Source organism: Streptomyces megasporus, from assembly GCF_000718985.1.
Classification (GTDB): Bacteria; Actinomycetota; Actinomycetes; order Streptomycetales; family Streptomycetaceae; genus Streptomyces; species Streptomyces megasporus.
Window position 1 is genome coordinate 1 of record NZ_JODL01000014.1, and the last position, 115343, is coordinate 115343.

At 72.2% G+C, this 115343-nt stretch carries 100 protein-coding genes and 1 tRNA gene (1 of these 101 running past the window's edge); 58 read left to right on the forward strand and 43 right to left on the reverse strand.

Features of this window, described 5'->3' with window-relative positions; genetic code table 11:
• The coding region (locus IF47_RS0113685; RefSeq protein WP_031509024.1) for an Hsp70 family protein at positions 1–1000 on the reverse strand (1000 nt) is incomplete at its 3' end.
• Between the two features lie 494 nt (positions 1001–1494).
• Here IF47_RS0113685 and IF47_RS0113690 point away from each other — a divergent pair.
• The 4 genes from IF47_RS0113690 to IF47_RS0113705 all read left to right on the forward strand — a co-directional run bounded on the left by IF47_RS0113690 (position 1495) and on the right by IF47_RS0113705 (position 8047).
• Positions 1495–3777 carry a (Fe-S)-binding protein gene (locus IF47_RS0113690; RefSeq protein ID WP_031509025.1) on the forward strand — a complete coding sequence of 761 codons (2283 nt, stop codon included), beginning with the start codon at positions 1495–1497 and terminating at the stop codon, positions 3775–3777.
• A 330-nt stretch (positions 3778–4107) separates the two neighbouring features.
• A complete protein-coding gene (locus IF47_RS0113695) occupies positions 4108–5514 on the forward strand; it encodes a VCBS repeat-containing protein (protein ID WP_031509026.1) in 1407 nt (468 codons plus the stop codon).
• A 55-nt stretch (positions 5515–5569) separates the two neighbouring features.
• Positions 5570–6997, forward strand: a complete 1428-nt coding sequence (locus IF47_RS0113700; RefSeq protein WP_031509027.1) for an FG-GAP-like repeat-containing protein — start codon at positions 5570–5572, stop codon at positions 6995–6997.
• 144 nt (positions 6998–7141) lie between these two features.
• Positions 7142–8047: a Yip1 family protein gene (locus IF47_RS0113705; RefSeq protein WP_031509028.1), complete on the forward strand. Its 906-nt coding sequence runs from the start codon at positions 7142–7144 to the stop codon at positions 8045–8047.
• Between the two features lie 144 nt (positions 8048–8191).
• Here the strand turns inward: IF47_RS0113705 and IF47_RS0113710 are convergent, their stop codons facing one another.
• Entirely contained in the window at positions 8192–9454 is a 1263-nt protein-coding gene (locus IF47_RS0113710) for a PucR family transcriptional regulator (RefSeq protein WP_078591809.1), read from the reverse strand.
• A 126-nt stretch (positions 9455–9580) separates the two neighbouring features.
• Between IF47_RS0113710 and ureA the strand changes: the two genes are divergently transcribed.
• The 4 genes from ureA to IF47_RS0113730 are packed head-to-tail and all read left to right on the forward strand — an operon-like array spanning position 9581 to position 14934.
• Positions 9581–10171, forward strand: coding sequence for an urease subunit gamma (ureA, locus tag IF47_RS0113715; protein WP_031509030.1), 591 nt, complete (start codon positions 9581–9583; stop codon positions 10169–10171).
• Positions 10168–11856, forward strand: a complete 1689-nt coding sequence (locus IF47_RS0113720; protein ID WP_031509031.1) for an urease subunit alpha — start codon at positions 10168–10170, stop codon at positions 11854–11856. The genes ureA and IF47_RS0113720 overlap by 4 nt, the downstream gene beginning before the upstream one ends.
• A gap of 29 nt (positions 11857–11885) precedes the next feature.
• Positions 11886–13559 carry an amidohydrolase gene (locus tag IF47_RS0113725; protein WP_031509032.1) on the forward strand — a complete coding sequence of 558 codons (1674 nt, stop codon included), beginning with the start codon at positions 11886–11888 and terminating at the stop codon, positions 13557–13559.
• Positions 13560–13587: 28 nt separating this feature from the next.
• Positions 13588–14934, forward strand: coding sequence for an MFS transporter (locus IF47_RS0113730; protein ID WP_031509033.1), 1347 nt, complete (start codon positions 13588–13590; stop codon positions 14932–14934).
• 100 nt (positions 14935–15034) lie between these two features.
• On the opposite strand, the gene IF47_RS0113735 is transcribed toward IF47_RS0113730, so the two are convergent.
• The 3 genes from IF47_RS0113735 to IF47_RS31060 all read right to left on the reverse strand — a co-directional run bounded on the left by IF47_RS0113735 (position 15035) and on the right by IF47_RS31060 (position 16425).
• Positions 15035–15532: a phosphoribosyltransferase gene (locus IF47_RS0113735; RefSeq protein WP_031509034.1), complete on the reverse strand. Its 498-nt coding sequence runs from the start codon at positions 15530–15532 to the stop codon at positions 15035–15037.
• A 16-nt stretch (positions 15533–15548) separates the two neighbouring features.
• Positions 15549–16124 carry a dCTP deaminase gene (gene dcd / locus IF47_RS0113740; protein ID WP_031509035.1) on the reverse strand — a complete coding sequence of 192 codons (576 nt, stop codon included), beginning with the start codon at positions 16122–16124 and terminating at the stop codon, positions 15549–15551.
• Between the two features lie 133 nt (positions 16125–16257).
• Positions 16258–16425 carry a hypothetical protein gene (locus IF47_RS31060; RefSeq protein ID WP_169745215.1) on the reverse strand — a complete coding sequence of 56 codons (168 nt, stop codon included), beginning with the start codon at positions 16423–16425 and terminating at the stop codon, positions 16258–16260.
• 231 nt (positions 16426–16656) lie between these two features.
• Here IF47_RS31060 and IF47_RS0113750 point away from each other — a divergent pair.
• Positions 16657–16730 (forward strand) — tRNA-Gly (locus tag IF47_RS0113750).
• Between the two features lie 79 nt (positions 16731–16809).
• Here IF47_RS0113750 and IF47_RS31525 read toward each other — a convergent pair.
• A complete protein-coding gene (locus IF47_RS31525) occupies positions 16810–17118 on the reverse strand; it encodes a response regulator transcription factor (RefSeq protein ID WP_245641108.1) in 309 nt (102 codons plus the stop codon).
• 213 nt (positions 17119–17331) lie between these two features.
• On the opposite strand from IF47_RS31525, the gene IF47_RS31530 reads away from it, so the two are divergent.
• From IF47_RS31530 to IF47_RS0113770, 3 genes are all read left to right on the forward strand, one after another.
• Positions 17332–17634: a hypothetical protein gene (locus IF47_RS31530; protein WP_051717611.1), complete on the forward strand. Its 303-nt coding sequence runs from the start codon at positions 17332–17334 to the stop codon at positions 17632–17634.
• Between the two features lie 120 nt (positions 17635–17754).
• A complete protein-coding gene (locus IF47_RS0113765) occupies positions 17755–18474 on the forward strand; it encodes an ABC transporter ATP-binding protein (protein WP_051717613.1) in 720 nt (239 codons plus the stop codon).
• Entirely contained in the window at positions 18471–20642 is a 2172-nt protein-coding gene (locus IF47_RS0113770; RefSeq protein ID WP_051717615.1) for a hypothetical protein, read from the forward strand. The genes IF47_RS0113765 and IF47_RS0113770 overlap by 4 nt, the downstream gene beginning before the upstream one ends.
• A 505-nt stretch (positions 20643–21147) precedes the next feature.
• Here the strand turns inward: IF47_RS0113770 and IF47_RS0113775 are convergent.
• Positions 21148–21564, reverse strand: coding sequence for a Fur family transcriptional regulator (locus tag IF47_RS0113775; RefSeq protein ID WP_031509040.1), 417 nt, complete (start codon positions 21562–21564; stop codon positions 21148–21150).
• Positions 21565–21819: 255 nt separating this feature from the next.
• Here IF47_RS0113775 and IF47_RS0113780 point away from each other — a divergent pair, with 255 nt between their 5' ends.
• Positions 21820–23280 carry a catalase gene (locus IF47_RS0113780; protein WP_037732575.1) on the forward strand — a complete coding sequence of 487 codons (1461 nt, stop codon included), beginning with the start codon at positions 21820–21822 and terminating at the stop codon, positions 23278–23280.
• Between the two features lie 131 nt (positions 23281–23411).
• Here the strand turns inward: IF47_RS0113780 and IF47_RS0113785 are convergent, their stop codons facing one another.
• Both IF47_RS0113785 and IF47_RS0113790 read right to left on the reverse strand, forming a co-directional pair.
• Complete coding sequence (locus IF47_RS0113785; RefSeq protein WP_031509042.1) at positions 23412–24191, reverse strand: aminotransferase class IV; 780 nt, start codon at positions 24189–24191, stop codon at positions 23412–23414.
• Between the two features lie 174 nt (positions 24192–24365).
• Complete coding sequence (locus IF47_RS0113790; RefSeq protein ID WP_031509043.1) at positions 24366–25709, reverse strand: helix-turn-helix domain-containing protein; 1344 nt, start codon at positions 25707–25709, stop codon at positions 24366–24368.
• 376 nt (positions 25710–26085) lie between these two features.
• Between IF47_RS0113790 and IF47_RS0113795 the strand changes: the two genes are divergently transcribed.
• Positions 26086–26727 carry a DUF4232 domain-containing protein gene (locus IF47_RS0113795; RefSeq protein ID WP_051717617.1) on the forward strand — a complete coding sequence of 214 codons (642 nt, stop codon included), beginning with the start codon at positions 26086–26088 and terminating at the stop codon, positions 26725–26727.
• Positions 26728–26739: 12 nt separating this feature from the next.
• On the opposite strand, the gene IF47_RS0113800 is transcribed toward IF47_RS0113795, so the two are convergent.
• Positions 26740–27330, reverse strand: a complete 591-nt coding sequence (locus IF47_RS0113800) for a potassium channel family protein (protein WP_245641109.1) — start codon at positions 27328–27330, stop codon at positions 26740–26742.
• A 234-nt stretch (positions 27331–27564) separates the two neighbouring features.
• On the opposite strand from IF47_RS0113800, the gene IF47_RS0113805 reads away from it, so the two are divergent.
• On the forward strand, positions 27565–28233 hold the full coding sequence (locus IF47_RS0113805) for a histone deacetylase (RefSeq protein WP_031509046.1): 669 nt from the start codon (positions 27565–27567) through the stop codon (positions 28231–28233).
• A gap of 10 nt (positions 28234–28243) precedes the next feature.
• Here the strand turns inward: IF47_RS0113805 and IF47_RS27770 are convergent, their stop codons facing one another.
• The 4 genes from IF47_RS27770 to gdhA all read right to left on the reverse strand — a co-directional run bounded on the left by IF47_RS27770 (position 28244) and on the right by gdhA (position 35121).
• Entirely contained in the window at positions 28244–29692 is a 1449-nt protein-coding gene (locus tag IF47_RS27770; RefSeq protein ID WP_078591812.1) for a hypothetical protein, read from the reverse strand.
• 182 nt (positions 29693–29874) lie between these two features.
• A complete protein-coding gene (locus IF47_RS0113815; RefSeq protein WP_031509048.1) occupies positions 29875–31155 on the reverse strand; it encodes a hypothetical protein in 1281 nt (426 codons plus the stop codon).
• A 292-nt stretch (positions 31156–31447) separates the two neighbouring features.
• Entirely contained in the window at positions 31448–33508 is a 2061-nt protein-coding gene (locus IF47_RS0113820) for a TerD family protein (protein ID WP_031509049.1), read from the reverse strand.
• Positions 33509–33768: 260 nt separating this feature from the next.
• The gene (gene gdhA / locus IF47_RS0113825; protein WP_031509050.1) at positions 33769–35121 is read right to left on the reverse strand and encodes an NADP-specific glutamate dehydrogenase; all 1353 of its coding nucleotides are present in this window, start codon (positions 35119–35121) and stop codon (positions 33769–33771) included.
• Between the two features lie 509 nt (positions 35122–35630).
• On the opposite strand from gdhA, the gene IF47_RS0113830 reads away from it, so the two are divergent.
• From IF47_RS0113830 to IF47_RS0113880, 12 genes are all read left to right on the forward strand, one after another.
• Positions 35631–36059: an HU family DNA-binding protein gene (locus IF47_RS0113830; protein WP_031509051.1), complete on the forward strand. Its 429-nt coding sequence runs from the start codon at positions 35631–35633 to the stop codon at positions 36057–36059.
• A gap of 11 nt (positions 36060–36070) precedes the next feature.
• Entirely contained in the window at positions 36071–38413 is a 2343-nt protein-coding gene (locus IF47_RS0113835; protein ID WP_031509052.1) for a hypothetical protein, read from the forward strand.
• Positions 38414–38423: 10 nt separating this feature from the next.
• A complete protein-coding gene (locus tag IF47_RS28725; protein WP_157839963.1) occupies positions 38424–39089 on the forward strand; it encodes a hypothetical protein in 666 nt (221 codons plus the stop codon).
• 442 nt (positions 39090–39531) lie between these two features.
• Positions 39532–40809, forward strand: a complete 1278-nt coding sequence (locus IF47_RS0113845; RefSeq protein ID WP_211257213.1) for a type III PLP-dependent enzyme domain-containing protein — start codon at positions 39532–39534, stop codon at positions 40807–40809.
• 57 nt (positions 40810–40866) lie between these two features.
• Positions 40867–42297, forward strand: coding sequence for a diaminobutyrate--2-oxoglutarate transaminase (locus IF47_RS0113850; RefSeq protein WP_051717619.1), 1431 nt, complete (start codon positions 40867–40869; stop codon positions 42295–42297).
• Positions 42294–43868: a pyridoxal phosphate-dependent decarboxylase family protein gene (locus IF47_RS27780; protein WP_078591813.1), complete on the forward strand. Its 1575-nt coding sequence runs from the start codon at positions 42294–42296 to the stop codon at positions 43866–43868. Before IF47_RS0113850 ends, IF47_RS27780 begins: the two co-directional genes overlap by 4 nt.
• A complete protein-coding gene (locus tag IF47_RS0113855) occupies positions 43865–45709 on the forward strand; it encodes an IucA/IucC family protein (protein ID WP_245641110.1) in 1845 nt (614 codons plus the stop codon). The genes IF47_RS27780 and IF47_RS0113855 overlap by 4 nt, the downstream gene beginning before the upstream one ends.
• Positions 45706–47112 (forward strand): lysine N(6)-hydroxylase/L-ornithine N(5)-oxygenase family protein, encoded by a 1407-nt coding sequence (locus IF47_RS0113860; protein WP_342667261.1) that lies wholly within the window; start codon positions 45706–45708, stop codon positions 47110–47112. The genes IF47_RS0113855 and IF47_RS0113860 overlap by 4 nt, the downstream gene beginning before the upstream one ends.
• Positions 47109–48944 carry an IucA/IucC family protein gene (locus IF47_RS0113865; protein WP_051717622.1) on the forward strand — a complete coding sequence of 612 codons (1836 nt, stop codon included), beginning with the start codon at positions 47109–47111 and terminating at the stop codon, positions 48942–48944. Before IF47_RS0113860 ends, IF47_RS0113865 begins: the two co-directional genes overlap by 4 nt.
• Complete coding sequence (locus IF47_RS0113870) at positions 48941–50299, forward strand: glutamine synthetase family protein (protein ID WP_051717624.1); 1359 nt, start codon at positions 48941–48943, stop codon at positions 50297–50299. The genes IF47_RS0113865 and IF47_RS0113870 overlap by 4 nt, the downstream gene beginning before the upstream one ends.
• Before the next feature lie 467 nt (positions 50300–50766).
• Positions 50767–51117: a YciI family protein gene (locus IF47_RS0113875; RefSeq protein ID WP_031509059.1), complete on the forward strand. Its 351-nt coding sequence runs from the start codon at positions 50767–50769 to the stop codon at positions 51115–51117.
• A 53-nt stretch (positions 51118–51170) separates the two neighbouring features.
• Positions 51171–52424, forward strand: coding sequence for an RNA polymerase sigma factor (locus IF47_RS0113880; protein ID WP_342667262.1), 1254 nt, complete (start codon positions 51171–51173; stop codon positions 52422–52424).
• 516 nt (positions 52425–52940) lie between these two features.
• On the opposite strand, the gene IF47_RS0113885 is transcribed toward IF47_RS0113880, so the two are convergent.
• Positions 52941–53204, reverse strand: coding sequence for a GlsB/YeaQ/YmgE family stress response membrane protein (locus tag IF47_RS0113885; RefSeq protein WP_031509061.1), 264 nt, complete (start codon positions 53202–53204; stop codon positions 52941–52943).
• Between the two features lie 232 nt (positions 53205–53436).
• Positions 53437–55518, reverse strand: coding sequence for a PhoX family protein (locus IF47_RS0113890; RefSeq protein ID WP_031509062.1), 2082 nt, complete (start codon positions 55516–55518; stop codon positions 53437–53439).
• A gap of 242 nt (positions 55519–55760) precedes the next feature.
• Between IF47_RS0113890 and metG the strand changes: the two genes are divergently transcribed.
• The 4 genes from metG to IF47_RS0113910 all read left to right on the forward strand — a co-directional run bounded on the left by metG (position 55761) and on the right by IF47_RS0113910 (position 59666).
• A complete protein-coding gene (metG, locus tag IF47_RS0113895) occupies positions 55761–57377 on the forward strand; it encodes a methionine--tRNA ligase (protein WP_031509063.1) in 1617 nt (538 codons plus the stop codon).
• Positions 57378–57541: 164 nt separating this feature from the next.
• Positions 57542–58648 carry a helix-turn-helix domain-containing protein gene (locus IF47_RS0113900; protein WP_031509064.1) on the forward strand — a complete coding sequence of 369 codons (1107 nt, stop codon included), beginning with the start codon at positions 57542–57544 and terminating at the stop codon, positions 58646–58648.
• On the forward strand, positions 58645–59202 hold the full coding sequence (locus tag IF47_RS28730) for a PIN domain-containing protein (RefSeq protein ID WP_051717626.1): 558 nt from the start codon (positions 58645–58647) through the stop codon (positions 59200–59202). The genes IF47_RS0113900 and IF47_RS28730 overlap by 4 nt, the downstream gene beginning before the upstream one ends.
• 62 nt (positions 59203–59264) lie before the next feature.
• On the forward strand, positions 59265–59666 hold the full coding sequence (locus IF47_RS0113910) for a RidA family protein (protein ID WP_031509066.1): 402 nt from the start codon (positions 59265–59267) through the stop codon (positions 59664–59666).
• A gap of 29 nt (positions 59667–59695) precedes the next feature.
• Here the strand turns inward: IF47_RS0113910 and IF47_RS28735 are convergent, their stop codons facing one another.
• Positions 59696–60022: a hypothetical protein gene (locus tag IF47_RS28735; RefSeq protein WP_051717628.1), complete on the reverse strand. Its 327-nt coding sequence runs from the start codon at positions 60020–60022 to the stop codon at positions 59696–59698.
• Positions 60023–60148: 126 nt separating this feature from the next.
• The gene (locus IF47_RS0113920; protein WP_037732578.1) at positions 60149–60577 is read right to left on the reverse strand and encodes an ATP-binding protein; all 429 of its coding nucleotides are present in this window, start codon (positions 60575–60577) and stop codon (positions 60149–60151) included.
• Positions 60578–60812: 235 nt separating this feature from the next.
• Between IF47_RS0113920 and IF47_RS0113925 the strand changes: the two genes are divergently transcribed.
• The 17 genes from IF47_RS0113925 (at position 60813) to IF47_RS0114000 (ending at position 73737) form a co-directional block, all read left to right on the forward strand.
• On the forward strand, positions 60813–61667 hold the full coding sequence (locus IF47_RS0113925) for a helix-turn-helix domain-containing protein (RefSeq protein WP_031509069.1): 855 nt from the start codon (positions 60813–60815) through the stop codon (positions 61665–61667).
• A complete protein-coding gene (locus IF47_RS0113930) occupies positions 61658–61879 on the forward strand; it encodes a DUF397 domain-containing protein (protein ID WP_342667263.1) in 222 nt (73 codons plus the stop codon). The genes IF47_RS0113925 and IF47_RS0113930 overlap by 10 nt, the downstream gene beginning before the upstream one ends.
• Positions 61880–61902: 23 nt before the next feature.
• Positions 61903–62097 (forward strand): DUF397 domain-containing protein, encoded by a 195-nt coding sequence (locus tag IF47_RS0113935; protein ID WP_031509071.1) that lies wholly within the window; start codon positions 61903–61905, stop codon positions 62095–62097.
• Between the two features lie 72 nt (positions 62098–62169).
• Positions 62170–62304, forward strand: a complete 135-nt coding sequence (locus tag IF47_RS31910; RefSeq protein WP_281179470.1) for a hypothetical protein — start codon at positions 62170–62172, stop codon at positions 62302–62304.
• Between the two features lie 43 nt (positions 62305–62347).
• Positions 62348–63427, forward strand: a complete 1080-nt coding sequence (locus tag IF47_RS0113940) for an alpha/beta hydrolase (RefSeq protein WP_031509072.1) — start codon at positions 62348–62350, stop codon at positions 63425–63427.
• Positions 63428–63492: 65 nt separating this feature from the next.
• Positions 63493–64041 (forward strand): GNAT family N-acetyltransferase, encoded by a 549-nt coding sequence (locus IF47_RS27785; RefSeq protein ID WP_051717630.1) that lies wholly within the window; start codon positions 63493–63495, stop codon positions 64039–64041.
• Between the two features lie 132 nt (positions 64042–64173).
• Positions 64174–64686: a hypothetical protein gene (locus IF47_RS28740; RefSeq protein WP_031509073.1), complete on the forward strand. Its 513-nt coding sequence runs from the start codon at positions 64174–64176 to the stop codon at positions 64684–64686.
• On the forward strand, positions 64683–65075 hold the full coding sequence (locus IF47_RS0113955) for a helix-turn-helix domain-containing protein (RefSeq protein WP_211257214.1): 393 nt from the start codon (positions 64683–64685) through the stop codon (positions 65073–65075). Before IF47_RS28740 ends, IF47_RS0113955 begins: the two co-directional genes overlap by 4 nt.
• Positions 65076–65168: 93 nt before the next feature.
• Positions 65169–65579, forward strand: coding sequence for a VOC family protein (locus tag IF47_RS0113960; RefSeq protein WP_031509075.1), 411 nt, complete (start codon positions 65169–65171; stop codon positions 65577–65579).
• A 217-nt stretch (positions 65580–65796) separates the two neighbouring features.
• A complete protein-coding gene (locus IF47_RS0113965) occupies positions 65797–66639 on the forward strand; it encodes an alpha/beta fold hydrolase (RefSeq protein ID WP_031509076.1) in 843 nt (280 codons plus the stop codon).
• A 242-nt stretch (positions 66640–66881) separates the two neighbouring features.
• Entirely contained in the window at positions 66882–67751 is an 870-nt protein-coding gene (locus IF47_RS0113970) for an alpha/beta hydrolase (protein ID WP_031509077.1), read from the forward strand.
• A 125-nt stretch (positions 67752–67876) separates the two neighbouring features.
• The gene (locus IF47_RS0113975; protein WP_031509078.1) at positions 67877–68287 is read left to right on the forward strand and encodes a VOC family protein; all 411 of its coding nucleotides are present in this window, start codon (positions 67877–67879) and stop codon (positions 68285–68287) included.
• Positions 68288–68395: 108 nt separating this feature from the next.
• Positions 68396–69322, forward strand: a complete 927-nt coding sequence (locus IF47_RS0113980; protein ID WP_051717631.1) for a TIGR02452 family protein — start codon at positions 68396–68398, stop codon at positions 69320–69322.
• A 117-nt stretch (positions 69323–69439) separates the two neighbouring features.
• Positions 69440–69637, forward strand: a complete 198-nt coding sequence (locus IF47_RS0113985) for a hypothetical protein (RefSeq protein ID WP_031509080.1) — start codon at positions 69440–69442, stop codon at positions 69635–69637.
• A gap of 166 nt (positions 69638–69803) precedes the next feature.
• Entirely contained in the window at positions 69804–70709 is a 906-nt protein-coding gene (locus IF47_RS0113990) for an aminoglycoside phosphotransferase family protein (RefSeq protein WP_425423591.1), read from the forward strand.
• 113 nt (positions 70710–70822) lie between these two features.
• On the forward strand, positions 70823–71422 hold the full coding sequence (locus tag IF47_RS0113995) for a TetR/AcrR family transcriptional regulator (RefSeq protein WP_031509082.1): 600 nt from the start codon (positions 70823–70825) through the stop codon (positions 71420–71422).
• Between the two features lie 113 nt (positions 71423–71535).
• The gene (locus tag IF47_RS0114000) at positions 71536–73737 is read left to right on the forward strand and encodes an MMPL family transporter (protein ID WP_031509083.1); all 2202 of its coding nucleotides are present in this window, start codon (positions 71536–71538) and stop codon (positions 73735–73737) included.
• A gap of 196 nt (positions 73738–73933) precedes the next feature.
• On the opposite strand, the gene IF47_RS0114005 is transcribed toward IF47_RS0114000, so the two are convergent.
• A complete protein-coding gene (locus IF47_RS0114005) occupies positions 73934–74497 on the reverse strand; it encodes an AAA family ATPase (RefSeq protein WP_031509084.1) in 564 nt (187 codons plus the stop codon).
• 209 nt (positions 74498–74706) lie between these two features.
• Here IF47_RS0114005 and IF47_RS0114010 point away from each other — a divergent pair, with 209 nt between their 5' ends.
• A complete protein-coding gene (locus IF47_RS0114010) occupies positions 74707–75921 on the forward strand; it encodes a phospholipase D-like domain-containing protein (protein WP_031509085.1) in 1215 nt (404 codons plus the stop codon).
• A gap of 93 nt (positions 75922–76014) precedes the next feature.
• Here the strand turns inward: IF47_RS0114010 and aspS are convergent, their stop codons facing one another.
• Entirely contained in the window at positions 76015–77781 is a 1767-nt protein-coding gene (gene aspS / locus IF47_RS0114015; protein ID WP_031509086.1) for an aspartate--tRNA ligase, read from the reverse strand.
• Between the two features lie 237 nt (positions 77782–78018).
• On the opposite strand from aspS, the gene IF47_RS0114025 reads away from it, so the two are divergent.
• Positions 78019–80292, forward strand: a complete 2274-nt coding sequence (locus IF47_RS0114025) for a SpoIIE family protein phosphatase (RefSeq protein ID WP_078591819.1) — start codon at positions 78019–78021, stop codon at positions 80290–80292.
• 171 nt (positions 80293–80463) lie between these two features.
• On the opposite strand, the gene IF47_RS0114030 is transcribed toward IF47_RS0114025, so the two are convergent.
• Positions 80464–81417 (reverse strand): pirin family protein, encoded by a 954-nt coding sequence (locus IF47_RS0114030; RefSeq protein WP_031509088.1) that lies wholly within the window; start codon positions 81415–81417, stop codon positions 80464–80466.
• 119 nt (positions 81418–81536) lie between these two features.
• Positions 81537–82073, reverse strand: coding sequence for an SseB family protein (locus tag IF47_RS0114035; protein ID WP_031509089.1), 537 nt, complete (start codon positions 82071–82073; stop codon positions 81537–81539).
• 226 nt (positions 82074–82299) lie between these two features.
• Here IF47_RS0114035 and IF47_RS0114040 point away from each other — a divergent pair, with 226 nt between their 5' ends.
• The 3 genes from IF47_RS0114040 to IF47_RS0114050 all read left to right on the forward strand — a co-directional run bounded on the left by IF47_RS0114040 (position 82300) and on the right by IF47_RS0114050 (position 85987).
• Complete coding sequence (locus tag IF47_RS0114040; protein ID WP_031509090.1) at positions 82300–84126, forward strand: acyl-CoA dehydrogenase; 1827 nt, start codon at positions 82300–82302, stop codon at positions 84124–84126.
• A gap of 145 nt (positions 84127–84271) precedes the next feature.
• Positions 84272–85576 (forward strand): M18 family aminopeptidase, encoded by a 1305-nt coding sequence (locus tag IF47_RS0114045; RefSeq protein ID WP_031509091.1) that lies wholly within the window; start codon positions 84272–84274, stop codon positions 85574–85576.
• A 180-nt stretch (positions 85577–85756) separates the two neighbouring features.
• Positions 85757–85987 carry a DUF6458 family protein gene (locus tag IF47_RS0114050; RefSeq protein WP_031509092.1) on the forward strand — a complete coding sequence of 77 codons (231 nt, stop codon included), beginning with the start codon at positions 85757–85759 and terminating at the stop codon, positions 85985–85987.
• A 119-nt stretch (positions 85988–86106) separates the two neighbouring features.
• Here the strand turns inward: IF47_RS0114050 and IF47_RS0114055 are convergent, their stop codons facing one another.
• The 4 genes from IF47_RS0114055 to IF47_RS0114070 all read right to left on the reverse strand — a co-directional run bounded on the left by IF47_RS0114055 (position 86107) and on the right by IF47_RS0114070 (position 90420).
• Positions 86107–87951, reverse strand: coding sequence for an NHL domain-containing thioredoxin family protein (locus IF47_RS0114055; protein ID WP_031509093.1), 1845 nt, complete (start codon positions 87949–87951; stop codon positions 86107–86109).
• Between the two features lie 47 nt (positions 87952–87998).
• On the reverse strand, positions 87999–88979 hold the full coding sequence (locus tag IF47_RS0114060) for an endonuclease/exonuclease/phosphatase family protein (RefSeq protein WP_037732583.1): 981 nt from the start codon (positions 88977–88979) through the stop codon (positions 87999–88001).
• 243 nt (positions 88980–89222) lie between these two features.
• The gene (locus tag IF47_RS0114065; RefSeq protein WP_031509095.1) at positions 89223–89516 is read right to left on the reverse strand and encodes a YiaA/YiaB family inner membrane protein; all 294 of its coding nucleotides are present in this window, start codon (positions 89514–89516) and stop codon (positions 89223–89225) included.
• Between the two features lie 103 nt (positions 89517–89619).
• Positions 89620–90420, reverse strand: coding sequence for a carbon-nitrogen family hydrolase (locus IF47_RS0114070; RefSeq protein ID WP_031509096.1), 801 nt, complete (start codon positions 90418–90420; stop codon positions 89620–89622).
• Positions 90421–90597: 177 nt separating this feature from the next.
• Between IF47_RS0114070 and IF47_RS0114075 the strand changes: the two genes are divergently transcribed.
• Entirely contained in the window at positions 90598–91422 is an 825-nt protein-coding gene (locus tag IF47_RS0114075; RefSeq protein WP_031509097.1) for a maleylpyruvate isomerase family mycothiol-dependent enzyme, read from the forward strand.
• Between the two features lie 65 nt (positions 91423–91487).
• On the opposite strand, the gene IF47_RS0114080 is transcribed toward IF47_RS0114075, so the two are convergent.
• Together IF47_RS0114080 and IF47_RS0114085 are read right to left on the reverse strand one after the other, a co-directional pair.
• Positions 91488–92756 (reverse strand): MFS transporter, encoded by a 1269-nt coding sequence (locus IF47_RS0114080; RefSeq protein WP_031509098.1) that lies wholly within the window; start codon positions 92754–92756, stop codon positions 91488–91490.
• Between the two features lie 74 nt (positions 92757–92830).
• Positions 92831–93496, reverse strand: coding sequence for a GntR family transcriptional regulator (locus IF47_RS0114085; RefSeq protein ID WP_031509099.1), 666 nt, complete (start codon positions 93494–93496; stop codon positions 92831–92833).
• 160 nt (positions 93497–93656) lie between these two features.
• Here IF47_RS0114085 and IF47_RS0114090 point away from each other — a divergent pair, with 160 nt between their 5' ends.
• Positions 93657–94403 carry a GNAT family N-acetyltransferase gene (locus IF47_RS0114090; protein ID WP_031509100.1) on the forward strand — a complete coding sequence of 249 codons (747 nt, stop codon included), beginning with the start codon at positions 93657–93659 and terminating at the stop codon, positions 94401–94403.
• Between the two features lie 72 nt (positions 94404–94475).
• Here IF47_RS0114090 and IF47_RS0114095 read toward each other — a convergent pair whose 3' ends face one another.
• The 5 genes from IF47_RS0114095 to IF47_RS0114115 all read right to left on the reverse strand — a co-directional run bounded on the left by IF47_RS0114095 (position 94476) and on the right by IF47_RS0114115 (position 101392).
• The gene (locus IF47_RS0114095; protein WP_031509101.1) at positions 94476–95954 is read right to left on the reverse strand and encodes a dihydrolipoamide acetyltransferase family protein; all 1479 of its coding nucleotides are present in this window, start codon (positions 95952–95954) and stop codon (positions 94476–94478) included.
• 26 nt (positions 95955–95980) lie between these two features.
• Entirely contained in the window at positions 95981–96973 is a 993-nt protein-coding gene (locus IF47_RS0114100) for an alpha-ketoacid dehydrogenase subunit beta (RefSeq protein ID WP_031509102.1), read from the reverse strand.
• Between the two features lies 1 nt (position 96974).
• Positions 96975–98144, reverse strand: coding sequence for a pyruvate dehydrogenase (acetyl-transferring) E1 component subunit alpha (gene pdhA, locus IF47_RS0114105; protein ID WP_031509103.1), 1170 nt, complete (start codon positions 98142–98144; stop codon positions 96975–96977).
• A 438-nt stretch (positions 98145–98582) separates the two neighbouring features.
• On the reverse strand, positions 98583–99611 hold the full coding sequence (locus IF47_RS0114110) for a phosphotransferase (RefSeq protein ID WP_245641111.1): 1029 nt from the start codon (positions 99609–99611) through the stop codon (positions 98583–98585).
• A gap of 86 nt (positions 99612–99697) precedes the next feature.
• Positions 99698–101392: a protein kinase domain-containing protein gene (locus IF47_RS0114115; RefSeq protein ID WP_031509105.1), complete on the reverse strand. Its 1695-nt coding sequence runs from the start codon at positions 101390–101392 to the stop codon at positions 99698–99700.
• A gap of 425 nt (positions 101393–101817) precedes the next feature.
• Between IF47_RS0114115 and IF47_RS0114120 the strand changes: the two genes are divergently transcribed.
• Positions 101818–103539, forward strand: coding sequence for a protein kinase domain-containing protein (locus tag IF47_RS0114120; RefSeq protein WP_031509106.1), 1722 nt, complete (start codon positions 101818–101820; stop codon positions 103537–103539).
• 185 nt (positions 103540–103724) lie between these two features.
• On the opposite strand, the gene IF47_RS0114125 is transcribed toward IF47_RS0114120, so the two are convergent.
• The 9 genes from IF47_RS0114125 to pdhA (IF47_RS0114165) form a co-directional block, all read right to left on the reverse strand.
• On the reverse strand, positions 103725–104288 hold the full coding sequence (locus tag IF47_RS0114125) for a bacterial proteasome activator family protein (protein WP_031509107.1): 564 nt from the start codon (positions 104286–104288) through the stop codon (positions 103725–103727).
• Between the two features lie 78 nt (positions 104289–104366).
• Entirely contained in the window at positions 104367–104999 is a 633-nt protein-coding gene (locus IF47_RS30705) for a hypothetical protein (protein WP_157839965.1), read from the reverse strand.
• Between the two features lie 120 nt (positions 105000–105119).
• Positions 105120–106112: an NAD(P)H-quinone oxidoreductase gene (locus IF47_RS0114135; RefSeq protein ID WP_031509109.1), complete on the reverse strand. Its 993-nt coding sequence runs from the start codon at positions 106110–106112 to the stop codon at positions 105120–105122.
• Positions 106113–106121: 9 nt separating this feature from the next.
• Complete coding sequence (locus tag IF47_RS0114140) at positions 106122–107201, reverse strand: potassium channel family protein (RefSeq protein ID WP_031509110.1); 1080 nt, start codon at positions 107199–107201, stop codon at positions 106122–106124.
• 4 nt (positions 107202–107205) lie between these two features.
• A complete protein-coding gene (locus tag IF47_RS0114145; RefSeq protein WP_031509111.1) occupies positions 107206–108585 on the reverse strand; it encodes a molybdopterin molybdotransferase MoeA in 1380 nt (459 codons plus the stop codon).
• A gap of 6 nt (positions 108586–108591) precedes the next feature.
• Complete coding sequence (locus tag IF47_RS0114150) at positions 108592–109503, reverse strand: DUF6457 domain-containing protein (RefSeq protein ID WP_031509112.1); 912 nt, start codon at positions 109501–109503, stop codon at positions 108592–108594.
• A gap of 16 nt (positions 109504–109519) precedes the next feature.
• Complete coding sequence (locus tag IF47_RS0114155) at positions 109520–110872, reverse strand: dihydrolipoamide acetyltransferase family protein (protein ID WP_031509113.1); 1353 nt, start codon at positions 110870–110872, stop codon at positions 109520–109522.
• Positions 110872–111951 (reverse strand): alpha-ketoacid dehydrogenase subunit beta, encoded by a 1080-nt coding sequence (locus IF47_RS0114160; protein WP_051717634.1) that lies wholly within the window; start codon positions 111949–111951, stop codon positions 110872–110874. The genes IF47_RS0114155 and IF47_RS0114160 overlap by 1 nt, the downstream gene beginning before the upstream one ends.
• Entirely contained in the window at positions 111948–113093 is a 1146-nt protein-coding gene (gene pdhA, locus IF47_RS0114165; RefSeq protein ID WP_031509115.1) for a pyruvate dehydrogenase (acetyl-transferring) E1 component subunit alpha, read from the reverse strand. Before pdhA (IF47_RS0114165) ends, IF47_RS0114160 begins: the two co-directional genes overlap by 4 nt.
• A gap of 176 nt (positions 113094–113269) precedes the next feature.
• Here pdhA (IF47_RS0114165) and IF47_RS0114170 point away from each other — a divergent pair, with 176 nt between their 5' ends.
• Positions 113270–113770 carry an Lrp/AsnC family transcriptional regulator gene (locus tag IF47_RS0114170; protein WP_031509116.1) on the forward strand — a complete coding sequence of 167 codons (501 nt, stop codon included), beginning with the start codon at positions 113270–113272 and terminating at the stop codon, positions 113768–113770.
• Between the two features lie 45 nt (positions 113771–113815).
• Here the strand turns inward: IF47_RS0114170 and IF47_RS0114175 are convergent, their stop codons facing one another.
• Positions 113816–114412 (reverse strand): TetR/AcrR family transcriptional regulator, encoded by a 597-nt coding sequence (locus IF47_RS0114175; protein WP_031509117.1) that lies wholly within the window; start codon positions 114410–114412, stop codon positions 113816–113818.
• Positions 114413–114547: 135 nt separating this feature from the next.
• On the opposite strand from IF47_RS0114175, the gene paaN reads away from it, so the two are divergent.
• Positions 114548–115343 carry the beginning of a phenylacetic acid degradation protein PaaN gene (gene paaN / locus IF47_RS0114180; RefSeq protein WP_051717636.1) on the forward strand. The gene runs 920 nt beyond the window's last position, so 796 of the gene's 1716 nt are visible here — the first part of the coding sequence; it begins with the start codon at positions 114548–114550; the stop codon falls past the right edge of the window.

Below are 115343 nucleotides of genomic sequence, written 5' to 3' on the forward strand. Positions count from 1 at the left end.
TGTTGGCCTCCTTGCCGCCGGTCAGTTCCTTGACCAGTTCGGAGACGGCCGGCATCCGGGTGGAGCCGCCGACCAGCACCACGTGATCGATCTCCGAGACCGAGACGCCCGCGTCCTTGATCACGTTGTTGAACGGGATCTTGCAGCGCTCCAGCAGGTCCTGGGTGAGCTGCTGGAACTGGGCGCGGGTGAGCTTCTCGTCCAGGTGCAGCGGGCCCTCGGCCGAGGCGGTGATGTAGGGCAGGTTGATGGTCGTCTCGGTCGAGCTGGACAGCTCGATCTTCGCCTTCTCCGCGGCCTCGCGCAGCCGCTGGAGGGCCATCTTGTCCTTGGCCAGGTCCACGCCGTGGGCGTTCTGGAACTGCTTGACCAGGTAGTCGACGACCCGCTGGTCCCAGTCGTCACCGCCGAGGTTGTTGTCACCGTTGGTGGCCTTCACCTCGACGACGCCGTCGCCGATCTCCAGCAGGGACACGTCGAAGGTGCCACCGCCGAGGTCGAAGACCAGGATCATCTGGTCTTCCTTCTCCAGCCCGTAGGCGAGGGCGGCGGCGGTCGGCTCGTTGACGATGCGCAGCACGTTCAGACCGGCGATCTCACCGGCCTCCTTCGTCGCCTGGCGCTCGTGGTCGTTGAAGTACGCCGGGACGGTGATCACCGCGTCGGTGACCTTCTCGCCCAGGTAGGCCTCGGCGTCCCGCTTCAGCTTCTGCAGGACGAAGGCGCTGATCTGCTGGGGGTTGAAGTCCTTGCCGTCCAGGTTGATCTTCCAGTCGGTGCCCATGTGACGCTTGACCGACCGGATCGTCCTGTCGACGTTGGTGACGGCCTGGCGCTTGGCCACCTCACCGACCAGGACCTCACCGTTCTTCGCGAAGGCCACGACGGACGGCGTGGTCCTGGCGCCCTCGGCGTTGGCGATGACAGTGGGCTCACCGCCCTCCAGAACACTGACGACGGAGTTCGTCGTACCCAGGTCGATGCCGACCGCACGTGCCATGTCGAGTTCCTCCAGCTCATGCCTTGAGTAGATCTGACTCAAGAGTGCAGCACCGGGAGGGCATCGTCAAGAGAGCTGAGTCATGCCGACTCAACTCTTTTCCGGTTGTTCGGCTCACATTACTGCCCCGAGGCCTCACCACCTCGACCCGGGAGTGATACGCGCACCGGAGGGCCCGAGTTCCCCACCGGGTTCACCGCTCCGACCGCGGCCGGCCGCGAGTCTTCGACTCATCCCTTTCTACTGCATTTCCCCGTAATTCAGCGGAGGGGGCTCTATAGGATGGCCCCACCCGGACACACGACCGCCTCCGACGGCACCGCCGGTCGGCGTCCCCGGGCGTCGCACCCCAAGGTGCGCCTCAGCGACGCAGATCACCGTCCGGGCGTCTACAGACGCCTTGTGTTAGTGGGTACTCTCGAACAGATCGGATAAGTTACCGCTTAGTAAGCTTGCAGCAGCAGGCACCGCCCCCGCAGGTTCGAGGAGCCGTCATGCAACTCGCCGCGATCGTCGTCTCGCTGGTCATCACCGCGGTCGGCGTTGCGCTCTTTGCCCGCGCCATCGCGCAGATCTACCGGTTCGTCAAACTCGGCCAGTCGGTACCCGCGGGTTCGCGCACCGACCAGCCGAAGCAGCGAACGATCACCCTGGTCAAGGAGTTCCTCGGCCACACCCGGATGAACCGGTGGGGGGTCGTCGGCGTCGCCCACTGGTTCGTCGCGATCGGCTTCCTGACCCTCCCCCCGACCCTGGCCCAGGCGTACGGGCAGCTCTTCCAGGCCGACTTCACCCTCCCCGTCCTCGGCGGCTTCCTGCCGTTCGAGATGTACATCGAGTTCATCGGCCTGATGACGGTGGTCGGCATCCTGGTGCTGATCGCGATCCGGCTGCTCAACCTGCCCACCCGGCCCGGCCGCAAGTCCCGCTTCGCCGGTTCGACGGCCTGGCAGGCGTACTTCGTCGAGGCCGTCATCCTCACCATCGGCCTGGCGATCCTGGTGCTGCGCGGCCTGGAGGGCGCGATCCACCACGTCGACGGCTACCAGGCGGCGTACTTCGTCTCCTACCCGCTGGTGACGGCCTTCGACGGGCTGGAGATCGGCACGCTGCAGAACCTGATCTACTTCACCGCGATGATCAAGATCAGCGTCTCGCTGATCTGGATGACCGTGGTCGGCCTCAACACCGACATGGGCGTGGCCTGGCACCGCTTCCTGGCCTTCCCCAACATCTGGTTCAAGCGCGACGCCGACGGCTCCACGGCGCTGGGCGCGCTGCAGCCCATGACGAGCGGCGGAAAGCCGATCGACTTCGAGAACGTCTTCGACGAGGAGGAGGGCGAGGAGACCACCTTCGGCGTCTCCCAGGTCGAGCACTTCTCCTGGAAGGGCCTGCTGGACTTCTCCACCTGCACCGAGTGCGGTCGCTGCCAGTCGCAGTGCCCCGCCTGGAACACCGGCAAGCCGCTCTCCCCGAAGCTGCTGATCATGTCGCTGCGCGACCACGCGCACGCCAAGGCCCCCTACCTGCTCGCGGGCGGCGGCAAGAACGCCGAGGGCGAGGAGAAGGCGAGCGAGGAGCAGTTGAAGGACGTGCCCGCCGCGGCGCTGGCCGAGGCCGAGCGTCCGCTGATCGGGACGCTGGAGGAGAACGGCGTCATCGACCCGGACGTGCTGTGGTCCTGCACCACCTGCGGCGCCTGCGTCGAGCAGTGCCCGGTGGACATCGAGCACGTCGACCACATCGTCGACATGCGCCGCTACCAGGTGATGATCGAGAGCGCCTTCCCGTCCGAGGCCGGGACGATGCTCAAGAACCTGGAGAAGAAGGGCAACCCCTGGGGTCTGGCCAAGAAGCAGCGGCTGGAGTGGACCAAGGAGGTCGACTTCCCCGTCCCGGTCGTCGGCAAGGACATCGAGGACCTGTCCGAGGTCGAGTACCTGTACTGGGTCGGCTGCGCGGGCGCCCTGGAGGACCGCGCCAAGAAGACCACCAAGGCCTTCGCCGAGCTGCTGCACATCGCGGGCGTCAAGTTCGCGATCATGGGCGGCGACGAGAAGTGCACCGGTGACTCCGCCCGCCGGCTGGGCAACGAGTTCCTCTTCCAGCAGCTCGGAGCCGAGAACGTCGCGGCCCTGAACATGGCGTTCGGCGAGGACGACGAGGACGAGTCGACGAAGCTGCCGACGTCCAAGAAGAAGATCGTCGCGACCTGCCCGCACTGCTTCAACACGATCGCCAACGAGTACCCGCAGCTCGGCGGGCACTACGAGGTCATCCACCACACCCAACTGCTCCAGCACCTGATCGACACCGGCAAGCTGATCCCCGTCACCCCGGTCGAGGGTCTGATCACCTACCACGACCCCTGCTACCTGGGCCGCCACAACCAGGTCTACACGCCGCCGCGCGAGATCATCGCCAAGGTGCCGGGCCTGCGGAACGAGGAGATGCACCGCCACAAGGAGCGCGGCTTCTGCTGTGGCGCCGGCGGCGCGCGGATGTGGATGGAGGAGCGGATCGGCAAGCGCATCAACGTCGAGCGCGTGGACGAGGCGCTGTCGCTCAACCCCGACATCGTCTCCACCGCCTGCCCGTTCTGCCTGGTGATGCTGAGCGACTCGGTCAACGGCAAGAAGAACGAGGGCACGGCCAAGGAGGACCTGCAGGTCGTGGACGTGGCCCAGCTCCTGCTGGACTCGGTCAAGACCCCCGCCGACCCGGGCGGCACGGAGGACACCGCGTCGGCCCCCGAGCCCGAGCCCGCCACGTAGGCACGTAGGTCCCACCGGACGACCACCCCGTCCCCGCCGACGGCCGGTTCCGCACCACGCGGAACCGGCCGTCGCCGTCTTCGCCGTCCTGTGCGGCGGGCGGGCTCGGGGGGCGGCGCGGGGGTGGCGCGGGGGCGGGACGTTCGCGCGCGGAGCGCTCGCACGGAGAAGTGCTCCGGTCCGTACAACCCCCGCGCCCTGTCGGAGGTCTGTACGAGCGCCGCCCCTGTGTGAACCGGGAGCCAACCCCCGGTGACATCCGTGCGTTCGGCGTCCGCCGGCCACGGCCGTCGGGCGGCCCCTCTTCCCCCCTCGGCAGGAGAGTCCCGAGTGCACAGACGTTTCCGCACGTCCCTGGCGACCGTCGTCGTGGCCGCCCTCACCGGCGGTCTCATGGTCGCCACCGCCGGTTCGGCCGCCGCCGCCGGCGTCCGGGGCGACGTCAACGGCGACGGTTACGCCGACGTCGTCATCGCCGCCCCCGACGCCACCGTCGACGGACACCGGGCCGCCGGCGCCGTGGTGGTGCACTACGGATCGGCGTCGGGCATCAAGGCCGGCAGCCGGACCGTGATCCACCAGAACTCGCCCGGCATCCCCGGCGCGGCCGAGGCCGGCGACCGGTTCGGCGCCGCGGTCGCCGTCGCCGACTACGACCGCGACGGCCTCGCGGACATCTTCGTCGGCGCCCCCGGCGAGGAGGTGTACGGGGACGTCGGAGGCGGGTCGCTCACCGTCGTCTGGGGATCGAGGAACGGCCTGACCGGCTCGCGGACCGTCCCCGACCCCGCGCCCCGCGACCACGACGCCTTCGGACGCTCCTTCGCCGTCGCCGACTTCACCGGCGACGGCGACCCGGACCTCGCCCTCGGCTCCGACGGCTGCATGATCCACATCATCCACGGCGACGGCGACCGCACCATCCCGTCCTACGCCGGAGGCACCGGGGTGGACTGCAGCGAGCACCACGGCGTCACCTCGATGACCGTGGTGCCGGACGCCGTGCGCGCCGACCTGATCGTCACCGGACGGGGCCGGGGCGGCACCGACGGGCGCGGCGACGCACCCGGCACCTGGCTGCTGCGCGGCACCCCCCACAACACCGGGCTGGACGTCGAGGGCGAACTCCCCGCCGGCACGTCGATCGCCGTCGGCGACCTGGACCGGGACGGACAGCAGGACGTGGTCATCGGGGACCCGGACACCGGAGGCGGCCGGGTGATGGTGGTTCCCGGGGGCAGCCGGGCACCGCTCCTCACCCTCACCCAGGACAGCCCGAACGTGCCGGGCGGCTCCGAGGCCGGCGACCGGTTCGGCGGCGCCGTGACCCTCGGCGACGTCAACGGGGACCGTCACCTCGACCTCGTCGTCGGCGCTCCCGGCGAGGACCTGGGGGACGCCGTCGACACCGGGGCGGTGACCGTCCTGCCCGGCTCGGCGAGCGGCGTCACCACCACCGGATCGCGGATGCTCGACCAGGGCACCACCGGTGTGCCCGGCGCCGCGGAGAGCGGCGACCTCTTCGGCGGCTCCCTCCTGGCGACCGACACCACCAGGGACGGCCGCGCGGACCTGACCATCGGCTCCCCCGGCGAGAACGACGGCGTCGGCGCGGTGACCGTCCTGCCCGGCTCGGCGAGCGGCGTCACCACCACCGGGTCCGTGGGCTTCGCCGCGGGCTCCGCCGGACTGTCGTCCACGGCGAAGGGACGGTTCGGTGCCGTACTCGCGGGCTGACCGGCCCTCCCCCGCCCCCGCCCCCGCCCCGACCATGGTCCGAGGAAGGAATCCCATGCGTCCCCGCGCCCGCGTCCGGCTCACCGCCGCGCTGCTCGCCTCCACCGCCCTGCTCGTCGCTCCGCTGCCCGCCGCCTCCACCGCGTCCGCCACCCCCGCCGGTCTCCACGACGACCTGAACGGCGACGGCCACCGGGACCTGGTGGTCGGCGCCCCCGACGCCACGGTGGGCGGCGTCCAGCAGGCGGGAGCCGTCGTCGTGCTGTACGGCTCCGCGAGCGGCCTCTCCGCCGCCCGCCGGACCGTCATCCACCAGAACTCGCCCGGCATCCCCGGCGTGGCCGAGGCCGGCGACCGGTTCGGCACTGCCATGGCCACCGGCGACCTGGACGGGGACGGCCACACCGACCTCGTCGTCGGATCGGACTCGGAGGCCATCGGCACCCGCGAGGGCGTCGGCTCGGTCACCGTCGTCTGGGGATCGGCGAACGGCCTCGGCGCGGGGACCGCCCTGCCGCAGCCCGCGTGGCGGGAGGGATCCGCCTTCGGGCAGAACCTGGCCGTCGGCGACTTCACCGAGGACGGCGCCCTGGACCTGACCGTCGCCGGCAACGACGGCCCCTACCACTACACGGGTCCCTTCGCGCGGAGCGGCGAGCCCGCCCGCCGGTACCTGGACAACCGTCTGGGCACCACCCGCAACGTGATCTCCGGCGACCTCGACGGGGACGGCCGCGCCGACCGCGTCATGCTGCCCGGCCCCCTGGACGGCGACCCCAACGGCACCGTGTACGTGGACCGGTTCGTGGACGGCAGGCTCGTCCGCACCGAACTGCCCGGCGCCGACGGCGAGGTGGGCTCCATCGGCGACGTGGACGGCGACGGCTACGGCGACCTCGTCCTCGGCGCCTCCAACGACCCCCGCGACGGCGGGACCGGGCGGCTCGGCGGCCAGATCAGCGTCTGGTACGGCGGCCCCGACGGACCCGACCCGACGCAGCGGCCCCTGATCGTCGATCAGGACACCCCGGGCGTGCCCGGCGTCTCCGAACCGGCCGACTCGTTCGGCTCCTCCGTCGCCGTGGGCGACGTCGACGGCGACGGCCGCGCCGACGTGGCGGTCGGCGCGATCCTGGAGGACCTCTCCGGGAAGTCCGGGGCGGGCATGGTGACGGTGCTGTACGGCTCCGCGGACGGGCTGTCGACCGACCGCGCCGTCTCGCTCCACCAGGACACCGCCGGGGTGCCGGGCGGTGCCGAGGCGTACGACTACTTCGGCCGGTCCGTCCGGCTCGCCGACCTCACCGGCGACGGCCGTGCGGAGTTGAGCGTCGGCATCCCCGGCGAGGACTCCAGCCAGGGCTACCTCCAGGTGTTCCGGGGCACCTCCTCCGGGGTGTCCACCAGCGGCGTCTTCGCGCTGACCGCGGCGAACGCCGGGCTGTCCGGGCAGGCCTGGTTCGGTTCCGCCCTCCTCCCCTGACGGTCGATCCCCGGCGGCTTCCGGAGGCTTTCGGAGGCTTTCGGAGGCTTCCGGACCCGGCGGGATGTCACAGCTCGGCGGCAATGCCGGACATCCCGCCGGGGCCCGGCGCCCCGGCCGTCGGGACACGGTACGTTCGATGGCGTGGCTGGATTCAGGATGGGACGGGGCCGGGACCCCCGGAACGCGCAGCAGCACGGTCAGCACCCCCCGCGGCAGGCCCCGGGGCCGTACGGGCAGCCGACTCACGGGCAGCCACCGTACGGCCGGGTTCAGCAGCCGCCGTACGGGCAGCCCGCCCACGGGCAGCCCCAGTGGCCCCAGGGCGGCGGAGGGTACGGCGAGCCGGAGTACTTCGGCCCCGGGCACGACCCGTACTCCGACAACCCCGGACACACCCAGGTGTTCAGCGTCGGCGAGGCGCCCGACCACGGCCACGCCCCCCACCCGGGCGACGGCTACACCGACGGCGCGGGCCATGGGGCGGGCCACCCGGCGCCGCCGCCCGCTCCCCGGCTGCACTGGAAGCAGTTGCTGAGCGGGATCGTGCTGCGTCCCGGCGCCACCTTCTGGCAGATGCGCGACCACACGGTGTGGGGCCCGGCGCTGGTCGTCACCTTCCTCTACGGCCTGTTCGCCGTCTTCGGCTTCGAGCAGGCCCGCGAGGACGCGATCAACTCCACCCTCTCCACGGCGGTCCCGTTCGTGCTGATCACCGGCCTGGCCCTGGTGATCTCCAGTCTGCTGATGGGCGTGGTGACCCACACCCTGGCCCGTCAGCTCGGCGGCAACGGCCTGTGGGCGCCGACGGTCGGCCTGTCGATGCTGATCATGTCGATCACGGACACCCCGCGGCTGATCCTGGCGATGTTCCTCGGCGGCGCCGCCACGCTGGTCCAGGTCGTCGGCTGGATCACCTGGCTGGCGGCGGGCGCGCTGTTCACGCTGATGGTCGGCCGTTCGCACGAACTGCCCTGGCCCAAGGCGCTGGGCGCCTCCTCGATCCAACTGATCGCGCTGCTGGCGCTGATCAAGCTCGGCACCCTGTAATCGGGGTAACCGGGGCGACGACCGGGCGGCAGGCCCGGCACCCCGACGAGGCCCGTGCGGGGCCGCCCGGCGTCCGGGCGGCCCCGCACCGCTTTTCCGGCGCGGCCCATCGGCCTCCTCCGTCCTCCGTCCTCCGTCCGCGCGTCAGCCGGAGGCCCGGCAGCACAGGGCGAACAGGACGGTGGCCGCCTCCTCGGGCCGCGTCGGATCGAAGCCGGTGAGCTCGGTGAACCGGCGCAGCCGGTTGAGGACCGTGTTGCGGTGGCAGTAGAGGGCGCTCGCGGTCTCGGCGACCGACCCGGAGTCGCAGTACGCGGTCACCGTCTCCAGCAGCCGCTCCCGCTCGTGCGGCGGCAGACGGTCCAGCTCGGAGAGCACCGAGTCGGCCAGCATCCCCGCGATCGGGCCCAGCCCGGTCGCGGCCACCGGCATCCACGCGTCGGTCAGCGCCACCGGCCCGTCGGCCTCCGGGCCCAGGCCGACGGCGATCGCCTCCGCGGCGCGGACGACGCCGGGCACGTGGGCCAGACCGTGCGCCACCGGACCCACCGCACACGGCACGCCGGCCAACCAGGCCGCCGGCAGGGCGCGGTCGCCGCGCGGGAGCCGGACGACGAGCACCAGCATTCCCTGGTGCTGCTGGAGGTGGAAGACCTGGCCGCCCAGCCGGGTCGCGGCGGCCCGCCGCATCGCGTCCTGGGAGGCGGGGGGCGCGATGGCCACCGCGAAGTCGTCCTGCGCGCTCACCCGCAGCAGCGTCGCCACCCGGGCGACGAGCTGCTGGTCACGGCCGTCGGACGACAGCAGCCGCCCCATCAGCGCGGCCCGTTCCCTCTCCCGCTCCCGGGCCAGCACGGCCGCCTCGTCCAGATACCCGGCCTGGACCCGCACGGTGTGGGACTCCACGGCCTCCCACACCCGCACCGCCTCGCGCGTCAGCTCCGACCACTCCTCGGGCGGGAGCCTCTCCAGGAAGACCGTCCACAGCATCCGGAAGTCCATTCGCACGGCCTGCATCAGCCGCTCCAACGGCACGCCCTGGTGGACGCGGCGACGCCCCAACCGGTCGGAGACCTCGCGGAGACCCTCGCGCAGCGGCAGCCCGCCGATCAGCCTGAGCAGGAGTTCGAAGCAGTCGCGGGCGGTGTCGCGCAGGTCCGCGGCGTCGACGGTGGAGCGGTAGCCGTCGAGGCCGGAGACCTCCGCCACATAGCGCTCGACCAGTTCCTCCACGTGGTCCAGGCAGTCGTGGGCGAGCCGGTGCAGCCGCTCGGGGACGGCGCTCGCGTCGGGCGCCGGAGAAGTCGCCGAGGCCGGGACGGCGGCCGAGACAGCGGTCGGGACCGGCACCGGAACGGCGGTGGCGAGAGGGTCCGCCGGGACAGCGGAGAACGGCGGATTGTGCATATGCCCATTATCCGGTACGCATCACGGAGCGTTCCGCCATTGTTCAACCCCTTCTCACCAGGCAGCCTGTTGGACATACCCCCAGGCGCGGCGGTCGGCCGCGCATGTCCGAAGGGGAGATCGCCCATGCACCTCACTCCACGCGAGCAGGAGAGACTCCTGCTGTTCTCGGCCGCCGAACTGGCCCGCAAACGACTTGCCCGCGGCGCGCGGCTCGGCGCGACCGAGGCCATCGCCCTGGTGTGTGACGAGATCCTGGAGCTGGCCTGGGACGGCACTCCCCTGGAGGAGGTCGTCGAGCGGGCCAAGCACGTCGTCCCCCGCGACCGGCTGCTCCCCGGCGTGCCCGAGACCGTCCCGAGCATCCAGGTCGAGGCCCTCTTCCCGCACGGCTCCACCCTGGTCCACGTCTCCGAGCCGTTCGGCCCGGCCGACCCCACCGGACCCGGCGGCTTCCTGGTCGCCGGCGGCGCCGAGGAGGAGACCGAGCTGGCCCCCGGCCGGCCGCGCCGCACCCTGACCGTCACCAACCGCGGCCCGCGGACGGTCTGGGTCTCCTCCCACTTCCCCCTGGAGGAGGTCAACACCGCCCTGGAGTTCGACCGCGAGGCCGCCCGCGGTCACCGGCTGGACGTCCCGGCCGGCACCTCGGTCGAGTTCCCGCCCGGCCGCACCCGCTCCGTCACCCTGGTGGCACGAGGAGGCAGGCAGTCATGAGCCGAATGTCCCGGAGCGCCTATGCCTCCGTCTACGGCCCCACCACCGGCGACCTGATCCGGCTCGCCGACACCGACCTGTGGGTGCGCGTCGAGGGCGACGACACCGAACCCGGCGAGGAACTGCTCGGCGGCTGCGGCAAGACCACCCGCGACGGACTGCTGGTCACCGGCCGCGCCCCGCGCGACAGCGCCCTGGACATGGTGATCCTCGGCGTCGTCGTCATGGACCCGCTGCTGGGCGTCCGCAAGACCAACATCGGCGTCAAGGACGGCCGGATCGTCGGCGTCGGCCGGGCCGGCAACCCCGAGAACACCGACGGCGTCGAACTGGTCGTCGACTCCCACACCGCGATGATCACCGGGGAGGGACTCATCGCCACCCCCGGCATCGTCGACTCCCACGTCCACCTCTCCAGCGCCGAGGTGGTGCCCGCCGCGCTGGCCGCCGGCGTCACCTCCCTGGTCGGCATGGGCATCGGCGGCGTGTGGGACGTGGGCGCCAACCCCGCGTACAACCTCCACAGCCTCATCGAGGGCTGGCGCGACGCCCCGATCAACGTGGCGTTCCTGGCCCGCGGCTCCTCCTCCTCTCGGGAGCTGCTGGAGCGCGCCGTCCTCGCCGGGGCCGGCGGCTTCAAGATCCACGAGGACTGGGGCGCCACCCCGAGGATCGTCGACACCTGCCTGGGCGTCGCCGAGCAGACCGACCTGCCGGTCGCGCTCCACACCGACACCCTCAACGAGTCCGGCTACCTCTCCGACACCCTCGACGCCACCCGCGGCCGGACGGTGCACGCCTACCACGTCGAGGGCGGCGGCGGGCACCCGGACCTGCTGGAGATCGTCTCCCAGCCGCACGTCCTGACCTCCTCCACCACCCCGACCCTGCCGCTCACCCCGGCCACCGTCGCCGAGCTGCTGCCGATGACGATGACCGTCCACCGCGGCCACCACGGCGTGCCCAGCGACGTGTCCATCGCCGCGAGCCGGGTGCGCGAGCACGCCATCGCCGCCGAGAACGCCCTCCACGACCTGGGCGCGATCAGCATCGTCAACTCCGACTCCATGGGCATGGGACGGATCGCCGAGACCGCCCGCCGCACCTGGCAGCTCGCCCACGTCCAGGCCCACCTGGCGGGCGAGACGGGACCGGACTTCGTCAACAACGAGCGGGTGCTGCGCTACCTCGCCAAGGTCACGCTCAACCCCGCCATCGCCCACGGCATGGCCCACGAGGTGGGCTCCCTGCGCCCCGGCTCCATCGCCGATGTCGTCCTGTGGCGGCCGGCGACCTTCGGCGCCCAGCCCGAACTGGTGCTGAAGTCCGGATTCGTCGCCTGGGGCCTGACCGGCTCCGGCTCCGGCTCCACCCGGCTCACCCAACCGCGCGTGATGAAGCCCTACTTCGGCGGCCTGGGCGGGGCACCGCGCCGGCTGTCCACCGTCTTCGTCTCCTCCGCGTGCCTGGAGGACCGCGCCGCGGTCGACGCGCTGCCCCGCGGGGTGCGCTACACCGCCCTGCGCGACAGCCGCGGCCTGACCAGGGCCGACATGGTCGCCAACACCGCCGTGCCGGACGTGCGGGTACCCACCACACCCGACGCGGTCCACATCGACGGCCGCCCCGTCGACATCCACCACGCCGCCGAACTGCCGCTGACCCGGCTCCAGAACCTCGCCTGACGCCCGCGGCCCGCCCGAAAAGACCCGACATGCTCGATCTGAAACTCGTCAACGCCCGCATCCGCACGGTCGACGACGACCACCCCCGCGCCCACGCCCTCGGCGTCCTCCACGGCCGGATCGTCGGCCTCGACGCCACGGTCGCGGACCTGCCCGCCCGCACCACCGTGGACTGCCGCGGCGCGGTCGTCGTCCCCGGCTTCGGCGACGCCCACAACCACATGGCCTGGTTCGGCCAGTCCCTGGACGAACTCGACCTGTCCGACGCCGGCACCCTGGAGCAGGTGTACGACGCCGTCGCCCGCCGCGCCGCCGCCCTCCCCGCCGACGCCTGGGTCGTGGGCTCCGGCTACGACGACACCGTCATGGGCGGCCACCCGCACCGCGAGGCGCTCGACCGCGCCGGCGGCGGCAGGCCCGTGTGGCTCAAGCACCGCTCGGGCCACATGTGCGCCGTCAGCGGCGAAGTGCTGCGGCTCGCGGGCGTCCTGGACGGCGCCACCGCCGACCCCGAGGGCGGAGTCGTCGTCCGCGACGCCTCCGGCGTCCCCACCGGACTCCTCCAGGAGCGCGCCCAGTCCCTGGTGACCGGGCTCGTCATGCCCTACCCGGTGGCCGAGCTCGCCGACGCCATCGGCCGGGCGAGCGCCGTCTACGCCTCCGAGGGCCTCACCCAGGTCACCGAGGCCGGCATCGGACGCGGCCTGATCGGCCGCAGTCCCGTGGAGGCCGCCGCGTACCAGCTCGCCCGCGAACGGGGCACCCTGCGCACCCGCGTCGAGCTGATGGTCGCCGCCGACAACCTCCACCCGCTCGACGCGCACCACGACGACGGCATCACCACCGGCATCGACCTCGGCCTGCGCTCCGGCTTCGGCGACGACCGGCTGCGGATCGGCCCGATGAAGATCTGGCTGGACGGCTCGCTCATCGGCCGCACCGCCACCGTCACCGAACCCTTCTGCGGGCACGACCACTCCACCGGCGTCTACCAGAACGACCCCGACGAGATGCGCCGGCTCGTGGTCGCCGCCCACCGCGCCGGCTGGCGGATCGCCGCCCACGCCATCGGCGACGCCGCCGTCGACCTCGCCCTCGACGCCTTCGACGAGGCCCGGCGCACCGCACCGCGCCCCGGAGTGCGCCACCGCATCGAGCACTCCGGCGTCGTCCGCCCCGACCAGTTGAAGCGCTACGCCGAACTGGAGGTGACGCCCGTGCCGCAGGCCCATTTCCTGTACGCGGTGGGCGACACCATGGCCGAGGCCCTCGGCCCCGAGCGGACCCCCTGGATGTACCGCCACAAGTCCTTCCTCGACCACGGCCTGCGCGTCCCCGGCAGCTCGGACCGCCCGGTCGCCCCGGGCGCCCCGCTGCTGGGCATGCAGTCCATGGTCGAACGGCTCAGCCGGGACGGCGCGGTACTCGGCCCGGACGAACGGGTCACCGCCGAACAGGCCCTGCGCGCCTACACCATCGACGCCGCATGGGCCGGCCACGACGAGGACCGGCGGGGCAGCCTCACCCCCGGCAAGCTGGCCGACCTCGTCCTGCTGTCCGACGACCCCGTGGAGATCGACAGCGGCCGAATCGGCGCCATCGACGTACTCGCCACCTTCGTGGCGGGCGAGTGCGTGCACGGCGCCGACTCACTCGGGACCGTCGCGTCCGTGACCGGCCCCCTCCCCCAGGCCGGCGTCTGACGGCCGCACGCAAGGAGCACTACAGGACATGAGCAAGCTGGAACACGCCGCGGGCACCGCCTCGGGCGGCCCGAACGGCACCGAGAAGGTGGTGGTCACCGAGAAGGAAGCGGGCCGCGTCGCCTTCGCGTCCTTCGTCGGTACGGCCCTGGAGTGGTACGACTACTACCTCTTCGGCACCGCCGCCGCCATCGTCTTCAACCGGCTGTACTTCACCTCCCTGAATCCCACGGCCGCCACCCTCGCCGCCTTCGCCACCTTCGGCGTCGGCTTCGTGGCCCGTCCCGTCGGCGCCGTGATCTTCGGCTGGCTGGGAGACCGCATCGGCCGCCGGCCCGCCCTGCTCATCACCGTGGTGTTGATCGGCGTCGCCACCGGCCTCATCGGTCTGCTGCCCGGCTACGCCGCCATCGGCATCGCCGCGCCGCTGCTGCTGGTCCTGTTGCGCCTGCTGCAGGGCATCGCGGTCGGCGGCGAGTGGGGCGGCGCCGTCACCCTGGCCGTGGAGCACGCGCCACCGGCGAAGCGCGGACGGTACGCCGCCCTGCCCCAGGTCGGCTCCCCGGTCGGCACCCTGCTCTCCTCCGGCGCCTTCTCCCTGGTGCTGCTGCTGCCCAAGGACTCCTTCGACTCCTGGGGCTGGCGCCTGCCGTTCCTGGCCGCCTTCCCGCTGCTGCTCGTCGCCGTCTACATCCGCCGCAAGGTGGAGGAGTCGCCGCTCTTCGAGGAGCTGCTCAAGCAGGACGAGCGCGCCAAGATCCCGGCGGTGGACGTCTTCCGGACCGCCTGGCGCCGGCTGTTGGTCGCCATCACCTCGGCCCTGCTGGGCGTCGGCGGCTTCTACATCATGACCACCTTCGTGATCAGCTACGGCGCCGACACCCTGGGGCTGTCGCGGAGCCTGATGGTCAACGCCACCCTTGTCGCGGCCGTCTTCCAGATCGCGGTGATCCTGTACATGGGCCGGGTGGCGGAGCGGATCGGCCCCGGCCGGGTCACCCTCTGGGGCGGTGCCGCCACCGCGCTGCTCGCCTTCCCGCTCTTCTGGCTGATCGACACCAAGAGTCCGCTGCTGGTCGTGTTCGCGGTGGCGCTCGGCATCGCCGTGCTCTCCGTGGCGTACGCCGTCTCCGGCGCCCTGCTCACCGAGCTGTTCCCGGCGCACCTCCGCTACAGCGGCGTGGCCCTGGCGTACAACCTGGCGGGCGCCCTCACCGGCTTCCTGCCCTTCGTCGCCACCGCGCTGCTGGACACCAGCGGCGGCGCGTCCTGGCCGGTCTCCCTGCTGTTGGCCGCCCTGGCCCTGCTCACCGCGCTCGGCGGCTTCCTCGGCGAGCGGATGCGGGTGAAGGACAACGTGGCCACCGCGGCCTGACCCGCCCCTCCACCCTGTCGACGTCCCTGTCGACGCCCCTGTCGACGACGAGGGCCCCGGCCGTTTCCGGGCCGGGGCCCTCGTCACGTTTCCTCTCCGCTCAGGAGTCCAGGACCTGTCCGTCCCGCCGCACCACGGGCGGCTGGACGGACCACGGGAAGTTGATCCAACGGTCGGTGCGCTTCCACACGTACTCGCACTTCACCAGCGACTGCGGCTTCTCGTAGACCACCGCGGACCGCACCTCGGCCACGTGCTCGGAGCAGAAGTCGTGCACCAGCTTGAGCGTCTTGCCGGTGTCGGCGACGTCGTCGGCGACGAGGATCCTCTTCTCGCGCAGGTCGACGAGGTTGGGAACCGGCGGGAGCATGACGGGCATCTCCAGCGTCTCGCCCACACCGGTGTAGAACTCCACGTTCATGACGTGCAGGTTCTTCACGTCGAGGGCGTATCCGAGCCCTCCGGCGACGAACAGCCCACCGCGCGCGATGGACAGGATCATGTCCGGCTCGTACCCGTCGTCCGCGATCTCCTGCGCCAGCTCCCGGATCGCCCGTCCGAAGAGCTCGTACGTCAGGTTCTCCCGCTCCTGGCTCATGCGCCTCGATCTCTCCTCAGATCTGCGTGCGGTGGAAGTTCAGGTAGGACCGCGAGGGCGTCGGCCCGCGCTGTCCCTGGTAACGGGAGCCGTACCGGGCGGAACCGTACGGGTGCTCGGCGGGCGAGGTGAGCCGGAACATGCACAACTGCCCGATCTTCATTCCGGGCCAGAGCTTCATGGGCAGCGTCGCCACGTTCGACAGCTCCAGCGTCACGTGCCCGGAGAAGCCGGGGTCGATGAACCCGGCGGTGGAGTGCGTCAGCAGGCCCAGCCGTCCCAGCGAGCTCTTGCCCTCGAGCCGGGAGGCGATGTCGTCGGGGAGCGTGACGACCTCGTACGTGGAGGCGAGCACGAACTCGCCCGGATGCAGGATGAACGGCTCGTCCCCCTCCGGCTCCACCACCCGCGTCAGGTCGGGCTGCTCGACGGCCGGGTCGATGTGGGGGTAGCGGTGGTTCTCGAACACCCGGAAGAAGCGGTCCAGCCGTACGTCGATGCTGGAGGGCTGCACCATCGCCGGGTCGTACGGATCGATCCTCACCCGTCCGGCGTCGATCTCTGCCCGGATGTCCTTGTCTGAGAGAAGCACGTCCCGAGCGTACAGACCACGGACCCGACGCCTCCGCACCGGGCCCGTGGTCCCACCTCGGCTCATCCCGCCTCGGCTCATCCCGCCGCGCTACCGTCGCGTGCCGGCGCCTCGGCGTTCCCCGGCGGCCGGCTCAGCGCTTGACGGCGCGGGCCACCGGAACGGCCTGCCGCAGCCGCGCGCACCGCGGACACCGCAGCAACCGGCCGGGACCGATCCGGCTGGAGCCGAGATTCTGCATCGGGAACGTCGAGGTGCTGAACACGTGCCCTTCGGCACACCGAACGACGGTGGATTCCATCGCTTGCCTCTTCCCATGTACGTGGACGACGAAAGCCACATTAGGGGATCAAGCGGACTGCTCCATCACCCGGCACTCCACCCACCGTACGCCTCAACTCCCTTCCCCCGCTTCCCCCGACCACACCGCCAACCCCCGGCGCACACAGCAAAAAGACCCCACGGCTGTGCGCCGGGGGTCCGAGATGCGGTACAGTGTGGCTCGATGAGCAACGATGATCGTTCGCTCCTCGCGGGTGTAGTTTAATGGTAGAACATGAGCTTCCCAAGCTCAGAGCGCGGGTTCGATTCCCGTCACCCGCTCCACGACGAAGGCCCGGGTCGGCGACCTGGGCCTTGCTTTGTTGCCCGCAGGAGACGTGGCGCTCCGGGGAGAGGTGGCGTGCTACGCGCTCGCCGTCTCCGGGCCTCCCGCCACGGAGTCGCCCCCGAAGCCGGCCTGCCACGCGAGCCGGGCGATACTCAGGCGGCTGTCTCCGCCCAGCTTGCCGCGAATATTCCGCAGGTGGTCCTTGACCGTGTACCGACTGAGCGAAAGCTCAGTCGCGATCTGCGCGTCGGACCGCCCCTCGGCCACATGGAGAAGCACCTCCCGTTCACGCGGGGACAGTTCGGCGAGGAGCCTCCGGGCCGAGGTCCTCTGCTCCCGTCGGCGCGCGGGCTTGAGGTAGGCGTCCACCACGGGAACGGTCAAGTCCGGACAGAGGGCGAGCGCACCCCCGGCGGCGGCACGCACGGCCCAGGCCAAATGGGCGGACGCGGAGGCGTGACACAGGACGCCGTCAGCGCCGTGCAACGGCAACCGCCGCACGGCGGTCCGCGCCCTGACAGATCGGGAAGAGACAGCTGAGCAGCACAAGGAAGCGCCGTATCGTCCCGAGTGTCCTCGGCGTGGCCATGCGTGGCCATGCTGGCCGGCAGTTCTCCGGCGTTCGCCCTCTCCGCGGAGACCGACGGAGCCAGGGCCAGCACCAAGAAGGCGGAGGGCTACAAGTACATCCGGGTCTACGACACCAAGGGCGACAGCGACTCGGTGTACGGCCTTTACCATCGTCAGGCCAGCCCCTCGACCGAGCGTGCGCTCCACAACAAGAGCGGTTCCGGAACACACGCCACGAGCGGCACCGGCAGCAAGATCCTCGACCAGAAGGCCTGCGTTTCGCTGGACTTCCAGCCCGACAGGTGTTCGGGGAAGGTCTCCAACCCGTAAGCACGGGGAGCCCTTCACGGGGGTTCCGCAGCGGGGCGGGCCGACGGCCCGCCCCGCCGACCGAGCCCGTACGAACGTCGCCCGGCCTGGTGACGTTCGTACGGGGAGATGGGAAAGGCGATGGAAACCGACCGGATCGTGCTGTCGGTATCGGACGTACGCTACGAGATCGCGGGACGCTTACTGCTCGACGGGCTGGACCTCTCCGTCGGGGCCGGTGAGTCCGTCGCGATCACCGGTCCGAGCGGCAGTGGGAAGAGCACTCTGCTGATGTGCCTGCTGGGCCTGGTGAGACCGCAGGGCGGGCGAATCGTGGTCGCCGGCGTCGACATCACGCGGTTACGCGAGCGCGCGCTGAACCGGCACCGACGGGACCACATGGGCATGGTTTTCCAGTTCGGCGAACTCCTGCCTGAACTGACCCCGTTGGAGAACACCGCCCTCGCGGCGCTGCTGTCCGGGGTCCCTCGCCGCACGGCGTACGCGGACGCCGAGGAGTTGCTGACCACGCTGGGCGTCCCGCTGGGCGGCACCCCGACGGCGGAACTGTCCGGCGGCGAGCGGCAACGCACCGCGGTGGCACGTGCACTGATCAATCGGCCTTCCCTGGTCCTGGCCGACGAACCGACCGGGGCGCTGGACGGCAGCACACGGGACGAGGTGGCGCGGATGCTCTTCTCGGTGCCGCGGCAGTGGGGCTGCGGCCTCGTGGTCGTCACCCACGATCCCGCCATCGCAGGGCGTTCCGACCGGCACCTGCACCTGAGTCGGGGACGCTTGAACGACGCGGGCACCGCGCTCCCCGGCACCGGAAGCACGGCTGGGGGAGCGATCCGATGAACATGCTCGCCACCTATGTGCGCCTGTTCGCGATAGGCCGTGCGGCGGGAAGGGGTTCGGAGGGGCACGGCCTGCGCTTCACGTCCCTGCTGTGCGCGACGTTCGCCCTGGCTCTCGCCGCCGCCGTGCTGGTCGCCGGTTTCGCCGTCTACGACGGTCGCGAACTGCGCGGCTCCGCCCGCGCGCCGCAGTACGTCGGCGTGGCGGACCCGGACCGGGCGCCACTGCTCGTACAGGTCGCCTACGACGACGTGGGCGGCGCCCAGCGGTCGATCGTCTTCGTCGACCCACGGGGTGGCGGTGTCGCCCCGCCACCGGGGGTGGAGCGGTGGCCCGCGCCCGGCGAGGCGGTGTTGTCCAAGGCGCTGCGCGCGGACCTCGTCCGGGAAGACTCCCTCGACAGGTACGGGAAGCCGGTCGGATCCATCTCCGAAGCAGGGCTCGAGGTACCGGGGGAACGGTTGGCGTACGTACGTCCCGCGTCCGGTCTCCTCGACCCCGGCAACATGACCACGGCGGCGGGGTTCGGCGCGGACGAGCGGTCCGTCTTCGGCGACCGGGAGTCTCTCCCGCCGCTGTCCGCCTTCACCTTCCTGGTGGTGGGGATGCTGCTGTTCCCCGCGGCCGTCCTCGTGGTCGTCGCCGCCCGTTCGGGTGCGGCGGGACGGGACCGCCGGGTCGCGCTGCTGCGCGCCCTGGGCGCGGGAACACGCGCTCGGGTCGTGGTCAACGTCGGCGAGGCGGCCCTTCCGGTGGCACTCGGCGCGAGTGCGGCGGCTGTCGTCGTGAGCCTGGCTCTGCCGTCCAACCTCACCGTGCCCGTCGTGGACTTCGTCCTGCCCGCCACCGACCTGCGCCGTTGGGCTCCCGCCCTCTTCGCGGCGGTCCTCGCCGCGGCGCTCGCCGTGCCGGCCGCGGTGACGTTGCTGCACCGTACCGGTCGAGCGGGGCATGGCACCCGCCCCCGGGCCCGGAATCGCTTCACCTCCCGCCGAATGGCCTGGTCGTGCCCAGTGTTCCTGCTCGTCGCCACACGCGGTCCGGACCTGCTGACGGGCGGCGGCTCGCTGTGGTTCCTCGTCTACGTGTGCGGTGTGGTGGGTACCCTGGCCACCCTGCCCGCACTGATCGCCGCCGGTGTCTCGGCGCTTGGGCGCCTGCTGGTCCGGCTGGGCAACCGGCACGGCCGGCCGGGGGCACTGATCGCCGGCCGCCGGGCAGTCGCCCAGCCGGGGGTCACCGCCCGGCTGGTGGCCAGTGTGGTCGTCGCCATCGGTCTGGTCACTCAGATCCAGCTGAACACGAGTCTGCTCAACGACGCGATGATCGCCGCCAAGGCCACGCACGAGCGGATCGGCGATTCCATGCTGACCGTGAGCTCGGCTGCCGACCAGCGGCAGAACAGGGCGTTTCTGCGGGATCTGCCCGAGGGCGCCCAGGGGCTCGCCTTGGAGGTCGAATCCTCCGACAACCGTTCGATCGCCCTCTACGGCGACTGCGCCGCCTTGCGGGCACTGAACGCCCCGTGCGGCACGAGTACCGCTGATCCGGCCGACCCGCGCCTCCAGGAACTGACCGCCTGGTTCGGTGGCGGTGCGGCGGACGTGACTCTGCACCGTGCCGACCCGCCGGAGCGCCTGGCCCGGGAGGCCGAACGGCTTCTGATCGTCCGTGACGGCGGCGGCGACCTGCCGGTCGGCGAGGTGAAGGAGGCCGCCTTCCGGAACCTGCCGGCTCCCCAGGTCATGGTGGTCGCCGGGGAGTGGCTGTTCGGGGCGGCCGAGCTCCGCGATCCCGCCGCGTGGACACTGTTCCTCGGTGTCATCGGAGTGGGGCTGCTCGCTTTCGCCGCGGCAGCGAACAATCTGGGCGACTTCCTCCGCTTCGGCCGCGCCCTCGCGCCCCTCAGCGTGCTGGTCGGCCACCGCGGCGTCTTCTACGCCGGCGCGGTGTGGGCGATCCTGGTGCCGCTGGCCGCGGCCGGCGCCGTCGGCGTCCTGGTCTCCCTGTGGCTCGCCGCCCCGATGACCGCGAAGGGCGCCGTCCTCACCTGGTCCTTCCTGGCCTCGCTTCTGGTCCTCGCCCAGATCCTCGCCGTCCTCTTCTGGTGGTGGGGTTCCCGTTCCACCGCCGCCCAGGCCGCCGGCTGGCGCCCCACCGCCGACTGACCGGTGACGCCGGCGCGCCGTGGCCGGAGCGTCCGCCGGTGCCGCGCGGGTCTGCCGGGCGCCGCCCGAAGCCGTTCCCAGCGTGAGCGCCGGTGCCGTGACGGTCGGAACACCCACCGGTGTCCGGCGCTTGCCCCGCACGCCCCTCCCCCCTCGACTCGTCCGCACGATGACGGCCGACCCTTCAGCAGGGCGCCGGGGCGTGCACGGGCTCTCACGCCGCCGGATCTCGGCGGAGGCGACCGTGGTCCGTCTCCTGCCGGCGGGCGCCGGCGTCGGATTCGGCCTGGCGGTCGGTGCTCCGCGCTTCACGCGCCGGGTGACCGCCTTGTCGGGAGCCGTGGCGCTCACCGCTTTCGGACTCTTCCTCTCCCAACCACTGCCTGGGACTCGGCATGGGAGGCATGGAACGGGTCGCGGCGTTCCCGCTCCCGCTGTGGACGCTCTCCGTCGGCGTCCTCGGCCCGCTCCGCCCGCTCGGACCGGCCCGTCCGGAGCCCGCGGGTCAGTGGGGCGAGCAGCCGGGACAGGCGCCCCGGTAGGTGATCTCCGCGTCGCGGAGGGTGAAGCCGTAGCGCTCGGAGGCGGGGAGGTCGGAGATCGGGTCGCCCGTCGGGTGCACGTCCCGGATCGCGCCGCAGTGGTCGCAGACCAGGTGGTGGTGGGGCCGGTGCGCGTTCGGGTCGTACGTCTTGGCGCGCTTGACCGATGTGACCTCGGTCACTTCTCCGAGTGCGACCAGCTCGCCGAGCGTGTTGTAGACCGTGGCCCGAGAGATCTCCGGGAGCCTCGCGACGGCGCGCGCGTGGACTTCGTCGGCGGTCAGATGAACGTGCTCACCTGCGAGGACCTCGGCCACGACACGTCGTTGCGCGGTCATTCGCCAGCCACGTTCACGCAGACGTTCCAGAAGGTCACTCATGGCAAGCCGACCCAACTCTCGATGAAACCCGCTCCGATGGAGTATGACTTTGGAGCGGCAACTGACTTAGACAAAGTCTATTGTAGGATGAAGTTCACGGATCACGGCACCGCACACCCATCGGACCTGGTCCGCCGTGACCGCGGGGACGCCGTCGACCCGCACTGCGCCACAGACGCCTCACCGCGTTCGTCTGTGTCCGCAGCCGTGAGACCCCAGGGCCTCGGCCCCGCTCGCTTTGAAGGAGAGACCGCCTTGACCGACTCGATCGACACCCCGGCGACGCTGGAGAACGGCGCGCCGGCCGTCAGCAACCGCAACTCGCTCAGCCTCGGCAGCAACGGCCCGCTGCTGCTGCACGACGTGCACCTGGTCGAGACCCTCGCGCACTTCAACCGCGAGCGCGTGCCGGAGCGCAACCCGCACGCCAAGGGCGGCGGCGCCTTCGGTGTCTTCGAGACCACCGAGGACGTCTCCCGCTACACCAAGGCGGCCGTCTTCCAGCAGGGCGCCACGACCGAGATGCTCGCCCGGTTCTCCACCGTGGCCGGCGAGCAGGGTTCGCCCGACACCTGGCGCGACGTCCGCGGTTTCGCCCTGAAGTTCTACACCTCCGAGGGCAACTACGACATCGTCGGCAACAACACGCCGGTCTTCTTCGTGCGCGACCCCATGAAGTTCCCGAACTTCATCCGGTCCCAGAAGCGCATGCCGCACACCGGTCTGCGCGACAACACCATGCAGTGGGACTTCTGGACGTCGAACCCCGAGTCCGCCCACCAGGTGACCTACCTCATGGGTGAGCGCGGTCTTCCCGCGACCTGGCGCCACATGAACGGCTACGGCTCCCACACCTACATGTGGATCAACGCCGAGGGCGAGAAGTTCTGGGTCAAGTACCACTTCATCTCCGACCAGGGCCTCGAGTTCCTGTCGAACGAGGAGGCCGAGCGCCTCGCGGGCACGGACGCGGAGTACCACCGCCGCGACCTGTTCGACGCGATCGAGCGCGACGAGTTCCCGAGCTGGACCCTCCACGTCCAGGTCATGCCGTACGCGGACGCCAAGGACTACCGCTTCAACCCGTTCGACCTGACCAAGGTGTGGCCGCACGCGGACTACCCGCTGATCAAGGTCGGCAAGATGACGCTGAACCGGAACCCGGAGAACTTCTTCGCCGAGATCGAGCAGGCGGCCTTCGCGCCGTCGAACCTCGTCCCGGGCATCGGCGTCTCCCCCGACAAGATGCTGCTCGGCCGCGTCTTCGCCTACGCGGACGCCCAGCGCGCCCGGATCGGCACCAACTACTTCCAGTTGCCGGTCAACCGCCCGAAGGTGAAGGTCAACTCCTACACCTTCGACGGCAACATGACGTTCGAGCACACCGGCAAGACCCCGGTGTACGCCCCGAACTCCTTCGGTCGCCCGTACGCCGACGAGACCGGCCCGGTCGAGGACGGCTGGGAGGCCGACGGCGAGATGGTGCGCAGCGCCTACGCGCTGCACGCCGAGGACGACGACTTCACGCAGCCCGGCACGCTGGTCCGCGAGGTCTTCGACGACGCCCAGCGCGACCGCTTCGTCGAGACCGTCGCCGGTGCCCTCGCCCCGGTGCAGGAGCCGGTTCTCTCCCGTGCCTTTGAGTACTGGAAGAACGTCGACGCCACCATCGGCGAGCGCATCGAGCAGGCCACCAAGGAGGCCCAGGCGAAGTGACCTTCGCCCGCCACCGGTCGTGACGGCCGATCGTGACAGGAGCCCGGCCCCCTCGCGGGGCCGGGCTCCTGTCGTCGGGCCCGCCGTCGCTCCTGCCGTCGGGTCGCGTCCTCCCGGCCCGCCGCCGGTCGTCAGATCGGGTCGCCGGGCAGGGCCGTGTACCGGTCGCGGAGTTCGTCGATCAGCGGATGGGAGTCCGGAAGGACGAGGTCGTCCAGGGCCGCGACGGGGCGGACGCCCACGACGGCGTTGGTGGCGAAGGCCGCGTCGAACCGGGCCGCGTCGGCGAGGGTCACCGGGGCCGTGGTCGAGTCGTCGTGGAGCCGCTGGAGCAGCCGCATGGTGACTCCCTCCAGGCAGTCCGCCTCGGGCCAGACCACCCGATCGCCCTCGATGAAGCCGATGTTCCAGGTGCCGCCCTCGCGGACACGTCCCCGCCCGTCGACGAAGAGCACGTCGTCGAAGCCGGCGCGGCGGGCCTCGCGGCGGTGGCGCAGGGAGCCGAACAGGCCGGTGTTCTTCACCTCGGGCATGTCCCGGGTGTGGGTGACGGTGCGGACCCGCAGCGGCGTCGACGGCCCGTCCACGGCGGGGGACGTCGTCACCAGGACGTGGGGGCGGGCGTCCGGTTCGATGCGGGCCGGGCTGAGCGCCGGGTCGAAGACGGTCACCCGCGCCACGCAGGAGCCCTCGCGGGGCACGGTGCGGCGGATGTGCTCCCGGACGCGTTCGGGGTCGAGGCGGGTGTCGAACACCGCCCGGCAGTCGCGCACCAGCCGGTCCAGGTGCAGGGACAGCCCCCGCACCCGGCCCCGTTCGACACGCATCGACGTGAAGTGCCCGTAGTTGGTCAGGGCCAGCGCCTGGAGGGCGTCGCCCAGGCCGACCGGTTCACCGCCGTGTTCCGTCATGCGCCCAAGCCTGGCACGTCCGCACCGGGCGGGTCCGGCGAACGCCGGTGGGCGGGCCGCCACCGTCTCTCACGGCGTCTCCCACGGCGGTTCTCCGGCCCTCCGACTCACTCCCCAAATCCCGGCGGAGGACGCGGACGCCGTGCCCGGCTCGGTGGCGGAGGGTCGCCCGGCTCAGCCCTCGTCCGGCTCCTCCGTCCAGCCGTCCGCCCCCAGCGGGTACATGTACGTGGGGCGCCCCTCGGCGCCGCTGGTGCGGAACGGCCTGCCCCGGTCGTCGACGCGGAGCGTCCCGCGGCGGTCGCCGCTGGACCACTCCAACTCCAGGTACCAGTCGACGTCGTGGGCGTCGGTGCTCGCGGTGACGTAGAGGACCTCCGGGTCGCTCTCGCTCACCTTGTAGGGGAAGTCCCGTTGGTCGGCGCCGGGTTCGGCGTCCGGGCGGCCCTCGTCCAAGTCCACGGTGAAGTGCCGGGTGGAGACACCGCCGCCGCAGCCGACGCCCGTCGCGTAGTTGTTCCACGCGAGGGGGGCCCTCCGGTCGGCCACGCGGACGTGGAGGTCCTTGAGGACGACCGTGTCGTCACCCGTGCCCTGGACGGTCAACTCCACGTACTGGCTGCCGGAGGAGACCGCTTGGGTGGCCGCCACCCAGCCGGGGGCGTCCGGGGCGAAGGGCGGCGGGGGGACCCTGGAGGGCGGTGCGTCGACGAGGTAGTACTGGCTGCACGGGCCCTCCCAGGCGTACGGGCGGACGGAGACGGTCAGCGGGACGCCGCCGCGCGCGGTGCCGTCGGACGGTTCCGTCTCCCGCCCGCTCCGCGCCGGACCGTCCTCGCCGCCGTCTCCGCCCGGGGAAGGGGCCGGGCTCGCGCCGCCGGTGCGGGAGGCCGACGGGGACGCCGGGCCGTCCGTCCGCTCCGGCGTGCCCCCGCCGTTCCGGCCGTCTCCGGTCGCGGTGGCGGCGGGTCGCTCCGCCGCCACCTCGTCCCCACCGGTCAGCGGCTGTACGGCGAGGGCGGCGGCGCCGGCGACGAGCGCGATGGAGACACCGGCGAGCAGCGCGGTACGGCGCCGGCCACGGGGGAACCGGCGGCGGGAACGGTCGTCGGCGCTCGGGGCGGGAACGGCCGGCGGCTCGGGAGCGGGGGTGGGCTCCGGAGTGGGTTCCGGGATCGGTTCCGGAGTGGGTCCGGGCTCGGACGCCGGCTTTGCTGTCCGTCCCGGGGACTCCGGTGCCGTGCGGGCCGAGGGTTTGGCCCTCCGCCCCCGCCGCTCGTCCGCCAGCCGCCACCGTCGGTGGAGTTCCGCCAGCTCCTCCGGCGTCGCCTTGCAGGCCCGTGCGAACCGCTCCACGGGCGCGTACTCCATGGGCACCGCCTCGCCCTTGCAGTACCGGTGCAGCGTCGACGTGCCGATGTGCAGGCGTCTGGAGAGCGTCCCGTAACTCAGCCCCGAACGGTCCTTCACCTCCCGCAGCAACGCCGCGAACTCGGCCGTCTCGTCAGCCTCCTCCACCGCTTCCCCTCCGTCCGACCCCGACGCGTGCCGTGTTCATCCAAGCACGCCCGTTCCGGCCGACGGTCATCGTCGGCCACCGCCCGTCCCGCTGTGTCCGCCCTCGGCGCGGCCGTGGGGCGTTCCGGGTGGGATGGCGTTTCCGCAGGTCGGAGAGGGGTGGGACATCCCGGCGTCCCGGATGCCCCGGTCGGCGTTGTCCCAGCCGGGGCGGGACGGCCACGGTGGTGGGCATGCCGCGGCGCTCGCCGTGGAACCGATGTCCGGCGCTCTCCCGCTCGTTCGAAGCGCCCACCCGGAACAACCGCTCGCACCACCCACTCGAAACCCGAAGCATTCACTCGAAACGAGGACGCCCATGTTCCGCTCTCGACGCATGCCCCGATTCGCCGTCTCCGCCGCGCTCGTCGCCGCCTCCCTCTCCCTGGCCGCGTGCCAGTCCGGAACCGGCGTGGAGACGGAGGGCAGGGCTCCCGCCGTGAGCCCGTCCGCCTCCCCGGACCGGGCGGGCTCGGGCGGAGGCGGCGCCCACGACGAGCGGCCCGCCCGCCCGGTCGATCACAAGCCCTCGGACGACCGGAAGGGCGAGGACGGTCCCGTGACCGAGAGGTGCGACGCGTCCAACACCGAACTCACCGTCAAGCGCGTCTCCCGGCCGATCAACCGCCTGCTCCTGACCGCCACCAACACCGGGGACACCGTCTGCAACGCTTACGGTCACCCGTACCTGCGTTTCGACGAGGCCCACGCCCCGGTACCGGCCCTGGAGGACAGCCGCCCGCAGGCGGTCGTCTCGATGGCGCCCGGCGAGTCCGTCCACGCGGGGATCATGACCATGGCCGCCGTGGACACGGATGTCGTCGGCGTCACCGAACTCGGCGTCCTCTTCTCCGACCGGGACGGCGGGTCGGTGGACACCCGGCCGGTGCGGCTCGCCCTGCCGGAGGACACCGTGATCAGCTCCAACGCGTGGGTCACGTACTGGCAGGACGACCTGGACGCCGCCCTGATGTGGTGACGACCCCTCCCGTCAGGCGTCCCCGCCACGTCCGTCGCGGTCCGGGGGCGTCTGTCGGCGCAGCGCGGACCTGACCGTGTCGACCACGAGCCGGGCCGCGACGCCCACGACGAGCAGTCCGCCCGCCATCTGGACCATCGTCATCACACGGGCCGGTTGGGAACGGGCCGTGATGTCGCCGTACCCGACGGTGGTGAACGTGGTGAGCGTGAAGTACAGCGCGTCGGTACGGGTGAGGGGCTCGGTGAAGCTGCCCGGCTCGGCCCTCTCCAGCATCCGGTAGGCCGACGCGAAGACCAGCAGGAACAGCAGCAGGACGCTCACCAGCGTCTCGACGGCCCGCAGCAGGGGTCGGGGGGACCGTCCGATCGCCCGGATCTGCCAGACGAACAGCGCCAGGACGGCGACCAACCCCACGGTGAGGACGGCGACCGTGACATCGGTGAACTCCCTGTCCAGGGGCAGGAGGTAGTACCCCAGGAGGAGCCCCGCCGTGATGGCAGTCGGACGCAGCAGCGCCAGCAGCGACGAGCGGCTCAGGACGTACCGGGACCACTCCCCGCCGTCTCCCGAGGTCTCCTGGGACGGGTCCGGTGGTCGCACGTGCTTCTCCCCGTCCTCGTCTGTCCTCGCCTGTCACCGTCTGTCGGCGGCTGCTCGGCGGTTGCTCGGCGGTTGCTCGGCGTCCGCCGTCGGTCGGCTTTCCCCGTCCGGTGGCGCACCGGCGGGCAGGCGGCAGCATAGATTCCGAAAAGGGATATTTCTCCGCGGGACCCGGCCGGTCACCCGTTCGGAGGCCCCTCGCCGCCCGGTGCGGCGACCGCGCAGAGTGGAGGCATGACCGTTCCCCGTCGACCGGAACCCCTCGGCGCGCGTCCGGCGGACGTCCACCGCGTCTGGTACGCGGCGTACGGCTCGAACATGCACCGCGAGCGGCTCACCTTCTACCTCGCCGGCGGCAGGCCGCCCGGCGGCGCGCGAACGTATCCGGGCTGCCGGGACCGCCGGCCGCCCGAGCGGTCGCTGCCCCTCGTGCTGCCCGGGCTGCTGTACTTCGCGACCGAGTCGCCGGTGTGGCGGGGCGGCCGGGCCTTCTACGACCCCGACGCCGGCGGCGAGACACCCGCGCACGCCCATCTGCTCACCGCCTCGCAGTTCTCCGACATCGCGGCCCAGGAGATGTACCGGGAGCCCGGCGTCGACCTGGATCTCGCCGAGGCGTTGACGCGCGGACGCGCGCGGCTGGGGCCGGGCCGGTACGAGACGCTGGTCTGCCCCGGTCTGCTCGACGGCCGGCCGGTGCTGACCTTCACGGCCCCGTGGCGGAGCGACGAGGTGGCCAAGCGCCCGCCGTCGGCCCCCTACCTGCGGCACCTGGCGTCCGGGCTGGTGGCGTCCCACGGCTGGAACGCCGAACGGGCGGCCCGGTTCCTGGCCGGTCGGCCGGGCGCCGAGGGGCGCTGGACGCCCGAGGCCGTGGCGGAGTTGGTGGAGCGCTCCGGGTGACGCGGGGCCGTCAGGGGCGGACGGCGACGGACCAGGGGGGACGGTAGGTGTCCGGCACGGGGTACCGCGGCCAGTCGCGGGCCCAGCGCGGTGCCTCGCCGCCGCGCAGCACCAGGGCGTCGGCCCGCGTCCGGGCGTCGGCCTCCGCCGTGGTGCAGCCCGCCAGGTGGGCGACGGGGATCGCCGATCCGCTCCCGCCGAGCGCGCACGGCGGGCGCACGCCGTGCTCGCGCAGCACCGTGGTGACGCGCCGCCAGTCCTCGCGCGCCCGCTGTTGGATGTCGCCGTGCGTGTGCGCCAGACCGAGCTGGACGGCCAGGTGGAAGGCCAGGACCAAGGCGAGGGCGGCGGCCGTCGCGTGCGAGCGGCGGGCCCGGTCCGCGGCGGCGAGCAGACCGAGGGCGGCGGGCACGGCGAGCAGGGCGTAGCCGGGCAGCAGGAAGCGCGGGGCCGCGTAGGCGACGAGGAAGAAGTACTGCGCCGTGGCCGAGGCGGCCACGGCCACGGCGAGCCACAGGGGCGCCACAGGGCTCCCCGCGCGGCGCGTGGCCCACATTCCCAGCGCGGTGAACAGGACGAGCAGCGGCCACCACTCCACCGCGGCCCACCACACCCCGTCACCGGCGCAGGGGCGGCACAGCAGCGGACCGTCCAACGAGGTGAGGTTGGCGGCCAGGGAGAGGACGGGGCGCGTGCCGCCCTGGGCGTCGCTCGCCTCGGCGAGCCTCCGTCCCACCCCGCCGAACCGCAGGTGTGCCTCGACGACCCACGGCAGCGCGCCCACCGCGACGCCCCCCGCCACGGACAGCAGCCGGCCCGGGCCGCGCCAGGCCGGCACCAGGAGGGCGGCGAGGAAGAGCGGGGCGGCGACGAACGCGCCGTCGTTGGGCCGCATCAGCGTGACCACGGCCAGGCCCGCGACGATTCCCGCGTGGCACGGGCGCCGCCGGACGAAGCAGCCCACCGCCGCGACCGCGCCCATCGCCGTGTAGTGGTTGGGCATCGCGGAGTTGGCGTAGAACAGGGCGATCCATCCGCTGCCGTACAGCGCCGCCGCCACCCACCCGGCCGAGGGCCGGGGCAGGGCCCGCAGCCAGGGTCGGAAGCCCAGGTACAGGGCGACGCCCGCCAGGAGCAGCAGCCAGATCCTCAGCAGGAGCTCCGAGCCGTTCCAGGAGGCGATCGGGAGTTCCAGCAGGGGCACGCCCCGGGTGCGCGGGGCGCTGAAGGGGGTGGCGGGGCCGTGCGGGCCGAAGCGGCTGGTGTAGACGCGCTCGTCCCAGCCGAGGGGCAGGGTGAGCGGCACCAGGAGGGCGGCCGTCAGGACGAAGGCCGCGCACACGGCCCACAGCCGGCGGTCCGCCCCCCTCGGTGGGGCGGACCCCACGGCCGTCCGTCCGGCGTCGAAACCGGACGTCGTGCGGCCGGGGGTCGCCGACCAGCCCGTCACGGCCTTCACCTGGCCTCCAGCCACCCGTGGTTCGCTACGTTATGTGCCGTTCTATCAGCGAATGTCACGGTTTCCTGGTGACACACCCGGCAGGCCGGACCGATCGTATGACCGCATGTGCGGCAGATGGGGCACACGCGGTCCGCCGGGACGAGACGCGATGGGATGGCCGGGCCGGGCCCGGTCCGGTGTCAGGGGCGGGTGCGGACGCCCGTGCCGTTGAGGCAGAGGGCGATGTTGCGGACCGCGGCGGTGAGTTCCTCGATCACCCGGGCGGCCTGCTCCGCGTCGTGGAAGGCGGGACGGTCGGCGGCCAGGGAGGTGTTGAGGTCCTCGGTGAGGCGACGTACGGCGTCGATGTCCTCGGCGGGCGGAGCCGTGGGGGCGGGCCGGGGCGGCTTGGGGGGCACCGGGGCGGAGAGCACGGGTCCCGTGGCGGGCGCGGGGGGTGTGGCGGGCGCCGGGGGCGCGGGGGATGCGGGTTCCGTCGGGACGGCCGGGGCCACGGGCGCGGCCTGCGACTCGCCCCCGTTCCCGCTCGCGCCTCCGTTCCCGCTCACGTTCGCGTTTCCGGGCGCGTTCGCGTTTCCGGGCGCGGGTGTCGAGGGGACGGGGACGGTGTCGGGCGCCCTTGTGCCTCCCGCGTCCGCGCTCCCCCAGCCCTTGACGGGCTTCGCCACGTCCGGCGAGAGCCTTGTCTGCGGCAGCAGCACGTTGTCCGTGGCGCCGGCGAGCCCGGCGGGTCCGGCGGTGCCCGGTGACCAGAGCGGGGCGGTGGACTGTGGCGAGGCGACGTGCTCGGCCTTCCACTGGAGGCGGTAGCACTCGACCTGGTCGGCGCAGGCGGCCCGGGCATGGAAGATCGCGCTGCCCTCACCGAGATCGGGGTACCAGAGGTTGGGCCCGGGGAAGCGCACCGTCCGCATGCGCGGCTTGATGGGCTCCGCGCAGCCGATGCAGCAGCCGGCCGGGACGCACAGGGCGCTGCCCTCGCTCTGCGCCGCGCGGGGGCCGATCTCCCCGCGGTACTCCCCGTTGCTGCACGGCGGCAGTTCGCCACAGGTGCGGCAGACCGCGTAGTGCTCGGGGAGGACCCGCCAGCCGTGGCCGATGGGCGCACACCAGTACTTGGGCGCGGACCGGGGGAAGTTCTCGTTGCGGAGCACCAGGACCACGGGCCGCTTGTAGAACTCGGCCCGGTCGGGGGGCTGCACGTTCACCTGGCCGTTCGCCCGACGCAGGTGCTCCGAGTGCCGCCACAGCTCGACGTGTTCGCGCCAGGCCTGTTCGTAGGAGAGGGGCCAGGGGTGGTCGCGGTACTCGTTGATCTCCAGGATTCGCCAGGGCTGCCGGTCGAAGACGACGACGTGTCCGCTCATCAGGCGGAGGTGCGTACCGTTGTCGCCTTCCTTCGGCCAGTCGATGCGACCGACGCGGGTGGGCTGGTCGGGGAGCCCTTCGCGGACATGCATGACACGCTCCTCGGCAACGGGACAACCATGGTCATCATGGAGCACTTTCCGCACATTCTGTGTCATTTCCGACCTTCAATCGTTCAGACACGCGCGCCTGACCGTCACTCGCCCCCTCAGCCGGTATGACGTTCCGTCAATTCGCCTGCTCTTCCTTCCGCTTCGCGGAGGGCCGGCCCTCCGGGTCCGCTCGGGCGGTCGTGACGGCGTGCCGGCCCGCGGACGGACCGGCGTCCCCGACGCCCCCGACGACCCCGGCGACGACGTCCGGGACCGCCCGCGCGGCCCCGGGTCACCCGGTGGGCAGTTCACTCCCCGACGGCCGCCGGGACGGGCGCCGCTCCAGGTGCGTGACGACACCGGCGTGGAACCGGTGCACGGCGTCGTCGACGCTGCGGATGAACCCCGTCTCGGCGTTGCCGCGGGTGCTGCCCATGCCCTTGAAGAGGGAGAGTCGGAAACCGGTGATCCGGGCGCCGTCCTTCGGGAGGAGGTCGCCCGGTTCGGGACGCAGCCGCTCCAGGGTGCCGCGCGGTCCGCCGCCCTCGCCCTCGACGAGGGTCTCGACGTGCAGGTCGGCCGGGGCCTCGGCCAACTGCCGGACCAGACGCTTGACCCAGGTGAGGGGGTAGCCCTGCTCGGGCGCGGTGATCTCCACGGACGTGCGCAGCTTGCCGGTGCGCAGGTCCGCGGTGACGGCGAGGATGCCGGGCGTCCCCTCGATGCGCAGTTCCGCGCCGAGACGACCGTCCCGGCAGAGCCCGTCGGCGAGGGCCACGCGGCGGGACTGCGGGTCGGCGCCGCGCCGGACGCGCTGGACGGGCAGGACTTTCCGGCCGAGTTCGCCGCCGAGCCGCAAGCAGACCTGGCGGATGAGCCGTTCCCAGTTCTCGACGACCTCCAGGGCCCGCTGGTCGCCCTGGCAGAGGGTCTCCTCGTCGATGGCGTTGCGCACGGGCACCCAGGCCGGTCCCATGTTCTGGAAGCCGTGGCAGCCGGAGTTCTCGTGCTGGAGGTAGTGCAGGAGTTCCTGGAGGAGCCACGCCTGGGCGGCGTTGCCGACGCCCTCGTGGCGGATCAGCATCTGGGCCTGGTGCGCCACCTCGGCCCAGGACAGGTGCCGCAGGGCCACCTTGTGCTTGCGACGCCGGTCGATCCTGACGTCGACGAGGGGGCTGCCCTCCAGGGCCACGTCGTTGGAGAGGGTGATCACGGCCTCGTAGCCGCGCCGGGCGGCGATGTCCATGTACGCCTGGACCTGTTCGGCCTTGAGCGGGTTGCCGTTGGTCTTCGTCTCCACCAGGGCCGTCCAGAGCCTGCCCGCGCGCTCGACGCGGATCACGCCGTCCGGACGCCTCGGGGAGTCCCCGTGCGGCAGGGAGACCTCCGTGAACGTCTCCATCCGCCCCGCCGGAGCGCCGAAGGCGGCGGTGAGACGGCGGCCGAACTCCGGCACCTGGGCCATCACCGACAACAGGATGGAGGTCGCCCGCGTCTCCCGCTCCCGGTCGCTTCTCAGGGAGGAGACGGGGAAGAGACGGGCCTGCCGCCAGGAGTCGTTCTCGGCCAGGGACTTCTTGGCGACCTTGGGCAGCGTGACCTTCTTGCGGGCGGTGCGGGGACGCCGGGCCGGGGCCTTCTCCGCCGCCGCGAGGGCCGGCTCCGCCGTGGGGGCCGGCTCCGCCGCCGATGCCCTGCGGTCCGGCTGGCGGGGGACGGCGGGCAGCGGCTCGACGGTCCTCTCGGGTTCCGGCGTCGCGTCGGGACGCGGTTCCGGCGTCTGGTCCAGGACCGGCGTCGCGGACTCCTCCTCGGCGTCGTCCTCGACGTCGATGCCGAAGTCGGTCGCCAGGCCCGCCAGTCCGGTCTCGTAGCCCTGTCCGACGGCCCGGAACCGCCAGCTCCCGCCCCGCCGGTAGATCTCGCCGAAGATGAACGCGCTCTCCACGCCGGCGTCGTCGATGGAGAAGCCGAGCAGGACCTCGCCGGCGCGGTCGGCGAGCGTCACCCGGAGGCCGTCCAGTTCGCCGAATCGAGCGCCGCCGTAGCGGCTGGCCCCGACGACGACGCACTCGACGTCGGGCGGCATCGCGGCCAGGTCGAGGCTGATCCGGTCCTCGCTGCCGTCGGCGGTCGGCGTCTTGCCCAGGAGCTGCACGCTGCCGTCCGCGGCGACCGGGTTGTTGTAGAAGAAGAAGTCCGCGTCGCCGCGCACCTTGCCGTCGACGTCCAGCAGCAGGACGGAGACGTCCGCGTCCCCGTCCCCCGTGGCGCTGGTCCAGCTCAGCCCCAGGACCACGGAGTCGATGTCCTCGCTCAGGCTCGCCAGGTCGACGTTGGCGCCCTTGACCATCTCGTGCATGTGCCCCCCTGGTACGCGATCACGTCGGGCACCGACGAACAACCGCTTTTCGCTGTTTGACTCAGTGCACACTCGATGTGTGCGGAACCAAGCTTAACCCCGTTGGGCGCTTGCCGGGGGCGAATCGGGCGAGAGCGACACGGACGACGGCCCGCCCCGGGGCGCGGAATCCCGGGGCGGGCCGTCGGCTGGGCGGGACGTTCCCCGCCGGGGGGCGGGCCGGAGATCGGGCCGAAGGTCGAGCCGGGCCGTCAGATCAGGCCCTGCGCCACCATGGCCTCCTCCACGAGCTCGAAACCCGCGATGTTGGCACCCGCCACATAGTCGCCGGGGCGGCCGTAGCGCTCGGCCGTGGTGTGGCAGAGCCCGTGGATGTGCTGCATGATCTCGGTCAGCCGGGCCTCGGTGTGCTCGAAGCTCCAGGAGTCGCGCGAGGCGTTCTGCTGCATCTCCAGCGCGCTGGTGGCCACACCACCCGCGTTGGCGGCCTTGCCCGGGCCGAACAGCACGTCCGCGTCGCGCAGCACCTTGATGCCGCTCGGCGTGGTGGGCATGTTCGCGCCCTCGCCGACCGCCTGCACTCCGTTGCGGACCAGGCGCACCGCGTCGTCCTCGTCCAGCTCGTTCTGGGTGGCGCACGGCAGGGCCACCTCGCACGGCACCTCCCAGACCCGGCCGCCGGAGACGAAACGCGCCCCGCTCCGCTCGGCGTACTCCGACAGCCGTGCCCGCTCGGTCAGCTTGACCTGCTTGAGCAGGTCCAGGTCGATGCCCTTCTCCTCCACCACGTAACCACTGGAGTCGGAGCAGGCGATCGGAGTGGCGCCGAGCTGCCGTGCCTTCTCCATGGCGTAGATGGCAACGTTGCCGGAGCCCGAGACCACCACGCGCTTGCCGTCCAGGTCCTCACCGCGCGTCTTGAGCATCTCCGCGGTGAAGACGACCAGGCCGTAACCGGTGGCCTCGGCGCGCGCCTGCGAACCGCCCCACAGGACGCCTTTGCCGGTCAGGACGCCGGCCTCCCAGCGGTTGGTGATCCGGCGGTACTGACCGAAGAGGTAACCGATCTCACGCGAGCCCACCCCGATGTCACCGGCCGGGATGTCGGTGTACTCGCCCAGATGGCGATACAGCTCGGTCATGAAGGACTGGCAGAAGCGCATGATCTCGGCGTCCGACCTCCCCTTGGGGTCGAAGTCGCTGCCTCCCTTGCCGCCGCCGATCGGCATGCCGGTCAGGGCGTTCTTGAACGTCTGCTCGAAGCCGAGGAATTTGATGATCCCCAGGTTGACGGACGGGTGGAAGCGCAGCCCGCCCTTGTACGGTCCGAGGGCGCTGTTGAACTCCACCCGAAAGCCGCGGTTGACGTGTGTCCGCCCCGAGTCGTCGCTCCAGGGGACACGGAAGATGATCTGCCGTTCCGGCTCGCACAACCGCTCGACGAGGGACTCGTCCAGCAGCTCGGGGCGTCGGGCGAAGACCGGCCCCAGCGACTCCAGGACCTCCCACACGGCTTGGTGGAACTCCCTCTCACCGGGGTTGCGGTGCAGTATCCGGTCGTAGAGCTTCTCGATCACGCGTTCTCCTTGAAGGTGCGGCTCCATGGCTCCGCCATCCCGTGATCCCAGACAGGACGCGTACAAACGCATGACGCCGAGCACCCACGGGGTGCTCGGCGTCATCGTCGACGTTGCGGACTTCCAGGGTGACACGCCTCGACCGCGAGTTCCCAGCGGGGAGGTCGTCATACGGAACACCGTTCCGCCGCGCTCGGCCCACTCGAGCGGTGGGCGTCCGAATGATGACGGTGTGCGACGTTCAGGCGAGAGGTGACTGAGGCATTCACCGCTTACGGAGATCGAGACCGGTGCGCGTGAAGAGCTCTCGGAGCACCCCGCTCACGCCCGCGGAGATACCGCCGCGCGGGCCGCGACACCCAAGAAGCGGCGCCACGCCGCGTCGCTTCCAGGAGGACGAGCCACCCGAGCGACGCGGCCCACCGACGACACGGTGAGTGTCCGAATGACGACGGTGTGCGATGGACGGACGAGTAGGATGCCTGCGCGATGAGAGCGCTCCCGCGCGGAGCCGGCAGGCCGACTGGAGGGGGACCATGTCGTTCGACGAGGAGTGGCGGCAGATCCAGACCGATGTCGCCGCGCGTCAGACGAGGATGCGGCTGAACCGGCTCGACGGGGGCGGAGGCGGCACATCGGGCCTGAGCGTACGGGCCGATGATCTCGGGCTCGTCGGGAACAACGCCTTCGAGTTACGCGACCGGCTCGGCAAGGACGGCAAACACGCCCTGAAGAGCACCGAAGCGGCCGCGACAGCACTGAAGAGCGACAACTTCCGGACCGGACCGGCGCTGAAGACCCTGCACGACACCTGGGAGAGTCAGGTGAAGACGCTGTTGGACGCCTGCGCGCACATCTCCGACCACTTGGACTACAGCATCGCGCAGCACGGCAAGGACGAGGCCGACATCTCTCAGTCCTTCACGGGCCTTTCGGTCTCCAGGATCAGCGAGTTCTTCGAGTAGGGCGGCCCGGCATGCTGAAGTTCTCCGACGTCTACCACGCGAACCTGGGCAGGCTGAAGGCAGCGGTCGACGACTGGACGGCAACGGTCACCAAACTGGAGACTCTCGCCGAGGACGCCCGCACGACAATGCTCGCGAACAGCAAGAAAGCGGACTGGGAAGGTGTCAACGCCTCCGTCACCAAATCGTTTGTCGAGCAGACCGCGAAAGAGTTCGAAGACGCCGCCAAGGCGGCCCAGGGCATCAAGAAGATCCTGCGGGAGGGCTACGAAGCCTTCGAGGACGCCCAGGACAAGCTGAAGAAGATCGTCGACAGGGACGCCCCGGACCAGGGCCTGACGGTCGGCACCGACGGCAAGGTGTCGGTGAAGCGCTCGATCGCCGACGACACCACCGTCTCTCGGCAGGACCAGCACTACTGGGACACCCTGAACAAGGAGCAGAACGCCGTCGCCGCGATGGAGAAACGCATCGAGGCGGTACTCGACGCATGCGACGACGCCGACCAGGCGACCGCGAACGCCTTACGAGCCAACATCACCGGCGACAAACACAACCTCAGCGCGCCGAAGTACACGAGCCTGGACGCCGAGGAAGCCCGGCGGGCCGCCGACCTCGCGGCGAAGGGTGCCGACCTCACTCACACCCAACTTCAACAGCTCAACGAACTGATGGCGGACAACCGCACGTCGGCGGTGTTCGCCAAGACCTTCTACGAGAAGCTGGGTCCCGAGAAATCACTCGCCTTCTTCGGGCAGATGTCCCTGGACGTATACGACGGAACGAGGCTCGACAAACAGCGTTTGAAGGACGTCCAGGCACTACAGAGGAATCTCGGCCTGACTCTCGCCACGGCCACCGACCCGGACAAAAATCCGCACCTGTCCGAGAAATGGGGCGAGGCCTTCCGTAAATTGGGCACCGAACGCGTCCCGCTGCACAAGTACGACTCGTCCGGGCCGTACGGGTACCAACTGCTCGGTGGAATCATGCGGCACGGGAACTACGATCCCAGGTTTCTCGTGCCGATCGCCGAACACGTGGTCCAACTCCAGAAGAAGGACCCGTTCATGTTCGCCGACTCCAAGGGGGCCATTTCCCCGAATGAGAACACCTACAACCCTTCCGGCGGAAACGGTGCCGGTTACGACCCGGTCATCAGCATGCTGGAAGCCCTGGGCCACAGCCCCGAGGCGGCGAAGGAGTTCTTCTCCGCCGACCCGAAGACCTACGACGAGGACGGCACGGAGAAGGTCGGCCCTCCGGACCTTGGCAAGGGAAAGGACGGGAACCCCATCACCAACTATCTCGACTACTTCATCAGCGAGGGTTACGAATCCTTCCCCGACGCCACTCACCACGGCTCCGACAACGCGAAGAAGCACAAGGAGTTCATGCCGGACGCCCTCGGCCATGCCCTTGAAGCCGCGACACTCGGCCACGCTCACGATGATCCGAACCCGAGACTCCACCGGGACGCCACCTCGGTGGCCATCATGGAGCAGGTCGTCCGGAAAATCGGCGCCAACGCCGAGCTGGTCAAGGAGATGGAACCGCTGGCCGACAGCCTCGGCGCCATGGGCGCCGGGTACATCGACGACATCAACTGGGCCATGCGCGACAACGTGTCCGGGAATGTCTACGCTCCGGAAGAAAATCCGGAACTGCATGCCGTCTTCGGGTACGACAACGTGACGAAGTTCCTGAGCACCCTGGGGCAGCATCCCGAAGCATACGCCTCCGTGTACCTGGCGGAGAACGCCCACATGACAAGCATGCTCGAATCCCAGGTAAACCCGAACGGAAAAGTGGAGACCGGACCCGCTCGCTCGGTTCTGCAAATCGGAAACGAAGTGAACGGCTTTCTCGATGAATCCCGGGCAGCCCAGACGGAAGCCGAGACCGGAAAGAGGAACGAAGAGTACAACGAAGCAATGGAAGAACGTGCACAGTGGATTGAATTCGGCACGTCGACGGTCGTGGGCGCGGGCGTGGGATTCCTGGTGGCAGGGCCCGCCGGAGCCGCCGCCGGAGCAACAGCCTCGTCGGTACTGATCCCCTTGGCCACTGACACCGCCACTGGCGCCGTGAACGAAGGAATCGGCAAGATGATCGAGAACTGGTCGAAGTCGGAAATCAAGGAGGGCGAAGAGAGCACAACGGATCAGAGAGAGGAAATCAAGAAGGCAGGGAAACTCAACATGATCCACATGGTGGAGAACTTCACCCAAAGGAACGGAATAGACCCGAACAGTGATGTCGCACAGGATTTGAGAGAGTCCGCGGGTCTCGGGAGAACCTCAGGGGGCAACGACAAAGCCGGGTACGGGGACACGTCACAGACCGGAGAGTAGGAAAGTTCGCATGTTCCGGAGAAAGCTTCCCATGGCACTCCTTTGCGCATCGGCCATACTCACGACACTAACGTCATGCTCAGGGAAGGAGGAGGAGCATGGATTACTTGGCGCCTCGGAGGTGTGCGACGGAACGCTCTCCCGAGACGCCGCGCGATCCCTGGAACTCCTGACCGGGGAAAACAAATTCAAAGAGCTTCGGGAGCCGGGAATCAAAGAGGTCTCGGACGACATTTCAAAGGAATTCGTCTCGCGTCACGGAACAGACGGATCCGTCTGGGACAGACACACCTTCTGCTCGATCCACGAGGGGAAGAATCGGTCTGACCTGGACGCATCGATAACCTTCAACATCGAGAACAGGAGAGACCTCGAAAGCGAGGAACACGATCCGGACTTCGGTATCTACGACATGGGAAGGATTTCACTGTCGTCCGCAGACGAGGCCGTAATATACTTCAACTGCTCAAGCCCGAGGATGAAAAACTCGACTTTGGCCCCAAGCCTGATCAGAGCGGAGTTCGTCAACTCACAGGCCCCGGTGATCGAGAAAGAGGAAGAGAAGAAGGCGAACCTGAAGATCCTGCATTCGGCTGCCCTTGCTCTCGCCAAAGAACTGAGGTGCGAGGAGAACGGCGGGTTGCCGGACACGCCCGTGCTCACACCCGTGTTGTGACGTGACACGCCGACGGGCCGAATCAGGACAACATCGACACCTTGGTGCCCGTCACGCGCAGGAGAGAGGCGGGTCCGCCATGGGCGGCCCCCGGAAACGAAGACACCTCGGACCTCCCCCTGTCCCGAGGTGGTGACCGTAGTGCCCTCGGGAGCGCTGAACCCCCACCGCGACCGTTCCGACCACCTCACCGGATGACGACACCGGCAGCCCGGGCAGAAACACCCATGTCACCCTGGCGCTCATATGGCGGTGCCTCTCTGTGGTGGTGTCCGCGAGACCTCCGACGGCAGGAGGCCCACCGCGCCGCCGGCCGGGGAGGCGGTCTTGGAAAGGTTCCGGGAAAACTCTAGGTTAGGTTCCCCTAACCAGACGGCGGCCCGGTGGGCGGCCGGCTGTGACGTGTGCCTGGACAATCGACCCCCGCCCGAGGTGGAAGCCCGTGTCCATCGTTCTCCCGCCGTCCGCCGCCCCGCGCTCCGCCTACCCCGCCCGGGTCCTTCCCGGGCCGCTCCGTCGCAGGCTCGGGGAGCTGGCGGAGGGGGAGGAGCCCGTGTCCGCCTACCTGTACGACGGCGAGGTGGCCGCGGGACGCGCACGCGCGCTGCGCGAGGCGTTACCGGAGTGGGCGGCCGTCCACTACGCGGTGAAGGCCAACTCCTTCCCCGGCGTGATCAAGGCGTTGACGCCGCACGTGGACGGCTTCGAGGTCGCGTCGCGGGCCGAGCTGGAGCTGGCCCTGGCGGCCCTCCGGGAGAAGGGAGACGCCGGCCTCCCGAGCTCCCCGGCCTCCCCCGTCCCCGTCGTCGCGGCCGGGCCCGCGAAGTCCGTGCCCGTGCTGACCGCCCTGGTACGGGCCGGAGTCGAGGCGATCAACGCCGAGAGCCTGCTGGAGCTCCACCGCATCAGTCGGATCGCCGTCACCGAGGGCGTCACCGCCCGGGTGGCGCTGCGCGTCAACCCCGCCGACATCCCCGTCACCGGTTCGCTGCGCATGGGCGGGGTGCCCTCGCAGTTCGGCATCCCCGAGCCCGACGTCCCCGAGGTGCTGCGCGAGGCGCTGCGGCTTCCGGGGCTGGACGTGACCGGTTTCCACATCCACGCCGCGTCCAACAACCTCGACGCCGACTCCCAGGCCGCCTACCTGCGCTGGTGCGTGGAGTGGAGCGTGCGGGCCGCCCGTGAGCACGGTGTCGAACTGCGTCACGTCGACATCGGCGGCGGCATAGGCGTGGCGTTCGAGGAACTCGCCGGCGAGAAGCCGTTCGACGTCGCCCGCTTCGGCGAGTCGGTGAGGCGGGTGGAGCCGCCGTCCGGGGTGCGGGTGATCCTGGAACCGGGACGTTTCCTGGTCGCCGACTGCGGTTGGTACGCGGCCGAGGTGACCGACGTCAAACACGGCTACGGCACCGTCTTCGTGGTGCTGCGCGGCGGCATCAACCACTTCCAACTCCCCACCTCCTGGGACTTGGTGCACAACATCGCCGTCCTGCCCGTCGAGGGATGGCCCGAGGGTCTGCCGCGCCCCGAGGCGACCGACACGCGCGTGACGGTCGTCGGTGAATTGTGCACGCCCGAGGACACTCTGTTGCGCGATGTCCGGGTGGACCGCGTCCGTGCGGGCGATCTGGTCGTTTTCCCCTATGCGGGTTCCTACGGATGGGAGTTCGCGATGCACAGCTTCCTCGGCCACCCCGTCGCGGAACGCCACCTGCTCTGACCACCCCGGCGCGGCCACCGGGCCGTACCGCCGCCACTCCTGACGGAGCGCCACCACATGACCGTGTCCACCACGTCACCCACACCGCCCGCCGCCACGGCCGGCACCACGGCCGACGCCATCCTGCGGCGCCAGCGGGCGCGGGAGTCCTCGGCCCGTACCTACGCCCGCTCCTTCCCCATCGTCCCGGTCCGCGCGTACGGCATGACGGTGGAGGGCACCGACGGGCGCCGCTACCTCGACTGCCTCGCCGGGGCCGGCACCCTCGCCCTGGGCCACAACCATCCCGTGGTGACCGAGGCCGTGCGGCGCACGGTGGACAGCGGCGCGCCCCTGCACGTCCTGGACCTGGCGACGCCACAGAAGGACGAGTTCACCGAAGCGCTGTTCGCCACGCTGCCGCCCGCGTTCGCCGACCGCGCCCGGATCCACTTCTGCGGGCCCGCCGGCACCGACGCGGTGGAGGCGGCGCTGAAGCTGATGCAGACCGCCACCGGACGGCAGGGCCTGCTGGCCTTCACCGGCGCCTACCACGGGATGACGGCGGGCGCGTTGGCCGTCTCCGGCGGGGTCGCCGTCAAACGGCCGGTGCCGGGGCTCGCCGCCGATGTGACGCGGCTGCCGTACCCGTACTCCTACCGCTGCCCGTTCGGGGTGGGCGGGGAGCGCGGGGCGGAGCTGTCGGCGGCCTACGCGGAGCGGTTGTTGGACGATCCGAACGGGGGTGTGGTGTCGCCCGCCGCGATGGTCCTGGAGGCGGTGCAGGGCGAGGGCGGTGTGGTGCCCGCCCCGGACGGGTGGCTGCGCGCGATGCGGCGGATCACCGCCGAGCGGGGGATTCCGCTGATCGTGGACGAGGTGCAGACCGGTGTGGGACGCACGGGCGCGTTCTGGGCGGTCGAGCACAGCGGGATCGTGCCGGACGCGATGGTGCTGTCGAAGGCGATCGGCGGCAGCCTGCCGCTGGCGGTGGTCGTCTACCGGGAGGACTACGACGACTGGTCGCCCGGCGCGCACGCCGGGACGTTCCGCGGCAACACCCTGGCCATGGCGGCGGGCGCGGCCACCCTGCGGTACGTGGCGCGCGAGGGTCTGGCGGGGCGGGCGGCCGAGGTCGGCGCGCGGATGACGGCCCGGTTGGACGCGCTCCGCGCCGAGTCGTCCGCGATCGGCGACGTACGGGGGCGGGGCCTGATGATCGGCGTGGAGTTGGTCGACCCGGAGGGCGTGCCCGACGCCTGCGGCGCCCGTCCCCCCGCGCCCGACACGGCGGACCGGGTACGGGCGGCGTGCCTGGAGAGGGGCCTGATCGTGGAGTTGGGCGGACGGCACGACGCGACGGTGCGGCTGCTGCCGCCGTTGGTGATCACCGACGCGGAAGCCGAGGCCGTGCTGGACCGGCTGGCCGACGCGATCTCCGTGGTGACGGCCCGCCGAGGCGCGTCCCGACCGGGCGCCGGCCGACGGAACACCGGGCGGCCGGCATGACGAGCCACGTCCACGCATCGGAGCTCCGTCGGGCCGCCCGCCTCCCTGCGGCACGCGGCGACGCCGAAGCGCCCCCCGACACAACCGCCGCACCCGACGCACCCGCCCTGTCCGGCGGCACAGCCGGGCCCGCCGCCCTGGAACCGCTGCTGCGCACCGTGCTGACCGCCCTCGCCGAGGGCGCCGGGCGGCGCGCCGGTCCCGTCCCCGCCGGCGCGCCCGACGCGCTGGCCGCGCACGTCGCCGAGGAGTTCGCGGCGGCCCGCGGCGAGGAGGCGCTGTCCCGGCTGACCGCGCTGCTGGCCTACGGCAGCGCGGACCCGGCCGACCCGTCCTGCGCCGCGCACCTCCACTGCCCGCCGCTGGCCGTCGCCGCCGCGGCCGACCTGGCGGTCTCCGCGCTCAACCCCTCCCAGGACTCCTGGGACCAGGCCCCGGCCGCCACCACTCTGGAAACGCTGCTCCTGGCCGAACTGGCCGAGCTGGTGGGCTATGACGAGGAGGCCACCGGGGTGCTGACCTCCGGCGGCACCGAATCCAACCTGATGGGCCTGATGCTCGCCCGCGACCAGGTGCTGGGGCGCGCGTCCGGACGGCGGGTGGAGGTGGACGGCGTGCCGCGGGGCGGGCCGCGTCCGCGCGTGTTCACCTCCGCCGCCGCGCACTTCTCCGTCCAGCGGTCCGCCGCCCTGCTGGGCCTGGGCGAGGACGCGGTGGTGCCCGTCGCCGTCGATCACGCGCTGCGGATGGACCCGAGCGCCCTGGCCGAGGCCCTCAAGCGGTGTTCGGACGACGGCGAGTCGCCGGTCGCCGTCGTCGCCACCGCCGGCACCACCGACACCGGGGCGATCGATCCGCTGCGCGCCTGCGCGGAGGCCGCCGCCGAGGCGGGTGCCTGGCTGCACGTGGACGCGGCCTACGGCGGCGGCGCGCTGCTGTCGGACCGGCTCGCCCCGCTGCTGGACGGCATCGCGCTGGCCGACTCCGTCTCCCTGGACTGGCACAAGCTGGGCTGGCAGCCCATCGCGGCGGGCGTGTTCCTGGTGCGACGCGCGGAGACGTACGCCTCCCTGGCCCGGCGCGCGGTGTACCTCAACCCGCGCGACGACGAGGAGGCCGGCTATCCCAGTCTGCTGGGCCTGTCACCGCGCACCACCCGGCGCGCGGACGCGTTCTCCATGGCCGTCACCCTGCGCGCGCTGGGCCGCGAGGGTCTGGGGCGCCTGGTGGACGCCTGCCACGGGCTGGCGCTGGCCGGGGCCGCGGCGGTGCGGGCCCATCCCCGGCTGGAGCTGCACTGCGACCCCGTCCTGTCGGCCCTCCTCTTCCGCTACCTGCCGACGACGGGCTCCGAGGACGCCGAGCGGACGGACCGGATCAACGCCTCCCTGCGGCGCAGGCTGCTGCGCGAGGGGCGCGCGGTCGTCGGCCGCACCGAGGTGCCGGGCGAGGGGCCGGGCCGGGTCCGTCTCAAGCTCACCCTGCTCAACCCGTACGCGACCCCGGCCGACGTGACGCGGCTGCTGGACGCGGTCGCCGCGGCGGGCCGGGCGGAGGAGGCGGCCCCGTGACGCCGGGCGCCGGCGGCCCGGACCCGCTGGACCACCCCGACGTCCTGCGCGCCGCCGACGCCGCCGCGACGGAGCGGCTGCTGCGCGCGTACGTCCGCGAGACCGGCACGGAGGTCCCGGAGGCGGGCCGGTCGCTGCACGTCGTCCTGCCCCTCGGCGGGCCGACGCTGCGGGTGCCGGTGCGGTACCGATCGGCGACGGGGTGGCACCGGTTCGGGCCGGCGCTCGTCGTCGCCTCCGAGCGGGGCGGCGGCCTCCCGGCCGATGTGGCGCTGGTGGCGGCGGCGCTGGTGCGGGAGGGCACGCTCGGCCGCGGCAGACCGCCCCACCTGGGCACGGACGCGGTGGGCCGGGTGCTGGACTCCGCTCGCCGCACCGCCGTCCACCTGGCCCGACGCCGTGCGGAGCCGCCCGGTACCAGGGGTCCGACGCCGTTCCTGGACGCCGAGCAGGCGCTGCTGCTGGGCCATCCCTTCCACCCCGCGCCCAAGAGCCGCGAGGGGGCGTCCGAGACCGAACTGGCGGCGTACTCGCCGGAGACGCGCGGCTCCTTCCCGCTGTACTGGTTCGCCGCGCACCCGGACGTGGTCGTCGGCGAGAGCGCGGACGGTCGTCCGGTGGCCGACCTGCTGCGCGCCCAGGCCGTGGGCGTGGAGGTGCCCGACGGGACGGTCCCGGTGCCCGCCCACCCCTGGCAGGCGCGCGAGGCGACCGCCCGCCCGGAGGTCGCCGCCCTGGTGGACGCGGGGCTGCTGCGTCCGGTGGGGCAGGCCGGTCCCGTCTGGCATCCGACGTCCTCGGTGCGGACCGTGCACCGCCCGGACGCGGAGGTCATGTTCAAGTTGTCGCTCGGCATGCGGATCACCAACTCCCGCCGCGACAACCGCCGCGGCGAGCTGCGGCTGGGGGTGCGGGCCGCCCGGCTGTTGGCGGCCTCCGCGCCCGGGCGTCCCGGTCCGGCCGCCTGGCTGCGCGCCGAGCACCCGGGGTTCGGCGTCCTGCGGGACTTCGCCTGGGTGTCGGTGGGCGCGGACGGGCCGGGCGCGGGGACGGGTGCGGAGACCGGCACGGGTGCGGACACGGCGACGGGCGCGGAGACGGGCCTGGAGACGGCGATCCGCGACAACCCCTTCCGGGGCGGGGCGGGCGACGCGCTGTGCGTGGCCGGGCTGGTGGCCGAGCGCACCGGGCCGGGCGACGGCTCCCCGCCGCCTTACCGGGCCCCGCTGTGCGAGGCCGTGGAGCGCGCCGCCCGCGTTCTGGGCGTCTCCCCCGCCGAGGCGTCCGCGCGCTGGCTGGCCCGCTACCTCGACGTGCTGGTCGTCCCGCTGATCCGCCTCCGGGCCCGGTACGGCATCGCCCTGGAGCCGCACCACCAGAACACCCTGGTGGCCCTCGATCGCGCCGGGCTGCCCGTCGCCGGCTGGTGCCGCGACAGTCAGGGCTACTACGTGGCCGCCTCCCACGCCGCCGGGCTGGACCGGCTGTTGCCGGGGGTGGCCGAGGGAGTGGAGCTGGTCTTCGACGACGCGTTCGTCGACGAGCGCGTCGCCTACTACCTGGGCGTCAACAACCTCCTGGGTCTGATCGGCGCCCTCGGTTCGCTGGGCTTGGCCGACGAGGAGGAGCTGCTGCGCGTGGCGCGCGACGCGCTGGAGCGGATGCGGGCGACCGAGCCCGGCGCCAAGGGCCTGCTCGACCTGCTGCTGGACGCGCCGGTCCTGCGCTGCAAGGGCAACTTCCTCACCTGCGTGGACGGGCTCGACGAGCTGGTCGGCGACGTCCACACCCAGTCCGTCTACATCGACCTTCCCAACCCCCTCGCGGAGGCGCAGCGGTGACCGACCACCCCACCCCGGTGCACGACGGTGTGCACGACGGCGAGCACGACAGCGAGCACGACGGCGTGTACGACCTCGTCGGCGTCGGCATCGGCCCGTTCAACCTCTCCCTGGCCGCGCTCTGCGACGGCGTGCCGGAGCTGAACGCCCTCTTCCTGGACCGCCGGCCCGCCTTCTCCTGGCACCCGGGCCTGCTGCTGGAGGGCACCGTCCTCCAAGTGCCGTTCCTGGCCGACCTGGTGACGATGGTCGACCCCACCAGCCGCTGGTCGTACCTGAACTACCTGCGCGAGCACGAGCGGCTGTTCCCGTTCTTCTTCTCCGAGCGGTTCCACATCCCGCGCCGCGAGTACGACCACTACTGCCGCTGGGTCGCCGAGCGCCTGCCGTCCTGCCGTTTCGACGCCGAGGTCACCGCCGTGGAGTGGGACGCGGCGGCCGGGGCGTTCGCGCTCGCGCACCGCTCGGCGGACGGACGCCGGGCGCGCGTCCTGGCCCGTCGGGTCGTCCTGGGCGTCGGCACGTCCCCGAGCGTGCCCGAGCCGCTGCGCCCCCTGCTCACGCCCGCGCACGCCGGGCGCGTCCTGCACAGCGCCGACTACCGCGCCCACCGCGCCGCCCTGGCCGAGCGGGACGACGTCACGGTGATCGGCGCGGGCCAGTCCGGCGCCGAGGTGGTGCTCGACCTGCTGCGGCACCAGGACGGCCAAGGGCGCGGCGGCCCGTACGTGCGCTGGCTGGCGCGCACCCCGGCGTTCGCGCCCATGGAGTACTCCAAGATCGGGCTGGAGCACTTCACGCCCGACTACGTCCGCTACTTCCGCGGTCTGCCCGAGGCCACCCGCGAGCGACTGGTGCGCGCCCAGTGGCAGCTCTACAAGGGGGTCAGCGAGGAGACGCTCGCCGACATCCACGACGAGCTGTACGAGCGGACCATCGGCGGCGGACGGCCCCGCGCCGACCTCCACCCCGGCGTGGAGGTCACCGCCGCGCGGGAGGACGGCGACGGCTACGTCCTCACCTGCCGCCACGCCGAGCAGGGCACGGAGTTCGAGGTGCGCACCTCGGCGGTGGTGGCCGCCACCGGCTACGCGGCCGTGCGCCCGGCCTTCCTGGAGTCCCTGGAGAAGCTCGTCGACCGGGACGACAAGGGCCGCTACCGCGTCGACGGCTCCTACCGCGTCGCCCTCGACGCGACCGTCACCGGCACGCTGTACGTCCAGAACGCCGAGCTGCACACCCACGGCGTGGGGACGCCCGACCTGACCCTGGGCGCGTGGCGGGCGGCGACGATCCTCAACTCCGCCGCCGGACGGACGGTGGTGAAGGTCCCCGACCGCGTGGCCTGGACGACCTTCGGGGCGCCCGAGCCCGGGCCGCGGACCGGGGAGGCCGCGCGATGACCCCCTCCCTCCCCGGAATACCCCGTGCCGCCTGGGCGGAGGCGGGCCGGAGACTGCTGGTCAAGGCCGTCGAGGAGTTCGCGTACGAGGAGCTGCTCACCCCCGTGCCCGGTCCCGAACCCGGCACCTGGCGGTTGGAGCCGGGGGACGGCGTCCGGTGGACGTTCCGCGCCGACCGCGGCGCCTTCGGCTCCTGGCGCCTCGTCCCCGGCACCCTCCGCCGCCACCCGGAGCCCGGCGACGGCGAGGAGGCCGGTCCCGAGCGGCTGCTGCTCGACGTCCGCCCGGCGCTCGGCTGGGACGGTCCCACCACCGCCGAGGTGCTGCGCGAGCTGACCGCCACCCGCCGCGCCCAGGCCGAGACCATCGCCCGCGACCTGCCCGCCGCCGACCTCGCCGACCTGGACCACGTGGCCCTGGAGGCCCACCAGGACGGCCATCCCTGCATGCTGCTCAACAAGGGCCGGCTGGGCTTCTCCGCCTCCGACGCCGCCGCCTACGCTCCCGAGGCCGCCGGCGAGGTGCGGCTGCGCTGGGCTGCGGTGCACACCTCCCTGGCCTCCTACGCGGGCGTTCCCGGTCTGGACGAGGAGACCCTGCTCGCCGAGGAGTTGGACGCCGCCACCCGTGGGCGCTTCACCGCCGCCCTGGCCGACGCCTGCGCCGAAGGCCCTTACGAAGCAGGGGAGTTCGTCTGGCTGCCGGTGCACCCCTTCCACTGGGACGAGGCCGTCGAACCCCTCTTCGCGCCCTACCTCGCCGACGGCCGGATCGTCCCGCTCGGCGAGGGCCCGGACCGCTACCGGCCCCTCCAGTCGATCCGCACCCTCGCCAACCTCGACCACCCCGGGCGCCGCGACGTCAAGGTCCCCCTCCTGATCCGCAACACCCTGGTGTGGCGCGGGCTGTCCACCGAGCCGACCGGGGCCGCGCCCGACGTCAGCGCCTGGCTCCACGCGCTCCGCGACGCCGACCCGTACCTGAGGGACGAGCTGCGCTTCCACCCGCTGGGCGAGGTGGCGTCCGTGGCCGTGCGCCACCCGCTGTACGCGTCGGTGACGGACGCCCCGTACCGCTACCACGAGCTGCTGGGCGCGGTGTGGCGCGAACCGGTGAGCGCGCTGCTGCGCGACGGCGAGAAGGCCCGCACCATGGCCGCCCTGCTGAAGGTCGGCTCGGACGGGAGGGCGCTCGTCGCCGAGCTGGTGGAACGTTCCGCCCTGGCCCCGCGCGACTGGCTGGCCCGCTTCCTCGCGGCCCTGCTGCCCGGCCTGCTGCACTGCCTCCACCGCCACGGCGTCGCGTTCTGCCCGCACGGCGAGAACACCGTCGTCCTCCACGACGCCGCCGAGGTTCCGATCGGGATCGCCCTCAAGGACTTCGCCGAGGACGTCAACCTGCTTCCCGGCGACCGTCCCGAGTACGCCGGGCTGTCGGAGCGCGCCGACGCCGTCCTGCTCCGCTGGCCGGCGCGCGAGCTGGCGCACTCGCTGCTGAGCGCCGTCTTCGCGGGCCACTTCCGCTTCTTCGCGCCCCTCGTCGAGGAGCATCTGGGCGTCCCCGAGGGGGAGTTCTGGGCGCTGGTGCGCGCCGAGGTGGACCGCCACCGCGCCCGCTTCCCCGAACTCAAGGACCGCTTCGAGGAATTCGGCCTGCTCGCCCCCGTCTTCGACCGGGTGGCGCTCAACCGCGAGCAGCTCCTGGGCGGCGCCTTCCACGACCGCGCCGAACGCGACGAGGGCTTCGACGTCGTCCACGGCACCGTCCCCAACCCCCTGGCCGATCCCCCTCCCGGCGCACCCCCCACCGATGAACGCGAGGAGCCGACGTGATCGACGACTACCAGCAATTGCGTGCCGAGGCCGAGGCGGGCCGTGTCGAGGAGGTCCTCGTCGCCGTCCCCGACCTCCAGGGCCGGCTGATGGGCAGCCGGCTGTCCGTCCCCCACTTCCTGGAGCGGGCGGTCCACGACGGTTTCGGCGCCTGCCTCTACCTGCTGTCCACCGACGTGGAGATGGACACCGGCCCCGGCTACGCCATCGACGCCTGGAACAGCGGTTTCGGCGATTTCGTCCTGCGCCCCGACCCGTCCACCCTCCGCACCCGGCTGCCCTGGGACGACGGCACCGCGCTCGTCCTCGCCGACGCCGTCTGGCCCGGTGGGGCGCCGGTGGAGGTCGCCCCCCGCCACATACTCCGCACCCAGCTCGACCGCCTCGCCGAACGCGGCCTCGTCGCGTACGCCGGGACCGAGCTGGAGTTCCTCGTCTTCACCGCCTCCTACCGCGAGGCGTGGGAGCGCCGCTACGCCGACCTGCGGCCCGCCACCCGCTACAACGTCGACTACTCCCTCCAGGGGCTGGAGGACATCGAGCCGGTCGTCCGCCGCATCCGCCGCGAGATGGTCCGCGCCGGGCTGGAGTTGGAGACGGCCCGCGCGGAGTGCCACCCGGGCCAGTACGAGATCGTCTTCCGCTACACGGAGGCGATGGCCACCTGCGACCACCACGTCTTCTTCAAGGACGGCGCCAAGCGGATCGCCGCCGCCGAGGGCACGGCGCTCACCTTCATGCCGAAGTTCGACGGGGGCGAGGGCAACTCCTGCCACGTCCACCTCTCGCTGCGCGACGAGGACGGCGCCCCCGTCCTCGCCGACGAGGGCGCGGACGGGGGCATGTCGGAGACGATGCGCCACTTCGTCGCCGGGCAGCTCGCCTGCCTGCCCGACCTGCTCCTGCTGATGGCGCCCAACGTCAACTCCTACAAGCGCCTCCAGCCCGGCGCGTTCGCCCCGACGGGCATCGCCTGGGGGCCCGACAACCGCACCTGCCCGATACGGGTGGTCGGCTCGGGGCCGTCGCTGCGCATCGAACACCGGGTGCCGGGCGGGGACGCCAACCCGTACCTGGCCGTCGCCGCCATGGTGGCCGCGGGCCTGTACGGCATCGACAACCGTCTCCCCCTCCCGCCGCCCCACACCGGCAACGCCCTCGCCGACCCCGCCGTCCCCCGCCTGCCCGCCACCCTCGGCGAGGCCCTGCGCCGCTGGGAGAACAGCGACGTCGCGGCCAAACTCCTCGGTGAGGAGGTCGTCGCCCACTACGCCCGCGCGGCCCGCACGGAGCTGGCGGCCTTCGAACGCGCGGTCACGGACTGGGAGCGGATGCGGGGGTTCGAGCGGCTGTGAGGACGTTGTTCAGGACGCGGAAGTCTCAGGCGTCCGCGTCCTGAACGCATACCCGCCACATACTCCATCGCCGAAGCGCGAGGCGCGCCATGCCCTCCTCACCGAGCACGTCGGCCACACCGGCGCCTGACGATCGGCCACTCCACCCACCTCCGGAAGCAGCACGCCAAGCCGCCCATCGGAGGTGGAGCGGTTTCCGATCCGGTCGGGCACGACTCGCCGATGCTCCACCCACGGCGCTCACGGGACGACGGCCTGTTCGACCGTTTCGCCCGCCACGTCGAAACGCAGTGGGAGCAGTGGCCTCCGGTCGGCGGTTGACCACGTGGACCACCCCGTCCGCCGGACTGGTGGCCGCCTCCGGGAAATTCCTCGGCGTCCGTGTCGATGAGGCCGCCTCCCGTTCGTCGTCATGGTGTACGGCGACCCGCCGTACGGGACGCGACAGCCCATCAAGGAGACGGACCGTGAAGTACATGCTGCTGATCCACGCCGGTGCGACCGACGCCGACGGCGGTGCCGAAGGATGCGACGTCCAGGACTGGATGGCGTACGACAAGGCGGTGCGGGACGCGGGAATCCACGTCTCCGGCGAGTCGCTGGCGGATCTGGTCACCGCCACCACCGTCCGGGTCGGCCCGGCGGGCGACCGGATCGTCACGGACGGGCCGTTCGCCGAGACCCGCGAGGTGCTCGGCGGCTTCCTGGTCATCGACGTGCCGGACCTGGACGCCGCGCTCGACTGGGCCGCGCGCTGTCCCGGTGCGCGCGGCGGCGGGGCGGTCGTGGTGCGTCCGGTCGCCGAGTTCGGGGCCTGACGGGCGTGGGGCCGGGCAGAGGGCCGGGCGTGGAGCCGGGCGAGGTGCCGTCCGTGGCGGCGTCCGTCGGGGCGGTGTTCCGCGAGGAGCGCGGGCGGCTGCTCGCCGCCCTCGTCCGCCGCTTCGGCGATCTCGACCTGGCCGAGGAGGTGGCGTCCGAGGCGGTCGAGGCGGCGCTGACGCACTGGCCGGTCGAGGGCGTCCCGAACCGGCCCGGTGCGTGGCTGCTGACGGTGGCCCGGCGCCGGGCCGTCGACCGGCTGCGGCGGGACCGGGCGTACGCCGCCCGGCTCGCCGTCCTCCAGGTGGAGGCGGACCGGGCCGCGCCCGCCCCGCCCGCGGACGCGGTCGGCGATCTGCCGGACGAGCGGCTGCAGTTGTTCTTCACCTGCTCCCACCCGGCCCTCGCGGCCGAGGACCGCACGGCGCTGATCCTGCGCTGCCTGGCCGGTCTGACGACGCCGGAAGTGGCGCGGGCCTTCCTCGTCCCGACCGCGACGGTGGCCCAGCGGATCGTGCGGGCGAAACGGAAGATCCGCGAGGCCCGCATCCCGTTCCGGGTGCCCGGCACCGACGAGTTGCCCGAGCGTCTGCCGGGGGTGCTCCAGGTCCTGTACTCGATCTTCACCGAGGGGTACGCGGCCGGTTCGGGGCCGACGTTGCAGCGGCTCGACCTGGCCGAGGAGGCCGTCCGGCTGACGCGGGTCCTGCGCCGGCTGCTGCCCGCCGAGCGGGAGGTCGCCGGTCTGCTCGCGCTGATGCTGCTGGTCCACGCGCGGCGCGACGCCCGGACCGGCCCGGACGGCGGGATCGTCCTGCTCGCGGACCAGGACCGGAACCGCTGGGACCGCGCGATGATCGAGGAGGGACGCGGCCTGGTGCTCGCCGCGCTGACCGGCGGCCCGCCCGGCCCGTACGGGGTGCAGGCCGCGATCGCCGCCCTCCACGACGAGGCCGCGGGCCCGGCGGACACCGACTGGCCGCAGGTGGTGGCGCTCTACGACGTGCTGCTCGCCCTCGTCCCGTCCCCGGTCGTCGCGGTGAACCGGGCCGTGGCGGTGGCGATGCGCGACGGCCCCAAGGCGGGTCTGGCACTGCTCGACGGGCTGGCCGACGAGCCCCGGCTGCGCGGCCACCACCCCTACCAGGCCGCCCGGGGCGACCTGCTGCACCGGCTCGGCCGCCCCTTCGAGGCCGCCGCGGCCTGGCGGCGGGCGCTCGACCTGGCCGGCAACGAGCCCGAACGGGCTTCGCTGAGGCGCAGGTTGGGCGAGGTCGACCCGCCGGGCGGCACGGGCGGCGCGTGACGGCCCTCCCACCGCCGACCGCCGCCCATCGACCGCCGCCCGCCGCTCGTCGGGGCCCGTCCCTCACTCCGCTCCGCGGGCGTGCCGGCCCGACGAGGGCTCCGATGGGGGGCCGGGCCGCAGATCGGTTCGTAACTTTTCCGCTCACCGACAGATATGCACGGTGAACGGCGTTCGGCCGTGGTCGGATCGCGGGAGAGGCGACTCGGTGAAGGGTGCCGGAGCACGCGGCGTCCTTCCGACGCGACCACCACACGAGCCGAGGCGCCCTCGGCGCCGGCTCCACCGCGAGGGAGCCGGTCCGGCCCGGTGGGATCGGACGGACCCGGGTCGGACCGTCGCGGTCGGAGCCGGAGGAGACCGGGAAGCACCGCCCCCGGTCTCCCCGGCCGCTTTCGGGACGGACTCACCCGTTCCGGAAACGGCCGAAGGCCCGGCGGGGCGGCGGTCGACGCCGCCCCGCCGGGCCGGTGACTCCCTCTCCGGAAGCCAAGGTCGTACGGAGCCGGTGAGCCGTCAGGCGCGCACCTTGGTGCGGTCCAGCGCGGCGATACCGAGCGCGGCCAGGGCGACTTGGATCAGCACCTGGATCCAGTCGACACCGTTGGTGTTCGCCACCCCGAGCCCCTCGGCGATGAACGTACCGATCAGGGCCGCGACGATACCGACCGCGATCGTCCACAGGACGCCGACGCGCTGCCGCCCCGGCAGGACCAGCCGTCCCAGCACGCCGATCACGATGCCGACGACGATCGCCGTGATGATGCCGGTTATCTCCATGACTTCACCTTTTCGTGTCGGTTCCTGTGGTTCCTTCTTCCCCGTTCGAACGCATGCACGCGAGGGTCCTGTCGAGGAGGCCGCCACCGGCCTTCCCTCACGGGCGAGTTGACGGATCGGGGCAACCGGCCGAGAAACCGCACGGCCGTCCCCTTCCCCGCCGCACACATGTCGCCGCCCGCCCCCGGTCGGGGGCGGGCGGCGACGCGTATGCGGTGAGGAAGGGTCCGGGTCAGACGCCGATGTCGCGGCCGTCCGCACGCCAGACGGCGACGACCGACGGGCGGACGACCTTGCCCGGCCCGTCGGGCCAGGTGGAGGCCGGCTTCTCGTAGCTGGCGCCGTCCACCTCGCCCGGGTGCTGGACGGCGACGAGGACGCGCCGGTCCTGGACGATCGGGCCGCAGGTCTCGGCGCCCCTGGGCACCGTCAGGAACTGCCGCACCTCACCGCGGCGTTCACCCGCGGTGGCGACGCCGAAGAGGCCGTCGTGCGAGCCCAGCGCGTTGCCGTCGGTGGAGATCCACAGGTTGCCGAAGGAGTCGAAGGTGAGGTTGTCGGGGCAGGATATGGGACTGACCTGCTCCTTGGGGAAGCCGCCGAAGTAGGTGGCCGGGTCCTCCGGGTCGCCGCAGACCAGGAACACGCGCCAGGCGAAGCCGTCGGCGGCCGGGTCGTCCCAGTGCTCCGCCAACTCCAGCACGTGGCCGTGCTTGTTGTTGTCGCGCGGGTTGGCCTCGTCCGCGCCGGGCTTGCCGGCCGCGCCGCGCTGGGTGTTGTTGGTCAGTGCGACATAGACGCGGCCGGTGCGCGGGCTGGGCTCGACGTCCTCGGGACGGTCCATCTTGGTGGCGCCCACCTTGTCGGCGGCGATCCGGGTGAAGACGTACACCTCCTCGGCCGTCATGCCGGGGACGTGCGAGGTGTCGCCGGTGGCCAGCGGAATCCACACGCCGGAGCCGTCGAACTCCCCGTCGTTCGGGAGCTTGCCGCTGCCGTCGATCAGCTCGGCGGGGCTGTCGCCGGTCAGCTTGGCGACGTAGAGGGTGCCCTCGTCCAGCAGCGTGAGGTTGTGCTCGCGGGCGGCGCGGCTGTTGCCCTTCATCATCCGCTTGGCGGAGACGAACTTGTACAGGTAGTCGAAGCGCTCGTCGTCGCCCATGTAGACCACCGGACGGCCGTCGGCGGTCAGTCGGGGCTGGGCGGCCTCGTGCTTGAAGCGGCCGAGCGCGGTGCGCTTGCGCGGGACGGAGTCGGGATCGTACGGGTCGACCTCGACGATCCAGCCGAAGCGGTTGGCCTCGTTGGGCTCCTTGGCGAGGTCGAAGCGGTCGTCGAACCGCTCCCACTTGCGCTCCGAGGCGCCGCCGGTCATGCCGTAGCGGGCCAGCCTCGTCTTGGTGTCGGCGTCCGCGACGGAGGCGGCGTTGGCGAAGTACTGGTTGAAGTTCTCCTCGGCGGACAGGGCCGTGCTCCAGGGGGTGGAGCCGCCCGCGCAGTTGTTGAGGGTGCCGAGCACCGTGGTGCCGGTGGGGTCGGCGGAGGTCTTGAGCAGGTCGCCGCCGGCGGCCGGGCCGGTGAGGCGGAACTCGGTGGTGGCGGTGAAGCGGCGGTTGAGGCGGTGACGGGGGACGGCCGTCAGCCTGCCGGTGCGGCGGTCCTCCTCGACCACGACGACGGAGAGCCCGTGCGCGGCCCAGGCGATCTCGACCTGCTCACGGGTGGGGTTCTCCGGGTCGTACCCGGGGAACATCAGGATCTCGTCGGTGTACTCGTGGTTGGCGAAGAGCACCTGCCGACCGCGCTCGCCCTTCAGCGGCATCAGGACGAGGAAGTCGTTGTTGTAGCCGAACTGCCCGGCCTGCGCCGTGGCGCTCTGCTTCTTCGGGTCGAAGGCGGAGGCGCCGCGCAGGATGGGGTCGCCCCAGCGGATGACGACGTTCTGGGAGTAGCCGGCGGGGACGGTGACCTTGTCGGCCGTGTTGGGCGCGACGGGCGCGAAGCGCAGACCGCGGGCGGCCTTGCCGTGCTTGCCCTTCTCCCAGCCCTTCTCCGCCGGCACGGCGGCGGGCGCCGCCGTGGCGTTCGGCGTCTGGCCGAGTCCGGCCACCCCGGCCGTCGCGGCCACGCCGACCACGGCACCGGCGCGCAGCACCGACCGCCGGGAGAGGGCACCGGCGATCACGTCGCCGACGTACTCGTTGCCGCTGGTGTTGGGCACCTCGTGGAAGCAGGCGTCACCGCAGCGGTAGCGGCAGGTCAGGGCGGATCTCCCGCCGGGGTGCGAACCGATCAGCGGCAGCAGCTTGCGCATGGGTCCCCTCCGGAATTTCGTGTCCGTGCAGGTCAGGACGGTATGGGCGGCAATGCGACGAGGAGCGACCGCATGGTGAACGGGCAGTGAACCGCGATCGTGAGGACGGTTCCGGGCATCGAAAGCATCGCGCTCCGACACCGGAGGAACACCTTCCGTCGCGACCGCTCGTGCCGTCGGCACCCGGCGTGGGAGGGAGAACACGGAGCGGGGCGGGGGCGGCGGAACGTTAGGATTTCCCCATGGCGGCCACTGGAACAGAGCAGCAGGGGGCGAAGGCGTTCTACGTCACGACCCCCATCTACTACGTCAACGACGCTCCGCACCTGGGCCACGCCTACACGACCGTCGCAGGCGACGTGCTCACGCGCTGGCACCGCCAGCGCGGCGAGAAGGTGTGGTTCCTCACCGGCACGGACGAGCACGGTCAGAAGATCATGCGCACCGCCGAAGCGAACGGGGTCTCCCCGCAGGAGTGGTGCGACAAGCTCGTGGAGGAGGCGTGGAAGCCCCTCTGGGAGCACCTGGAGATCGCCAACGACGACTTCATCCGCACCACGCAGGAGCGGCACACCGTCCGCGTCCAGGAGTTCGTCCAGGACCTCTACGACAAGGGCGAGATCTACAAGGGCGAGTACGAGGGCCCGTACTGCGTGGGCTGCGAGGAGTACAAGAGCCCCGGTGACCTGCTGGACGGCGAGGGCGAGTACGCGGGCGAGAAGCTCTGCCCGGTGCACAAGAAGCCGGTGGAGAGCCTGAAGGAGGAGAACTACTTCTTCAAGCTCTCCGAGTACGGGCCGAAGCTCCTGGAGCACTACGAGAAGCACCCGGAGTTCATCCAGCCCGAGTCGGCGCGGAACGAGGTCGTGAACATCGTCCGCCAGGGCCTGGAGGACCTCTCGATCTCCCGCTCCACCTTCGACTGGGGCGTGAAGATCCCCTGGGACGACAAGCACGTCATCTACGTGTGGGTCGACGCCCTGCTGAACTACGCCACCGCCGTCGGCTACGGCTCCGACCAGAAGAAGTTCGAGGAGACCTTCCCCGCCGACGTCCACCTGGTGGGCAAGGACATCCTCCGCTTCCACGCGGTGATCTGGCCCGCGATGCTGATGGCGCAGGGCCTGCCGGTGCCGGGCAGGGTGGCCGCCCACGGCTGGCTGATGGTCGGCGGCGAGAAGATGAGCAAGTCCAACCTGACCGGCATCAAGCCGCAGGACCTCACCTCGCACTTCGGTGTCGACGCCTACCGCTGGTACTTCCTGCGCGCCATCCAGTTCGGCCAGGACGGCTCGTTCTCCTGGGAGGACTTCTCCCACCGCTACACCAGCGAGCTGGCCAACGACTACGGCAACCTCGCCTCGCGCGTGGCGGCCATGGTCGGCAAGTACTTCGGCGGTTCGCTGCCCGAGGCCACGGCGGACGGCGAGGCCGAGCAGGCGATCAAGGACGGCCTGGCCAAGGCCGTCGCCGAGGCCGACCGGCGCATCGGCGACGAGCTGGACTTCGCCGGCGGCATCGCGGCGATCTTCGACTTCGTCAAGCAGGTCAACGGCTACCTCACCGAGCAGGAGCCGTGGAAGGTCGCCAAGGACTCCTCCGACGAGGCCCGCGCCCGGCTGGCGACGATCCTCTACACCGCCGCCGAGTCGCTGCGCGCCTGCGCGGTGCTGCTCAACGCGGTGATGCCGCGCACCTCCGGGCTGCTGTGGGACTCCCTCGGCGCGGAGGCCTCGCTGGGCGCCCTCGCCGACCAGCACGTGCAGGACGCCGGCCGCTGGGGTCAGCTCCCGGCGGGCTCCACGGTGACGAAGGGCGCGGTGCTCTTCCCCCGCCTGGAGGAACCCAAGAGCGAGTGACGCGCACCCTGCGCGCTCCACGCCGAACCAACACGGCCCCCGCCCGCCCCACCCGAGGGGACGGCCGGGGGCCGCGCTCTGTCTCACGCGCCCCCGTCCCCGCACGCCGCCTTGCGTGTGCACAAGGCGGCGTGCACGCCATGTGGTGTGCGAAAATCGCACACATGGAGACCGCGCAGAGCTGGAACGAGGTGGGCGAGCGAGTCGCCGAGGCTCGTGAGGCCGCAGGGCTGAGCCAGGGCGAGCTGGCCGAACACCTGGGTGTGGACCGCACCGCGGTGGTGCGCATGGAGGCCGGGGACCGCCGCATCACGGCTCTGGAACTGTTCCGGCTCGCGAAGGCACTGGACGTGCCGCCCGCCCATCTGGTGTCCCGGCCACCGGCCGCCCTGGTGTCCCGACGTACCGCGCTGGAACCCAACGCCGACACCTCGTCGCGTGAGCGCTACCGGCTGGACGCCCGCCTGGAGGAACACGCGCGCAACGCCGAGTGGCTGGTCGATCACGGTTTCCTCGTTCCGCCGGAGCCGGACCCACGCGTCGCGCGGGGGGCCGGAAGAGTGGACCCCCTCCGTCTGGCACGCGCCGCTCGATCGGTCGCCGAAGTCCCCTCCGGGCCGCTCGGCCCTCTCGCCGACGTGCTGGAGCGGTTGGGGCTGTACCTGACCGTGGTGGACGAGGCCGCCGAGGGCGCCTCCCTGCTGCTGCGCGGATACGGCGTGGCCGTCATCAGCGGCCGCTTTCCTCCGGGACGGCTCCGCTGGACGGCCGCCCACGAGCTGGGGCACCACCTCTTGCAGGACGAGTACCACAGTGACGCGGGGGTCGCGGCGAGTCGGGACGAACGCGAGCAGTGCATCAACCTGTTCGCCGGGGAATTCCTGTTGCCGGAGGCGGATCTCCGCCGTGCCTGGGACGAGGGGTCGAGCGTCGGCGAGGCACCCCGGGCGACGCTGATCAGGGTCGCGGCCTCGTACCGCGTCTCGTGGTCCGCTGTCGTGGCCCGCGCACGCCGGCTGGACCTCGTCGACAGCACGGCCGCCCGTCGTCTCAAGGCGGACACCCCGACCAAGGGCGACTTCCTGGTGCTGTGCGGCAACGAGCCGGAGCCCGACCTGGCGATGGGGACAACGGGAACGCAGTGGCGCCGCGCGGCCCTGTCCGCGTGGAGCGATGGCGCGATCACGGCATCACGTGCCGTCGAACTGCTCTACGGCGCGATCACCGAAGACGAGTTTCCCAGCCGGGAGCAGGAGGATGGCCTGCCGTGACAGGGAGTTCCGGGGCGGACGCACCGCACGGACAGGTACTCGTCTGGGACACCTCGCCGCTCCTCCACGCCATCAAGGCCGACAAGATCGATCTCTTGGCGGACATCGCGGCCCAGTGGCGTGGAGTACCGCGGCGACACGTCACCACGGCTGCCGTCATCGACGAGATCAGCCACCACCGCCTGCCCGTGGCCGGACTGGGTTGGCTGGAGACGGTGCACGTCGACGGCCTGAAAGAGATCACCGCTCTCGTCACGTGGATGGAGCGGGTCTCCGGGCAGGAGTCGAACCAGGGAGAAGCGACCGTCCTGGCCTGGGCCGAGGTCCACGGTGCGCTGCCCGTGATCGATGACCGGGATGCCCGGCGCGCAGCGCGTGACGCCGGACTCGAGGTGTGGGGCTCGCTGCGGGTCATCGCCGAGTCGGTCAAGGAAGGCCGGGTCACCGAGTACGCCGCGACCGTCTTCGTCGATGCTCTGCTGGACACGGGCATCCGTTATCCGTGTCCTCGCGGAGGCTTCGTCGCCTGGGCCAAGCAGAACGGCCTCTTCTGACACTCGTCCAGGCTTTCGGAAAAGGCGGCGGGAAGCGGTTGGCGGCCGGTAGCGTTCGGCGCATGACGGAGCGACGCGCGATCCTCAGCGGCTCGACGTTCGAGGAGCGGATCGGCTATGCCCGCGCCGTGGTCGACGGCGACTGGGTGCACGTGTCCGGGACGACCGGGTTCGACTACGCCACCATGACGATCTCCGACGACGTGGTGGAGCAGGCCGAGCAGTGCCTGCGCAACATCGAGGACGCCCTGGCCGAGGCGGGATGCGCCTTCGCCGATGTGGTGCGGGTGCGGTACCTGCTGCCGGACCGGGCGGACTTCGAGCCCTGCTGGCCCGTCCTGCGCCGCGCCTTCGGCGAGATCCGGCCGGCCGCCACGATGCTCGTGTGCGGCCTCGCCGACCCCCGTATGAAGATCGAGATCGAGGTGTACGCGCGGCGCAGGGCCGGCCGCTTCGAGGGGTAGCCGGCCCGGCCGCTCCCGCCCCGGTGCGGTCAGCGGAGAGGACGGACGGATATCCGGTAGCGGAGGCCGTCGCCGTCGGGGACGGTGAGGACGTGGAGACCGCCGTCGGCCAGGGTCCGCAGGGCGGCGTGGTGGGCGGCGGTGTCGAGGTGCCGGTGGCGCAGGGCGCCGGCGGCGTCCGGTGGGCCGCCGGTACACGGGTGGACCGTGCCGGGGGCCGCCCACCCCGCGTACGGGGGCGGGTCGATGCGGTCGGCCAGGCGTCGTGCCCGGGCGCTCGTCCAGCGCAGGGCGCGCCGGGGGTTACGGGCCCGGTGGCCGGCCGGTAGCCACTCGCGGCAGGTGCGCTCCTCCACGACGGTGGCCTCGCAACCACACGCCGGCGCGGGGAGAGCGGGCGGAGGCGATCGCGAATCCGGTCAGGGCCGCGCTGACGGTCAGGATCAGCGTGCCCAGGCACACGGCGGTGAAGTCCACGTGGCTCACGTCCCTTCCGAGGGCGCGCGCAGCTCGAACCAGACGCGCTTGCCGGCGGGTTCCACGCCCCCGGTCCACGTCACGCCCCACGCGTGGCCGAGCGCTTCCACCAGGTGGAGCCCGCGTCCACAGGTGTCCAGGGCGTCCGCGCGGCGCGGGCAGGGGACGCCCCGTTGGTCCCCGTCCCAGACGGAGACGATCGTGCCCAGGCGCGTGACGGTGGCCTCCACCGACAGGCGGGGCACGTCGGTGTGGACGACCACGTTCGTCACCACGTCGCTGACCAGCGTCCGGGCGGCGTCCAGCAGACCGTGGTGCCCGGCGGCCCACAGCCACGCCGCGACCGCCTCACGGGCCACTCTGGGGGTGGTCGGTATGGCGGGGGCGATCAGCCGGTAGACGGTCGTGGGCCTGGCCGACGTGGTCACGGTCATCTGCGTCTCCCAACGCGTTCTGCTTGCCGAGCACGCGCGCACACCACCGTGGCTCGGTCGCCCACCCCCGCACCGACACACGGGCAGGGGAGGTCAACTGCACTGCGGGTTCACTGGCGTTCACGCTGCGCTACCGAGGACGATAGGGCACTCGGGATAAACATGACTACCGATTCACTGGGATCCATGTGGATCCTTGTGGACCGTGTCACCCGCAAGGGGCAGACTGTGGGCCATGCCACCGAGGACAGTGACGACCGCTCGGCAGCGGCGACTTGGCGCGGAGTTGCGAAAGATGAGGGAGGCGGCCGGGTACAACGCGCGTGAGGCCGCCGCACTCCTCGGCCTCGACCACACGAAGATCAGCCAGGTCGAGACGGCCCGCTTCGGCGTCAGCGCGGAGCGGGTGCGCTTCCTCGCCAGCGCATACGGGTGTGAAGACCAGGCGTACGTCGAAGCGCTCGTCGCCATGGCGACGGAACGAACCAGGGGTTGGTGGGAGAAGTATCGAGGCGTCCTGTCCCCGGGGTTCCTGGACGTCGCGGAACTGGAGCACCAGTCCTCCTACCTACACACGTACCAGATCGCACACATCCCAGGCATCGCTCAGACAGAAGAATATGCGGACGCGGTTTTCGAGTTCGGCTCTCCTCATCGGCTATCCAAGGAGCAGAAGGAGGCCAGAGTCGAGCACCGAATTCAGCGAGCAAAAATTCTGGACCGGGAAGAACCCTTCGAGTACACGGCCCTCGTACACGAGGCGGCGCTACGCATGCGGTTCGGCGGCAGGGAGGTGCTTCGTTCGCAACTCGACCACCTTCTCACGCTTTCTGATCATCCACGATTCACCGTACGTGTGATCCCGTTCGACACCGATGGCTTCGCTGGTTCGGGTCAAGCCGTGCTGTATGCCGGTGGTCCTGTACCTCAACTCGACACCGTGCACTTGGACTCGACGCTGGGGCCCGTGTTCCTGGACGCGGAGACCCAACTCCGGTCCTACCGCAGCATGCTTTCCAGGATGGAGAAACGCGCCTTGGGCATCAGGAAGTCACGGGACTTCATCAAGGAAATAATCCAGTGGCTCTGAAAAGCGGAGGCATGGTGAACGACGTATGGCAGAAGTCGTCATTTTGCGGCGGGGAGGGTGGAAACAACTGCATAGAGGTCCGCTCCCACCCCGGAGAGATCCGGCTCCGGGAGAGCGAGCGGCCCGAACGGAACCTCACCGTCACCCCCGCCGCGCTTCGGGCGTTGATCCTCGGCGTCAAGGCGGGCGAGTTCGACCACCTCACACGCTGACCAGAGGAGAGCGAGGCTCCCACATGTCCGCACCCATCGAGTGGCACAAAGCGTCCTGCGGCGAAGGCGCCAACTGCATCGAGATCGCCCGCGACGGCGACCGCGTCCTCATGCGTGAGAGCGGCAAGCCCGACGAGATCGTCGTCACCACGCCCGCCAAGCTGGAGGCGTTCCTCCTGGGCATCAAGGCGGGGGAGTTCGACCACTTCGCCGAATGACCGTCCGTACGGCGGAGGCGGAAACGGTGGCTCGGCTCGCTGGACGCGTGTTCCCGTGAGCCCATGAGTGGCATGAGCACGTCTTTGGGGCCCCTGGAGCTGGTCGACGGCCGCTGGGTGGTGGGGGACGCCCGGCGGCCGGACGGCTCCTGGGTGGAGTTCCGCCCGGAGGGCCGTCCGGGTCGGCCTCCGGGGCGATCTCCGTGACATGCCGGATGCCGGTGCGTCCCCGTCCGGTCACTCTGGGGACATGACCGTACGCACACGCACCCGTCGCGGCCTCACCGTCCTGGTGACGGTCGCTCTCGTACCGGCGCTCGGACTGCTTCCCGCGGCCGTGCTCCCCGACAGGACCGCCCCGACGACCACCTCGACATCCACCTCGGCGTCCGGGGAACCCCTGGCGGCGCGCTCCGACCGTCCGGCCCGCGTGGTCGGCGAGGAGCGGATCGGGCCCCGGCTGCTCGATCTGACCATCCGGTCCCCGGCCCTCGCGGGCACCGGAAAGGTACGGCTGCTCACCCCGGACGGCTGGGACGCGCGGCGCCCCGGCGACCGCTGGCCGACGCTCTACCTGTTGCCCGACGGCAGCGGGGACCACCGCGTCTACAACGACGACCACCGTATCGAGGAGTGGCCCGAGCTGCGCGAGACGCTCGTCGTCGTCCCCCAGATGCCGTTCTACGGCTTCTACAGCGACTGGTGGAACGACGGCGAGGGCGGCGCCCCGGCCGTGGAGACCTTCCACCTCGACGAGGTGGTCCCCATCCTGGAGCGCGACTACGGGGCCGGACGGCAGCGGTCGATCGCCGGACAGTCGCAGGGCGGGTACGGGGCCGTCAAGTACGCGGCGCGCCGTCCCGGGATGTTCGAGGTCGCCGCCAGTTTCGGTGGCTTCCTCCACCCCCTCCGGTACCCCGAGGCCGTCAGCGGCGGCGCGGAGTACCTCGGGGTGCCGTGGCGGAAGATCTGGGGCGACCCGGTCCGGCAGCGCCACATCTGGGAGCGGAACGATCCGTACCACCTGGCCGAACGGCTCCGCGGCACGCGGGTCCACATCGCCGCCGGGGACGGCACCCCGGGCGCCCTCGACCCGCCGGGCACCGAGCCGGACCCCGACATCCCCGGCCTGGCGGACCTGGCCCCGCTCTACCCGGACGAGGTGATCTCGCTGACCGAGGCCGTCATGGGCGACGAGTCCCGCATGGTGGCCCGCCGTCTCCAGGAGGTCGGGGTGCACATCACCACGCACTTCTACCGGGGCACCCACAGCCCGCCGTACTGGGGACGCGAACTCCGCAGCGTCCTGCCGATGTTGCTGGACCCGTGAGCGCCGCGCCGGACGGCACTCCCCGTCCGGCGGGTCCGGACGGCGCACCGTGCGAGAATCCCCGGATGGGCCCGCCCATGGACTCCACGCCGATCACCCTCCGCCCCGCGACCGCCGAACTGCGGCCCGTTGTCGAGCAGTTGGCACAGCTTTACCGTCACGACCTGTCGGAGTTCCTCGGCCACCTCCCGGCGGCGGACGGGAGGTTCGCGTTCCGCCACCTGCCCCTGTTCTTCGACGAGCCGGAGCGGGAGGCCCTGCTGATCCGGTACGGCGCGGCGCCCGCCGGTTTCGTCCTGACCCGTCCGATGCCCGAGGGCGCGACGTCGATCTCCGCGTTCTTCGTCGTCCGGGCGCTGCGCCGGCGCGGCGTCGGCCGGCGGGCCGCCCTCCACCTGCTGCACTCCCGGCCCGGCGCCTGGGCCATCGCCTTCCAGGAGGTCAACGCGGGCGCCGCTCGGTTCTGGCGCGGCATCGCCACGGCGGCCGTGGGCTCCGACTGGCGCGAGGAAACCCGCCCGGCTCCCTCCCCCTCCCCCGCCGGCCCGACCGCCGACACCTGGATCTTCCTGAACACGGCCGCCCGGGGCCGGCCGTCACACGATCTCGTGTGACTCGTGTGACGGGTCGTCGCCGGGCGGTACGGCACCGTGAACCATCCGATGCGAAACCAGGGAGGACGGGTCGGACGGTCGCGAGTCGCCGAGCCCGACGGGACCCGACGGGACCCGACGGAAAGGGAAGCCGTGTTCCTCCTCATACCGGTGGTGTTCCTCGCCGCCGCCGCGCTGGTCGTGTTCTTCCTGCTCCAGTGCCTCGGAGTCGCCTTACCGGGGCGCCGGCACCGGCACTGGTCCGGGTGGCGCCGTCTGGTCGTCGTGGCCGTCCACGCCTGCGCGGCCACGGTCACGGCCTCCTACTCGCTGGGGGCCATGACGCTGCTGTCGACCGTGGCCGTGGCGCAGGACGGCGGGGCGGACTCGGCCCCGTTCCCCTACGACCACCCGTGCAGGGCCCGGTTGAAGGGGGCCGTGGACTACGACGTCCACTTCCTCACCCTGCGCACCGTGTGCGTCATGGAAGACGGCGAGCGCAGAGAGGTGGACGACGTACCGCAGGGGGTTCGGACGACGGCGGCGGCCTCGGCGGCCTGCACCGCCGTACTGGCGGGGGTCGTGTGGGCCGCCGGGGGCCCTCGCTCGCGCCCGACCGGCGGGCCAGTGACGCGCGGCGGGAACCGTGGTGGGATGGCACCGTGAGCCGCGCCACGGAAGACACCAATCGCCGCATGCTCCGAGCACGGGACGCGATGGACCGCGACTACGCGCAACCGCTGGACGTCCCGGCCCTGGCCCGGATCGCCCATGTGTCGGAGGCGCACTTCACGCGCACCTTCCGTGCCACCTTCGGCGAGACGCCGCACCGCTACCTCCAGCGTCGCCGCGTCGAGCGGGCGATGTTCCTGCTGCGGGAGACCGACCGCAGCGTGACGGACATCTGCTTCGAGGTCGGCTTCGGCAGTCCGGGAACCTTCAGCCGCACGTTCCGCGACATCGTCGGCCGGTCGCCGAGGGAGTACCGCAAGAGCGCGACGGCCATGGGCGTGCCGACGTGCTTCACGATGGCGTGGACGCGGCCGAGCTCCTGACCGTCCGCGCTCCCCACTCCGGCCCCCGCACCGGCCGCCGATCGAGCAGTTTCGGATAAGTTTCCGTCCGGCCGACTCAGTAGCGTGAGGGACATGTTCAACGCCATCACGCACTCCGCGATATACGTTCTCGACCAGGACGAGGCCCTCGACTTCTACGTCGGCAAGCTCGGTCTGGAGGTCGCCTCCGACGTCGACCTGGGCTTCATGCGCTGGCTGACCGTCTGCGTCCCCGGCCGGCCGGAGCGCCAGATCCTGCTGGAGAAGCCCGGCCCTCCGGGGATGTCCGAGGAGACGGCTCAGCAGGTCCGCGAGCTGGTGACCAAGGGCGCGATGGGCGTGCTCATCCTCGCCACGGACGACTGCCGCAAGACGTACGAGACGCTGCTGGAGCGGGGGGTGGAGTTCACCCAGGAGCCCACCGAGCGCCCGTACGGCATCGACTGCGGTCTCCGCGACCCCTTCGGCAACCACGTCCGCTTCACCCAGCCGAAGGAGTCCTGAGGACCCGCGGGGCCGTCGGCGGCCGGCCGCCGACGGCCCCGCACCCGACGGTCCGGACTCCTCCGGCGTGAAACAGCCGATCGGCGGCGGACACGACCCGTTCGCGCGCCGTCTTCCCGCCCGTCGCGGGAACCCCCTTGCACGGGGAACCGACGTTCTCCACCGCAGTCGGCACAGCCGGAGAACGACCGTTCTCCGCGGCACAGGGAGTGTTCCCATGGGTTACGTCACCGTCGGCACCGAGAACAGCACCGCCATCGACCTGTACTACGAGGACCACGGGTCCGGCCGGCCCGTCGTCCTCGTCCACGGCTATCCGCTGGACGGGAACAGCTGGGAGCGGCAGACCCGCGAGCTGCTCGCCGCCGGGTACCGCGTCATCACCTACGACCGCCGCGGCTTCGGCCGGTCGAGCAAGGTCGGCGGCGGCTACGACTACGACACCTTCGCCGCCGACCTGAACACCCTCCTGGAGACGCTGGACCTCCGCGACGTCGTCCTCGTCGGCTTCTCCATGGGCACCGGCGAACTCGCCCGTTACGTGAGGAACCACGGCCACGAGCGGATCGCCAAGCTGGCGTTCCTGGCCTCGCTGCAACCGTTCTTGGTGGCGACCGACGACAACCCCACCGGCGTGCCGCGCTCGGTGTTCGCCGGCATCGCCGAGGCCGCCCGGAAGGACCGCTACGCCTGGTTCACCCAGTTCTACAAGGACTTCTACAACCTGGACGAGAACCTCGGCAGCAGGATCGGTCAGGAGGTCGTCACCGCGAACTGGAACACCGCCACCGCCTCGGCCCCGATCGCCGCCCACGCGGTGGTGGCCTCCTGGATCGAGGACTTCCGCGAGGACGTGGCCGCCGTCCGCGCCGCCGGCAAGCCGGCGCTGATCCTGCACGGCACGAAGGACGGCATCCTCCCGATCGACGCCACCGGGCGTCCCTTCCACGAGGCGTTCCCGGAGGCGGAGTACGTCGAGATCGAGGGCGCCCCGCACGGCCTGCTGTGGACGCACGCCGAAGAGGTCAACCGGGTGCTGCTGGGCTTCGTCGGCACATGACCCGGACGGGCCGGGGCGCGGCCGTGCGGGGCCCGGCCGCGCCCCTCGCGCACAAGCTCCCTCGCACACAAACGGAGGGATTCATACCGGTAGTGCGGACGATCTTCACCGAGTAGCGTGAGCCGTCGGTCGAACAACCGTCCACACACCGCCCCAAGGCCGCACTCGACCGCGTGGCGCTCGCGGCACCGGGCCGCCGCGCCCGCCGCCGGCACCGCGGAGGCCGGAAAGCGAGCAGAGAGATGCAACCGACCTTCGTCCTGGTCCACGGGGCCTTCGCGAACTCCTTCTCCATGGCGCCGCTCCAGGCCGAACTCGGCCTCCTCGGGCACCGCTCGGTCGCCGTCGACCTGCCCGGCCACGGCTTCGGGGCGACCTACACCCGCGCCTACCAGGCGCCGCAGGACCTCGCGGGGCTCGCCACCGCGCCCGGCTCGATCAAGGGCGTCACCCTCGCCGACAACGCCGCGCACCTGATCGGAATCCTGGAACGGGCCAAGCGGAACGGCCCGGTGATCCTCGTCGCCCACAGCCGCGGCGGCATCACGGCCACCGCCGCCGCCAACGCGCGGCCGGACCTGATCGACCGCATCGTCTACGTCGCGGCCTGGTGCCCGGTCGCCCTCGACGTGGGCGACTACCACGCCGAGCCGGAGATGGCCACGGTCGACACCGCCTCCCTGGGCCTGGCGATGGTCGGGAACCCGGCCGAACTGGGCCTGCTCCGCGTCAACTTCCGCACCGCGGACCCGGACGCTCTCGCGGCGCTCAAGGCGCTCTTCCTCGCCGACGGCACCGACGAGGAGTTCCTGACCTTCCTGAACACCTTCCAGCCCGACGAGAACCTGGACGTCGGCTCCTCCGCCGACCGGGCGCAGGCCGCGACCTGGGGCCGCGTCCCGAAGACCTACATCCGCCTGACCGACGACGCGAGCATGCCGCTCGCCCTGCAGGACCGGCTGATCCGCGAGGGCGACGAGCTGACGCCGGACAACCCGTACGACGTCCGCACCCTTGCGGGCAGCCACCTGAAGTGGCTGGTCGACCCGGCACCGGCGGCCCGGCTCCTGGGGGAGCTCGCCACGCTCCCGGCTCCGTCGTCCGGCCGGTGACGCCCCTTACGGCCGGGCCCCGGTCGTAGGGCCGGCGGCGGAGGGGCGGGCGGGCGTCCGGCCGATGTGCCGGGGTTCGCCGGCTCCCTACGCTGCCGGGCGACACCACCACGAAGGGGAGGCCCATGCCCGCCGACGGCCGCAGTCACGTCCGCATCGCCCGCCCGTCCCGCGACCTCGCGGCGGCGGAACGCTTCTGGCAGGGCGGGCTGGGGCTGAGCGTGCTGTACCGGGCCGAGAGCGACGGGCGGCCCGGCACGCACGACCTGCTGATGCTGGGGTGGCCGGGCGCCTCCTGGCACCTGGAGCTCGTCCACGACCCGAAGCACCCGGTCGAGCCGCGCCCCACCGAGGAGGACCTGCTGGTGGTCTACCTCGACGAGCCGGTGCCCGGGGAGTTGCCGGCCCGTCTCGTCGGGCACGGCGGCCGGCGCGTGGCGTCCCCGAACCCGTACTGGAACGAGTGGGGCGTCACCGTCGAGGACCCGGACGGCTACCGCCTGGTGCTGTGCCGGCGCGGGTGGTCCGCCTCCTGACGTCGGACGTGTCGCCCTCCGGGGGTGGGGCCGGCCGGGGGAAACCCGTTGCGCGCAAAGTCGCCGGTCGCCGACGATCCCCCGCATGTGTCACAGGGAGGAGCGACCGTGAGCGCCCGGTTGCGCGACATCGCGAAACAGACCGAGGAGATCGTCGAGCGGGGCCGGTACACGGCGCCCGGTGGGCGGGAGGTGTCCATCGCGGCGGCCGTCGCCGAAGCGGCGGAGCGGACCGGGATGTTCGGGCCCGAGCCGGTCCCGGTGCCGGACGTCGCGTGCGGGGAGGCGGCGACGGTCTTCGAGGTGACCGGGGAGAGCAGTCTGGAGGCCGCCCGCAGGCTCGTCGGCGCCGGTCCGGGGCCGGTCGCCGTCCTCGACTTCGCCTCCGCGCGCAACCCCGGCGGCGGCTACCTCAACGGCGCGCAGGCGCAGGAAGAGGCGCTGTGCCGGGCTTCCGCGCTCTACACCTGTCTGTTGCGCGCTCCCGAGTACTACGCGCACCACCGGGCGGAGGCCGACGCCTTCTACAGCGACCGGGTCATCCACTCGCCCGGTGTGCCGGTGTTCCGCGACGACCGCGGGACGCTGCTCGACGAGCCGTACCGGGTGGGGTTCCTCGCCTCGCCCGCGCCCAACGCCGGCGTCATCGCACGCCGCACCCCCGAGGAGGTCGACCGTGTGCCGGGGGCGCTGTTCGCCCGCGCCGAGCGGGTCCTGGAGGTGGCCGCGGCGCACGGCTACCGGGCGCTCGTGCTGGGCGCGTGGGGGTGCGGCGTGTTCCGGAACGATCCGGCGGTCGTCGCCGACGTGTTCCGCGCCCATCTGGCGGACGGCGGCCGGTTCGCCGGTCGCTTCGCGCACGTCGTCTTCGCCGTCCTCGACCGGCGCTCCGACTCGCCGACCAGGGCCGCCTTCCACCGGGCCTTCGCCGAACTCGCCCGGCCCCGACCCGCGCCGAGCGGAGGAGACGGCGCCGGCCGGGCTCGTCGAGGTGGCCCCCCCGAGGCTCGACGGTGTTTGAGACTTCGGGGGTGACGGTCCTTGGTAAAAGGGGTCTCTGTCTTGAAGACCTTCACAGGGAAGGTCAGTGAAACAATGGAATCCGCCGGCCGGCGAGCCCATCGACCACGCCTGTTGAGCGGAGGCTCTGGAGTGAAGTTCCTTCTCGAAGTCGACATGGACGGCATGGCGTCCGGCGAGGACGCCGCCCGCGAGTTGGGCCGAATCCTGCGGTACTGGGCCGGCAATCTCCACCACTACGACCTGAAACCCGGCGACGGCTCGACCGTCACCGACTCCGCCTACCGCGAGGTCGGCCGGTGGAGCGTCACCGGGGACGCCGGGTCCTGAGCGGGGGCCGGGGTTTTCGTCCCCGGTGGAAAACCCGTGGCGATCTCGCCCCGGTCTCCGGGACGGTTGAGGAGTGAGCGAACCACACGAGAAAGTGGACACGTCCGTCGATCCCGGGGGCGCTCCGCGCGCGAGCGGGCCGTCCCCGGCCGACGGGCACGCACCGATCGAGACGCCGGTGGCGGGGCGCGTCCTCCCGCCGACGGACGTGGCGCTGGTGCGGCGACTGGTCGCCACGCAGTTCCCCCGGTGGGCCGATCTGCCCGTCCGTCCGGTGGAGTTCGGCGGCTGGGACAACCGGACCTTCCACCTCGGCGACGAGATGACCGTGCGGCTGCCCAGCGGCGACTGGTACGCCGGTCAGGTGGCCAAGGAGCAGCGCTGGCTGCCGGTGCTCGCGCCGCGGCTGCCGCTGCCCGTCCCCACTCCGCTGGCCCAGGGGGAGCCCGCCTTCGGCTACCCCTACCAGTGGTCCGTCTACCGGTGGATCGAGGGGGAGACCGTGGCCGTCGGGCGCGTCGACGACCCGACGGAGTTCGCCGTGACGCTCGCCGATTTCCTGGCCGCCCTGCGGCGGTGCGATCCGACGGGCGGTCCCGAGCCCGGACCGCACAGTTGCCACCGGGGCGCGCCGGTGGCGACCTACGACGCCGAGACCCGCCGCGCGGTCGAGGCGTTGGGCGACCGCGTCCCGGGCGCCCTGGCCACGGAGATCTGGGAGGCGGCCCTGGCCGCCGGCCGCAACGAGTCGCCGGTGTGGTTCCACGGTGACGTCTCCGTGGGGAACCTGCTGGTCGAGGACGGACGGCTGTCCGCCGTCATCGACTTCGGCTGCTCGGGCGTCGGCGATCCGGCCTGTGACACGACGATCGCGTGGACGTTCCTGTCGGGCGAGAGCCGGGAGGCGTTCCGGGAGACGCTGGGCGTCGATCCCGCCACCTGGGCCCGGGGGCGGGGCTGGGCGCTGTGGAAGGCCCTGATCATGCTCGCGGAGCACATCGACACCGGTTCGCCGCAGGAGGCGGAGGCGCGGCGCGTCCTGGACGCCGTCTTCCGGGAGTACGGGGAGTAAGGGGCGGGGCGGACGCTCGGCGGAACTCTTCCGTATCGATACTTTTGCGTTTCGCTTGAGCCGCCTCTACTCTCCCGTGTGTACGAAACCGTTTCGTTCTCACAGGGGCCGGAATGTCCGAGCAGTCGACCACAGCACCGAACCGCCGCACCCGGCTGACACCGGAGCGGGAGCGGGAACTGTTCACGGCCGTGGTCGACCTGGTGCGCGAGCAGGGGTACGAGGCGCTGACGATGGACGCGATCGCGGCGCGCACCAAGTCCAGCAAAGCGACGCTGTACCGGCAGTGGGAGAGCAAGCCGAAGCTGGTCGCCACCGCCCTGCGGCAATTGGCGAAGACGTCCCCGGCCGACGTCGACACCGGGTCCCTCGCCGGTGACCTGCGGCGGATGGTGAACGACATCCTCGCCCACGCCACCGAGGACACCGCGCTGCTGAACGGCCTGGCGCACGCCGTCTCGAAGGACCCGGAGCTGTGGCAGGCGCTGTACGAGCTGCACATCCGGCCCGGTCTGGAAGGACTGGAGACCGTGCTGGGCCGAGCCGTCGAGCGCGGCGAGCTGGCCCCGGACAACCCGGTGCGGGAGTTCCTGCCGCACCTGCTCATCGGGGCGTTGGGCACCCGCAAGCTGATCGAGAACCGGGACGCGGACGCCGCGTACATGGAGCGCTACCTGCGAGCCGTGGTGTTCCCCGCGCTCGGCATCTCCTGACCGGCCCCTTCCACGGGGACGCCCGGCCCCTCGGGACCTCCGCGCCCCTGCCCGGTCTTCGCCGGCCTTCCGGCCCCTCGACCCTCGTCCTCCGATCCAGGAGTCCTCATCTCATGGCCACGTTCCTGTACCGGATCGGCCGCTTCGCCTTCCGGCGGCGCGGTCTGGTCGCCCTGTTGTGGGTGGTGGTGCTGGCGGTCGCCGGCGGCGCCGCCGCGTCCACCTCCTCGACCGCATCCTCCAGCATCTCCATCCCCGGCACCGAAGCGCAGAAGGCGTTCGAGCTACTGGAGGAACGTTTCCCCGGCAGCAGTCCCGATGGTGCCTCCGCCCGTGTGGTCTTCAAGGCCCCCGACGGCGAGAAGATCACCGACGGCGAGAACAAGGCCGCCGTCGACGCGGTCGTCGCCGACCTGGCCAAGGGCTCGCAGGTCCAGCAGGCCGTCGACCCCTACCGAGCCCGGGCCGTCAGCCGGGACGGCACCACCGCCTACGCCCAGGTCACCTACGAGGTGAACTCCTTCGAGCTGACCGACGCCTCCCGCGACGCCCTGGAGAGCGCCGCGGAGGGCGGCCGGGAGGCCGGGCTGACCGTGGAGATCGGCGGCGACGCGCTCGTGACGATGCCGAAGACCGGCACCGCCGAGGTGATCGGCGTGGCCGTCGCGGCCGTGGTCCTGCTCGTCACCTTCGGTTCGCTGGTCGCCGCCGGCATGCCGCTGATCACCGCGCTCGTCGGCGTCGGCATCACCGCCTCCGCCATCACCGCCCTCACCGGAGTCCTGGACCTGGACAGCACCACGCCGATCCTGGCCACGATGATCGGGCTGGCCGTCGGCATCGACTACGCGCTGTTCATCGTCTCCCGCTACCGCGCCGAACTCGCCGAGGGCCGCGAACGCCAGGAGGCCGTCGGCCACGCGGTGGGCACCGCGGGCTCCGCCGTGGTCTTCGCCGGACTCACCGTGATCATCGCGCTGGTCGGACTGTCGGTGGTCGACATCCCGATCCTGACCAAGATGGGCCTGGCCGCCGCCGGCGCCGTCGTCATGGCCGTCCTCGTCGCCCTGACCCTGATCCCCGCGCTGCTGGGCTTCGCCGGGGAGCGGATCCTCCCCCGCAAGCAGCGCGACCGGAACGGCGAGAAGGCGGCCGTGGCCGAGGAGAAGCCCGGCGCGGGCACCCGCTGGGCGCGGTTCGTGCTGCGCCGCCCGATCGTGGTGCTGCTGACCGCGGTCGTCGGCCTGGGCCTGGCCGCCGTCCCCGTCTCCGACCTTCGACTCAACCTGCCCGACGACGGCTCCAAGCCCACCGACACCACCCAGCGCAGGGCCTACGACATGATCTCGGAGGGCTTCGGTCCGGGGTCCAACGGCCCGCTGGTGGTGGTCGTGGACGCCGAGGACAGCGACGACCCGAAGGGCGCGGCCGAGCGGACCGCCGCCGCCGTCCAGGGCCTGGACAACGTCGCCGCCGTCACCCCCGCCACGTTCAACGAGGCCGGGGACACCGCGATGCTCACCGTCGTCCCGAAGTCCGCGCCGAGCAGCGCCGAGACCGAGGGGCTGGTCCGCGCCATCCGCGGCGAGGCCCGCGGGATCGCCGCCGAGACGGACGCGGACGTCCTGGTCACCGGGCAGACCGCCATGGGCATCGACGTCTCGCAGAAGCTCGACGACGCCCTCGCCCCCTACCTGGCCCTCGTGGTCGGCCTGGCCTTCCTGCTGCTGATGGTGGTCTTCCGGTCGGTGCTCGTCCCGCTCAAGGCGGCGCTCGGCTTCCTGCTGTCGGTCCTGGCGGCGCTGGGTTCGGTCGTGGCGGTCTTCCAGTGGGGTTGGCTGGCCGACGTCTTCGGCGTGGAGCAGACCGGCCCGATCATGAGCATCATGCCGATCCTCATGGTCGGCCTGGTCTTCGGCCTGGCGATGGACTACGAGGTCTTCCTGGTCACCCGGATGCGCGAGGCCCACGTCCACGGCGAGACGCCCCACCAGGCCGTCGAGACCGGCTTCAAGCTGGGCGCGCGCGTGGTCACCGCCGCGGCGCTGATCATGGTCAGCGTCTTCGCCGGGTTCATCGGCTCCTCCGAGTCGATGATCAAGATGATCGGCTTCGGCCTGGCCGTCGCCGTCCTCTTCGACGCCTTCGTGGTCCGCATGGCCATCGTCCCGGCCGTCCTCGCCCTGCTCGGCACGTCCGCCTGGTGGCTGCCGCGGTGGTTGGACAAGGCCCTGCCCAACGTCGACGTCGAAGGCGAGAGCCTCCGGCGCGAGTCGGCCGACCCGGCCCCGGAGCCGGCGGCGAGCCGCGCCTGACGGGACGTCACCGCTCGGGGCCGCCGACGTTGAGCGGGCGGCGACGGCCCCGGCCACGCCGCGCCCGTGGGGACGGGGAGCGGCGTGGCGGCCACGGGGCCCGTCCCGGCCCCTCCACGCGAGGGTCCGGGGCGGGCCCGTGCGCGTTCTCGGGGGTCGGAGCGGCGGGGACGGCGGGGACGTCGGGGACGTCGGGTCAGTCGGGGACGCGGGCGGTGTCGAGGTCGGCGAGGATCGCCGCCACCGTCTCCTCGGGCGTCTGCTCGGAGGTGTCCAGCCACAGACCGACGCGCGGGGTCTCCTCGCGCAGGAAACGGTCGAGCTCCTCCACCGTCCACAGGCCGTACCCCGTCTTCTCCCGCCGCTCCTCCCGTTCCACCACCGTCTCGGGGCGGGGGGCGAGCACCACCACGTACAGCGGGCGCGTCCGGACCGTCGAGGCGTACTCGGCCAGGCTCTTGCCGAGGATGACGTCCTGCACCACGGCGGTCCAGCCGGCCTCCGCGTAGGCGTCGGCCACCATGGCGGAGAGACGGTGGCGCAGGTGGAACTGGGCGACGGCCTCGGGGGTCTCGTCGGGTCGGGGCAGCAGTTCCTCACGGCCGGAGACGATCATCCGGCGGAACATGTCGCCCCGTACGTGCACCGTGCGTGGCAGGTGTTCGGCCAGTTCCTGGGCGACGGTGGACTTTCCCGAGGCCATCACCCCGGTGACGACCACCACGGCGGGCCCCAGGGCGAACTCCAGGGACGTTCCCATGGGTGTGCACCTCCCGGTGAGGGCGCGCCTCGTCGGCAGGCGGCGCCCACTGCCAGGGTGGCATGGACGGCGGGCGGAGCGGCGACGACCGGCCCGGTCCCGGTGGGGACGCCCCCGACGGACGGCCCCGGTCGGTGCGGCGGCCGGGACGGGGCATACGGAAACCGACAGGACTTTCGATTCCCTCGGGACCTCTCGGAGAGCACGCCATGGACACCGCCCACGACCAAGCCCGGGAACAGGACCGGGACCCGGCGGAGAGAGACCCCGAGGAACGCAAGCGCCGGCTGCGCCGGCGGCTGGAGCGACTGATCGGGATCGCGGCGACCGAGGGCAACTCCCTGGTGCCGCTGCGCAACGGCGACGAGATCTTCCCGGCGATGCTGGAGAGCATCCGGTCCGCCGAGCACACCGTCGACATGATGACGTTCGTGTACTGGCGCGGCGCGATCGCCCGCGAGTTCGCCGAGGCGCTGGCCGACCGCGCCCGCGCGGGCGTCCGGGTGCGGCTGCTGCTGGACGGCTTCGGGTGCCGGCCGATCGAGGAGGACCTGCTGGAGCTGATGGACCGGGCCGGAGTGCAGGTGGTCTGGTTCCGCAGGCCGCTGTGGCTCTCGCCGTTGAAGCAGAACCACCGCTGCCACCGCAAGGTGCTCGTCGTGGACGAGGAGGTCGCCTACACCGGCGGGGTGGGGATAGCCGAGGAGTGGTGCGGCGACGCCCGCGACGCGAGCGAGTGGCGCGACACCCACGTCCGGGTGCGCGGCCCGGCCGTGGACGGCATCGCCGCCGCCTTCGCGCAGAACTGGGCCGAGTGCGCCCCCGTCCTGTTCGACGAGCGGGACCGCTTCGTCGAGCACGAGCCGCGGGGCGACGCGGTGGTGCAGGTGGTGCGCGGCTCGGCCGCCTTCGGCTGGCAGGACATGCAGACGTTGCTGCGGGTGGTGCTGGAGAGCGCACGGGAGCGGGTGCGGCTGGCCACCGCGTACTTCGCGCCCGACCCGTACTTCGTGGAGTTGCTGTGCGCCACCGCGCGGCGCGGGGTGGCGGTGGACCTCCTGCTGCCGGGCCGGTACACCGACCAGCGGGTGTGCCGGCTGGCCGGGCAGCGGTACTACGAGGAGCTCACCGCGTGCGGAGTGCGGGTCTGGGAGTACCAGCCGACGATGATGCACGCCAAGATCGTGACGGTCGACGGGGTCGCCGCGCTGGTGGGGTCCACCAACCTCAACCGGCGCTCGCTGGACCACGACGAGGAGGTCATGCTCGCCGTCCTGGACGAGGACTTCACCGCGACGCTGGACGGGCACTTCGAGGAGGACCTGGCCAGGAGCGTCCGCGTCGAGGGCCGCCGGTGGCAAAGACGTCCGGTCCGGCAGCGGCTCCGGGAGCTCTCCGTCGTGCCGATCCGCCGCTTCCTGTGAGCGGCTTCCTGTGCGGGCGGCGGGACGCGCGCGGGGGCGGGGACCGACGACCGGTCCCCGCCCCCGCGGCCACGTCCGTGACGGCTGCCGCGACTACTTCGCCTGCGGCGGCTTGCGCAGCGAGAGGTGGAGCTCCTTCAGGCGGGCCTCGTCGACCTCGCTCGGGGCGCCCATCAGCAGGTCCTGGGCGTTTCCGTTGAGCGGGAAGGCGATGGTCTCGCGGATGTTGGGCTCGTCGGCCAGCAGCATCACGATGCGGTCCACGCCCGGGGCGATGCCGCCGTGCGGCGGAGCGCCGTAGTGGAAGGCGCGGAGCATGCCGCCGAACTCGTGCTCGACCTCCTCGCGGCTGTACCCGGCGATCTCGAACGCCTTGTACATGACCTCCGGCTCGTGGTTCCGGATCGCGCCCGAGGACAGTTCGACGCCGTTGCAGACGATGTCGTACTGCCAGGCCAGGACGTCCAGCGGGTCCTTGGTCCGAAGCGCCTCCAGGCCGCCCTGCGGCATGGAGAACGGGTTGTGGGAGAACTCGATGGCGCCGGTCTCCTCGTTCCGCTCGAACATCGGGAAGTCGACGATCCAGCAGAACCGGAAGACGTTCTCCTCGAAGTGGCCGGTGCGGCGCCCGGCCTCGACGCGGACCGCGCCCATGATCTTGGAGACCTCGTCGAACTCGCCCGCGCCGAAGAAGATCGCCGTGCCCGGCTTGGCGTCCAGCCGCTCCAGCAGCGCGGAGACGTTCTCCTCGGTGAGGAACTTGGCGATCGGGCCGGTCAGCTTCGCCTCGTCGCCGACGCGCACCCAGGCCAGGCCCTTGGCGCCGAGCTCGACGGCGAACTCGCCCATCTGGTCGAAGAACTTGCGCGGCTGGTCGGCGGTGTCGGGCACGGCCAGGGCGCGGACGTGCTTGCCGGCGAACGCCTTGAAGTCCGACCCGGCGAAGATCTCCGAGACGTCGACCAGCTCCAGCGGGACGCGCAGGTCCGGCTTGTCGGAGCCGTACTTCAGCATCGCCTCGCGGAACGGGATGCGCGGGAACGGCGAGGTGACGTGGCGACCACCGCCGAACTCCTCGAACAGCTCGGTCATCACCTTCTCGATGACGCCGAAGACGTCCTCCTGCTCGACGAAGCTCATCTCGACGTCGAGCTGGTAGAACTCGCCCGGCGAGCGGTCGGCGCGGGCGTCCTCGTCGCGGAAGCAGGGGGCGATCTGGAAGTAGCGGTCGAAGCCCGCGATCATCAGCAACTGCTTGAACTGCTGCGGGGCCTGCGGCAGCGCGTAGAACTTGCCCGGGTGGAGCCGGGAGGGCACCAGGAAGTCGCGGGCGCCCTCGGGGGAGGTGGCCGACAGGATCGGGGTGGCCAGCTCGTTGAAGCCGAGCGCGGTCATCTTCTGCCGGATGGCGGCGATGACCGCCGAGCGCAGCATGATGTTGCGGTGCATGCGCTCCTTGCGCAGGTCGAGGAAGCGGTACTCCAGGCGCCGCTCCTCGTTGACGCCGTCCTCGGTGTTGACCGTGAAGGGCAGCGGGTCGGCGCCGCCCAGCACCTCGACCTCGGCCACCTCGACCTCGATCTCGCCGGTGGGCAGCTCGGGGTTGACGTTCTCCGCGCCGCGGGCGACGACCCGGCCGTCCACGCGGACGACGGACTCCTTGGAGATCGAGCTCAGGGCCTCGTACGGCGCGGTCTCCGGGCGGACGACGAGCTGGACGATGCCGTAGTGGTCCCGCAGATCGATGAAGAGGATGCCGCCCAGGTTCCGCCGATTGTGCAGCCAGCCGGAGAGGCGGACATCCTTGCCGATGTCGGCCGTACGGAGCTCGCCGCAGGTGTGGGACCGGTACCGATGCATCATTCGTCCAAGTCGTCAGGTTGTCGGGTCGGGTTGTCGGGTCGGGTTCACGGACCGTCGTGTCGGACGGCCGCCGGGGTCTCGGCCGGCCGTGCGCCGCGCTCGTCCGGTCGCTCGGACGAGGTGGCTCGCGAGCCGCGGTGCGCGGACACGCACGGCTCAGACTACCGTCCGGCCTCTCCTCACCGGGTGCCCCCCGCGTTATGCACATAAAGTAGAAAAGTGCGCATCGAGGACATGCTGGCGGCAACCCGGACCGGTTTGTGGCGGTGGGACAACGAGACGGGGCTGAGCACCCTGGACGCCACCGCCGCCCGGTTGCTGGAGCTGCCCCCCGAGCCCACCACGCTCCGTGAGGACGACCTGCGCAACCGCTTCCACCCCGTCGACTACGCCGAACTGCACAACATCGCCGCGCTGGTCGCCACCGAGGGCACCGTCGCCCAGATCCTGATGCGGGTGGTGGCGGCGGACGGCTCCGTGGCGCGGTACGTGCGCATCCGGATGGCCCCCGCCGACCAGTCCGTGGACCCGGAGACGGACCTGCGGGGGCTGGTGCTGTACGGCCTGATCGCCGAGACCCCCCGACCCAGCCGAGCCGGCTCGGGGGAGGATTTCGAGGGCCCGCTGAACGACGAGGGGACCGGCCCCCTCTCCGCCGCCCCTCCGCGGCCGCCCTCCGAGACGACCCCCACCGTCCGGTCCCCCGAAACGCTGGGTCCACCGGTCGGGGACGAGCTGCGGCGGTCGCGCGAGACGTTCCTGATGGACGCGGGACGGGCGCTGGCCGCGGCCCAGACCACGACGGAGGTGCTGCGGATCGCCGGAGAGCTGACGATGCCCGGCTTCTCGCCCTCCGATCTGATCGTCTTCGGCGTGAAGGGCGATCGGCTGGTCCCCATCGGCGCCTACGGCCCGCACTCCGGGGCGGAGCGGCTCTTCCAGGACATCCCGCTGGAGAGCGAGTACCCGGGCGCCGCGGTGGTCCGCACGGGCCGGGCCGTGTACCTGTCCTCCCCCGACGAGTACCGCCGCCGGTTCCCCGCGACCTGGTCCTTCGTCGAGACGTACGGCAACCGCGCCTGGGCGTACCTTCCGCTGCTGGTGGGAGGGCGGACGATCGGCTCCTGGCTGGTCTCGTTCCGGGACCCGGTCGCCTTCACCCCGGACGAGCGGTACGTCCTGACGACGGTGGCGCGGCTGCTCGCGCACGCGCTGTCCCGGGTCTACGTCCAGGAGTCCAAGCGGGAGCTGGCCGACAACCTCCAGCGCACCCTGCGCAGCGACCGCCGGCCGACCGTCCCGGGCATGGCTCTGGCCAGCCGGTACATGCCGGCCGGCGGCGGACTCCAGGTGGGCGGCGACTGGTACGACGTGATCTCGCTGCCGTCCGGCCGCACGGCGCTGGTCATCGGCGACGTACAGGGGCACGACGTACGGGCGGCGGGGATCATGACGCAACTGCGGATCGCGCTGCGCGCGTACGCCTCGGAGGGCCACCGGCCCGACGCGGTCCTCTCCCGGGCCGGCCGCTTCCTCCACGACCTGGAGGCCGACGACGCCCACCGGCCCGAGGACACCCCCGAGGACGCCCCCGAGAAAGGCGCGAAGGACGCGCACGACGACCACCGCTTCGCCACCTGCCTGTACGTGGAGGTCGACCCGACCACGGGCACGCTCGACATCGCACGGGCGGGCCACCCCGCCCCCGTCGTCCGTCTGACCGACGGCACGGTGCTGACCCCCTCGGTGCCGCCCGGCCCGCCGCTGGGCATCGAGGCCGGGGCCGACTACCCGATCACCCGCCTGGTGCTGGAGCGGGGTCAGACGCTGCTGATGTGCACCGACGGCCTGGTGGAGGCGGGTGGCCTGGACTACGAGACCGGCTGGGAGCGGTTGCGCAAGGCCCTGGCGTCCCACGCGGAGGTCTCGCTGGAGACGCTCGCCGACGCGCTGATCCGCACCATGCACGGACCGCCGAAGCGCCACATGACCGGCACCGGCATGGGCGCGGCCGGGCGCCCCGGCGGACGCGAGGACGACATCGCGCTCCTGCTGCTGGGCCGCGACGGCGAGGCCGCCCCGACCCGCTGGCGCGCACCCAGCCGCCGCATCGTCGTCCCCGTGGGGCAGGACGAGCCGGCCCGGGTCGCCGACACCCGTCACCAACTGCGCGAACTGCTGTACGACTGGATGGTCGAGGACCAGGTGGAAGGCGCCGTCCTGCTGCTGTCGGAGCTGCTGACCAACGCCCTGGTGCACACCGACGGGGACGCCACCGTGGTGGCCGAGCTGATCGGCGAGCGCGGTGCGCGCCGGTTGCGCGTGGAGGTCGCCGACCGCAGCGACGAGCTGCCCCACCGTCGCAACCCCGGCGAGCTGGCCTCCCGCGGTCGCGGTCTGCTGCTGATGGAGATGGTGGCGAACGCGTGGGGGGTGGAGCCCAGGGGCGAGGGCAAGAGCATCTGGTTCGAGATCCGCGAGGGCGCGCCGGCGCCCGTGGAGGTCTGACCCCACCCGACACGGCTCGGCGGCTCCGGCACCGCTCACCGCTCACCACTCACCGCTCACCGAAAGAAAGCACGCCCCGCGCCGTGATCGTCAACGGCGTGGGGCGTGGGGCACGGGCCGGGCGCTTCGGTTCCGCACCGCGGTCCGACGGGTCCGACGGCTCGGCGCGCGTCAGAAGGCGTCGGCCGGGATCACTCCCAGCCGTCCCGCCTTGAAGTCCTCGAACGCCTGGACCAGTTCGGCGTGGCTGTTCATCACGAACGGGCCGTAGTGGGCCATCGGCTCGCGGATCGGCAGGCCACCGAGCAGGACCACCTCGAAGTTCGCGCTGCGGGAGTCCTGGTGCTCGTCGGCGCGGATGGTGAGCGCGTCGCCGTCGCCGAAGACGACCGCCTGCCCCATGCCGAAGGGCCGCTTCTCCCCGCCGGCGAAGCCCTGGCCCGCCAGGCCGTACGCGAGGGCGTTGAAGTCCGACCGCCAGGGCAGCGTGACCTCGGCTCCGGGGCTCACCGAGGCGTGGATCATCGTGATCGGGGTGTGCGTGACGCCCGGGCCCTCGTGCCCCTCCAGCTCCCCCGCGATGACGCGCAGGAGCGCGCCGCCGTCGCCCGACGTCAGCAGCTTGACGCTGCCGCCGCGGATGTCCTGGTAGCGGGGGTCGGACATCTTGTGCTTGGCGGGCAGGTTGACCCATAGCTGCAACCCGTGGAAGAGGCCGCCGGACATGACCAGCTCCTCGGGCGGGGTCTCGATGTGCAGGAGGCCGGAGCCCGCGGTCATCCACTGGGTGTCGCCGTCGGTGATGGCGCCGCCGCCGCCGTGCGAGTCCCGGTGGATGAAGGCGCCGTCGATGATGTACGTCACGGTCTCGAAGCCGCGGTGGGGATGCCAGGGCGTCCCCTTCGGCTCGCCGGCCTCGTAATCCACCTCGCCCATCTGGTCCATCATGATGAACGGGTCCAGGCGTCTGTAGTCGATGCCGGCGAACGCGCGGCGCACGGGGAAACCCTCCCCCTCGAAGCCGGAGGGGGCCGTGGCCACCTGGAGGACGCGCCGCGACCGGGCGTCCACGGAAGCGGTGACACGGGGCAGTACGAGCGGGTTCTCGACCGTGATCGCGGGCATGGGGACCTCCTCGGCAGATGCTGGAAGTCCATAGTAGTTCAACGTTCAACATTCCACCAGGCCGGGTCCGTCACACGGCCGGGCACGCACGGCCGGGCGCGGATCGGCGGATCGGCGGATCAGTCGCCGTACATCCGGCGCATCGCGAAGTCGACCATCTCCTCCACCGCCTTGGCGTCGAAGACGATCCGGTGCTCACCCTCCATGTCCAGCACGAAGCCGTAGCCCGAGGGCAGCAGGTCGAGCACCTCCGCGCCGGTGATCACGAAGTACTTCGACTCCTTGCCCGCGTACGCGCGCAGCTCCTTGAGCGTGGTGAACATCGGGATCACCGGCTGCTGGGTGTTGTGCAGGGCCAGGAATCCGGGGGTGTCGCCGCGCGGGCAGTACACCTTCGACGTGGCGAAGACCGCCTGGAAGTCCTCGGCGGACATCGCGCCCGTGGTGAAGGCCCGGACGGCCTCGGCGAGGGACGGCGGCGACGGCTCCGGGTAGTGCGGCGGCGGCTGCTGACCGTAGGCGGGCGGCGGCTGCTGGGAGGCGTAGTGCTGCTGTCCGGCGTGCGCGCCGTGCCCGGGGTGTCCGGCGTGCCCGGGGTGGCCGCCGGCGTGACCGGCGTGCCGGCCCGCGTTTCCGGTCTGGTCGTAGCCGTACATGGGCGTAAGGGTATCGACTCCCGGGCCGCCCGGAGCACGGCGGGAACCGCTTCCGGCCGGGCCGGGACGGCGCCGCCCGGAGCCGGACGGGCCGCCCGGGAGGAGTTCGGTCACAGTCGGGCGGATCGGGGTTGATTCTTATTACCGACGGGTAGCATGATGACAGCAACTCAGTTGGTACGCGTATGCGAGGACCCTCCTCCCTATCCACTACGGAGCCGTCGCCATGGGGCACTACAAGTCGAATCTCCGCGACATCGAGTTCAACCTCTTCGAGGTCCTCGGCCGCGACACGGTGTACGGCACCGGCCCGTTCGCGGAGATGGACGTCGAGACCGCCAAGAGCGTCCTGTCCGAGATCGCACGTCTGGCCGAGAACGAGCTGGCCGCCTCCTTCGAGGACGCCGACCGCAACCCGCCGGTGTTCGACCCGGAGACCAACACCGCGCCGGTCCCGGCCTCCTTCAAGAAGAGCTACCAGGCGTACATGGACGCCGAGTGGTGGCGACTGGGCATCCCGGAGGAGATCGGCGGCACCACCGTCCCGCGCTCCCTGCTGTGGGCCTTCGCCGAGACGATCCTCGGCTCCAACCCGGCCGTGTGGATGTACGCGTCCGGCCCCGCCTTCGCGGGCGTCCTCCACGAGGAGGGCACCGAGGAGCAGAAGAAGATAGCCAAGCTCATGGCGGACAAGCAGTGGGGCTCCACCATGGTCCTCACCGAGCCCGACGCGGGCTCCGACGTGGGCGCGGGCCGTGCCAAGGCCGTCAAGCAGGAGGACGGCAGTTGGCACATCGAGGGCGTCAAGCGCTTCATCACCTCGGGCGAGCACGACATGTCCGAGAACATCATCCACTTCGTCCTCGCCCGCCCCGAGGGCCACGGCCCCGGCACCAAGGGCCTGTCCCTGTTCATCGTCCCGAAGTACGACTTCGACTGGGAGACCGGTGAGCTCGGCGAGCGCAACGGCGTCTACGCCACCAACGTCGAGCACAAGATGGGCCTGCGCGTCTCCAACACCTGCGAGATGACCTTCGGCGCCAACCACCCGGCCAAGGGCTGGCTGATGGGCGAGAAGCACGACGGCATCCGCCAGATGTTCAAGATCATCGAGTTCGCGCGGATGATGGTCGGCACGAAGGCCATCGCCACCCTGTCCACCGGCTACCTCAACGCGCTGGAGTACGCCAAGGAGCGCGTCCAGGGCGCCGACCTGGCCCAGTTCACGGACAAGACCGCCCCGCGCGTCACCATCACCCACCACCCCGACGTGCGCCGCTCGCTGATGACGCAGAAGGCGTACGCCGAGGGCATGCGCTCCCTGGTGCTCTACACCGCCGCCGTCCAGGACGAGGTCCTGGCCAAGGAGGCCGCCGGCGAGGACGCCTCCGCCGCCAAGCGCCTGAACGACCTGCTGCTGCCGATCGTCAAGGGCTACGGCTCGGAGAAGTCCTACGAGCAGCTCGCGCAGTCCCTGCAGACCCTGGGCGGCTCCGGCTACCTGCAGGAGTACCCGATCGAGCAGTACATCCGGGACTCCAAGATCGACACCCTCTACGAGGGCACCACCGCCATCCAGGGCCAGGACTTCTTCTTCCGGAAGATCGTCCGCGACCAGGGCCAGGCCCTGACCGCGATGTCCGAGGAGATCAAGAAGTTCCTGGCCGAGGCCGCCGGCGGCGAGGAGCTGGCCGAGGCCCGCGACCGGCTCGCCAAGGCCGCCGGGGACCTGGAGGCCATCGTCGGCACCATGCTGACCGACCTGGCCGCCACCGAGAAGGACGTGAAGTCCATCTACAAGGTCGGCCTGAACACCACCCGTCTGCTGATGGCCGCCGGTGACGTCGTCGTCGGCTACCTGCTCCTCAAGGGCGCGGCCGTCGCCGCCGACAAGCTCCCGAACGCCTCCGCGAAGGACAAGTCCTTCTACGCGGGCAAGATCGCGGCGGCGAAGTTCTTCGCGGCCAACGTCCTGCCGGGCCTGGCCGTCCAGCGGCAGATCGCCGAGGCCACCGACCTGTCGGTGATGGAGCTGCCCGAAGAGGCGTTCTGACGACCGTCCGCCGGGCGTCCCATGACGACGCCCGGGGTGCCGCCCGCCGCCGTCGGCGGCGGGCGGCACCGCCGCGAGGGCCCCGTTCCCAGGTCAGGGGGGAACGGGGCCCCTCGCCTTCACGGTCGTTCGTATGCTGGGACACATGAGCAATCCCAGTCGTTTCGATCGCGGACACACCGACGACCTGGTGTCCTTCCTCACCGCCTCGCCCACTCCGTACCACGCGGTGGCGAGCACCGCCGAACGGCTGGAGAAGGCGGGATTCCGCCAGGTGGCCGAGACCGACGCCTGGGACGGCGACAGCGGCGGGAAGTACGTGCTGCGCGGCGGCGCGATCATCGCCTGGTACGTCCCGGAACACGCCGACGCCGCCACCCCCTTCCGGATCGTCGGCGCCCACACCGACTCCCCCAACCTGCGCGTCAAGCCCGTCCCCGACACCGGCGCGGCCGGCTGGCGGCAGGTCGCCGTCGAGATCTACGGCGGCGCCCTGCTCAACACCTGGCTCGACCGCGACCTGGGCCTGGCCGGACGGCTGACGCTGCGCGACGGCTCCACCCGCCTGGTGAACGTCGACCGCCCGCTGCTGCGCGTGCCCCAGCTCGCCATCCACCTGGACCGGCAGGTCAACGACGGGCTGAAGCTGGACCGGCAGCGCCACATGACCCCCGTGTGGGGCCTGGGCGAACCGCGCGAGGGCGACCTGATCGACTTCCTCGCCGACGAGGCCGGACTGCGCGCCTCGGACATCGCCGGCTGGGACCTGATGGTCCACAGCGTCGAACCGCCCGCCTACCTCGGCCGCGACCGCGAACTGCTCGCCGCTCCGCGCCTGGACAACCTGCTCTCCGTCCACGCCGCCACGGCCGCGCTGACCGCCGTCGCCCAGTGGGACCGGGAGAACGGCGGCGAGCTGCCGTACGTCCCGGTGCTGGCCGCCTTCGACCACGAGGAGAACGGCAGCCAGTCCGACACCGGCGCCGAGAGCCCGCTGCTGGGCACCGTGCTGGAACGGTCCGTCCTCGCCCGCGGCGGCACCTTCGAGGACCGCGCGCGGGCGTACGCCGGGACGATCTGCCTCTCCTCGGACACCGGCCACGCCGTCCACCCCAACTACACCGAGCGCCACGAGCCGGGCCACCAGCCGCTGCCCAACGGCGGCCCGATCCTCAAGGTGAACGTCAACCAGCGCTACGCCACCGACGGCACCGGACGCGCCGTCTTCGCGGCGGCCTGCGAGCGGGCCGAGGTGCCCTGGCAGTCGTTCGTCTCCAACAACGCCATCCCCTGCGGGACGACGATCGGCCCGATCACCGCCGCGCGGCACGGCATCACCACCGTGGACATCGGCGTGGCGGTCCTGTCGATGCACTCGGCGCGGGAGCTGTGCGGCGCCGACGACCCCCACCTGCTGGCGAACACCCTGGTGTCCTTCCTCCGCGGCTGAGGAACCGCACGGGACACCGCACGAGGGGGCACCGCACGGACACCGGAAAATCCCCTCGGCAGGGGCCTCCTGACGGGGCGTCCGGCCCGTCACGCGCCGGACGTCCCGAATGTCCGTGCCGTCTCGGGGTATCCGGCTGGTTGGACGAGCCCGCAACCAGCCGGACGGAGGCGGTTATTCATGGGCATGGCACTGACCATCGTGCTGATCGCGGTGGGCGCGATCCTGGCCTTCGCGGTGAACTGGGACATCTCCGGGATCAACCTCGACCTGGTCGGCCTGATCCTGATGGCGGTCGGCTTCATCGGACTGGCCTCGTACGTCAGCATCTTCAAGCGCCGCCGCGTGCAGCCGCCGAGCCCGGCGGCCCCGGTCATCGAGGAGAACCACCGCCACCAGTGGCGCGCCTGAGGCGCCTGACGCGCCTGACGCGCCTGACGCGCCGTCAACGCCTTGCGGAGGGCGGGATGTCGAACACGCGCGTGCGGCCCGGCCGTTCCCACGGCCGGGCCGCACGCGCGTGAACGGCGCTACGCCTCCTCGTCGTCCATCCCCGCCAGGACCAGCGGCAGCCGGGAGACCCCGCCCGGGGTGACGCGCACCGGGACACCCCAGTCCTGCTGGTGGACGTGGCAGGCCGGGTACTCGACGTCCGGCGCGTCGTCGCAGGAAGCGGCCATCGCCGAGACGTGCAGCACGCCCTCGGTGACACCGTCGGCGAGCGTCAACTCCCGTGCCAGATCCGTCCCCTGGCCCGCGCCGTCCGCCAGCAGCTCCGGCGGGGTGGAACCGACCAGCAGCCGAGTCGAGGGGCCGTGGCGCTCGTCGAGCTTCTGGCCGGGCGGGGCCTGGAAGACCACGTCCAGCCTCAGCCTCCCCGGCGCCACCTCGGTCGCCTCGCGCTGTGTGCGGTGGGCCACCGACTCGACCCGCACCGCCTCCTCGGGGAGCCGCAGCCGGGTCAGCCGGTGGCGGGCGGACTCCACGACCACGATGTCCCCGTCGACCAGGACGGCCCCGGACGGCTCGCGCAGATCCGTGGCGAGCGTGGAGACCTCACCGGTGGCGGGGTCGTAGCGGCGCAGCGCGTGGTTGTAGGTGTCGCACACCGCCACCGACCGGTCGGGCAGGACGGTGACGCCCAGCGGGTGCTGGAACAGCGCCTGGTCGGCCGCGCCGTCCCGGTGCCCGAAGTCGAACAGTCCGGTGCCGACGGCGGTGCGGACGACGAACCCGTCCCCGTCCCCGTCGCCGTCCCCGTCGTCGGCGCGCTCGATCCGGCGCAGGGCGGAGGTCTCGGAGTCGGCCACCCACAGCCGGTCGCCGTCGGCCGCGAGCCCGGACGGCTGCGCGAACCACGCCTGGTCGGCCGGACCGTCGACCAGGCCCTCGTTGGTGGTACCCGCCGCCACGGCCACGGTCTCCGCGTCCGGGTCGTACGTCCACAGTTGGTGGATGCCGGCCATGGCGATCCACAGCCGGTCCGCCCACCAGGCCACGTCCCACGGCGAGGAGAGGTCCACCTCGCGCGCCGGGCCCGAGGTCGCCGAGCCCTGCCACCACTGGCGGCCGGTCCCGGCGAGCGTGGAGACCTCGCCGGTGGCGGGGTCGTAGCGGCGCAGCGCGTGGTTGACGGTGTCGGCGACCACCACCGACCGGTCGGGCAGCAGCGCCAGCCCCTGGGGCTCGCTGAACCGCGCCTCCTCCGCCGGCCCGTCCACCAGGCCCCGCTCGCCGGCGCCGACGTGCCGCACCACCGTCTCCCCGTCCGGCTCCAGCTCCACGAGCCGGTGCCGGGTGGTGTCGCTGACCAGCAGGTTGCCCGACGGCAGGACGAGCGCCTTGCCGGGGAAGCGCAGGGCGGTCGGAACGGGCTCCGGCGGCACGTAGGGTCCGTCGCCGCGCCGCAGGGTGCCCTTGGCGCCGTGCTCGGCCTCCAGCTCCTCCACCAGCTTCTCGATGGCGTGGGCGTGCCCCTCGCCCGCGTGCTGGGCGACGACGTACCCCTCGGGGTCGATGACGACGAGCGTGGGCCAGGCGCGCACCGCGTACTGCTTCCACGTCGCCAGCTCCGGGTCGTCCAGGACGGGGTGGTGCACCTCGTAGCGCTCGACGGCGTCGACGACGGCCTGGTGATCGGCCTCGTGGACGAACTTCGGCGAGTGGACGCCGATGACCACCACGGTGTCGCGGTGCCGCTCCTCCAGCTCGCGCAGCTCGTCCAGGACGTGCAGGCAGTTGATGCAGCAGAAGGTCCAAAAGTCCAAGATCACAATGCGACCTCGGAGATCCGCGAGCGTCAACTCCTTGCCGCCGGTGTTGATCCAGGTGCGTCCCCGCAGTTCAGGGGCTCGAACGCGCGCTCGCTTGGTCATGCCCTCCATGGTGGCACGCCGCTGCGCCTCCCCCGCCCGCCGGTGCCTCACCCCTTGGGGGTGGAGAGCACGACACGGGCCTCCACCGGCAGGTGGTCGCTGCCCGTGGCGGGGAGGGTGCGCAGGTGGGTGACGGTCGCCCCGCGGGCCATGACGTGGTCGATCCGGGCGACGGGGAAGGAGGTGGGCCAACTGAAGGCGAAGCCGTCCGTGGCCTCCTTCCCCGTCGAGTCCAGTCGGGACAGCACGGGGGCGAGTCCGCGGTCGTCCAGGGTGGCGTTGAAGTCGCCCAGCAGGAGCACCCGGGGCTGTTCCTCCGCCGCCAGGGCCCTGCCCAGCAGGATGGCGCTCTCGTCCCGCCACGCGGTGTCGAAGCCGCTCGACCGGACGCGGACCGAGGGCAGGTGGGCGACGTGGACGGCGACGTCCCCGTGCGGGGTTCGGACGGTGGCGCGCAGGCCCCGCCTCCAGTCTCCCTCGATGCCCTCGGGCCGGATGTCCAGCGGTCGGACGTCCGTCAGGGGGTGTCTGGACCACAGGCCGACGGTTCCGACGACCGCGTGGTGGGGGTGGTCCGGTGCCAGCGCCGTCTCGTAGACCGGCCGGACGGCACGGGTGACCTCCTCCAGCGCGATCAGGTCGGCCCCGGCCTCGGCCAGGGCCCGCGCGGTGTCGTCGTGGTCCGGGTTCACGTCGTTGACGTTGTGCTGGACGACCGTGAGGTCGGCCGCTCCCGGCGTCCGGGGCGTCAGGGCGTCGTGGCAGAGGACGAGCCAGACCGTCGCGGGCAGCAGCAGGGCCGCCGTGCCGAGCACCGAGCGGCGCCGTGCCGCCACGGCCGCCGGGAGCGCGAGGACGGCCAGGCCCGTCCACGGCAGGAAGGTCTCCAGCAGGCTTCCGAGGTTGACCCCGGCGTCGGGGACGAGGGAGTGGAGCGCCGGCACGGCGGCCGACGCCACGGCGAGCGCGGCGGGCAGCCGTCCCCGCGTCCGGGCGGTTCCGTTCCCGGCGTCCTGGTTCGGTCCCACGGTCGTCCCCTTCCGGCCCGGATCGGTCGGCCGAGCACGTCCCGCATGACGCGCCGGCGCGGCACCGTGGTTGCCGTGCTCCCGAGCGTCCGGGCGGTCGGTGGCCGGGCACCAGCGCCTCGGCGCACTCCCCGTACGGTCCGGGCAGGCGCAGCAGATCACCGCGTACGGCGCGTCGGTGACGGCCCTCCCCCGCGTGGTCCCGGCGGGTCTCGGCCCCGGCGTGTGCGCCGGAGCCGGACGTCAGAGGTTCTTGGTGTCGAACGGGTCGTGCTCGGTGATCAGCTTGTCCAGCCGCGCCTTGTCCACCCGGCTGGTCACCTCCTGCAGTTCCTGCCGGTCCCGGACGCACTTGGCCAGGGTGAAGGTGGAGGAGACGAGGAAGAGGACGCCGAGCGCCAGGAAGCCGCGCTCCCAGGGCCCCATGGGCATGTAGGCGACACCGAGCGCCACGGCGACCAGGGAGAGCCCGAAGGAGAGGACGGCCTGCACGAAGAACGCGGCCGTCATGGGCCGCTGCACCGGTGGTGTGGTCATGCCCACAGCGTGGCGCGGGGCCGGATGGGCCGCATGAGTACGGCTACTCAGACGCCGTCGGTACCGCTCGGGCCGGTGGCCGGCCCGAGCGGTCGGCGGGTGCTCAGGGCAGTACGCGGTCGCGCAGGACGGGGAAGTCCGCGCGGACCTTGGCGACGTACGCCGGGTCCAGGTCGGCGGTGACGACCTCCTCCTCGGAGCCCGCCGCCTCGGCCAGCGTCTCGCCCCAGGGATCGACGATCACGCTCCGGCCCGCCTGGGGGACGCCCGCGTGGGCGCCCGCGGTGCCGCAGGCCAGGACGTAGCACTGGTTCTCCACAGCCCGGGCGCGGGCCAGCAGGGACCAGTGGGCGGCGCGGCGGGCGGGCCAGCCCGCCGGGACCACCAGCACCTGCGCGCCGGCCCCCGTCAGGGCGCGGAACAGCTCGGGGAAGCGCAGGTCGTAGCAGGTCGCCAGACCCAGCGTGGTGTCGGGCAGAGGGACGGTGACCGGTTCGGCGCCGGCGGCCATCAGGGTGGCCTCGCCCCGGTCGAAGCCGAAGCGGTGGATCTTGCGGTAGGTGGCGGCCAACCCGCCGTCGGGGGAGAAGACCAGCGCGGTGTTGTAGTGGACCGTCTCCCCGTCGGGCCCCTCGGCGCGCTCGACCACGGACCCGGCGTGCAGCCAGACGCCCGCCTCGCGCGCCGCCTCGGACATCGCCTCGGCCGTCCTCGCGCCCGGACCCCGCACCGGCTCGGCCTCGGGCGTGAAGGAGTCGAAGGCGAAGGCGCCGACCGTCCACAGCTCCGGCAGGACGACGAGGTCCGCCGCGGACTGCTCCCTGACGAGAGCCGCCGCGCGCGCACGGCGCGCTTCGACCGTTTCGTCCTGGTCCACACCGATCTGAATGAGGGAGGCGCGCACGGTACCACCGTCCAAGGACTCAAGGGGGTCAAACGCTGCTCGAAAGCAGCCTACGATCGTCACTGGAAAGGCCTGTCAGGCTGCCCGCGCGCAGCGTAACTTGAGAGCACCCAAACCGCGAACCCACATCATCCACACGCATCCGGCACACATCCGGCACGTATCCGAGGGGTCCCGTTGATCGACCACCCAAGCCTTCAGCCCTATGCCGACGCCTGGGCCCACTCCATCGAGGCGATTTCCGAGCTGGTCTCCCCCCTGGTCGAAGGCGAGTGGAACCGAGCGACCGACTGCCCGGGGTGGTCGGTCCGCGACGTCGTCTCCCACATCATCGGATCCGAGTGCGAGATGCTCGGCGACCCCCGGCCGATCCACACGCTGCCGCGCGACCTGTTCCATGTGACGGACGAGCTCAGCCGTCGTCTGGAGGTCCAGGTGGACGTCCGGCGCTGCCACACCGCGCCGGAGATGACGAGCGAGCTGGAGTACACGATCATCCGCCGGTCGCGCCAACTGCGGAACGAGAAGCGCGACCCGTCGGCGAGGGTGGTGGACCCGCTCGGCCGCGAGACGACCCTGGAGCAGGCGCTGCGGATACGGGCGTTCGACGTGTGGGTGCACGAGCAGGACCTGCGGCGGGCCCTGGGCAAGCCCGGCAACCTGGACTCCCCCGGCGCGGTCGTCGCCCGGGACGTGCTGCTGGAGTCGCTGCCCAAGGTGGTCGCCAAGGACGCCGGGGCGCCGCCGAACTCCGCGGTCGTCGTCGACGTGAACGGGCCGCTGGAGTTCATGCGGACCGTCCGGGTCGACGCCGAGGGACGGGGCACGGTGGACGGCAGCGTCTCGCTGGGCCCGGCCGTCACCCTGGCGACGGACTGGGAGACGTACATGCGGCTGGCCTGCGGTCGGGTGCGCCCCTCGGCAGTGAGCGAGCGCCTGAAGATCGAGGGCGACCAGAAGCTCGCGGACGCGATCCTCGCCCACTTCGCCGTCACGCCCTGACCGCCGGAGGACGCCCCCCCGCAGGGCGTCCCCGAAGGCGCCGCCCCGGGCGGGAGGCGCGGGCGTCAGACCGGCACGTGCACCGCCTCGACGCGGCTGGCCACCACCCGTTCACGCTCGCGGCGGTGCGCCTTGCCACGCAGCCGGAGGATCTGGACGGTGCCCACCGCCTGGAGGACGAAGACGGACGCGAACGCGATCCGGTAGTCGTCGCCGGTCGCGTCGAGGAGCACGCCCACGGCCAGCAGTGTGGTCATGGAGGCGGTGAAGCCGCCGATGTTGACGATCCCCGACGCCGTGCCCTGCCGCTCGGGCGGGTTGGCGGGACGGGCGAAGTCGAAGCCGATCATCGAGCCCGGCCCACAGGCCCCGAGCACCAGGCACAGCACCACCAGCGCCCACATCGGCGCGTGCCCCGGCCAGAGGAGCACCATCGCCCAGACGGCGGCGGTGGCCAGCACCGTGCCCAGCGCCAGCGGCGCCCGCGCCCGGTGCTGCCGGGCGATGACCTGGCCGTAGACCAGGCCGATCACCATGTTGGACAGGACCACCGCGGTCAGCAGGGTGCCGGCCTCGGCCCTGGTGCGGCCCTGCGCCTCGACCAGGAACGGCAGCCCCCACAGCAGCAGGAAGACCATGCCCGGGAACTGGGTGGTGAAGTGCACCCACATGCCCAGTCGGGTGCCCGGCTCCCGCCAGGCGGCGGCGATCTGGCGGCGCACGTACCCGCCGGAGTGGTGGGTGGGTTCGGGGGCCGGCTCCGGGCCCTCGGGCTGGTCCTTGAGGAAGAGCAGGACCAACACCAGCACCACGACGCCGAGCAGGGCGCTGCCCGCGAAGGTGGGCGTCCAGCCGAAGGAGGCCAGAATCCGGGCCAGGACCAGGGTGGTGACCAGGTTGCCCGCCATTCCGAACAGCGCCGCCCCCTGCGCCACCAGCGGACCGTAGCGGGGCGGGAACCAGCGCGAGCCCAACCGCAGCACGCTGATGAACGTCATCGCGTCACCGCAGCCGAGCAGGGCGCGGGCGACGAGCGCCACGGCGTACGACCCGGAGAGCGCGAAGGCGAACTGGCCGACGGTGAAGAGCACGATGCCCAGGGTGAGGACCTTCTTGGTGCCCCACCGGTCCACCAACAGGCCGACGGGTATCTGCATCCCGGCATAGACCAGGAGCTGGAGGATCGAGAAGGTCGACAGCGCGGAGGCGTTGATGTCGAAGCGCTCGGCCGCGTCGATGCCCGCGACGCCCAGGCTGGTGCGGTAGGTGACGGCGGTGAAGTAGACGGCGACCCCGATGCCCCAGACGAAGACGGCTCTGGGGCCGCCCAGCAGGGTCTCGGCGGTGCCGCGCGGGGCGGCGGTGGCCCGCCTCTCGTCCTTCCCGCCCTCTCCGTTCCTCTCCCGGCTCACCGGACCTCACCGCGCAGCAGGTGCCGTACGGAACCCACGTGGCCGCGCACCGCCGCGGCGACCGCCTCGGCGTCACCGGTGCACAGGGCCCGGTGGATCTCGGTGTGCTCGGTGATGTTCTTGGCGATCCGGTCGGGGTGGGAGTGCATCACGGCGACGCCCATGCGCAGTTGGCGGTCGCGGAGCTGGTCGTAGAGGCGGGCCAGGATCTGGTTCCCGGCCGCCTCGACGATGGTGGCGTGGAAGCAGCGGTCGGTGACGGCCATCGCGGCCAGGTCGCCGGTCTCGGCCTGCCGTCGCTGCCGCTCCAGGAGTTCGGCGAGCCGGTCGAGCAGGTCGCTCGGGGCGGGGAGGACCTTGCGGACGGCGTGCTCCTCGACCAGCAGCCGGGTCTCGACGACGTCGCCGATCTCCTGCACGGAGACGGGCAGGACGAGCGCGCCCTTCTTCGGGTAGAGCCTGATCAGCCCCTCGGCCTCCAGCCGCAGCAGCGCCTCCCGCACGGGGGTGCGGGAGACCCCGACCGCACCGGCCAGCTCGCCCTCGGTGAGGAGGGAGCCCCCCTCGTAGTGGCGTTCCAGGACGGCCTGCTTGACGTGCGCGTAGACGCGCTCGGCAGCGGGCGGTGGCTTGACGGCGGCTGTGGGCGGTACGGAGGACATGCGCGCATCATAGATACAACAGGTATGCGTCCTCTCGGCCGTTCCGCCATCCGGAAAGCGCGCGGGGAGGACGCCGAGGCGGCGCGGGTGCCGAACGGGTGCCGAACGGACGTCGGAAAAGCGCTTGGGCGCGGGAGCGTCCCGCGCATAGCCTCGCCGGATGGACCTGACGATCACCACGCTGGCCGAACGCCCCGAACTCCGGGACGAGTTGTGGCGGATGCCGGACACCTGGCCCGCGTTCGTGCTGGAGGATCCGGTCGGCTCCTCGTGCTACCTGCGGATCGTGACGTCCTTCCCCGAATACGTGCTGGTCGCCACGGACGCCTCGGGACGGTTGGTGGCCCGCGCCTTCGGCGTCCCCTTCGCCCTGGATGTCGACGGCCGGGGCACCCTGCCGGACCGGGGCTGGGACCGGGTGCTGCTGTGGGCCTTCGCCGACCTGGCGGGGGGCCGCTCCCCGGACACCGTGAGCGCGATCGAGGTGACCGTCTCCGCCGACCACCTGGGGCGCGGACTGTCGACGAGGCTGCTGGCCGCCCTGCGCGACAACGCGCGGGCCCGGGGGTTCACCACGCTGGTGGCGCCCGTCCGTCCCACCGCCAAACACCTGGAGCCCCACACCCCCATGGCCGAGTACGCCTTCCGCACCCGTGCCGACGGGCTCCCCCACGATCCGTGGCTGCGCACCCACGTCCGCGTGGGAGGCACCGTGGAGCGCGTCGCGCCGGCCTCGATGACTGTCGGCGGCTCGCTCGCCGAGTGGCGGGCCTGGACGGGGCTGCCCTTCGACGCCCCCGGTCCGGTCGAGGTGCCGGGCGCCCTGGCCCCGGTGCGCTGCTTCCCCGAACAGGACCACGCGGTGTACGTCGAGCCGAACGTCTGGGTCCGGCACCCCCTGGGCTGATCCCGTACCGAACGCGGGAGGGCCCGGCGCACGGTGTCGTGCGCCGGGCCCCGCGAACCGTCTCCGGACGGGTCAGTTCCAGGTGATCAGGCGCCTGGGGTTCTCCAGGACGGCCGCGGTGTCGGCCAGCACCTTGGAGCCCAGCTCGCCGTCGACCAGCCGGTGGTCGAAGGAGAGCGCCAGGGTGGTGACCTGACGCGGCTTGACCTTGCCCTTGTGGACCCACGGCTGGAGCTTGACCTGGCCGAAGGCGAGGATCGCCGACTCCCCGGGGTTGAGTATCGGGGTGCCGGTGTCGACGCCGAAGACGCCGACGTTGGTGATGGTGACCGTGCCACCGGCCATGTCGGCCGGGGACGTTCTGCCCTCCTTGGCGGTGGCCACCAGCTCGCCCAGGGCCCGGGCCAGCTCCGGCAGGGTCTTGGCGTGCGCGTCCTTGATGTTCGGCACGATCAGACCGCGCGGAGTGGCCGCGGCGATGCCCAGGTTCACGTACTCCTTGTGGACGATCTCCTGGTTCTCCTCGTCCCAGGCGGCGTTGATCTCCGGGTTGCGGCGGATCGCCGTCAGGAACGCCTTGGCCACCAGCAGCAGCGGGTTGACCCGCAGGCCCGCCAGCTCCGGGTCCTCCTTGAGCTCCCGGACCAGCTTCATGGTGCGGGTGACGTCGACGGTGACGAACTCCGTGACGTGCGGCGCGGTGAAGGCGCTGGTGACCATCGCCTGGGCCGTCGCCTTGCGCACACCCTTGATCGGCACCCGCCGCTCGCGCTCCCCGGTCGAGGAGACCGGAGCCGGCGCCGGGGCCTCGGCCCGCGGGGCCGGGGTCGGGGTCGGCTCGGCGGCGGGCGCGGACGCCGCCGCCGCGGCGGCGCGCACGTCCTCGCGGGTGATGATCCCGCCCTCGCCGGTGGGGACGACCGTGGCCAGGTCGATGCCCAGGTCCTTGGCGAGCTTGCGCACCGGCGGCTTGGCCAGTGGACGCTTCGCGGACGGCTCGTCGGCGACCGGTACCGCGGGCGCCTCCACGACGGGTGTGGAGGTGCCGTTCAGCTCCGCCTGGACGGCGGACTGCGCGGCCTGCGCCTGCGCGGCGGCCTGCTTGCGCGGACGCCGCTTCGTCGACCCGGTGGCCACTCCGTAGCCCACCAGCACCGGTTGGCGCTTGCCCTCCTCGGCGCCGCCCTCCGCCTCGTCCCCGGCGGGCGGCGCGGGAGCGGGTTCGGCGGCGGGCGCCGCGGGCGCGCCCCGGTCCGGGCCGACGGGCCCGGCGGCGGGGTCGGTGTCCACCGTGATGATCGGCGTGCCGACGTCCACCGTGGTGCCCTCGTCGAAGCGCAGCTCGTGGACCACGCCGGTGAACGGGATGGGCAGCTCGACGGCGGCCTTGGCCGTCTCGACCTCGCACACCACCTGCCCGTCGGTCACCGAGTCCCCGGGCTTGACGTACCACTTGAGGATCTCGGCCTCGGTCAGCCCCTCGCCCACGTCCGGCATCTTGAACTCGCGGACGCGCTGGGCCGCGGCCCCGGCGGTAGCCGTATCAGTCATCGTCACGACTCTCCTCAGCCCTGTTCTCAGTACGCCAGCGCGCGGTCGACCGCTTCGAGCACCCGGTCCAGGTTGGGCAGGTACTCCTCCTCCAGCCTGGCCGGGGGGTACGGGGCGTGGAAGCCGCCGACGCGCAGCACCGGCGCCTCCAGGTGGTAGAAGCACCGCTCGGTGACGCGGGCGGCCAGTTCCGCGCCCGAGCCGAAGAACACCGGCGCCTCGTGCACCACCACCAGCCGGCCCGTCTTCTCCACCGAGGTCTGGACGGTGTCGAAGTCGAGGGGGGAGATCGACCGCAGGTCCACGACCTCCAGCGACTTCCCCTCCTCCTCGGCGGCGGCTGCCGCCTCCAGGCAGGTCTTCACCATCGGTCCGTAGGCGACCAGGGTCAGGTCGGTGCCCTCGCGGACGACGGCGGCCTTGTGCAGCGGGCCGGGGATGGCCTCGGTGTCGACCTCGCCCTTGTCCCAGTAGCGGCGCTTGGGCTCGAAGAAGATCACCGGGTCGTCGGAGGCGATCGCCTGCTGGAGCATCCAGTAGGCGTCCGAGGGGTTGGACGGCGAGACGCACTTGAGGCCGGCCACGTGCGCGAACAGGGCCTCGGGCGACTCGCTGTGGTGCTCCACCGCGCCGATGCCGCCGCCGTAGGGGATGCGGATGACGACCGGCAGCTTGACCTTACCCAGCGCACGGGCGTGCATCTTGGCGAGCTGGGTGACGATCTGGTCGTAGGCGGGGAAGACGAACCCGTCGAACTGGATCTCCGCCACCGGCCGGTAGCCCCGCAGGGCCAGGCCGATCGCGGTGCCGATGATGCCGGACTCGGCCAGCGGGGTGTCGATGACCCGCCCCTCGCCGAAGTCCTTCTGCAGTCCGTCGGTGATGCGGAAGACGCCGCCGAGCTTGCCGACGTCCTCTCCCATGATCAGGACCTTGGGGTCGGTCTCCAGGGCCTTGCGCAGCGACTCGTTGAGAGCCTTGGCCATGGGCAGGGTCTTGGCGGTCGTGGTCGCGGCCATCTCAGCGGCCCTCCTCGTCGGCGAAGGACGCCAGGTACTCGGCGAACCGGGCGCGCTCCTCGTCCACCAGCGCGTGCCCGTCGGCGTAGACGTTCTCGAAGATGGCCATGGTGTCCGGGTCCGGCATGGTCCGGATGGCCTCGCGGACCCGCTGTGCCAGCGCGTCGCTCTCCTCGTCGAGCCCGGAGAGCCAGTCGGCGTCGATCAGGCCCTCCTTCTCCAGGTAGGTGCGCATCCGCAGGATGGGGTCCTTGGCCTCCCACGCCTCGCGCTCGGCGTCCTTGCGGTAGCGGGTGGGGTCGTCGGAGGTGGTGTGGGCGCCCATCCGGTAGGTGAACGCCTCGACCAGCATCGGGCCCTGGCCGGAGCGGGCGTGCTCCAGCGCGGCCCGGGTGACGGCCAGCACGGCCAGCACGTCGTTGCCGTCCACGCGGACGCCGGGGAAGCCGAAGCCGGCGGCGCGCTGGTAGATCGGCACCCTCGACTGGCGCTCGGTGGGCTCGGAGATCGCCCACTGGTTGTTCTGACAGAAGAACACGACCGGGGCGTTGTAGACCGCGGAGAAGGTGAACGCCTCGGCGACGTCGCCCTGGCTGGACGCGCCGTCGCCGAAGTAGGCGACCACCGCGCTGTCCGCGCCGTCCTTGGCGACGCCCATCGCGTAACCGGTGGCGTGCAGCGCCTGGGAGCCGATCACGATGGTGTAGAGGTGGAAGTTGTTGCTGTAGGGGTCCCAGCCGCCGTTGTTCACGCCGCGGAACATCCCCAGCAGGTTGGTCGGGTCCACCCCGCGGCACCAGGCCACACCGTGCTCGCGGTAGGTGGGGAAGACGTAGTCGTCGTCCCGCAGCGCCCGCCCGGAGCCGATCTGGGCCGCCTCCTGGCCCAGCAGCGAGGCCCACAGGCCCAGTTCGCCCTGACGCTGGAGCGCCGTGGCCTCGGCGTCGAAGCGGCGGGTGAGGACCATGTCGCGGTACAGGCCGCGCAGCTCGTCCGGGGTGAGGTCCACCGAGTAGTCCGGGTGCTCGACCCGCTCGCCCTCCGGCGTCAGCAGTTGTACGAGCTCGGGACGCGCGGCGGCCTGCGAGCGTTTCCTGGTGCCGCTCGTCGTGGTGCGCTTTCCGCTGCTGCGGCGCGGCTTGCTGCGCGCGGCAGTGCTCTCCACGGTCACGTGTGCTCCTCCGTCTGTCCGGCCCCCGGGGTCGCCGGGGAGCCTGGGGTTTCCCCACCGGTGGTGGGGAGAGGCTCGCCCGATTCCGTACGGCCCCACGGGGTTGGGTGCGGCGCGGACGGAACCGAGCGGTGACAGGTGTCCGTTCGACGGCCCGCAGTCAGCACGTTACCCAGTACCTCCGCATGTGTGCGAAGGGCCCCTGACCTGCAATTTTCCTTGGATTTCCAAGTAAATCGCGAAAGTCTCGGAACACCACTGGTCACAGGCTCGCGAGCGCCGGGACAGGGGCACGGTATCCCGGAGGGAGGGACACGGGAAGAGTCGCGCGAGAGTGACGCCCGGTTGGTGGCGGTTCGACATGGTGGGCCCGGTGAGGGACCCGACCGCGGGCGACGGGCGCGGCGGGCCGGCCGCCGGCGGAGACGTCACCGACCGTCATGTGCAGAAGGCGTCCCGGACCGCCGGGTAGCGGTCGGTCCACCACACCACCAGCGCGGCGGTCGCCGGGAACTGCGGGTCGGTCCGGCGGTCCCGGAGCTGGTACCGCCAGCGCAGCATCCAGAAGTCGTTGAGCCGTTCCCACCACACCCGGTGTACGGCCGCGGCCATCTCGTCCGCGCCGACCCCGGCGGCGGCGCGGTAGGCGCGGGCGTAGGCGCGGATCTTGGCCAGGTCCAGGGAGCCCCCCGGCCGCAGGAAGAAGATGGCGGCGGCCCGGACGGCCTCCTCCGCGCGCGGCTGGACGGCCAGCCGGTCCCAGTCCACGATCGCGACGGGCTCGCAGGGCTCCCGGTTCCGGTAGAGCAGGTTCAGGGGGTGGAAGTCGCCGTGCACCCACCCGGCGACCGGCTCCGCGCCGGCCGGCGGACGGCGGTGGGCGTGGCGGCGCAGCAACGCGCGGCGCTCGCGCAGCCGGTGTTCGGCCAGTTCGTCGAAGCAGTCGCGCCGGCGACGGGTCCGGACCCGGGCGAGCAGCGTGTCGATGAGGGCGAAGGTGTCCTCGGGGTCGGCGCTGGTGTGGGCGGTGCGTTCGGCTCGGGGCGCGGGTACGACCCGGTCCAGTCCGACGTGCACCCGGCCGAGCAGCGTGCCCAGCCGGCGGGACTGGGCCGGGGAGAGCTCGCCGCCGTCGCGGTGCCGGCCGTCCACCCAGGGGTGGAGGGCGTAGCAGCCGCCCCCGACGACGGCGACCGTCCGGCCGGAGGCGTCCTGGACGGGCGGGACGACCGGGAGGCCGAGGTCGCCGAGGCGCGCGGTGACGCGGTGCTGGTGCTCGATGCGGTCCGGGGCCTCGGGGTCGTCGTCGAGGTGGTGCTTGAGGAAGAACCGGCCGCGGGTGGTCGTCAGCCGGTAGCCCCGGTTCAACAGTCCCTGGGCCACCGGCTCGCAGGAGAGCGGCTCCCCGGCGCCGTAGCGGCGCACCAGCGTGGTGAGGGTGGTGCCGGGAAGATCACGAGACTGCACGAGCCGCATCGTAGGTCACCTGCGGCGACACACCCGTCACGGTGTGCAAGGGGGGCCGGGGCGTGATATTGGGGCCCTTCCCCGGATCAGCCGCCGGTCGGGTTCCCGTCGTTCCCGCCGATCTGCGGTTCCCCGGCGCCGCCCGCGTCGGCTCCGCCCGGCGGGTTGCCGCCCGGGTTGCCGCCCTGGTTGCCGCCGACGTCGGCGCCGCCCTGCTCCCCGCCCGGGTTGCCGCCGATGTCGGCGCCACCGTCCTGCTCCCCGGTGCCGCCGTTCTGGCCGCCGTTCTGGCCGCCGCCGATGGGTTCGGTGGGCTGGTCGGTCGGCGAGGGCGTCTCGGTGGGCTGGAGGTCGCTGGGGATGTCGGTGGGCCCGCCGGTGTCCGACCAGCCGCCCGAGCCTCCGGTACCGGGGTCGTTCGGCAGGGGCTCCTCGGTCGGCTCCTCCTCGGTCGGCTCCGGGGAGGTCTCCTCGTCCGTGGGCGCGCTGGAGGTCTTGCTCGGGGTCTTCGGCTCCTTGTCGTCCCCGCTGCCCTCGATGGCGAAGAAGATGCCCGCGCCGACGGCGAGGACGGCGAAGAAGGCGATCAGCGCGTACTTCAGGCCACTGCCGCCGCCGCGCCCGCCGTCGTAGCCGCCGTTCCCGTCGTAGGCGCCGCCGTTGTCGTACGGGCCGCCGCCGGTGGGGTTGCCCATCAGCAGCGGCGGGCCGACCCGGGTGGCGTCCGTGGCGCCGGCGTAGGCGTCACCGCCCTGCCCGTACGCGGCGGGGGTGCCCATGGCGGGCGTGGCGCCGGTGGAGACCACCATGCCGGTGTTCCACAGGCCGCCGGTGTGTCCGCCCTGCTCCTGGAGCATGCGCAGCGCGTACTGCACCAGGCCGCGCATCTCCTCGGCGGTCTGGAAGCGGTCGTCCGGGTCTTTGGCCAGGGCGCGCATCACCAGGCCGTCCAGCTCCGGCGGCACCGCGTCGGAGACCTCCGACGGCGGCACCGGCTCGTCCTGGACGTGCTGGTAGACCACCGAGAGCGGCGTCTCGCCGACGAACGGCGGGCGCAGCGCGAGGAGTTCGTAGAGCAGGCAGCCCGTCGCGTAGAGGTCGGAGCGGGCGTCCACCGTCTTGCCCAGCGCCTGCTCGGGGGAGAGGTACTGCGGGGTGCCCATGACCATGCCGGTCTGGGTCATGGTGGTGGACGCGCCGTGCAGGGCGCGGGCGATGCCGAAGTCCATCACCTTCACGGCGCCGTTGTCGGTGATGATGACGTTGGCGGGCTTGATGTCGCGGTGCACGATGCCGTGCTGGTGGCTGTAGGCGAGCGCCTCCAGCACCCCGGAGACGATGATCAGCGCCTGCTCGGGCGGCGGGGCGTCGGCGTTCACCAGCAGGTCGCGGATGGTGCGGCCCTCGACCAGCTCCATCACGATGTACGGCACCGCGTTGCCGTCGACCATGTCCTCGCCGGAGTCGTAGACGGCCACCACCGCGTGGTGGTTGAGTCCGGCGACGGACTGCGCCTCGCGGGTGAAGCGCGCCTTGGCCACCGGATCCTCGGCGAGGTCGGAGCGCATCAGCTTGACGGCCACCGTCCGGCCCAGGCGCACGTCCTCGGCGGCGAAGACCTCCGCCATGCCACCGCGGCCGAGGCGGCGGGTGATGCGGTACCGTCCGTCGCCCACCATGCCGCCATTGGGCCAGAACTCTGACGAATCGGGCGATCCGGACACTCCGCCAGCGGTCTCGTCGGGCTCCGAAGGCCCTCCGGCGGCTTGTGTCTGTGCCATCAATCCTCGCCGTAGATCAGGTCCGCGTGAGTGCGGATCCGTACGCTCTGCTCCTCAGTGCACGCTAACAGGGTCCGGGGGCCGTGCCCCTCGGTCGGAGCGAAGAGAGCGGCGCGGTGGATGGTGCGGAGAGCGGTGGGCAGTGACCGACCATCCAACCCGGTCGGGCCGCGAACTGGCAAGTTACGATGTCGGACGCACCGGGAAACGCGGCGTGACGCGTATGCGCGCATCGTGTCACGGAACGGGCAAGCAGCTTGACGTGTCCGACCGCTGGGGCAGACTTGCCGATGGTCGGGTGCCCCCGTCGACGATTCCGGGGCACCCACGGACGACACAAGAGCACACCAGAGCACCAGCAGAGAGCAACCGTACACGCGCGGGCCACAACGGCAGCCCTGCGGCGCCGAGGGGGAAGCAGGCAGATGAGCTACGACGGCGCACAGGCCGGTGGTTACCAGGGCCGCACTGTCGGCGGTGGGCGCTACCAGCTCCGGGACCTGCTCGGCCAGGGCGGCATGGCCTCGGTGCACCTCGCCTACGACTCCGTGCTCGACCGACAGGTCGCGGTGAAGACCCTCCACACCGAGCTGGGCCGCGAGGCGTCCTTCCGCGAGCGCTTCCGGCGCGAGGCCCAATCGGTGGCCAAGCTCACGCACACCAACATCGTCTCGGTCTTCGACTCCGGCGAGGACGAGATCGACGGCGCGCTGGTGCCGTACATCGTCATGGAGTACGTCGAGGGCGAGCCGCTGCGCTCGGTGCTCGACCAGGACGTGGCGCGGCTCGGCGCGATGCCGAGCGACAAGGCGCTGAAGATCGCCGCCGACGTGCTCGCCGCGCTCGAGGTCAGCCACGAGATGGGCCTGGTGCACCGGGACATCAAGCCGGGCAACGTGATGCTGAACCGGCGCGGCGTGGTCAAGGTGATGGACTTCGGCATCGCCCGCGCCATGCAGTCCGGCGTCACCTCGATGACCCAGACCGGCATGGTCGTCGGCACCCCGCAGTACCTCTCCCCCGAGCAGGCCCTGGGGCGCGGCGTGGACGCCCGCTCCGACCTGTACTCGGTGGGCGTCATGCTCTTCGAGCTGCTCACCGGGCGGCTCCCCTTCGACGCCGACTCGCCGCTGGCCATCGCGTACGCGCACGTCCAGGAGGAGCCGCCCGTCCCCTCCTCGATCAACCGGGCGCTGCCGCCGGCGGTGGACGCGCTGATAGCCAGGGCGCTGCGGAAGAACCCCAACGAGCGGTTCCCGACCGCCGAGGCGATGCGCCAGGAGTGCGAGCGCGTCCGCGGCGCGGTGGCGTCCTCGGGCACCACCCCGACGATCGTCGGCGGCGGCCCGGTGCAGAGCGGCGCGGCGGTCGCCCAGTCCGTCTTCCCGCCGGTGGACACCACCGGCACCCCGCCCCCGCACGGCGGCGTGCAGCAGCCCTACCAGCCCTACCCGGCCGCCGCCCACGGCACCTACGGGCCGTCCACGCCGCCGCCCACCCCGGCCTACTCGGCGCCCGGTCCGTACGGGCCCCAGGGCGGCGCTCCCACCCCGCCGCCGTACAACGCGCCGCACCCCTCGCCCGCCGGCGGCCGGAAGAGCACCGGGGTGCTCGTCGGCTCGGCCGTCGCCGTGATCGTCGCCGTCTCGGCCGTGATCATCGCGATAACGCTCAACGGCGGGGACGGCAAGGGGGAGCCTCGGACGAACGACTCCCCCGGCCCCGTCCAGACGACGGAGCTGCCCGCGGGCACCACCGGCGGCGACAGCGGTGGGAACGACGGTGGCGGCACCAACGGGCAGAACACCGGCGACGACGGCAACGGCGACACCGACGACGACGCCGACGACGGTGGCTTCAAGGGCGAGGACAAGACGAAGACCATCGACGCCGGCAAGTGCACGGAGGCCTCGGAGAGCATCTTCGAGAAGGGCAAGACGAGCATGCCCGACCTCACCTACAAGAACCTGACCTCGGTGAAGACCTGCATCCGCGAGGCGGGCTGGTACCTGGACGACGTCGAGTACGAGGACGAGAACCTGTACGGCAAGAACACCGTCCTCGAACAGTCCCCGCAGCCGTACGAGGCCTTCGACCCCGAGAAGGACAAGATCACCCTGACCGTCTCCACGGGCAACCCGTCCTGACGGCTCCTTGGGGCGCGGCCCACGCACAGGGCCCGGCACGCGGATCGCGTGCCGGGCCCTGTGGCGTCGATGCGCTTGTGCCGCTCCGACGTCCGAGGACGCGGGGAGCGGACGTCGGAGGGGGGCGTCGGTGTCAGAGGTGGTCGACGGCGGTCGGAGGCAACGGCAATCAGAGGTAACGGCAGTCAGAGGTAGGGGCCCGAGCGGGTGTGGCCGCGGCCCTCGGCGTCCTTGTCGTCGGGCATCACGCCCGAGGGGAGCGCCCGGCGCATCTGCTCGAGCTGGGCGCGCGCCGCCATCTGCTGGGCGAACAGCGCCGTCTGGATGCCGTGGAACAGCCCCTCCAGCCAGCCCACGAGCTGGGCCTGCGCGATGCGCAGCTCGGCCTCCGAGGGGACGGCGTCGTCGGTGAACGGCAGCGAGATCCGCTCCAGTTCCTCGATCAGCTCGGGCGCCAGTCCGTCCTCCAACTCCTTGACGGAGCTGGCGTGGATCTCCTTGAGCCGGGCCCGGCTCGCCTCGTCCAGGGGAGCGGACTTGACCTCCTCCAGGAGCTGCTTGATCATGCTGCCGATCCGCATGACCTTCGCGGGCTGCTCGACCATCTCCGTCACGGGGATCTCGCGCGACTCCTCGTCGGCGTCGCCGTCCCCGCCCGTGTGGGCGGCGCGGCCGAGGGCCATTCCGTCCGGGCCGACGACCAGGACCTGCTGGCCCTCGTGCGACCGTTCGTTCATCGGCTGTGTCATACCCCCATTCTGCATCCCACGCCGATCCCCCGTCCTCGCACCCGTGGGCGGCCCCGGGCCGGGACCGCCCACGGGAGTTCAGCGACGCAGGCGCAGGGCGAAGGACGCCAGTCCCAGACCGAGGAAGGTCAGTCCGGCGCCGAGCGGCAGCACGGGCAGCAGTTGCCGGCCGGTGGTCGCCGCCCGATTCTCGACGCCCCGCTCGTCGTCCCGGACGGGCTCGTCGTCGCCGTAGTCGTAGTCGTCCACGGTGCCGGAGCCCCGGTCGCTGATCTGTTCCGTCCACGCCGACGGGGTCCGCTCCGCGCCCGGACGTCCCGCGGGCGTCTCGGGCTGCCGCGACCCGCCCCCGGCGTCCCGGTCGGTCTCCTCCTCCGACGGTGTGCCGGACGGTTCGCCGGAGGGCTCACCGGACGTGTGCGTCGGGGTGGGGGTGGGCGTGGGAGTCGGCGTGGGCTCGGGGTCCTCCGGTGACCGCGGCGGCGTGGACGGCCACGAGGGGAACGACGGCCGGTCGTCCGGCCGGTCGCCGTCGTCGTCGGTGGGAGAGGGCGTGGGGGTCGACCTGTTGTGCTCCGTTCTCGGCTCCACGGCGCCGGGACCGCTGCCGGGAACGGCCGCCATGGCCGCCGTGTGCTGGACGGCCAGGGCGACGGGTGCCGGAAGGAGCACCATCGCGCAGGCCAGCAGGGTGATCACGGTTTCTCTCACCGCTACGCCCCCTCCCGTACCAAGCATCCAGTGGTGTAACAAGCGTCACACGATCGCGTGAGAGCGGCATCTCGGACGGCTCAACGAGACGCCAACGATCACCGAACAATCACCGAACAGTCATGGGACGGTGAGAACGACCTTGCCCACGTGATCGCTCTGTTCGAGTACCCGGTGTGCCTGGGAGGCATGACTCATCGGCAGTGTCCGGTCGATGACGGGCCGGACGTGCCCGGAGGCGATCAGCGGCCAGACGTGTTCCCGCACCGCCGCGACGATCTCCGCCTTCTCCGACACCGGACGGGAGCGCAGGGTGGTGGCCGTGATGGTGCCCCGCTTGGCGAGCAGCGCCCCCAGGGGGAGTTCTCCCGTGCGTCCGCCCTGGAGGCCGATGATCGCGATGCGCCCGCCGGTGGCGAGCACCTTCACGTTCCGCTCCAGGTACTTGGCGCCGATGATGTCCAGGACGACGTCCGCGCCGTGCCCGGCCGTGGCCTCCCGGACCTCCTCGACGAAGTCCTGCTCGCGGTAGTCGATCAGGATGTCCGCGCCCAGCTCCGCGCAGCGCCGCAGCTTCTCGGGGCTGCCCGCGGTGACCGCCACCCGGGCGCCGACGGCCTTGGCGAGCTGGATCGCCATGGTGCCGATGCCACTGGCGCCGCCGTGCACCAGCAGCGTCTCGCCCTCCTTCAACCCGGCGATCATGAAGACGTTCGACCAGACCGTGCAGGCGACCTCGGGGAGCGCCGCCGCCACGGCCGGGTCGAGGGGACCGTCGGGGCCCTCGGGCAGCGGCAGCAACTGGCCGGCCGGCACGGCGACCTTCTCGGCGTACCCGCCGCCGGCCAGCAGCGCGCACACCTGGTCGCCGACCCGCGGGCCCTCGACTCCGGGGCCGAGCGCCGCGATCCGTCCCGCGCACTCCAGACCGGGGTGGGGGGAGGTGCCGGGCGGCGGGTCGTAGAAGCCCTGCCGCTGGAGAAGGTCGGCGCGGTTGACGGCGCTCGCCGCCACCTCGATCAGCACCTCGCCCTCGCCGGGCTCGGGATCGTCGACCTCCGTCCAGGCGAGGACCTCGGGGCCGCCGGGTTCGGTGATGGTGATCGCGTGCATGGGGTGACGCTACCTCCGCGGGTCGGTGGGAAGGACGACGGCCTGCGAGGGCGAGGCCCGTCGGATGACGACGAGACGGTCGGTGAGTTCCAGCGTGGCCGCCTCCGGGTCGTCGAAGCCCAGCACCCGGTGGCCGCGCACCACGGAGACGACCAGGTCCTTGCACTCGCGCGGGGACCGGCCGGCCTCGGCCTTGGTGACCGGGCGCTCGGTGAGGTTCAGGCCCGTGCCCTGGTGGATCAGGTCCTCCATCACCGCGCCCGCGCTCGGGCTAAGCATGGACATGCCCAGCAGACGGCCGGCGGCGCTGGCGCTGGTGATCACGGAGTCCGCGCCGGACTGGCGGAGCAGCGGCGCGTTCTCCTCCTCGCGCACCGCGGCGACGATCCGCAGATTGCGGTTGAGCTGGCGGGCGGTGAGCGTCACCAGCACCGCCGTGTCGTCGCGCTGGGTGGCGATGACCACCTGCCCCGCGCGCTGCACCTCCGCCCGCAGCAACACGTCGCTGCGGGTCGCGTCCCCGACGACGCCCGTGAACCCGGCGGCGCCCGCCGCCTCGACGACCTTCCGGCTCGGGTCGACGACGACTATCTGGCTCTGGGGGATCCCCGTCGAGATCAGCGTCTCGGCGGCGGACCGGCCCTTCGTGCCGAAGCCGACGATGACGGTGTGATCACGCAAGGCGGACCTCCAACGGGCCAGGCGCCACTGCTCACGGGTCCGTTCCGCCAGCACCTCCAGGGTGGTGCCGATGAGGATGATCAGGAACAGGACGCGCAGCGGCGTGACGACCAGGATGTTGATCAGACGGGCGCTGTCGCTGACCGGGGTGATGTCACCGTACCCGGTGGTGGAGAGGGTGACGGTGGCGTAGTAGAAGCAGTCCAGGAGGGAGACCTCGCCGTCGGCGTTGTCCCCGTACTCCTCGCGGTCCAGGTAGACCAGGAACACCGTCACGAGCAGGACGAGCGCCGCGGCCACCACCCGCTTCGCCACCTGGCGCAGCGGTCCGGCGACCGGCTCGGGGAGCTGCACGTGGTGTTGCAGCTCGTCCAGCGGGACTCGCTTCAAGCCGTTCAAGCCGTTCATGCCGTCACGCCCACGGGAGCCTCAGGAGGTGCACGCCGGTGCCCGGTGCGACACCGCCGGGCGGGACCACCGCGAGCGCGGTGGCCGCGGCGATGCCCCGCAACATCGCGGGACCGGTGAAACGCAGTGACCGTACACCTCGGCCATCCTGCACGACGGGGACCAGACGCGTGTCACGGGGGTGGCCGTGCACCTCGTCCAGGAGCGGGGCGGTGGGCGGCGCGCCGTCGACCGGTCCGGTACGGGACGGTTCGGTGGACCGTCCCGTGCCGGGGACGGCCCGCAGCAGCGGCTCGGCCAGGGTGAGCAGCCCCGACACGGCCGCCAGGGGGTTGCCCGGCAGCCCGACGAGGTGCGCCCCGGCGGGCAGCCGCGCCAGCAGCATCGGATGGCCCGGCCGCACGGCCACGCCGTCCACCAGCAGCGTCGCGCCCAGCCGACGGAGGGCGGGGTGGACGTGGTCGACGGGGCCGAAGGCCGTGCCCCCGGTGGTCACGACGAGGTCGGCGGTGGTGCCGGCCAGCGCCTCGTACAGCGCCTCGGCGTCGTCGCCCAGCCGGCGGGTGGCGAGCGGCTGGACGCCCAGGGCCGCCAGCCAGGGGCCGATCATCGGGCCGAGCGCGTCACGGACACGACCGCCCTCGGGGCGGCCGGACGTCAGCAGCTCGTCGCCCAGGACCAGCACCTCGGCGCGGGGGCGGCGCAGGACGGACAGCTCGTCCCAACCCGCCGCGGCGGCGAGGCCGAGCACGGCCGGGGTGACCCGCGTGCCGGCGGGCAGCAGGTGGTCGCCCTGCCGGCATTCCTGGCCGCGCGGGCGGATGTCGGCGCCGTGCTGGGGCGCCCGGGGGGCGTGCAGTCGACGGTCGCGCACCTCGCCGTACTCGGAGCGCAGCACCGCGGTGGCGCCCGGCGGGATTCGGGCGCCGGTGGCGATGCCGACGGCGTGGCCGTCCGGCAGCGGGGGCGGGGCGTCGTCCCCGGCCAGGACGCCGCGGGCGGCCTCCGCTCCGCCCGGCTCCCAACCGTCCGGCTCCCAACCGTCCAGCGCCCAGGGCCCCGGTCCGGAGACGGCCCAGCCGTCCATGGCCGAGGTGTCGAACGCCGGCAGGTCGGTGAGCGCGGTGAGGGCCTCGGCGAGACGGTGGTCGAGGGCGCTGCCCAGGGGCAGGGTGACGGACTCGGCACGCCGTCGGGCCCCGGCGCGGGCGGCGACGGCACGGGCCCGCGGCCAGTCCAGGTGCCGTACGTCCTCCGCCTTCGGCGCCCCGTCCGCCGCCGTGGCGTGCCGGCGGCCGTCACGACGGGCGCCGGCACGGGGGGAGCGGCCGTCCCGGTGGGCGTTGGCCAGGGCGAGGGCGTCGGCCAGCTCGTCACCACTCATCCGGCTCTACCGCCCTTCCGGGTCCGGCCCCGGCTTCTCCTCCTCGGCCCAGCGACGGGCGAGTTCGGCGGCCTTCCGGGCGGCGGCGGCGACGTCCTCGGCGCTGCCGCCCGCGCGGGCCGCCGCGTACCCGACGAGGAAGGTCGTCAGCGGGGCGGCGGGACGTGTCACGCCGTGCGCGGCGTCCCGGGCTAGGTCCAGGAGGAGGGCGGTGTCGACGTCGAGGTCGATGCCGAGTTCGGCCTTGACGGCGGTCATCCATTCGTTCAGCACACGCCCATGCTCCCTGATCCGCGAGCGGGCCGCCGCGAGGTCCTCCCAGGTGTCGCAGTCCAGGGCCTCGTGGGGGGCGACCGGGGCGACGCGGCGCAGCGACAGCTCGGCGGTGAGCAGCCGCAGGGGGAGGTGCGCGAGGCTTCCGTGCTCGGCGGCGATCAGGGCCAGTTCGCGGCGGAGGGACTCGGCGCGGTAGGCGCCCAGGAGGGGCTGGTCGCGGCCGTCGTCGACGATCGCGCCGTCCCTCTCGCCGTTCCCGTCGCCGTCCCCCTCACTGTCTCCGTCCAAGCCGGTCGTGCCGGTCGCACCGGTCGCACCGTCCAGCAGGGTCCGCACGGTCGCGGACGTCAGGAACGGCAGGTCCGCGGAGAGCACCAGCACCGTCTCGTGGTCGGTGCGGCGCAGCCCGGCGTCGAGCGCGGCCAACGGCCCGCCGCCGGGCGGCTGTTCGCGCACCCAGTCCACCGGGCGGGACGTCGGCCGGCGCGGACCGACGACCACGGTCCGCGCCGCGTCCGCGCAGGCGTCCAGTACCCGGTCGAGCAGGGACCGGCCCCCGACGGTGAGGGCCGGTTTGTCCGCTCCGCCGAGCCGGCGGGCGCTGCCGCCCGCCACGACGACGGCGTCGTAGGCGTGGGTCATTCCCCGAGTATGGCGCTCACAGGGTGCGCAGCAGCACGGCCGGGTGCTCGACGCAGTCGGCCACGTACCGCAGGAAGCCACCCGCCGTGCCGCCGTCGCACACCCGGTGGTCGAAGGTGAGCGAGAGCTGGACGACGTGGCGCACGGCCAGCTCGCCCTCGTGCACCCACGGCTTGGGGGTGATGCGTCCGACCCCGAGCATCGCCGCCTCGGGGTGGTTGATGATCGGCGTCGAGCCGTCCACCCCGAACACCCCGTAGTTGTTCAGGGTGAAGGTGCCGCCGGTCAGTTCGGCGGGTTTCAGCGTCCCCGCGCGGGCGGACTCGGTGAGTCGGGCGATCTCCTCGGTGAGGCCGGTCGCGTCGCGCTCGTGGGCGTCGCGGACGACGGGGACCACGAGCCCGCGCTCGGTCTGGGCGGCGAACCCCAGGTGTACGCCGGGCAGCCGGACGATCTCGCGCGCGGCCGTGTCCACGGTGGCGTTCAACTCGGGGAAGCGGGCGAGGGCGGCGGTGCAGATCCGGGCGAGGAACGCCAGCAGGGAGATCTTCGGCCCTCCCGCTGCGTTCATCGCCCGCCGGGCGGCGAGCAACTCGGTGGCGTCGGCGTCCACCCAGCAGGTGGCGTCGGGGATCTCGCGCCGGGAGGTGGAGAGCTTCTCCGCGACCGCGCCGCGCAGGCCGCGCAGCGGGACGCGCTCGCCCACCGCGGCGGAGGCGGGGCCGGCGACGGTCGGGACGGGCGCCGTGGGAGCGGGCGCGGCGGGCGCCGTGGGCGCGGCCGTACGGGCCAGGGCCCGCTCGACGTCCGCCCGCAGGATCAACCCCTGCGGCCCGGTGCCGGTGATCCCGCGCAGGTCGATCCCGTTCTCCCGCGCGAGCCGCCGCACCAGCGGCGAGATCACGGGGACGGGGCCGGCCGGCGGCCGGGTGTCGGCGGGCGTGGGCGCGACGGGTGCGGCGGCGGGCGCGGCGGCGACCGCGTGGGCGGGAGACGTCGGACGGACCCTGCGCCGGCGGGCCACGGGGGCGCCCGTGCCGTACCCCACCAGCACGTTCCCCGACCCTTCCGACTCCGCCCCGGCCGGCTCCTCGACGCGGGAGCCCCCGCGGTCCTCGCCGGAGGCGCCGATCGCCACCGTGATCAGGGGCGAGCCGACGGGGATCTCGGCGCCCTCCTCGCCGAACCGCGCGGTGACCACACCGCCGTACGGGCAGGGCACCTCGACCATGGCCTTGGCCGTCTCGACCTCCACGACCGGCTGGTCCACCTCGACCACGTCGCCGACGGAGACCAGCCAGCGGACGATCTCGGCCTCGGTGAGTCCCTCGCCCAGGTCGGGGAGGGCGAACTCGCGGACCTCGGGCATCAGCGGGTGCCTCCCTCGAACGCCTCGGGGCGCTCCGTCCACTCCGACTCCCACTGGAGTCGGGCGACGGCGTCCAGCACCCGGTCCACGCCGGGCAGGTGGTGACGCTCCAGCATGGGCGGCGGGTAGGGGATGTCGAACCCGGCCACGCGCAGCACCGGAGCCTCCAGGTGGTGGAAGCAGCGCTCGGTGATCCGGGCGGCGATCTCGCCGCCGGGGCCGCCGAACCCGCTCGCCTCGTGGACGACCACGGCCCGCCCGGTGCGGCGCACCGACGCGCAGACCGTCTCGTCGTCGAAGGGGACCAGGGAGCGCAGGTCGACGACCTCCAGGTCCCAGCCCTCCTCGCGGGCGGCGTCGGCCGCCTCCAGACAGACGGGCACCGACGGCCCGTAGGTGACCAGCGTCGCGGACGTCCCCGCGCGGCGGACCTCGGCACGGCCGATGGGCGCGACCGGCTCCGGGGCCTCGGGCGACCAGTCGGCCCTCGACCAGTACAGCCGCTTGGGCTCCAGGAAGACCACCGGGTCGTCGGAGGCGATGGCGGCCCGCAGCAGCCCGTAGGCGTCGGCCACCGTCGCCGGGGTCACCACATGGAGGCCGGGGGTGGCCATGTAGTAGGCCTCGGAGGAGTCGCTGTGGTGCTCCACACCGCCGATCCCGCCGCCGTAGGGCACGCGGACGGTGATCGGCAGCGGCATCCTCCCCCGCGTGCGGTTGCGCATCTTGGCGACGTGGCTGAGGAGCTGCTCGAACGCCGGGTAGGCGAAGGCGTCGAACTGCATCTCCACCACGGGCCGCAGCCCGTACATCGCCATGCCGACGGCCGTGCCGAGGATGCCGGCCTCGGCCAGCGGGGTGTCCGTGCAGCGGTCCTCGCCGAACTCCTTCGTCAGGCCGTCGGTGATCCGGAAGACGCCGCCGAGCGCGCCGACGTCCTCGCCGAGCACGTGCACGGTCGGGTCCTCGGCCATGGCGTCGCGCATCGCGCGGTTGAGGGCCTGGGCCATGGTGGCGGGCTTGCGGGCGGTCTCGGTCTTCCGGGCGTCCTGTCCCGTCCCGGTGGTGGCGGTCGTCATCGCTCGTCCCCCTCGCCGTTCTCCTCGGCTCCCTCGGCCGCCAGTTCGGCGCGCAGCCGCTCGGCCTGTTCCCTCAGTTGCGTGGTCTTCTCCGCGTAGACGTGGTCGAAGAGGTCCATCGGGTCGAGCACCGGGTCCTCGTTCATCCGCGCCCGCAGCCGCGCGGCCATCTCCTCCGCCTCCTCGTGCGCCCGCTCCCTGGTCGCCTCGTCGAGCAGGCCGCGGGCGGTCATCTCGCGCTCCAGCAGTTCCACGGGGTCGTGTTCGCGCCAGGTCTCGACCTCGGCGTCGTCGCGGTAGCGGGTGGCGTCGTCGGCGTTGGTGTGGGCGTCCAACCGGTAGGTGATCGCCTCCACGAGGGTGGGCCCCTCCCCTCGCCGGGCACGCTCGACGGCCTCGGAGAGCACCTGGTGGACGGCGGCGACGTCGTTGCCGTCCACCAACCGGCCGGGGATGCCGTAGCCGACGGCCTTGTGGGCCAGGGAGGGCGCGGCGGTCTGCTTGGCGAGGGGGACGGAGATCGCGAAGCCGTTGTTCTGGACGAGGAAGACGGTCGGCGTCCGCCAGACGGCGGCAAAGTTCAGGGCCTCGTGGAAGTCGCCCTCGCTCGTCCCGCCGTCGCCGACCATGGCCAGGGCCACCACGTCGTCGCCCTTGAGACGGGCGGCGTGGGCGAGCCCGACGGCGTGCGGGAGGTGGGTGGCCAGCGGGGTGGAGAGCGGGGCGACACGGTGCTCGTAGGGGTCGTAGCCGGTGTGCCAGTCGCCGCGGAGCAGGCCGAGCGCCTCGACCGGGTCCATGCCGCGGGCCACGGCGGCGAGGGTGTCGCGGTAGCTGGGGAAGAGCCAGTCCCGCTCCTCCAGGACCAGTGCGGCGGCCACCTCGCACGCCTCCTGCCCGGTGGAGGAGGGGTAGACGGCGAGCCGGCCCTGCTTGGTGAGCGCGGTGGCCTGCCGGTTGTAGCGGCGGCCCCTCACCAGGTGGCCGTGGAGCGTCCTCAGCAGTGTCGGGTCCAGCTCGGCGCCGGTACCCAGCAGCCGGTAGGGCTCCCGGTCCGGCAGCAGCGGCGCGGGATCTGTGCGCGGCCGCCAGGCGGGGGGCGGCGCGGGGCGGTAGGCGCCTGGCTGTTCCAGGACCGTCATCTCGGTACCTCCTGATGGGGGCATCGCGAACGCGGAGCCACGCAGAGTGACCGGCTCCCCTACCGATTGTTCGGTCACCGGCGCATTTTGGCTACGGGTGGGGAGGCCCTGTGGACAAACGGTTCTGCACAGCGTGTGATGTCGGCAGGACGTCCATCGAGGGGAGGCGGCAGGCCATGTCGGAAGAACAGATGGCTTCCGTGGCACCGGAGAGTGACCACCGGCCGGCGGCTCGTCCGCTCGATCCGGTCGACCGGGCCATCCTGCGGATGCTGCAACTGGACGGCAGAGCGTCGATACGCTCGGTGGCCGAGCGGGTGCACGTGTCGCGGGCGAACGCCTACGCCCGGATCAACCGCCTCGTCGAGGACGGGGTGATACGCGGCTTCACGGCCCGGGTGGACCACGAGCGGGCCGGGCAGGGGGCCTCGGCGTACATCACGCTGAAGATCGTGCAGAACTCCTGGCGCACGGTGCGCGAGAAGCTCAAGGCGCTTCCCGGAGCCGCGCACATCGCGCTGGTCAGCGGGGACTTCGACGTCCTGCTGCTGGTGCACACCGCCGACAACCGGGCGCTGCGGGAGCTGGTGCTCACCCGCATCCAGGCGATCCCGGAGGTGCTGAGCACCCGTACGCTCCTGGTCTTCGAAGAGACCGACCTCGAACCGGAGGCGTGAACCGGTCCGCTTCCGGGCCTTCCCCCGTCGCTCTCCGTGTCGTTCCTACTGCTTTCGCAGCCCCTCGAAGGCGAGCCGCACGACCGTGTCGGCGATCCGCTCGCCGTCCGAGGCCTCCCCGGACAGGGGTCGGTACCACTCCACGATCGAGTTGATCATGCCGAAGAGCAGCCTGGTCGTCAGTCGGGCGTCGAGGTCGGCGCGGAGGTCGCCCTCGGCGACGGCGGCCTTCAGCAGTTCGGCCACCCGGTGGTCGAACTCGCGGCGGCGCTCCATCGCCCAGCGTTCGGTGCGGGTGTTGCCGCGCACCCGCAGCAGCAGCGTGACGTGGGGCAGTTCGGCCGTCAGCACCCCGACGGTACGACGGGTGACGTGTTCCAGCCGTTCGATCGCCCGCCCCTCGCGGGCCTCCGGTTCCTCCAGTACGGCGAAGAGGCCGTCGAGCGCACGGGATATCGCCCGGCGCAGCAGCTCCTCCTTGCTGCGCACGTGGTGGTAGATGGAGGACTTGGAGATGCCCGCCGCACGGGACAGGTGCTCCATGGAGGTGCCGTCGTAACCGCGTTCGTTGAAGACCTCCACCGCCACCGCGAGGAGCGATTCGGGCGTGTAGGTGTCGCGCTTGGGCGGCTTGGCTGGCATGGCTCCGATGGTATCCACAGGTTCCCGACCCCTCTTGCCCGACCGATCGTTCGGTAGCAGTATCTACGGTGTCCGTCCGGCCGCGCACCGCCCGCGTGCGCGGCCCGCACACCCGCTCGACGAGGAGTTGGTCCGATGGCCACCGCACCCACCCAGGCCCCGCCGGCGGTTCCGGCGCAACTGGTGGAGAAGCACCGTCCCACGTTGGAGAGGGCGCTGGAGGCGATCCGCGTCAGGGATTACTGGTCGCCGTACCCGGAGCACCCCAAGGCCTACGGCGAGGAGCACGGCACGCCGGGCGCCGCCGAGGGGAAGGCCGCGTTCGACGCCCTGCTCGGCACCCGCTTCGAGCTGGACCAGCCGGGCACGGACGGCTGGGTGGCCGGCGAGGTCTCGCCGTACGGCCCGAAGCTGGGCACCGAGTACCCCCACGTCGACGTCGACGTGCTGCTGCCCGCGATGCGCGCCGCGATGCCCGCCTGGCGGGACGCGGGCCCCGAGACGCGGGCGGCGGTGTGCCTGGAGATCCTGGCCCGGATCAACGCGCGGACCCACGAGTTCGCCCACGCGGTGATGCACACCAGCGGACAGGCGTACCTGATGGCGATGCAGGCGGGCGGGCCGCACGCGCAGGACAGGGGCCTGGAGGCGGTGGCGTACGCCTACGCCGAGCAGACGCGCGTCCCGGCGTCGGCGGAGTGGACGAAGCCGCAGGGCAAGCGGGACCCACTGCGTCTGACCAAGCACTTCACGCCGGTGCCGCGGGGCGTCTCGCTGCTGATCGGCTGCAACACCTTCCCCACCTGGAACGGCTATCCGGGGCTGTTCGCCTCCCTGGCCACGGGCAACCCGGTGCTGGTGAAGCCGCACCCGCGCGCGGTCCTCCCGCTCGCCATGACGGTGCGGGTCGCCCGCGAGACGCTCGCCGAGG

Bases quoted from the DNA above. Each gene is read 5' to 3' on its own strand.
- IF47_RS0113690 (WP_031509025.1), top strand. From the start codon at position 1,495: ATGCAACTCGCCGCGATCGTCGTCTCGCTGGTCATCACCGCGGTCGGC.
- IF47_RS0113700 (WP_031509027.1), top strand. From the start codon at position 5,570: ATGCGTCCCCGCGCCCGCGTCCGGCTCACCGCCGCGCTGCTCGCCTCC.
- IF47_RS0113710 (WP_078591809.1), bottom strand. From the start codon at position 9,454: ATGCACAATCCGCCGTTCTCCGCTGTCCCGGCGGACCCTCTCGCCACC.
- ureA (WP_031509030.1), top strand. From the start codon at position 9,581: ATGCACCTCACTCCACGCGAGCAGGAGAGACTCCTGCTGTTCTCGGCC.
- IF47_RS0113720 (WP_031509031.1), top strand. From the start codon at position 10,168: ATGAGCCGAATGTCCCGGAGCGCCTATGCCTCCGTCTACGGCCCCACC.
- IF47_RS0113725 (WP_031509032.1), top strand. From the start codon at position 11,886: ATGCTCGATCTGAAACTCGTCAACGCCCGCATCCGCACGGTCGACGAC.
- IF47_RS0113730 (WP_031509033.1), top strand. From the start codon at position 13,588: ATGAGCAAGCTGGAACACGCCGCGGGCACCGCCTCGGGCGGCCCGAAC.
- IF47_RS0113735 (WP_031509034.1), bottom strand. From the start codon at position 15,532: ATGAGCCAGGAGCGGGAGAACCTGACGTACGAGCTCTTCGGACGGGCG.
- IF47_RS31060 (WP_169745215.1), bottom strand. From the start codon at position 16,425: ATGGAATCCACCGTCGTTCGGTGTGCCGAAGGGCACGTGTTCAGCACC.
- IF47_RS31530 (WP_051717611.1), top strand. From the start codon at position 17,332: ATGCTGGCCGGCAGTTCTCCGGCGTTCGCCCTCTCCGCGGAGACCGAC.
- IF47_RS0113765 (WP_051717613.1), top strand. From the start codon at position 17,755: ATGGAAACCGACCGGATCGTGCTGTCGGTATCGGACGTACGCTACGAG.
- IF47_RS0113770 (WP_051717615.1), top strand. From the start codon at position 18,471: ATGAACATGCTCGCCACCTATGTGCGCCTGTTCGCGATAGGCCGTGCG.
- IF47_RS0113775 (WP_031509040.1), bottom strand. From the start codon at position 21,564: ATGAGTGACCTTCTGGAACGTCTGCGTGAACGTGGCTGGCGAATGACC.
- IF47_RS0113785 (WP_031509042.1), bottom strand. From the start codon at position 24,191: ATGACGGAACACGGCGGTGAACCGGTCGGCCTGGGCGACGCCCTCCAG.
- IF47_RS0113795 (WP_051717617.1), top strand. From the start codon at position 26,086: ATGCCCCGATTCGCCGTCTCCGCCGCGCTCGTCGCCGCCTCCCTCTCC.
- IF47_RS0113805 (WP_031509046.1), top strand. From the start codon at position 27,565: ATGACCGTTCCCCGTCGACCGGAACCCCTCGGCGCGCGTCCGGCGGAC.
- IF47_RS0113815 (WP_031509048.1), bottom strand. From the start codon at position 31,155: ATGCATGTCCGCGAAGGGCTCCCCGACCAGCCCACCCGCGTCGGTCGC.
- IF47_RS0113820 (WP_031509049.1), bottom strand. From the start codon at position 33,508: ATGGTCAAGGGCGCCAACGTCGACCTGGCGAGCCTGAGCGAGGACATC.
- gdhA (WP_031509050.1), bottom strand. From the start codon at position 35,121: ATGGAGCCGCACCTTCAAGGAGAACGCGTGATCGAGAAGCTCTACGAC.
- IF47_RS0113830 (WP_031509051.1), top strand. From the start codon at position 35,631: ATGTCGTTCGACGAGGAGTGGCGGCAGATCCAGACCGATGTCGCCGCG.
- IF47_RS0113835 (WP_031509052.1), top strand. From the start codon at position 36,071: ATGCTGAAGTTCTCCGACGTCTACCACGCGAACCTGGGCAGGCTGAAG.
- IF47_RS28725 (WP_157839963.1), top strand. From the start codon at position 38,424: ATGTTCCGGAGAAAGCTTCCCATGGCACTCCTTTGCGCATCGGCCATA.
- IF47_RS0113850 (WP_051717619.1), top strand. From the start codon at position 40,867: ATGACCGTGTCCACCACGTCACCCACACCGCCCGCCGCCACGGCCGGC.
- IF47_RS27780 (WP_078591813.1), top strand. From the start codon at position 42,294: ATGACGAGCCACGTCCACGCATCGGAGCTCCGTCGGGCCGCCCGCCTC.
- IF47_RS0113865 (WP_051717622.1), top strand. From the start codon at position 47,109: ATGACCCCCTCCCTCCCCGGAATACCCCGTGCCGCCTGGGCGGAGGCG.
- IF47_RS0113885 (WP_031509061.1), bottom strand. From the start codon at position 53,204: ATGGAGATAACCGGCATCATCACGGCGATCGTCGTCGGCATCGTGATC.
- IF47_RS0113890 (WP_031509062.1), bottom strand. From the start codon at position 55,518: ATGCGCAAGCTGCTGCCGCTGATCGGTTCGCACCCCGGCGGGAGATCC.
- metG (WP_031509063.1), top strand. From the start codon at position 55,761: ATGGCGGCCACTGGAACAGAGCAGCAGGGGGCGAAGGCGTTCTACGTC.
- IF47_RS0113900 (WP_031509064.1), top strand. From the start codon at position 57,542: ATGGAGACCGCGCAGAGCTGGAACGAGGTGGGCGAGCGAGTCGCCGAG.
- IF47_RS0113910 (WP_031509066.1), top strand. From the start codon at position 59,265: ATGACGGAGCGACGCGCGATCCTCAGCGGCTCGACGTTCGAGGAGCGG.
- IF47_RS0113920 (WP_037732578.1), bottom strand. From the start codon at position 60,577: ATGACCGTGACCACGTCGGCCAGGCCCACGACCGTCTACCGGCTGATC.
- IF47_RS0113925 (WP_031509069.1), top strand. From the start codon at position 60,813: ATGCCACCGAGGACAGTGACGACCGCTCGGCAGCGGCGACTTGGCGCG.
- IF47_RS0113935 (WP_031509071.1), top strand. From the start codon at position 61,903: ATGTCCGCACCCATCGAGTGGCACAAAGCGTCCTGCGGCGAAGGCGCC.
- IF47_RS31910 (WP_281179470.1), top strand. From the start codon at position 62,170: ATGAGCACGTCTTTGGGGCCCCTGGAGCTGGTCGACGGCCGCTGGGTG.
- IF47_RS0113940 (WP_031509072.1), top strand. From the start codon at position 62,348: ATGACCGTACGCACACGCACCCGTCGCGGCCTCACCGTCCTGGTGACG.
- IF47_RS27785 (WP_051717630.1), top strand. From the start codon at position 63,493: ATGGGCCCGCCCATGGACTCCACGCCGATCACCCTCCGCCCCGCGACC.
- IF47_RS0113960 (WP_031509075.1), top strand. From the start codon at position 65,169: ATGTTCAACGCCATCACGCACTCCGCGATATACGTTCTCGACCAGGAC.
- IF47_RS0113965 (WP_031509076.1), top strand. From the start codon at position 65,797: ATGGGTTACGTCACCGTCGGCACCGAGAACAGCACCGCCATCGACCTG.
- IF47_RS0113970 (WP_031509077.1), top strand. From the start codon at position 66,882: ATGCAACCGACCTTCGTCCTGGTCCACGGGGCCTTCGCGAACTCCTTC.
- IF47_RS0113975 (WP_031509078.1), top strand. From the start codon at position 67,877: ATGCCCGCCGACGGCCGCAGTCACGTCCGCATCGCCCGCCCGTCCCGC.
- IF47_RS0113995 (WP_031509082.1), top strand. From the start codon at position 70,823: ATGTCCGAGCAGTCGACCACAGCACCGAACCGCCGCACCCGGCTGACA.
- IF47_RS0114000 (WP_031509083.1), top strand. From the start codon at position 71,536: ATGGCCACGTTCCTGTACCGGATCGGCCGCTTCGCCTTCCGGCGGCGC.
- IF47_RS0114005 (WP_031509084.1), bottom strand. From the start codon at position 74,497: ATGGGAACGTCCCTGGAGTTCGCCCTGGGGCCCGCCGTGGTGGTCGTC.
- IF47_RS0114010 (WP_031509085.1), top strand. From the start codon at position 74,707: ATGGACACCGCCCACGACCAAGCCCGGGAACAGGACCGGGACCCGGCG.
- aspS (WP_031509086.1), bottom strand. From the start codon at position 77,781: ATGCATCGGTACCGGTCCCACACCTGCGGCGAGCTCCGTACGGCCGAC.
- IF47_RS0114025 (WP_078591819.1), top strand. From the start codon at position 78,019: ATGCTGGCGGCAACCCGGACCGGTTTGTGGCGGTGGGACAACGAGACG.
- IF47_RS0114030 (WP_031509088.1), bottom strand. From the start codon at position 81,417: ATGCCCGCGATCACGGTCGAGAACCCGCTCGTACTGCCCCGTGTCACC.
- IF47_RS0114035 (WP_031509089.1), bottom strand. From the start codon at position 82,073: ATGTACGGCTACGACCAGACCGGAAACGCGGGCCGGCACGCCGGTCAC.
- IF47_RS0114040 (WP_031509090.1), top strand. From the start codon at position 82,300: ATGGGGCACTACAAGTCGAATCTCCGCGACATCGAGTTCAACCTCTTC.
- IF47_RS0114045 (WP_031509091.1), top strand. From the start codon at position 84,272: ATGAGCAATCCCAGTCGTTTCGATCGCGGACACACCGACGACCTGGTG.
- IF47_RS0114050 (WP_031509092.1), top strand. From the start codon at position 85,757: ATGGGCATGGCACTGACCATCGTGCTGATCGCGGTGGGCGCGATCCTG.
- IF47_RS0114055 (WP_031509093.1), bottom strand. From the start codon at position 87,951: ATGACCAAGCGAGCGCGCGTTCGAGCCCCTGAACTGCGGGGACGCACC.
- IF47_RS0114065 (WP_031509095.1), bottom strand. From the start codon at position 89,516: ATGACCACACCACCGGTGCAGCGGCCCATGACGGCCGCGTTCTTCGTG.
- IF47_RS0114085 (WP_031509099.1), bottom strand. From the start codon at position 93,496: ATGTCCTCCGTACCGCCCACAGCCGCCGTCAAGCCACCGCCCGCTGCC.
- IF47_RS0114090 (WP_031509100.1), top strand. From the start codon at position 93,657: ATGGACCTGACGATCACCACGCTGGCCGAACGCCCCGAACTCCGGGAC.
- IF47_RS0114095 (WP_031509101.1), bottom strand. From the start codon at position 95,954: ATGACTGATACGGCTACCGCCGGGGCCGCGGCCCAGCGCGTCCGCGAG.
- IF47_RS0114100 (WP_031509102.1), bottom strand. From the start codon at position 96,973: ATGGCCGCGACCACGACCGCCAAGACCCTGCCCATGGCCAAGGCTCTC.
- IF47_RS0114115 (WP_031509105.1), bottom strand. From the start codon at position 101,392: ATGGCACAGACACAAGCCGCCGGAGGGCCTTCGGAGCCCGACGAGACC.
- IF47_RS0114120 (WP_031509106.1), top strand. From the start codon at position 101,818: ATGAGCTACGACGGCGCACAGGCCGGTGGTTACCAGGGCCGCACTGTC.
- IF47_RS0114125 (WP_031509107.1), bottom strand. From the start codon at position 104,288: ATGACACAGCCGATGAACGAACGGTCGCACGAGGGCCAGCAGGTCCTG.
- IF47_RS0114135 (WP_031509109.1), bottom strand. From the start codon at position 106,112: ATGCACGCGATCACCATCACCGAACCCGGCGGCCCCGAGGTCCTCGCC.
- IF47_RS0114140 (WP_031509110.1), bottom strand. From the start codon at position 107,201: ATGAACGGCTTGAACGGCTTGAAGCGAGTCCCGCTGGACGAGCTGCAA.
- IF47_RS0114145 (WP_031509111.1), bottom strand. From the start codon at position 108,585: ATGAGTGGTGACGAGCTGGCCGACGCCCTCGCCCTGGCCAACGCCCAC.
- IF47_RS0114150 (WP_031509112.1), bottom strand. From the start codon at position 109,503: ATGACCCACGCCTACGACGCCGTCGTCGTGGCGGGCGGCAGCGCCCGC.
- IF47_RS0114155 (WP_031509113.1), bottom strand. From the start codon at position 110,872: ATGCCCGAGGTCCGCGAGTTCGCCCTCCCCGACCTGGGCGAGGGACTC.
- IF47_RS0114160 (WP_051717634.1), bottom strand. From the start codon at position 111,951: ATGACGACCGCCACCACCGGGACGGGACAGGACGCCCGGAAGACCGAG.
- pdhA (WP_031509115.1), bottom strand. From the start codon at position 113,093: ATGACGGTCCTGGAACAGCCAGGCGCCTACCGCCCCGCGCCGCCCCCC.
- IF47_RS0114170 (WP_031509116.1), top strand. From the start codon at position 113,270: ATGTCGGAAGAACAGATGGCTTCCGTGGCACCGGAGAGTGACCACCGG.
- IF47_RS0114175 (WP_031509117.1), bottom strand. From the start codon at position 114,412: ATGCCAGCCAAGCCGCCCAAGCGCGACACCTACACGCCCGAATCGCTC.